At 61.3% G+C, this 114,445-nt stretch carries 98 protein-coding genes, 1 tRNA gene and 3 pseudogenes (2 of these 102 cut by a window edge); 51 read left to right on the top strand and 51 right to left on the bottom strand.

The genetic code is table 11. From position 1 onward, the window contains the following. The 6 genes from BM132_RS02830 to BM132_RS02805 all read left to right on the top strand — a co-directional run. Positions 1-565: the final stretch of an amidohydrolase gene (locus BM132_RS02830; RefSeq protein WP_177218127.1), read on the top strand. Its footprint begins 1,274 nt before the window's first position; the window shows 565 of its 1,839 coding nt (coding positions 1,275-1,839); its start codon lies beyond the left edge, outside the window; its stop codon occupies positions 563-565. A gap of 2 nt (positions 566-567) precedes the next feature. Beyond that, on the top strand, positions 568-2,166 hold the full coding sequence (locus tag BM132_RS02825) for an MFS transporter (RefSeq protein ID WP_092453010.1): 1,599 nt from the start codon (positions 568-570) through the stop codon (positions 2,164-2,166). A 16-nt stretch (positions 2,167-2,182) separates the two neighbouring features. After that, positions 2,183-2,965, top strand: a complete 783-nt coding sequence (locus tag BM132_RS02820) for an alpha/beta hydrolase (protein WP_092453008.1) — start codon at positions 2,183-2,185, stop codon at positions 2,963-2,965. Positions 2,966-2,984: 19 nt separating this feature from the next. After that, positions 2,985-6,104, top strand: a complete 3,120-nt coding sequence (locus BM132_RS02815; protein WP_256244098.1) for a sensor histidine kinase — start codon at positions 2,985-2,987, stop codon at positions 6,102-6,104. A 23-nt stretch (positions 6,105-6,127) separates the two neighbouring features. Beyond that, positions 6,128-6,739, top strand: coding sequence for a response regulator (locus BM132_RS02810; protein WP_218157831.1), 612 nt, complete (start codon positions 6,128-6,130; stop codon positions 6,737-6,739). Between the two features lie 107 nt (positions 6,740-6,846). Beyond that, the gene (locus tag BM132_RS02805; protein ID WP_177218126.1) at positions 6,847-7,437 is read left to right on the top strand and encodes a helix-turn-helix transcriptional regulator; all 591 of its coding nucleotides are present in this window, start codon (positions 6,847-6,849) and stop codon (positions 7,435-7,437) included. Between the two features lie 161 nt (positions 7,438-7,598). On the opposite strand, the gene BM132_RS02800 is transcribed toward BM132_RS02805, so the two are convergent. Next, positions 7,599-7,675, bottom strand: a tRNA-Arg gene (locus BM132_RS02800). A 349-nt stretch (positions 7,676-8,024) separates the two neighbouring features. On the opposite strand from BM132_RS02800, the gene gabD reads away from it, so the two are divergent. The 3 genes from gabD to BM132_RS02785 all read left to right on the top strand — a co-directional run bounded on the left by gabD (position 8,025) and on the right by BM132_RS02785 (position 12,273). After that, on the top strand, positions 8,025-9,467 hold the full coding sequence (gabD, locus tag BM132_RS02795) for an NADP-dependent succinate-semialdehyde dehydrogenase (RefSeq protein ID WP_092403291.1): 1,443 nt from the start codon (positions 8,025-8,027) through the stop codon (positions 9,465-9,467). Positions 9,468-9,639: 172 nt separating this feature from the next. Next, positions 9,640-10,920 (top strand): 4-aminobutyrate--2-oxoglutarate transaminase, encoded by a 1,281-nt coding sequence (gabT, locus tag BM132_RS02790; protein ID WP_047226758.1) that lies wholly within the window; start codon positions 9,640-9,642, stop codon positions 10,918-10,920. 138 nt (positions 10,921-11,058) lie between these two features. Then, entirely contained in the window at positions 11,059-12,273 is a 1,215-nt protein-coding gene (locus BM132_RS02785) for an HDOD domain-containing protein (protein ID WP_092452999.1), read from the top strand. Positions 12,274-12,401: 128 nt separating this feature from the next. Here BM132_RS02785 and BM132_RS02780 read toward each other — a convergent pair whose 3' ends face one another. Then, positions 12,402-13,391, bottom strand: a complete 990-nt coding sequence (locus tag BM132_RS02780) for a GGDEF domain-containing protein (protein ID WP_092403295.1) — start codon at positions 13,389-13,391, stop codon at positions 12,402-12,404. Positions 13,392-13,667: 276 nt separating this feature from the next. Beyond that, entirely contained in the window at positions 13,668-14,027 is a 360-nt protein-coding gene (locus tag BM132_RS02775; RefSeq protein WP_092403297.1) for a DUF6124 family protein, read from the bottom strand. A 520-nt stretch (positions 14,028-14,547) separates the two neighbouring features. Between BM132_RS02775 and BM132_RS02770 the strand changes: the two genes are divergently transcribed. Together BM132_RS02770 and BM132_RS02765 are read left to right on the top strand one after the other, a co-directional pair. Beyond that, positions 14,548-14,919, top strand: a complete 372-nt coding sequence (locus BM132_RS02770) for a hypothetical protein (protein ID WP_092403299.1) — start codon at positions 14,548-14,550, stop codon at positions 14,917-14,919. A 125-nt stretch (positions 14,920-15,044) separates the two neighbouring features. Beyond that, a pseudogene (locus BM132_RS02765) lies at positions 15,045-15,209 on the top strand (SAM-dependent methyltransferase); the annotation flags it as partial. A 48-nt stretch (positions 15,210-15,257) separates the two neighbouring features. Here BM132_RS02765 and BM132_RS02760 read toward each other — a convergent pair. From BM132_RS02760 to tssA, 14 genes are all read right to left on the bottom strand, one after another. Then, complete coding sequence (locus BM132_RS02760) at positions 15,258-15,536, bottom strand: hypothetical protein (protein WP_092452996.1); 279 nt, start codon at positions 15,534-15,536, stop codon at positions 15,258-15,260. 2 nt (positions 15,537-15,538) lie between these two features. Further along, entirely contained in the window at positions 15,539-19,990 is a 4,452-nt protein-coding gene (locus BM132_RS02755; RefSeq protein ID WP_092452993.1) for an RHS repeat-associated core domain-containing protein, read from the bottom strand. Positions 19,991-20,002: 12 nt separating this feature from the next. Then, positions 20,003-20,437, bottom strand: coding sequence for a DcrB-related protein (locus tag BM132_RS02750; protein ID WP_092403347.1), 435 nt, complete (start codon positions 20,435-20,437; stop codon positions 20,003-20,005). 18 nt (positions 20,438-20,455) lie between these two features. Beyond that, positions 20,456-22,387 carry a type VI secretion system Vgr family protein gene (gene tssI / locus BM132_RS02745; RefSeq protein ID WP_092452990.1) on the bottom strand — a complete coding sequence of 644 codons (1,932 nt, stop codon included), beginning with the start codon at positions 22,385-22,387 and terminating at the stop codon, positions 20,456-20,458. 143 nt (positions 22,388-22,530) lie between these two features. After that, positions 22,531-25,209 (bottom strand): type VI secretion system ATPase TssH, encoded by a 2,679-nt coding sequence (gene tssH, locus BM132_RS02740; protein ID WP_092403351.1) that lies wholly within the window; start codon positions 25,207-25,209, stop codon positions 22,531-22,533. Continuing rightward, complete coding sequence (tssG, locus tag BM132_RS02735) at positions 25,202-26,254, bottom strand: type VI secretion system baseplate subunit TssG (RefSeq protein WP_092452987.1); 1,053 nt, start codon at positions 26,252-26,254, stop codon at positions 25,202-25,204. Before tssG ends, tssH begins: the two co-directional genes overlap by 8 nt. Beyond that, positions 26,218-28,077: a type VI secretion system baseplate subunit TssF gene (gene tssF, locus BM132_RS02730; protein ID WP_092403355.1), complete on the bottom strand. Its 1,860-nt coding sequence runs from the start codon at positions 28,075-28,077 to the stop codon at positions 26,218-26,220. The genes tssG and tssF overlap by 37 nt, the downstream gene beginning before the upstream one ends. Continuing rightward, the gene (gene tssE / locus BM132_RS02725; RefSeq protein WP_092403357.1) at positions 28,074-28,586 is read right to left on the bottom strand and encodes a type VI secretion system baseplate subunit TssE; all 513 of its coding nucleotides are present in this window, start codon (positions 28,584-28,586) and stop codon (positions 28,074-28,076) included. The genes tssF and tssE overlap by 4 nt, the downstream gene beginning before the upstream one ends. Further along, positions 28,580-29,029 carry a hypothetical protein gene (locus BM132_RS02720; RefSeq protein WP_092452984.1) on the bottom strand — a complete coding sequence of 150 codons (450 nt, stop codon included), beginning with the start codon at positions 29,027-29,029 and terminating at the stop codon, positions 28,580-28,582. Before BM132_RS02720 ends, tssE begins: the two co-directional genes overlap by 7 nt. Further along, entirely contained in the window at positions 29,026-29,484 is a 459-nt protein-coding gene (locus BM132_RS02715) for a type VI secretion system amidase effector protein Tae4 (protein WP_092403361.1), read from the bottom strand. The genes BM132_RS02720 and BM132_RS02715 overlap by 4 nt, the downstream gene beginning before the upstream one ends. An 81-nt stretch (positions 29,485-29,565) precedes the next feature. Then, positions 29,566-30,054, bottom strand: coding sequence for an Hcp family type VI secretion system effector (locus tag BM132_RS02710; protein WP_047226771.1), 489 nt, complete (start codon positions 30,052-30,054; stop codon positions 29,566-29,568). 223 nt (positions 30,055-30,277) lie between these two features. Next, complete coding sequence (gene tssC / locus BM132_RS02705) at positions 30,278-31,774, bottom strand: type VI secretion system contractile sheath large subunit (RefSeq protein ID WP_092403363.1); 1,497 nt, start codon at positions 31,772-31,774, stop codon at positions 30,278-30,280. A 15-nt stretch (positions 31,775-31,789) separates the two neighbouring features. After that, entirely contained in the window at positions 31,790-32,305 is a 516-nt protein-coding gene (gene tssB, locus BM132_RS02700) for a type VI secretion system contractile sheath small subunit (protein WP_092403365.1), read from the bottom strand. An 80-nt stretch (positions 32,306-32,385) separates the two neighbouring features. Further along, a complete protein-coding gene (gene tssA / locus BM132_RS02695) occupies positions 32,386-33,420 on the bottom strand; it encodes a type VI secretion system protein TssA (RefSeq protein ID WP_092403367.1) in 1,035 nt (344 codons plus the stop codon). Between the two features lie 405 nt (positions 33,421-33,825). Between tssA and tagH the strand changes: the two genes are divergently transcribed. From tagH to tagQ, 12 genes are all read left to right on the top strand, one after another. Continuing rightward, the gene (tagH, locus tag BM132_RS02690) at positions 33,826-35,298 is read left to right on the top strand and encodes a type VI secretion system-associated FHA domain protein TagH (RefSeq protein ID WP_092452980.1); all 1,473 of its coding nucleotides are present in this window, start codon (positions 33,826-33,828) and stop codon (positions 35,296-35,298) included. A gap of 50 nt (positions 35,299-35,348) precedes the next feature. Next, positions 35,349-35,849, top strand: a complete 501-nt coding sequence (gene tssJ, locus BM132_RS02685; RefSeq protein WP_092403371.1) for a type VI secretion system lipoprotein TssJ — start codon at positions 35,349-35,351, stop codon at positions 35,847-35,849. 15 nt (positions 35,850-35,864) lie between these two features. Further along, complete coding sequence (tssK, locus tag BM132_RS02680) at positions 35,865-37,199, top strand: type VI secretion system baseplate subunit TssK (protein WP_092452977.1); 1,335 nt, start codon at positions 35,865-35,867, stop codon at positions 37,197-37,199. A 6-nt stretch (positions 37,200-37,205) separates the two neighbouring features. After that, positions 37,206-38,525, top strand: coding sequence for a DotU family type VI secretion system protein (locus BM132_RS02675; protein WP_092452974.1), 1,320 nt, complete (start codon positions 37,206-37,208; stop codon positions 38,523-38,525). Next, positions 38,522-42,022, top strand: coding sequence for a type VI secretion system membrane subunit TssM (tssM, locus tag BM132_RS02670; RefSeq protein ID WP_092452971.1), 3,501 nt, complete (start codon positions 38,522-38,524; stop codon positions 42,020-42,022). The genes BM132_RS02675 and tssM overlap by 4 nt, the downstream gene beginning before the upstream one ends. Then, complete coding sequence (gene tagF, locus BM132_RS02665; RefSeq protein WP_092452968.1) at positions 42,019-42,672, top strand: type VI secretion system-associated protein TagF; 654 nt, start codon at positions 42,019-42,021, stop codon at positions 42,670-42,672. Before tssM ends, tagF begins: the two co-directional genes overlap by 4 nt. Next, positions 42,673-43,404, top strand: coding sequence for a PP2C family protein-serine/threonine phosphatase (locus BM132_RS02660; protein ID WP_092403381.1), 732 nt, complete (start codon positions 42,673-42,675; stop codon positions 43,402-43,404). Further along, positions 43,401-46,454 (top strand): serine/threonine-protein kinase, encoded by a 3,054-nt coding sequence (locus BM132_RS02655; protein WP_092452965.1) that lies wholly within the window; start codon positions 43,401-43,403, stop codon positions 46,452-46,454. Before BM132_RS02660 ends, BM132_RS02655 begins: the two co-directional genes overlap by 4 nt. Further along, positions 46,454-47,170, top strand: a complete 717-nt coding sequence (locus BM132_RS02650) for an ABC transporter ATP-binding protein (RefSeq protein ID WP_092453096.1) — start codon at positions 46,454-46,456, stop codon at positions 47,168-47,170. Before BM132_RS02655 ends, BM132_RS02650 begins: the two co-directional genes overlap by 1 nt. Then, on the top strand, positions 47,170-48,366 hold the full coding sequence (locus BM132_RS02645) for an ABC transporter permease family protein (RefSeq protein ID WP_092452961.1): 1,197 nt from the start codon (positions 47,170-47,172) through the stop codon (positions 48,364-48,366). Before BM132_RS02650 ends, BM132_RS02645 begins: the two co-directional genes overlap by 1 nt. Continuing rightward, positions 48,359-50,086, top strand: coding sequence for a formylglycine-generating enzyme family protein (locus tag BM132_RS02640; protein ID WP_092452958.1), 1,728 nt, complete (start codon positions 48,359-48,361; stop codon positions 50,084-50,086). The genes BM132_RS02645 and BM132_RS02640 overlap by 8 nt, the downstream gene beginning before the upstream one ends. An 85-nt stretch (positions 50,087-50,171) precedes the next feature. After that, complete coding sequence (gene tagQ, locus BM132_RS02635; RefSeq protein ID WP_092403389.1) at positions 50,172-51,101, top strand: type VI secretion system-associated lipoprotein TagQ; 930 nt, start codon at positions 50,172-50,174, stop codon at positions 51,099-51,101. 764 nt (positions 51,102-51,865) lie between these two features. On the opposite strand, the gene BM132_RS02625 is transcribed toward tagQ, so the two are convergent. Beyond that, complete coding sequence (locus BM132_RS02625) at positions 51,866-52,249, bottom strand: DUF6124 family protein (protein ID WP_092452952.1); 384 nt, start codon at positions 52,247-52,249, stop codon at positions 51,866-51,868. Between the two features lie 531 nt (positions 52,250-52,780). On the opposite strand from BM132_RS02625, the gene BM132_RS02620 reads away from it, so the two are divergent. Further along, the gene (locus BM132_RS02620; protein ID WP_092452949.1) at positions 52,781-53,164 is read left to right on the top strand and encodes a helicase; all 384 of its coding nucleotides are present in this window, start codon (positions 52,781-52,783) and stop codon (positions 53,162-53,164) included. 191 nt (positions 53,165-53,355) lie between these two features. On the opposite strand, the gene BM132_RS02615 is transcribed toward BM132_RS02620, so the two are convergent. The 6 genes from BM132_RS02615 to exbB all read right to left on the bottom strand — a co-directional run bounded on the left by BM132_RS02615 (position 53,356) and on the right by exbB (position 60,221). Beyond that, positions 53,356-54,756 (bottom strand): aminoacyl-tRNA deacylase and HDOD domain-containing protein, encoded by a 1,401-nt coding sequence (locus BM132_RS02615; protein ID WP_092394964.1) that lies wholly within the window; start codon positions 54,754-54,756, stop codon positions 53,356-53,358. Positions 54,757-54,834: 78 nt separating this feature from the next. Then, positions 54,835-56,910, bottom strand: a complete 2,076-nt coding sequence (gene recG, locus BM132_RS02610) for an ATP-dependent DNA helicase RecG (protein WP_092452946.1) — start codon at positions 56,908-56,910, stop codon at positions 54,835-54,837. 9 nt (positions 56,911-56,919) lie between these two features. Next, positions 56,920-57,840 (bottom strand): hydrogen peroxide-inducible genes activator, encoded by a 921-nt coding sequence (locus BM132_RS02605; protein ID WP_092394970.1) that lies wholly within the window; start codon positions 57,838-57,840, stop codon positions 56,920-56,922. A gap of 216 nt (positions 57,841-58,056) precedes the next feature. Further along, positions 58,057-58,812 (bottom strand): energy transducer TonB family protein, encoded by a 756-nt coding sequence (locus BM132_RS02600; RefSeq protein WP_092394973.1) that lies wholly within the window; start codon positions 58,810-58,812, stop codon positions 58,057-58,059. Then, a complete protein-coding gene (exbD, locus tag BM132_RS02595) occupies positions 58,809-59,237 on the bottom strand; it encodes a TonB system transport protein ExbD (RefSeq protein ID WP_092394976.1) in 429 nt (142 codons plus the stop codon). Before exbD ends, BM132_RS02600 begins: the two co-directional genes overlap by 4 nt. A 6-nt stretch (positions 59,238-59,243) precedes the next feature. After that, entirely contained in the window at positions 59,244-60,221 is a 978-nt protein-coding gene (gene exbB, locus BM132_RS02590) for a tonB-system energizer ExbB (RefSeq protein ID WP_092394979.1), read from the bottom strand. A gap of 188 nt (positions 60,222-60,409) precedes the next feature. Here exbB and BM132_RS02585 point away from each other — a divergent pair, with 188 nt between their 5' ends. After that, entirely contained in the window at positions 60,410-61,267 is an 858-nt protein-coding gene (locus BM132_RS02585) for an SDR family oxidoreductase (protein ID WP_092452944.1), read from the top strand. Positions 61,268-61,402: 135 nt separating this feature from the next. Here BM132_RS02585 and BM132_RS02580 read toward each other — a convergent pair whose 3' ends face one another. The 6 genes from BM132_RS02580 to BM132_RS02555 all read right to left on the bottom strand — a co-directional run bounded on the left by BM132_RS02580 (position 61,403) and on the right by BM132_RS02555 (position 66,698). Further along, entirely contained in the window at positions 61,403-62,143 is a 741-nt protein-coding gene (locus BM132_RS02580; protein ID WP_076383093.1) for a hypothetical protein, read from the bottom strand. A 53-nt stretch (positions 62,144-62,196) separates the two neighbouring features. Next, the gene (locus BM132_RS02575; RefSeq protein ID WP_003229509.1) at positions 62,197-62,577 is read right to left on the bottom strand and encodes a RidA family protein; all 381 of its coding nucleotides are present in this window, start codon (positions 62,575-62,577) and stop codon (positions 62,197-62,199) included. Between the two features lie 27 nt (positions 62,578-62,604). Then, positions 62,605-64,710, bottom strand: a complete 2,106-nt coding sequence (spoT, locus tag BM132_RS02570) for a bifunctional GTP diphosphokinase/guanosine-3',5'-bis pyrophosphate 3'-pyrophosphohydrolase (RefSeq protein WP_047226172.1) — start codon at positions 64,708-64,710, stop codon at positions 62,605-62,607. 60 nt (positions 64,711-64,770) lie between these two features. Beyond that, positions 64,771-65,034 carry a DNA-directed RNA polymerase subunit omega gene (gene rpoZ / locus BM132_RS02565; RefSeq protein ID WP_003177259.1) on the bottom strand — a complete coding sequence of 88 codons (264 nt, stop codon included), beginning with the start codon at positions 65,032-65,034 and terminating at the stop codon, positions 64,771-64,773. Between the two features lie 167 nt (positions 65,035-65,201). Continuing rightward, on the bottom strand, positions 65,202-65,822 hold the full coding sequence (gmk, locus tag BM132_RS02560) for a guanylate kinase (protein WP_047226171.1): 621 nt from the start codon (positions 65,820-65,822) through the stop codon (positions 65,202-65,204). 12 nt (positions 65,823-65,834) lie between these two features. Continuing rightward, the gene (locus tag BM132_RS02555) at positions 65,835-66,698 is read right to left on the bottom strand and encodes a YicC/YloC family endoribonuclease (RefSeq protein WP_047226170.1); all 864 of its coding nucleotides are present in this window, start codon (positions 66,696-66,698) and stop codon (positions 65,835-65,837) included. Positions 66,699-66,978: 280 nt separating this feature from the next. Between BM132_RS02555 and rph the strand changes: the two genes are divergently transcribed. Then, positions 66,979-67,701, top strand: a complete 723-nt coding sequence (rph, locus tag BM132_RS02550) for a ribonuclease PH (protein ID WP_047226169.1) — start codon at positions 66,979-66,981, stop codon at positions 67,699-67,701. Positions 67,702-67,731: 30 nt separating this feature from the next. Beyond that, the gene (locus BM132_RS02545) at positions 67,732-68,100 is read left to right on the top strand and encodes a DUF4870 domain-containing protein (protein WP_047226168.1); all 369 of its coding nucleotides are present in this window, start codon (positions 67,732-67,734) and stop codon (positions 68,098-68,100) included. 175 nt (positions 68,101-68,275) lie between these two features. On the opposite strand, the gene BM132_RS02540 is transcribed toward BM132_RS02545, so the two are convergent. Then, positions 68,276-69,055 carry an exodeoxyribonuclease III gene (locus BM132_RS02540; protein WP_003177265.1) on the bottom strand — a complete coding sequence of 260 codons (780 nt, stop codon included), beginning with the start codon at positions 69,053-69,055 and terminating at the stop codon, positions 68,276-68,278. Between the two features lie 82 nt (positions 69,056-69,137). Here BM132_RS02540 and pyrE point away from each other — a divergent pair, with 82 nt between their 5' ends. After that, positions 69,138-69,782 (top strand): orotate phosphoribosyltransferase, encoded by a 645-nt coding sequence (gene pyrE / locus BM132_RS02535; RefSeq protein WP_092452942.1) that lies wholly within the window; start codon positions 69,138-69,140, stop codon positions 69,780-69,782. Positions 69,783-69,952: 170 nt separating this feature from the next. On the opposite strand, the gene argB is transcribed toward pyrE, so the two are convergent. The 4 genes and pseudogenes from argB to coaBC all read right to left on the bottom strand — a co-directional run bounded on the left by argB (position 69,953) and on the right by coaBC (position 74,209). After that, on the bottom strand, positions 69,953-70,858 hold the full coding sequence (gene argB, locus BM132_RS02530; RefSeq protein ID WP_092394989.1) for an acetylglutamate kinase: 906 nt from the start codon (positions 70,856-70,858) through the stop codon (positions 69,953-69,955). A gap of 26 nt (positions 70,859-70,884) precedes the next feature. Beyond that, positions 70,885-72,288 (bottom strand): annotated as a pseudogene (locus BM132_RS02525) (phosphomannomutase/phosphoglucomutase); the annotation flags it as partial. A 251-nt stretch (positions 72,289-72,539) separates the two neighbouring features. Then, entirely contained in the window at positions 72,540-72,995 is a 456-nt protein-coding gene (dut, locus tag BM132_RS02520; protein ID WP_092394996.1) for a dUTP diphosphatase, read from the bottom strand. Positions 72,996-73,000: 5 nt separating this feature from the next. Then, a complete protein-coding gene (gene coaBC / locus BM132_RS02515) occupies positions 73,001-74,209 on the bottom strand; it encodes a bifunctional phosphopantothenoylcysteine decarboxylase/phosphopantothenate--cysteine ligase CoaBC (protein WP_092452936.1) in 1,209 nt (402 codons plus the stop codon). A gap of 145 nt (positions 74,210-74,354) precedes the next feature. Between coaBC and radC the strand changes: the two genes are divergently transcribed. Continuing rightward, positions 74,355-75,029, top strand: coding sequence for a RadC family protein (gene radC, locus BM132_RS02510; protein ID WP_092395002.1), 675 nt, complete (start codon positions 74,355-74,357; stop codon positions 75,027-75,029). Positions 75,030-75,164: 135 nt separating this feature from the next. Here the strand turns inward: radC and BM132_RS02505 are convergent, their stop codons facing one another. Continuing rightward, positions 75,165-76,751, bottom strand: a complete 1,587-nt coding sequence (locus BM132_RS02505) for an ABC transporter substrate-binding protein (protein WP_092452933.1) — start codon at positions 76,749-76,751, stop codon at positions 75,165-75,167. Between the two features lie 436 nt (positions 76,752-77,187). Here BM132_RS02505 and rpmB point away from each other — a divergent pair, with 436 nt between their 5' ends. Together rpmB and rpmG are read left to right on the top strand one after the other, a co-directional pair. Further along, positions 77,188-77,421, top strand: coding sequence for a 50S ribosomal protein L28 (rpmB, locus tag BM132_RS02500; RefSeq protein WP_003177273.1), 234 nt, complete (start codon positions 77,188-77,190; stop codon positions 77,419-77,421). A gap of 11 nt (positions 77,422-77,432) precedes the next feature. Continuing rightward, on the top strand, positions 77,433-77,588 hold the full coding sequence (gene rpmG / locus BM132_RS02495) for a 50S ribosomal protein L33 (RefSeq protein WP_003177274.1): 156 nt from the start codon (positions 77,433-77,435) through the stop codon (positions 77,586-77,588). A 204-nt stretch (positions 77,589-77,792) separates the two neighbouring features. On the opposite strand, the gene BM132_RS02490 is transcribed toward rpmG, so the two are convergent. Then, complete coding sequence (locus BM132_RS02490; RefSeq protein WP_092395008.1) at positions 77,793-78,155, bottom strand: cupin domain-containing protein; 363 nt, start codon at positions 78,153-78,155, stop codon at positions 77,793-77,795. Between the two features lie 240 nt (positions 78,156-78,395). On the opposite strand from BM132_RS02490, the gene BM132_RS02485 reads away from it, so the two are divergent. Together BM132_RS02485 and BM132_RS02480 are read left to right on the top strand one after the other, a co-directional pair. Continuing rightward, positions 78,396-79,889: an aldehyde dehydrogenase gene (locus BM132_RS02485; protein WP_092452930.1), complete on the top strand. Its 1,494-nt coding sequence runs from the start codon at positions 78,396-78,398 to the stop codon at positions 79,887-79,889. Between the two features lie 175 nt (positions 79,890-80,064). Then, a complete protein-coding gene (locus BM132_RS02480; protein WP_092452927.1) occupies positions 80,065-81,207 on the top strand; it encodes an MFS transporter in 1,143 nt (380 codons plus the stop codon). Positions 81,208-81,237: 30 nt separating this feature from the next. Here BM132_RS02480 and BM132_RS02475 read toward each other — a convergent pair whose 3' ends face one another. Then, positions 81,238-82,806 (bottom strand): phospholipase D family protein, encoded by a 1,569-nt coding sequence (locus BM132_RS02475; protein WP_092452924.1) that lies wholly within the window; start codon positions 82,804-82,806, stop codon positions 81,238-81,240. Between the two features lie 61 nt (positions 82,807-82,867). Beyond that, positions 82,868-84,301: an aminotransferase-like domain-containing protein gene (locus BM132_RS02470; RefSeq protein ID WP_092452921.1), complete on the bottom strand. Its 1,434-nt coding sequence runs from the start codon at positions 84,299-84,301 to the stop codon at positions 82,868-82,870. A gap of 179 nt (positions 84,302-84,480) precedes the next feature. Between BM132_RS02470 and BM132_RS02465 the strand changes: the two genes are divergently transcribed. Beyond that, the gene (locus tag BM132_RS02465) at positions 84,481-84,726 is read left to right on the top strand and encodes a DUF1127 domain-containing protein (RefSeq protein ID WP_092395024.1); all 246 of its coding nucleotides are present in this window, start codon (positions 84,481-84,483) and stop codon (positions 84,724-84,726) included. A 116-nt stretch (positions 84,727-84,842) separates the two neighbouring features. Here BM132_RS02465 and BM132_RS02460 read toward each other — a convergent pair whose 3' ends face one another. Next, positions 84,843-86,156, bottom strand: coding sequence for an NAD(P)/FAD-dependent oxidoreductase (locus tag BM132_RS02460; RefSeq protein WP_092452918.1), 1,314 nt, complete (start codon positions 86,154-86,156; stop codon positions 84,843-84,845). A gap of 146 nt (positions 86,157-86,302) precedes the next feature. Here BM132_RS02460 and BM132_RS02455 point away from each other — a divergent pair, with 146 nt between their 5' ends. After that, positions 86,303-86,656: a YkgJ family cysteine cluster protein gene (locus BM132_RS02455; RefSeq protein WP_003206850.1), complete on the top strand. Its 354-nt coding sequence runs from the start codon at positions 86,303-86,305 to the stop codon at positions 86,654-86,656. A gap of 13 nt (positions 86,657-86,669) precedes the next feature. Here the strand turns inward: BM132_RS02455 and BM132_RS02450 are convergent, their stop codons facing one another. Further along, positions 86,670-87,158 (bottom strand): Lrp/AsnC ligand binding domain-containing protein, encoded by a 489-nt coding sequence (locus tag BM132_RS02450; RefSeq protein ID WP_003206849.1) that lies wholly within the window; start codon positions 87,156-87,158, stop codon positions 86,670-86,672. Between the two features lie 155 nt (positions 87,159-87,313). Between BM132_RS02450 and dadA the strand changes: the two genes are divergently transcribed. From dadA to BM132_RS02420, 6 genes are all read left to right on the top strand, one after another. Then, entirely contained in the window at positions 87,314-88,618 is a 1,305-nt protein-coding gene (gene dadA / locus BM132_RS02445; RefSeq protein WP_092452915.1) for a D-amino acid dehydrogenase, read from the top strand. Continuing rightward, entirely contained in the window at positions 88,590-88,943 is a 354-nt protein-coding gene (locus BM132_RS02440; protein WP_092395033.1) for a RidA family protein, read from the top strand. The genes dadA and BM132_RS02440 overlap by 29 nt, the downstream gene beginning before the upstream one ends. Before the next feature lie 94 nt (positions 88,944-89,037). Continuing rightward, positions 89,038-90,111 (top strand): alanine racemase, encoded by a 1,074-nt coding sequence (gene alr / locus BM132_RS02435; protein ID WP_092452913.1) that lies wholly within the window; start codon positions 89,038-89,040, stop codon positions 90,109-90,111. Positions 90,112-90,239: 128 nt separating this feature from the next. Further along, positions 90,240-90,788 carry a cupin domain-containing protein gene (locus BM132_RS02430; RefSeq protein ID WP_047226150.1) on the top strand — a complete coding sequence of 183 codons (549 nt, stop codon included), beginning with the start codon at positions 90,240-90,242 and terminating at the stop codon, positions 90,786-90,788. A 183-nt stretch (positions 90,789-90,971) separates the two neighbouring features. Continuing rightward, positions 90,972-91,382: a c-type cytochrome gene (locus BM132_RS02425; RefSeq protein ID WP_305728325.1), complete on the top strand. Its 411-nt coding sequence runs from the start codon at positions 90,972-90,974 to the stop codon at positions 91,380-91,382. A gap of 135 nt (positions 91,383-91,517) precedes the next feature. Then, the gene (locus BM132_RS02420) at positions 91,518-93,440 is read left to right on the top strand and encodes an acetyl-CoA hydrolase/transferase C-terminal domain-containing protein (RefSeq protein WP_092452910.1); all 1,923 of its coding nucleotides are present in this window, start codon (positions 91,518-91,520) and stop codon (positions 93,438-93,440) included. A gap of 122 nt (positions 93,441-93,562) precedes the next feature. On the opposite strand, the gene BM132_RS02415 is transcribed toward BM132_RS02420, so the two are convergent. After that, positions 93,563-94,135: a xanthine phosphoribosyltransferase gene (locus BM132_RS02415; RefSeq protein WP_092395042.1), complete on the bottom strand. Its 573-nt coding sequence runs from the start codon at positions 94,133-94,135 to the stop codon at positions 93,563-93,565. Between the two features lie 69 nt (positions 94,136-94,204). Beyond that, entirely contained in the window at positions 94,205-96,214 is a 2,010-nt protein-coding gene (gene rep / locus BM132_RS02410) for a DNA helicase Rep (RefSeq protein ID WP_047226146.1), read from the bottom strand. Positions 96,215-96,488: 274 nt separating this feature from the next. Between rep and BM132_RS02405 the strand changes: the two genes are divergently transcribed. Then, complete coding sequence (locus BM132_RS02405; protein ID WP_092452907.1) at positions 96,489-98,159, top strand: putative bifunctional diguanylate cyclase/phosphodiesterase; 1,671 nt, start codon at positions 96,489-96,491, stop codon at positions 98,157-98,159. Positions 98,160-98,267: 108 nt separating this feature from the next. Here BM132_RS02405 and BM132_RS02400 read toward each other — a convergent pair whose 3' ends face one another. Next, positions 98,268-99,662, bottom strand: coding sequence for a NorM family multidrug efflux MATE transporter (locus tag BM132_RS02400; RefSeq protein ID WP_092453094.1), 1,395 nt, complete (start codon positions 99,660-99,662; stop codon positions 98,268-98,270). A 158-nt stretch (positions 99,663-99,820) separates the two neighbouring features. On the opposite strand from BM132_RS02400, the gene BM132_RS02395 reads away from it, so the two are divergent. The 4 genes and pseudogenes from BM132_RS02395 to BM132_RS02385 all read left to right on the top strand — a co-directional run bounded on the left by BM132_RS02395 (position 99,821) and on the right by BM132_RS02385 (position 104,497). After that, positions 99,821-100,741 (top strand): LysR substrate-binding domain-containing protein, encoded by a 921-nt coding sequence (locus tag BM132_RS02395; protein WP_092395048.1) that lies wholly within the window; start codon positions 99,821-99,823, stop codon positions 100,739-100,741. 186 nt (positions 100,742-100,927) lie between these two features. Next, a pseudogene (locus tag BM132_RS28840) lies at positions 100,928-102,001 on the top strand (Cache 3/Cache 2 fusion domain-containing protein); the annotation flags it as partial. 42 nt (positions 102,002-102,043) lie between these two features. Further along, complete coding sequence (locus tag BM132_RS28835) at positions 102,044-102,904, top strand: methyl-accepting chemotaxis protein (protein WP_371264090.1); 861 nt, start codon at positions 102,044-102,046, stop codon at positions 102,902-102,904. 378 nt (positions 102,905-103,282) lie between these two features. Further along, positions 103,283-104,497: an aldose 1-epimerase family protein gene (locus BM132_RS02385; protein ID WP_092452900.1), complete on the top strand. Its 1,215-nt coding sequence runs from the start codon at positions 103,283-103,285 to the stop codon at positions 104,495-104,497. Between the two features lie 6 nt (positions 104,498-104,503). Here BM132_RS02385 and BM132_RS02380 read toward each other — a convergent pair whose 3' ends face one another. Beyond that, a complete protein-coding gene (locus tag BM132_RS02380; protein WP_092452897.1) occupies positions 104,504-105,997 on the bottom strand; it encodes a YifB family Mg chelatase-like AAA ATPase in 1,494 nt (497 codons plus the stop codon). Positions 105,998-106,273: 276 nt separating this feature from the next. Between BM132_RS02380 and BM132_RS02375 the strand changes: the two genes are divergently transcribed. Further along, positions 106,274-107,551 carry a sensor histidine kinase gene (locus tag BM132_RS02375; RefSeq protein ID WP_092452894.1) on the top strand — a complete coding sequence of 426 codons (1,278 nt, stop codon included), beginning with the start codon at positions 106,274-106,276 and terminating at the stop codon, positions 107,549-107,551. Between the two features lie 43 nt (positions 107,552-107,594). Here BM132_RS02375 and BM132_RS02370 read toward each other — a convergent pair whose 3' ends face one another. Further along, a complete protein-coding gene (locus BM132_RS02370; RefSeq protein ID WP_058543112.1) occupies positions 107,595-107,855 on the bottom strand; it encodes an accessory factor UbiK family protein in 261 nt (86 codons plus the stop codon). Between the two features lie 413 nt (positions 107,856-108,268). On the opposite strand from BM132_RS02370, the gene glnK reads away from it, so the two are divergent. The 4 genes from glnK (at position 108,269) to sutA (ending at position 111,029) form a co-directional block, all read left to right on the top strand. Beyond that, positions 108,269-108,607, top strand: a complete 339-nt coding sequence (gene glnK, locus BM132_RS02365; RefSeq protein WP_002555808.1) for a P-II family nitrogen regulator — start codon at positions 108,269-108,271, stop codon at positions 108,605-108,607. Between the two features lie 33 nt (positions 108,608-108,640). Further along, a complete protein-coding gene (locus tag BM132_RS02360; protein WP_092395063.1) occupies positions 108,641-109,966 on the top strand; it encodes an ammonium transporter in 1,326 nt (441 codons plus the stop codon). A gap of 212 nt (positions 109,967-110,178) precedes the next feature. Then, positions 110,179-110,604 carry a secondary thiamine-phosphate synthase enzyme YjbQ gene (locus BM132_RS02355; RefSeq protein ID WP_092395986.1) on the top strand — a complete coding sequence of 142 codons (426 nt, stop codon included), beginning with the start codon at positions 110,179-110,181 and terminating at the stop codon, positions 110,602-110,604. A gap of 101 nt (positions 110,605-110,705) precedes the next feature. After that, positions 110,706-111,029 carry a transcriptional regulator SutA gene (gene sutA, locus BM132_RS02350; RefSeq protein ID WP_014340827.1) on the top strand — a complete coding sequence of 108 codons (324 nt, stop codon included), beginning with the start codon at positions 110,706-110,708 and terminating at the stop codon, positions 111,027-111,029. 209 nt (positions 111,030-111,238) lie between these two features. On the opposite strand, the gene BM132_RS02345 is transcribed toward sutA, so the two are convergent. The 5 genes in view from BM132_RS02345 to lysA are tightly spaced (at most 13 nt apart) and all read right to left on the bottom strand, a layout consistent with a single transcriptional unit that may run on beyond the window. Beyond that, on the bottom strand, positions 111,239-111,943 hold the full coding sequence (locus BM132_RS02345) for an HAD family hydrolase (protein WP_092452891.1): 705 nt from the start codon (positions 111,941-111,943) through the stop codon (positions 111,239-111,241). After that, complete coding sequence (gene xerC, locus BM132_RS02340; RefSeq protein ID WP_076383081.1) at positions 111,940-112,839, bottom strand: tyrosine recombinase XerC; 900 nt, start codon at positions 112,837-112,839, stop codon at positions 111,940-111,942. The genes BM132_RS02345 and xerC overlap by 4 nt, the downstream gene beginning before the upstream one ends. Before the next feature lie 2 nt (positions 112,840-112,841). Further along, the gene (locus tag BM132_RS02335; RefSeq protein ID WP_092395072.1) at positions 112,842-113,564 is read right to left on the bottom strand and encodes a DUF484 family protein; all 723 of its coding nucleotides are present in this window, start codon (positions 113,562-113,564) and stop codon (positions 112,842-112,844) included. 13 nt (positions 113,565-113,577) lie between these two features. Continuing rightward, positions 113,578-114,408, bottom strand: coding sequence for a diaminopimelate epimerase (dapF, locus tag BM132_RS02330; RefSeq protein ID WP_092395075.1), 831 nt, complete (start codon positions 114,406-114,408; stop codon positions 113,578-113,580). 4 nt (positions 114,409-114,412) lie between these two features. Beyond that, positions 114,413-114,445, bottom strand: the final stretch of a protein-coding gene (gene lysA / locus BM132_RS02325; RefSeq protein WP_092452888.1) for a diaminopimelate decarboxylase. The gene runs 1,215 nt beyond the window's last position; the window shows 33 of its 1,248 coding nt (coding positions 1,216-1,248); the start codon falls outside the window, past its right edge; its stop codon occupies positions 114,413-114,415.

The following is a 114,445-nucleotide window of genomic DNA, read 5'->3' as shown; positions in this document are numbered from 1 at the left end:
CGAAGGCGTACCCGTGGGTGCGGGAACTGATGCAACCCGCGTCTCCAGCTACAACCCCTGGACGTCGCTTTATTGGCTGGTCAGCGGCCGAACCGTTGGCGGGCTGGAGCTTTACCCCAACGGTCTTTCACGTGACACCGCACTGCAGCTCTTTACCCATGGCAGTGCCTGGTTCTCGTCAGAGCAAGGCAAGAAGGGCCAGATCAAGGTCGGGCAACTGGCCGATCTCACGGCCCTGTCGGCGGACTTCTTCAGTGTCGAGGAAGAGGCGATCAAGTGGATCGAATCCGTGCTGACCATCGTCGACGGCAAAGTGGTCTATGGGGCCGCGGAGTTCGACCAGCTGTCGCCCCCCAGCCTGCCGGTCATGCCGGACTGGTCACCGGTTGCCAAGGTACCCGGCCACTGGCGTCCCGCTTCACCGCTGCTGACTCAGGTGCATCAATGCTCAGGCCCTTGCGCGGTGCATGCGCACAGCCATGACAAGGTGCGCCGGTCATCCGTACCCATCAGTGACTACCAAGGCTTCTGGGGCGCCTTCGGCTGCTCCTGCTTCGCTTTCTGACCATGGATACGGCTATCGAAAAGCGCTCCCCCTGGAGCGCGCTGCGCCATAGCACTTTCCGCTGGCTATGGCTGGCCAGCATCGCCTCCAACATCGGCACCTGGATGCACGAGGTAGGGGCCGGCTGGTTGATGACGACGCTGTCAGCCAGCCCCATGCACGTTGCCTTGGTGCAGGTTGCAGGCTCCGCGCCGATGTTCTTTCTTGCTCTTCCCGCCGGTGCCATGGCCGACATCGTCGACAAGCGTCGCTACCTGCTCAAGGTGCAAGTGTGGATGGCCGTGGTGGCGATGCTCCTGGCTCTGCTCACGCTCAACGGCATGATGACCGTCTCGCTGCTGCTGCTCCTCACCCTGGGCATGGGCGCGGGGACGGCGCTGATGATGCCGGCCTGGTCAGCGTTGACGCCCGAACTGGTCGACAAGCGAGACCTTGGTTCGGCCATCGCCCTGTCCAGCCTCGGCATCAACGTCGCCCGGGCCATCGGGCCGGCGGTTGCCGGGGTGCTGGTCAGTCTCACCGGCCCCTGGGCCACCTTCGCGCTGAACGCCGTGTCGTTCTTCGCGGTGATGGCGGTGCTGTACACCTGGAAACGCGAACAGGCACCTGCGCTGTTCCCGGCGGAACGGCTGCTCGGGGCCATGCGCGCAGGCTGGCGTTACAGCCGCAGCTCCCAGCCATTGCAAGCGGTGTTGGTGCGGTCGGCGGCATTCTTCGTCGGCGCCAGTGCTGGCATGTCGCTGCTGCCGTTGATCGTGCGCGGTGAGCTGAACGGCAGCGCCAGCGATTTCGGCCTGCTGCTCGGCAGCGTCGGCATCGGTGCAGTGCTCGGCGCGACTTTACTGCCGCGCATCCGTGATGCGGTGAAACCCGATCACCTGGTAGCCGGCTCCAGCCTGCTCTACGCCTTGGTGCTTGCCGCCCTGGCCGGGGTGCGCAACTTGTACTGGCTGATACCGGTGATGATGATCAGTGGCGCGGCCTGGATCGCCGTGCTGTCGAGCTTGCAAATGGCGGCACAGACCTCCGTACCCAACTGGGTCCGGGCGCGGGCGTTGTCGGTATACATCCTGGTGTTCTTTGGCAGCATGGCGGCCGGCGGCGCGCTTTGGGGCTTGGTCGCCAGTCATCTGTCGATCAGCCTCACCCTGCTGATCGCTGGTGGGCTCCTGCTGATGGGCATCGTGCTGACCCTGCGCTTCCACCCGCCGGTGACCGAAGCCGAAGATTTGGCACCGTCCCTGCACTGGCCTGCTCCCATTCTGAGCGACGAACAGGATCAGGAGCGCGGACCGGTCATGGTCACCCTTGAGTACCAGATCGATCCGCCGCAGACAGAACAGTTTCTCGTTGCCATGAAAGATGTACGCAGCATGCGAATGCGCAATGGTGCCTTTTCCTGGGGATTGGTCCAGGACAGTGAGCATCCGCAACGTTGGCTGGAATTCTTCTTTGATGAGTCCTGGCTCGAACATATGCGCCACCACGGTCGGGTGACCCGTGCCGAACAACGCACCGAGGCTGCGGCTCGCCAGTTCCAGGTTGCCGGGGTGGCCATACGCATTCACCACTACCTGGCACCCACTAAGCCCCACATTTGAGCGCATGGGATCAGGGATGAATACAACCGTACTGTTCATACATGGCGAATGGCTGTCTGCCGCCGCTTGGGATAATTTCTCCAGCCGCTATCGGGCATGTGGCTACACCTGCATTGCACCCTCCTGGCCCTTATCGGAGGGGTCGCCAGAGAGGCTGCGAGAAGCGCCACATACCGACTTCCCAAGGCTTGGGATCACACAAATAATTGAGCACTATGCAGCGCTGATTCGGCGCATGCCTCAGCCCCCTTTGCTGATTGGCCACTCGCTGGGTGGCCTGCTCGTACAGATACTTTTGGATCGTGGTCTTGGCTGTGCCGGGATATCGATTACAGCGATGCCCCCTCGTGGGTTAATGCCTCACTTGAGCATCCTCTACAAGGCGATCCCCATGCGCATGGCTTGGGGCAGTTGGAAGCGAGTCATGTATTTTCCGCTACGAGAATCTGCCCAACAATTGACTCGGGTTTTGGCGATCCAGGATTTTTCGCTGCTACATGCAAGCCATATCGTGCCAGCACCGGGGCGGATTTTCTTTGAAGCGGCTTTCGGTATTGGCACACATGTCGACTTTGCCAATGACCACAGAGCACCGTTGCTGTTGATCGCCGCCGAGAACGATCACAGCATACGGCCATGCCTGGTGACGTCGAACTATCGGCAATACAATCGCTCGGCGGCCAGTACCTCGCTCAAGTGCTTTGCCGGGCACAGCCACTGGCTCATCGCCGAACCCGGTTGGGAGCAAATAGCTGACTACACAATTGAATGGGCGCAAACTCAACTGGGTCGCTTTTGATTAATTTCAGGTTCGCGCGGTGATCAGCGTATCGGGCTTTTCCCCAGCCAAACAGCAGAAGCCAACCCCAGGAAATCGCTGGCGCACCTGCACGGCGCTGGCAATCTATATGCTGTTGATTGGCCTGCAATGGTTTAGTCCGACCGTAACGGCCGCCGACTACTTACTGGACAAGCTGGAGCACCACCGTTGGACCGTCGCTGATGAAGGCCCCAATCAGGTCGGGGCCTTGGCTCAGACCCGAGACGGTTATCTCTGGCTTGGAACCAACGATTCGCTCTATCGCTTTGATGGCCTGGACTTCGCGCGATACACACCGCCGGACGGCAAGCCGCTGGGCATCATTTCCGTACTCAAGGCGGAGGATGAAGGCTTGTGGGCGGGTCTGCGTGCAGGCGGCATTAGCCTGATCACCGACACAGGCATAACCCGTTACCCAGTCAGTGCTGGGTTGCCTGGCGGGGTGATCTATAGCATCGCCAAGGATCGCAGTGGCGCAGTCTGGATCGCCGCCAACGATGGTTTGGCGCGTTTTGACGGTAACGCGTGGCAACGTATCGGTACCGAGTGGAACTTTCCGGGGCGAAATGCCCGTGCTGTGCTCGTCGACCGTGATGGCACGTTATGGGCAGCCAATGAAGATCGCCTTTTCTACCTGCCGTCAGGTGCCAAAGCGTTTATCGATGCAGGCATTGCGGTGGGTTGGGTGAGTCATATGGCTCAGGCTCCAGATGGGGCCATCTGGATGGCAGAACGATATGGCGGTTCGCTGCGCCGAATCGTGCCAAACGAAGGGGATGCGGCTACCCAGGTGACCGTCATCGATGGTGCCAATGGTTTGTTATTCGACAGCACGGGGGCGCTATGGGTGGGCACCAGCGGTAAAGGCGTTCGCTATGTACACGCCTCTGCCAGCCTCAGTGCTCTATCGATAACTGACGTACGCAGTCACCAAGAAGCGTTCATGGCCAAGGATGGCTTGAGTGCAGATATCGTTCTCCCATTACTCGAAGATGTCGACGGCAATATTTGGGTGGGTACCAGTGCCGGGCTAGACCGTTTTCGGCCAAGCGCTATGGTCTCGGCTGCATTTCCACACAACGCCCAGAATTTGGCATTGGTTGCCGGTGCGGCAGGCAGTGTCTGGGCAGGTACCAGCAACCAACCGGCAATGCGCCTGAGCAGTACTGGATTGGCCACTCTGGATATACCGGCACCGATTAGTAATGCCTTCAGTGATGTTAACGGTGATATCTGGATGGCTGGCAGCAAGGGTATCTGGCGTGCGCAAGGCGACAAAATCGAGCGAGTCGCGTCATTGCCAACCCAGGATGGGCTTGACTCAGCCGTCCGCGCGATGACGCTCGATCAGGCGGGCAACCTGTGGGTTTCGATCAACCGCAAGGGGCTGTTCGTTCTTCGACGCGGGCGTTGGTCAATGGTTGCGCCGCCGAATGCTGATCCAAGCCAGTTAATGCCTGTCACCGCTACCACCGATCCTCTTGGCAGACTCTGGTTCGGCTACCGCAATAATCTGATTGTGACCCACGACGACAAGGACCAACGACACTGGGGAGCAGACGAAGGCTTGAAGGTGGGTCATGTCACGGCGATGCTGCATCAGGGCCGCCTCACCTGGGTGGGTGGCCAGCGTGGAGTGGCCTTCTTCGATGGTGAGCGCTTCCACAGCCTTCACCTACCGGACAATGGGCTGTTCGACAATATCTACGCGATTCTAGCCGTACCTCCCAGAGAACCAGAAGGTGATGGGAGCTATGATCTCTGGCTCCATGGCAAAGCCGGGGTTTATCAGTTGACCGCTCGTGAGGTAAAGCGCGCCATCGCTGACCCGCAATACCCGATACGTTACCGCAGCTATGAGGTGATTGGTGGCCTGGCCAATGACCCGCACCAAGTACTCCCATTACCCACTGCAGTGCGTAGTACGGATGGACGTTTATGGTTCAGCACCAGTAAGGGCGTGACCTGGATTGATCCGACTCGCTATGTGCAGAGTAAAGCGGCGCCCAAGGTAGTCATCCAATCACTCAATGTCGATGGTAAGGAGCCCCGGCCAAGTGAGTTGTCACAACTGGGCGCAGAGCCACAGAGAATCGAAATCTCTTATGCCGCGCTGAGTCTCTCAGGCATGCAAGGTTTGCACTTTCGCTATCTGTTAGAGGGGTTCGACACCGACTGGCAGCAGGCGGGTTCAAAACGCAGTGCCATCTATACGGGGCTCGGTCCCGGGGATTATCGGTTCCGCGTATTAGCGTCCAATCAGGATGGAATACTGAGCACCGAGGAGGCCGAGCTCAGCTTCAGTATTCGACCCGTTTTCTACCGCACCCCACTCTTTATAATGTTGAGCGGTCTAGCAGTGGCGAGTATTTTGTGGATGCTGCATCGGTTCAATGTTCGCCGTTCAGCCCAGCATCTGCGTGACCGTCTTGAGGAACGCCATGCCGAGCGTGAGCGAATCGCCCGTGAACTGCATGACACCCTGCTCCAGGGCGTGCAGGGCCTTATGTTGAGTTTCCAGGCGGCCACTGAGCAAATCCCCAGTACTCATCCAGCACGATGCAAAATGGAGAGAGCGCTAGACCGTGCAGATCAGGTTTTGGTGGAGGCACGAGAGCGGGTGAGTAACCTGCGCGATCTGAACGAGCCAGCTCTGAATCTGATCGATGCATTTGCCGCTGTCACGAGTGAGCTGCAGTTGGAAGGCAGTACGCGCTTTACCCTGAACAGCCACGGCACGCCACTGCCGCTGCACCCTATAGTCGGAGAAGAAAGCTACCGGATAGGCTGTGAAGCGATCATGAACGCCTTTCGGCATGCCAATGCGCAGAACGTGGACATCCGGATCGTCTACACCTGGCACGCATTTCAGCTAAGCGTTGGCGATAATGGTAGCGGCATCGACCCACAGTATCTGCCGCCCAATATCCGCCCCGATCACTGGGGCTTACACGGCATGCTGGAGCGGGCCCAAAAAATAGGCGGCCGGCTGTCTATTCAAAGAGGGGCCCACAATGGCACTGAAATTCAACTGACTGTACCCGCATCAACGGCCTACCGACGTATCCCGCGACGTCGCAGCCAGTGGCTACGTGCATTGACTCAATTGAGGCCCTAAGCGTGCATCCGGAGAATGAACAGATACGCGTGCTGGTCGTCGACGACCACCCTCTGCTGCGCGAGGGTATAGCGGCGGTCCTTGAAGCCCAATCAGACATAGTGCTGGTCGGCGAGGCAACCAATGGCTGCGAAGCGCTTCAGCTATTTCGCTCGCTGCGCCCGGACGTCACCCTGATGGATCTACAAATGCCTGAGATGGATGGCATCGAGGCGATTCATGCCATTCGCGCCGAGTTTCCTGGCGCGCGCATTGCCATCCTGACCACCTATCGGGGTGATGTACGGGCATTGCATGCAATCAAGGCGGGAGCGCTCGGCTACTTATTGAAAAGTAGTCTGCGCAAGGAACTGCTGGATGCCATCCGCTCCATTGCTGCCGGCAAGCGCCATATCCCGGCAGAGATTGCTGTTGAGCTGGCTGATCACTTAAGCCGCGACTCCCTGACCGCTCGAGAAATCCAGGTCCTGCAATGTGTCGCCATGGGTAAACCCAACAAGCAAATCGCGACGGAACTCATGATCGCGGAGGACACCATCAAGGGGCATTTAAGAAGCATCATGGACAAGTTGGGGGCCAGCAATCGCACCCATGCGGTCACCCTCGGCATTCAGCGCGGCATCATCACTGTGTAATACCCCACTTTTGAGGGGGGGGCGCGCCCCCCATTGTTGTCTTATGTGCGATCAGCGCACGGCCTAGCATGGCGTCGGACACAAAAGATCCACAGTGGAGCACCGCCATGCGTGCCACCTTGCATGCCGTTACCCCGGCAACCGCAGTAGACAGCCAGACTCAACGCTGTATTTCCGACGAAACATATGATGGCGTCATGCAATTGCTTAGCGAGGCTCAAGCGCACCTGAGCATCGATCGTGACTCAGCCTGTCTATGCCTGACCCGTGCCCTGGTCATGATGCAAAAGAGCGATAGCCCGTTAAAAAGCCGCCACGGCTGCCTATCCAGTTGGCAAACTAAACGGCTGATTGACTACATCGACACTAACCTCGACTCATCAATACGCACAAATCAGATGGCTGCTGTGCTAAGCCTGAGTGTCAGCTACTTCTCGCATGCTTTCAAAAATACCTTTGGTGTAACGCCACTGGTTTACGTCGCACGTCGGCGCATCGAATCTGCTCGACAGATCATGCTCACGACCGACTCCTCGCTGACCGACATCGCCCATAGTCACGGATTCTGTGACCAATCCCATTTCATCCGTACCTTCCGCCGCCAGATCGGGGTTACACCTCAGGCCTGGCGACGGTTATGCGATGCAGGGTTATGGTCCACTGGAACCAGGTATATGGACTCTCTCCACAAGCAGTGAGCAAAGTTTTACTGCATTGAGAGCCTCATACGCTCAGACGCCCAGTAAGGTAAGGGCAGTGCTCATTCCGAGTGCCAACTTGGATGGGCACAGAATGGACACATTTTGGACACATGAAAAACAAAAAGGGCCTAGGTTTTCACCTAAGCCCTTGTTTTATGTGGTGCACCAGGCGGGATTCGAACCCACGACCCCTGCCTTCGGAGGGCAGTACTCTATCCAGCTGAGCTACTGGTGCGACGCGGGCGCCATGATACTCATATGCAATGCGGGCGTCCATGCTGCTGATTTGCCGGTGTTTTCGTAAGCATAGGCGGGCATCGGCTACGCTGATCAGAAAAAGCAGGCAAATTTGGCTTTTTCGTTCTTTTTTTCGAACAGCCTATTGTCCTTCCCCCCTATCCGCCCTAGGATTCGTTTGAGATTTCAAACGCTCTTGTCTGGGTGCTGAACCGCACGTCTGTGCTTATGTGCGTTATTTCTGTGCTTCAGCCCGGTGGATGATTTCCCTGACGGCAGCCCCTGAGGCGCCTTTCTACACATCTAATTCGCTCCGCGTGCGCGCGGTGCTGTTAAGGAAAGCCGACATGCAGCTTAAAGACACCCAGTTGTTCCGCCAGCAAGCCTTTATCGATGGCGCTTGGGTCGATGCGGACAATGGTCAGACGATCAAGGTCACCAACCCTGCAACGGGCGAAGTGCTGGGCACCGTGCCGAAAATGGGCGCTGCCGAAACCCGCCGGGCGATTGAAGCCGCCGACAAGGCGTTGCCGGCCTGGCGCGCCCTCACTGCCAAAGAACGCGCCAACAAACTGCGCCGCTGGTACGAACTGCTGATCGAAAACCAGGATGACCTCGGTCGCCTGATGACCCTGGAACAGGGCAAGCCGCTGGCCGAAGCCAAGGGCGAAATTGTTTACGCCGCCTCGTTTATCGAATGGTTCGCCGAAGAAGCCAAGCGCATCTACGGTGACGTGATTCCTGGCCACCAGCCCGACAAGCGTCTGATCGTGATCAAGCAGCCGATCGGTGTGACTGCGGCGATTACCCCGTGGAACTTCCCGGCTGCGATGATCACCCGCAAGGCCGGTCCGGCCTTGGCCGCTGGCTGCACCATGGTCATCAAGCCGGCTTCGCAAACCCCGTTCTCGGCGCTGGCGCTGGTTGAGTTGGCCCACCGTGCCGGCATCCCGCAAGGCGTGCTGAGCGTGGTCACCGGCAGTGCCGGCGACATCGGCGGCGAGCTGACCAGCAACCCGATCGTGCGCAAGCTGTCGTTCACCGGCTCGACCGAAATCGGTCGCCAGTTGATGGCCGAATGTGCCAAGGACATCAAGAAAGTCTCCCTGGAACTGGGCGGCAACGCGCCGTTCATCGTGTTCGACGACGCGGACCTGGATAAGGCCGTCGAAGGCGCGATCATTTCCAAATACCGCAACAACGGTCAGACCTGCGTCTGCGCCAACCGTCTGTACATCCAGGATTCGGTGTACGACGCCTTCGCTGAAAAACTCAAAGTGGCAGTCGCCAAGCTCAAGATCGGCAATGGTCTGGAAGATGGCACTACTACCGGTCCATTGATCGACGAGAAAGCGGTTGCCAAGGTGCAAGAGCACATTGCCGATGCAATCAGCAAAGGCGCGACTGTGCTGGCCGGTGGCAAGGCCATGGAAGGCAACTTCTTCGAGCCGACGATCCTGACCAACGTACCGAAAAACGCCGCCGTGGCGAAGGAAGAAACCTTCGGCCCGTTGGCGCCGCTGTTCCGCTTCAAAGACGAAGCTGAAGTGATCGCGATGTCCAACGACACTGAGTTCGGCCTGGCCTCGTACTTCTATGCCCGTGACCTGGGCCGTGTGTTCCGCGTGGCCGAGGCCTTGGAGTACGGCATGGTTGGCGTCAACACCGGTTTGATCTCCAACGAAGTCGCGCCGTTCGGCGGTATCAAGGCCTCGGGCCTGGGCCGTGAAGGCTCCAAGTACGGCATCGAGGATTACCTGGAAATCAAATACCTCTGCCTCGGTATCTGATCTGCTGCAAGCGCAAAGGGCACGAGAGCGCTGTCCCTTTGCGCGTTTCACCTGTTCTGTTTCTTGTGGCCGGAACGCCGTGACAGTCGATCATCGCATGCTGTCGCAGTTGTCTCCCGTCCATGTACGCCTTGGCCCACGCCGCCCTGAGCTGCGAATGAGGACATATTTGATGAGCAATAAGACCAACGCTTCCCTGATGAAACGCCGCGAAGCCGCTGTACCGCGCGGTGTTGGCCAGATTCACCCGATTTTCGCCGAGTCGGCGAAGAACGCCACTGTTACCGACGTTGAAGGCCGTGAGTTCATCGACTTCGCTGGCGGCATCGCGGTACTGAACACCGGCCACGTGCATCCGAAAATTATCGCCGCGGTGACCGAGCAGCTAAATAAGCTGACCCACACCTGCTTCCAGGTTCTGGCTTACGAACCGTATGTGGAACTGTGCGAAAAAATCAACGCCAAGGTGCCGGGTGATTTCGCCAAGAAAACCCTGCTGGTGACCACCGGTTCCGAAGCGGTGGAGAACGCGGTAAAAATCGCTCGCGCCGCCACGGGTCGCGCTGGTGTCATCGCGTTTACCGGCGCCTACCACGGCCGCACCATGATGACCCTGGGCCTGACCGGTAAAGTCGTGCCGTATTCGGCCGGCATGGGCCTGATGCCCGGCGGCATCTTCCGCGCGTTGTACCCGAACGAACTGCACGGCGTGAGCATCGACGATTCCATCGCCAGCATCGAGCGCATCTTCAAGAACGACGCCGAACCCCGTGACATCGCGGCAATCATCATTGAGCCGGTACAGGGCGAGGGTGGTTTCTACGTGGCGCCCAAGGAATTCATGAAGCGCCTGCGCGCCCTCTGTGATCAGCACGGCATTCTGCTGATCGCTGATGAAGTACAGACCGGTGCCGGTCGTACTGGCACCTTCTTCGCCATGGAGCAGATGGGCGTTGCCGCCGACCTGACTACGTTCGCCAAATCCATCGCCGGCGGTTTCCCGTTGGCCGGTGTCTGCGGTAAGGCCGAGTACATGGACGCTATTGCCCCAGGTGGCCTGGGTGGCACCTACGCCGGCAGCCCGATTGCCTGCGCTGCTGCGCTGGCGGTGATGGAGGTGTTTGAGGAAGAGCACCTGCTGGATCGCTGCAAGGCGGTGGGCGAGCGTCTGGTGACTGGCCTCAAGGCCATCCAGAAGAAATACCCGGTCATCGGCGAAGTCCGTGCCCTGGGTGCGATGATCGCCGTGGAGTTGTTCGAAAATGGCGATACCCACAAGCCGAACGCGGCGGCCGTGGCTCAGGTTGTGGCCAAGGCCCGCGACAAGGGCTTGATCCTGCTGTCCTGCGGCACCTACGGCAACGTCCTGCGGGTGCTGGTACCGCTGACTTCGCCAGACGAGCAATTGGACAAAGGCTTGGCAATCATCGAAGAGTGCTTCTCCGAGCTCTGAGTTCCGGTTGTGCACTGATCCACAAAAAAACCCGCTTCGGCGGGTTTTTTCATGTCCGCGAGCATATCCCTCGGGTTTTGAACTGTCTGGAACGGCCGCCAAGGTCTAAGGTGCAAGTATGGCAAGGGAGTGTGCTGCATGACCGCTGTGGAGTTACCGGCTGTACCGCGTGTATTGATCGCCGAGGCTGATCCGGCGTCCCGTGAGCTGCTTGAACAGGTGTTGTCGGGTGTGCGCTGTGATGCCCGGGTGGATACGTGTGGCGAGGGCAAACAGGCTTTGGAGCTGCTGGCGAACAATCCCTATGACCTGGTGATCGCCGACTGGGAGTTGCCGGGTGTCGATGGCCTGACGATCCTGCGCGGCCTTCGCCAGCAGCATCGCACCCCGCCATTGCCGTTCATCCTGATGAGTCGGCGCAATGACAGCGCCAGTGTGCGTGAAGTCCTGCCACTGGCGCCGGCGGCCTACCTGACCAAACCCTTGAACCGGGAAGACTTGACCCAGCGCTTGCAGGGCTTGCTGGTGGGTGGCGAAGAAACCTCCAGTGAAGGGCCGGTCCTGGGGGCGGGATTGACCCTGGCAGCCTTCCTGGAGCGGCGGCGTGATATGTCCGAAGGTGCGCCGCTGATGACCGACGTGCAGGTGGCGGTCAAGCGCAGCCTCAACCCCGCGGGCCTGGACTTGAAGCTATTTGAAGAGGAGCTGCGCACCGACCCGCAGATCACCGCGATGCTGATCGCGGCAGCCAACAGTGCCGCCCAGCAGCAAGGGGGTGTTGCGGTGCTGACCGTGGCCCGAGCGCTGCATCAGCTCGGCACCGGACAGAGCATGAACCTGGTCCTCGGCCTGACCCTCAAGCGCTGCGCCCGGCTCAGCGTCCCGTGCCTGGCGGACTATGCCCAGCGTTACTGGGAGTTGTCGCTGCACACCGCCGAGTACGCGCGAGTATTGGCGCGGTTACTGGATCTGGAACCGGAACGCTGTTATTGCGCCGGGTTGTTGCATCGACTAGGGGACCTGGCGCTGCTGCGTTGCCTGGAAGAATGGACGCAGGCGGGTGGCGAGCTGGATGAACTGGAGGAAGTCGGGAATTCGTTGGACAAGTACGGCGCCGGTTTCGGTTCGGCGCTGCGCACTCGCTGGCGCCTGCCGCTGGAGCTGCGCGAGCTGATCGCGGCGGCCTATAGCCTGGGTGGTGGGGTTTATTCCCGTGAGGCACTGGTGATGAGCATGGCGGCGCAAATGGCTCATCTGACCGAGCATGAAGGGCTTGAAGAGCTGGCCCGTGGGCGCACGGCGCGTTTGCTGAAGATTGGATTGCCAGAGTTGATGCGCATACGCAGAAAGTAAGACCGCCGAATGACCCTTGTGGGAGCGGGCTTGCTCGCGAAAACGGTGGTTCAGCTTGCATCTTTCCTGAACATGACGCCCTCTTCGCGAGCAAGCCCGCTCCCACACTTGATCTCAGGTAAGGTCATTCACGCGGCAATAATGCGGTTCTTGCCCTGGCGCTTGGCTTCGTACATGGCCGCATCGGCGCGGGAGAACAGGGTGTCGAGGCTCTGATCTTCGGCGGTAAGGCTGGTCAAGCCTTGGCTGACGGTGATGCCGAAGCTGTTCTCCCCACTGCGGAAAGCCAGGCGCTGAATCTCGCGCTGCAGACGCTCGGCGACTTGCAGGGCCATGTCCGGGGCACAGCCAGGGAACACCGCGGCGAACTCTTCACCACCGATTCGTCCAAACAGATCACCGCGCCTGAGCACGGAGCGTCCGCTTTCGGCGATTTTCTGCAGCACGTTATCGCCTTCCTGATGACCGTAGGTGTCGTTGATCACTTTGAAATCATCGATGTCCAGCAACAGGAACGCCATGGGTGTTCCCTGCAGTCGTGCCTGCTCGAATTCACGGTGAGCGCATTCGAAGAAGTGGCGGCGATTACTGCTCTGAGTCAGCACGTCGGTGGTTGCCAGTCGTTGCAGTTCGCTTTCCAGCAGCTTCTTTTCGGTGATGTCTTCGGCAATGCCCACCACGATCACCGGTTGCCCCGACTCAGCCTTACGGTTGATGAAGCACTTGTCGCTCAGCCAGCGGATCTGGCCATTGGCAGCGATGATGCGGTACTCACGATCTTCCACGGCACCTTTGACCAGTACTTCGGCCAGGCTGCGCTCCGCGTATTCGAGGTCGTCGGGGTAGATTGCATCGCGCCATTCGTTGAAATCAGCCAGCACCAGACCTGCCGGCCGACCGAAGATTCGTTCATAGGCGGGGCTGACATACAGAACTTGTCGGGTTTCCCAGTTAAACGCCCAGAGCACCGCGTTGACGCTGACCAGCAATGAGCTGAATAGCTGCTCACGCTCGCTCAGGCGCGCGACTTCGCCCTGGGCGTGCATCAGCGCCATGAGCGTCTGGGCCGCTTCGGGCCAATGAGGGTGGGACGAATCCTGTAGGTTCTTGTCGACCATCGGCACAAATCTCAAAGAACGTGCACTGCTGTGGATTGGCACGCGCTTGCTCCAAAGCCCGCCAGTATGGCGAAGTGCTCTTTGAGATAAGGGATTCGGGGCGAAGTTCCTTTTCAGGCGACGAAGGGCGTGGTGCAGTGTCGGAGTTGCCGAAGGCTGCGATCTTTCGCTCACGACTTAATTGTCGAGGCGAGATCGCAGCCTCGTTGCACTCGGCAGCTTCAGCGCTGCTTTAAGGGCCGGCACGCTTGTCCAGCGCCTCGGATGGTTTACCCGCTAACGCGGATCTACGTTATCCAGCGCCCGGTTCGCCAGCAACGAACTCAATTCAATCAGCTGCTGAATGCCGAGGGCAAAGTGGCGGCGCGAGCCTTCCAGCTCGAAGGCCAGGTCGCTGACCATCGCATCCGCCGAAGCCAGGGTTTCGCTGAGGTTGGCCAACAGGGACTCGTTGTCGATGTCTTTTACGACGGTGAATAGCTGGCCCGGTTTGGTCGCGTCTTCGGGATTTGCCGGCTTTGGCGATAGATAGAAATCCAGAGCGCGATTGGCGGCTTCGTCGAGCTTTTTGGTTTTGGATTTGGTGCACGGGGGAGCTTGGTCCGCCTCTGGCGGATTCGGGGTAGGCTTGAACATCTGCTGATTACTCCATGGTTAAGCTGCAACCTCTTCTCTACTAAAAGAAGGGTGGCGGCTGTACGCAGGTTAGTAGACCGGGGAGATCAGCATTGCCGGCGCGCCGAAGCGCCCTGCGCACAGCCACCATCAAGAGCAAGGTAGAAATCTGCCTGGATGGAGAGCTCGTACATCTTACTGACACAACCCCGGGCTACTAAACCCGACCACTGATGGGCAGTGGCAGGAAAACGATAGAGCCCGCAGACAAGGCGCACAAGCGGGCGGATTCTGGCGTAGTTGTAGGCAAAGGCGCAAGGATGCATAGCTTGGCGCAAGCGCGGCAGTCGGGCTGTAGGCGCGGTCTGAAGGATGCCTGCAATTTGTGGCGAGAGGCTTTGACGATCGGGCTCATGTGCCGTGCGCTGAGTGCTGCACCTGTTAGTTCTTACAGGTGACGGCCCGTCATGCAGATTGTTAAATCAAGGTCTCGAAGGGCGCTCACGTTGCGTACCCTGTTACCTGATCGAGGACTCTAGAAATGGACACCAAAAGGTCGTGCTACCTGGTAGGTTTGCTCTTTGCGTTTTACCTGCCAGTCACCAGCGCCGATACGGCAACAGCCCCTTCGCTCTCATCTGAGGGCGAAGCGCCAGCGGCCGGTGCGGTCGTGGATGCACCACCTGCGATCAAGACCACGGCGCAGGTTTTGAACAGAAGTAAGGGCGCCATTGTGGTCAGTCAACCAGGTCGAGCGCAGCAAACGCTTGAGCAAACCCAGAGTTATCAAAGCCAGAACTACCCGCAAGTGCCTATCAATATCCTGATTCCCACCAATAGCACGATCAAGTTCATCACCGTAACGGGGCAGAGTGGCGCTTGTACCGTGCCCGTTTGCATCTTTGTTCAATAGCTCAATTCACCCGTAACGAACATCGACGGATGCATCATTCCTCAAGGGAATGCAGCGCATAAAGGCAATGAATTTTTCTTATCGCGACGCGTGACATAGCTTGGTTGGCGGACAGGAGAACCGCCTTGAAATCGTCCCCTCACACCTCAGTTGATAAATTCGATGCTTCTTGCGCCAATGAGTACGGCCGACAGAGCCGTATCGCGCTGGCCGGGTACGACACCTGCCAGGATCTGGCGGCGTGCATGCTGGCGGCGAGCCTTGGGGATCAACGCTCAGCGAACATACTGGCCAGCGCGGGGTGACGTTATCCAGCCTGCGGTTCTTCTGCTGGCGGGTCAGGGCATGCTCATCAAGGCCATTCTCAGACGCTTGATCAGTTTCGGGGTCTTGAGACAATCGGCCGGGCGTTTGTTACCCAGGGCGGGCACGGTCTGCTCCAGCCACCAGAACCCTTCCTTGAGCCCCCTTTTTCCGTAGAGCACCACTGCCATGTCGAGGTTGTCATCCATGGCCTTGGCCAGCGCGCGGGCGTTGTCGTCGAGGTAGTCCTCTTCGTACAGCTGCACGAAACGTTGCCAATCGGCATCGCCGACGTATTCGTCTTCCAGTCCCATTTTTAAAAACCTGCAAAGGAAATCAAGTTGCTGCCGGTCGGGTTTCGCGCCGACGGTGCCAGGATCCCATCATAACCATTGGCCTTGGCCCAGGCGCCGATTTGATGAGTCTGGGTGTACTTGTTGCCGGTAATGCTCTTTAGCGAAACCCCCAGTTGTTTACGCACATCAGCCCGGGTGAGATCCAGGACGTTGTTGAGCTGCACTTTCTTGCTTACCAATACCCGAGTGGACAGGTCCACACCCCAGTGGTTGACTTCGCCCATGGCGGTCTTGCGTGAATTGGCGCCATAGACACCACCCAGTCCGGGGGCGGTGTAACGGTGTCTGGATGCAACGTTCCACTTGTGCGCCGTCCAGGTCGTGCTGATCCGTCCTGGCTCTTCAAAACGATAAACCGTCCGGTTGACCTTGCGGCCCTTAGGTGGTGTCGAGCACTTCATCAAACCCGAGGGGTCGATCCAGCTCACCGGGTTTGGCGCGTACTGGTAGAGGTTCAGCCCACCGGCCAAACCGATGGGGTCCGGTGTGGTAAAGCGACCGATGTCCGGGTCGTAGAAGCGCAGGGTGTTGTAGTGCAGCCCGGTTTCCCTGTCCAGATATTGGCCCTGGAACCGCAGGTTCTGCTCTTCGATGAAATACGGTTCGCGTAGCTCTTCTACGGTGTTGCCCCACACTTGGTAACGGGCCCGCCAAAGCGTGTGCCCGTCGGCTTCCGAGAGCTGTTCGGGCAGTCCGTTGAAGTCGTTGTGGTAGTAACGGATTCTCTGGTGTTCACCCAGGCCGTCGACCCTCGCCAACGGTTCGTGGCTGTCGTCGGCATAGATGTACAGGCTGGTCTGGTTGTCGCGGTGTTCCTGTAACAGTTGCAGCGCATCCCAGGTGAAACGGGTGCGGCTTAGCAGAGTGGCATGGCGGTCGTATTCGGCTTTTTCGATACGCCGACCCAGCGGGTCATAGGTCATTTTCACGACCGAGCCATTATCGTTGCTAACCTCCACCAAACGCTGTTCGGCGTCGTAGCGCATCCGCTGGACGCCATGCCGGGCGCTGCGCTTTTCCACCATGCGGCCGAAGCCGTCATAGCGGTAGCGCTTGTCCTGATAGGTCAGCAACCGGTTATGAGCGACCCGTCCAGTGCCCAGGCTATCGAGCAAGTTGGCGGCCGGATCATAGGCGAAGCCTTCACGCTGGCCCTGGAGGTTGTCCTGGCTGGCGAGAATGCGTGCGGTGGCGTCGTAGTGCAGCAATTGGCGATGAGAGGCATCAGGCTGGCTGTCGAAGCGTTCTACCAGTTGATCGCTGCTGTCATAGCCAAACAGCGATTGCGCCGCCGGCGGCAACAGTGCGGACTGACCCTGCTGCCGACGTTGGCGTGCGCGCAGGCGACCGCTGCGGTCGTATTCGCTACGGGTGCTGAGGCGGCCTTGGGTGCGCAGCACTTCACGGTGCAGGCGGTCGCGTTCGAAGTCGCTGATGACTTGGCCGTCAAGGTTGATCTGGTGCAGGTGGCCGCTGCCGTAATGCAAGCGGTTCAGCCAGCGGCCGTCGGGGAGCTGGGTTTGGGTCAGGTTGCCGAGCTCGTCATAGCGATGTTCAAGGTTTCCGGCCCAGCTCTGCTCGGCAATCAGTTGTCCCAGGGCGTCATAGCTGAAGCCCAGGCTTTGTTGTTCGCCGCTCTGGTGGGTGAAGGTGATGGCGTTGACTTGGTCGAGCGCGTCATAACGGTACTCGGTGCGGCCGTCTTGGGTGATCTTGGCCACCAGCCGGCCCATCGCATCGCGTTCCAGTTCGTGGACGATTGGTGCTTGCGGCGAGAGGTCCAGGTCGATGCTGCCGGGCACCGCGAGCGCTTCCACGCGGGTGACGTTGTCCAGCGGGTCGTAGGCATAGCGTTTCAGGCTGCCGTCCAGGCTGTGCTGGGCAGTCAAGCGGTCGCCAGCGTCCCAGGCAAACCGGTAGCACTCACCGTTTTCGTTGGTCAGCGCCAGCAGCCGACCGTAGTTGTCGTAGCTCAGCTCTACCCGGCGACCATGAGCATCGGTACGCACGCGCAGTTGCCCGTTCAGGGTGTGCTGAAAATGCGTGGTGTGCCCGGCGGGGTCGCTGTAGCCGATCAACTGGCCGCTCGCATCGCGCTGGTATTGCTCGCTACGTCCGTCCGGTAATTGCTTGGTCAGCAGCCTGCCTTGGTCGTCATAGCTGAAACGCGTCCGTTCCCCCAAAGCGTCGGTGCTGCTGAGCAACAACCCGCGTTCGCAATAACTGAACCGCGTGGTGTAGCCGGAACAATCAGTGTGTTCGCTGAGCTGGCCAAGGGGCGTCCAACGCATGGTTTTGCGTTTGCCGGTGGCGTCGACAACTTCCACCACCTGACCGTGGGCGTCATGACGATAGCGGGTGACGTTGCCCAACGGATCGGTTTCGCGAATGCGGTTGCCACGCGAGTCATAGCGGTACTGCCAGGTATTGCCCGCGGCATCGGTTTCGGTCAGGGGCAGCGCCCAGTGTTCGAGCCACAGTGTTGACTCGCTACGTCCGAGGGGGTCAGACGTCTGGCAAAGGTTACCCGCCTCGTCATAACTGAATTGATGCTGTCCGCCGTTGGGGGCGGTCGCCGCCACCAACTGGCTTTCGTCGTTCCACTCGAAGACCCAGGTACGGTCCAGGGCGTCGGTGGCTTCGGTGATCTGATACCGACTATCCCAGCGACGGGTGCTGACACGGTTCAAACCGTCGGTGATACGCGTAGTCCCGGCAGTCAGGTCGTAGTCAAAGGTGTAAGTGTCGCCCGCCTCGGTCCAGTGGCGAACAACCCGCCATTCTCGCTTTTCGATCAGGGCCCATTCGTAAAAGCAGCGCAGCCCGGTGGGCAGTTGGTGTTCAACCATGCGCCGGCCGGCATCGTAGGCGTAGCGGCGTTTCACGTGGCCGTTGGATTGACGGACCTGGGCCAAATCACCCTGGGCGTCGTAATCGTAGTGCATCAGCACTTCACGACGTTGATCCGCGTAAAGCCGGTCTATCCGGCTGACCCGTTGCGGCCAGCGTTTGTGGTACGCCAGCGCGATGCTGGTCAGGTCGAAGGTGTCTCGTAGCTGCACCAACCGACCTGTGTCGTCGTAGTCGAGGTAGATGCGGTTGTCATTGCGGTCGCCCAACTGACTCAAGCGCAGCTGCGATGCACGGCCCGGGGTGGGTTCGAACAGCCGGTAAAGGCCGTCCGAGCTGTCGATCAGCAATTGGCCATTGGCATGCCGTCGTACGCTGAGCCCTTCACCGGCACTGAACACGGCGCCGCCCAGAGGGATGGAGCCCATGTCGATACGCCGGCCCTGCTCATCGGTGTAGACCAGCGTCTCACCGCCCTCGGGGTGAGGCAAGATATCGACGCGCACCTCGTAGGCCACGCTCCAGCCCGCACCGAACACGCCTTCGTGACGCTCGTCGCGGCTGTTGTAAAAGCGTTGCCAGTCGATTGGCAAGATGCCGGGCAGGACGAAGTCCATCTCCTCGACATCGCCCAGAACTTTGGCGCCGGTGGCGGCGTGCACCGGGTTCGACGAGCCCATGGTAGCGTTGGCCGCGGCGCCCATCGCGCTGCTGACCGCCATCGACGCTGCGCCGCTCACCAGCATGCACGGCAGGTTACTCAAGAACTTGCCTTTGCCGCCCTTGAGCATCAGCAGCGCGGTGACTGCCAGACCGACGCCTGGGGTCTTGCCGCTGCGGATTTCGCGCACCACCACCGAGCCGCCGCCAATGGTGACGTCGGGTGAAATCAGCCCGGATGACACGACCTTGGCATCGCAGGTGCTGCGGTCGCCGCTGCGTACGGCGGGCTGGCCGTTGATGGTGACTTTGTCCGAGCCTTCGGCCATGAACTGCGGCGGCATCGGTGGGTGCTTGGTGCAGATCACCAGGTCTTCCGGCCGGGTCTCTGTGCCGGGGGCGGGTGTGGCGACGGTGGGACGCCACATCTGCGAGAAGAAGTTGCCGGCCATGTCCAGGTAGCTGGGCTCGGCCTCTTCTTCCGGCTCAGGCATGTCCAGTTCGGTGCCGGCGGGTGCGACATGGGAAACAACCGCCCCCGCGGCGCGGGCCGAGGGGATGTTGTTGGTGAAGGTGTCCTTGGAGCCGGTGAGGATGTTGGCCTGCACCGTGGGCGGAAAGAGCGCGTTGCCGATGCCTTCGCAGATATTACTCAGGCCTTTGTCGGCCCCGGTCTTGCTCATGGCAAGGCCCACGACCGCGCCCACCACCGCGCCGAGCAGGAAGCAACCCAAGCCACCCGTGGCGACGGTGATACCGGTGGCGGCCACCACGGCAGCGGTCGCCAGGGCGGTGATGGCGATGTTCGCCGCCACTTCCAGCACGCCGCCGAGGATGTCGGCCATCATCGAGGTGTGGTTCAGTGCGTCGCCCAGGCGAGCGGCCCAGAGCGCGTCAGACATGCAGTTGGCTCATCACGCCGGAACGTCAAACAACAACGAGCCCTTGATCGTCGCCCAATGCGCCGCCTCAGCATCACCGAGCTTCTCGGCCTTCACGTAGCTCAAGGCAAGCATCTTGCGCGTGCCGGGCAGTACCAGGGCGAGCTGAAACTGGAAGACCTTTTCGTTGCCCTTGTTGAACTGGCTGCGCAGCTCGACGCCTTCGACTTCCTGGTTGGCGCCCAGGCGCACGGCGACGCCCGGTTGAGCGCGCAAGTCCTGGACCTGTTTTTCCAGGCGCTTGAGCTGGTCGTCGAGGTTGCTCTGCAGGGTTTCGCCGTCGGCCAGCAAGCTGCGGCTGACGATCAACGAGGTGCCCAGTTCAGGGAACTTGAGGATGTTGATCGTGGCGTCCAGCAATTCGCTTTCCGGCAGCTGGAACTGGAATTCATTGATGCGGTAAGTCATGGCACTTAAATCTCGTGGTTAGCCCTTGGGGAACGCGGCAGCGATGTTGGCGTCGATGCTCGCCTTGACGCCCTGGCCGTCGGGCGTGGCACCGGGGCCGCCGCCGTTGTTCAGGTGCAGCACGCCGCCGGTGTTGAATTCGGCATCGCCGCTGGCATAGAAACTGATTTGCACGCCGGTCAAATTGATCTGGCCGCTGGCGTTGAGCTCCAGGATGCTTTCGCCGCACACCAGGCGCAGGTTCTCGCCCACTTCAATGACGTAGCTCTGGCTGATGCTGTCGGTCTTGCGCAGGCCCACCGACAGGATGTCTTCCTGCTTGACGATGCGCAGGCGGTTGTTGCCGATGGTCACCGTCTCGTTGTGGCCGATGCTCTTGTTGCGGTCGTGGCCCACCGAGTGGCTTTCATCCACCTCCACCACGATGTCCTGGTTGCGCTCGGCATGGATATACAACTGCTCGGCGCCTTTTTTGTCTTCCATGCGGATTTCGTTGAAATTCGCTGGCGTACCGCCCTTGCTCGAACGGCTTTTCATGCCGCTCTGGGTGGCGTTTGCGGGCAGGTCATAAGGCACGGTCTGTTCGGCGTTGTAGACGCGACCGGTGATGATCGGTCGGTCGGGGTCGCCTTCGAGGAAGCTGACAATCACTTCCTGGCCAATGCGCGGGATCTGCATCGAGCCCCAGTTTTTCCCGGCCCAGGACTGTGACACGCGAATCCAGCACGAGCTGTTTTCGTTGGACTGGTCGTGACGGTCCCAGTAGAAATGCACCTTCACCCGGCCGAACTGATCGGTCCAGATTTCCTCGCCCTTGGGGCCGACCACCAACGCGGTCTGCGGGCCTTTGACGATGGGGCGATGGGTGGTGGGCAGCGGCCGGTAGCTTTGTTGAGCGGCGATGCAGGTCAGGCTGCTTTCGAACTGGGCCGAAGGCGCGCCGCCGCCGGTTTCACCGCTTTCCTGGGACACGTAATAGCGGGCGCCGACGATCAGGTATTCGCGGTTCTGGTCCTGGCGAGTGAAGCCGGTGAGGCTGAACAGGTGGCCCGAGCCCAGGCCCCGGGCGTTGCCGGCCAGCTCCACTTGCTCGTGCAGGGTCTGCAAGGCTTCGATGCGGGTGCGGGCGTAGTGTTCGCCGTCCTGGCTCTGCACATAGGTGCCGGGGTAGTCGTACAGCGGATAGTCGCCGGCGGTGTGCGGGCGCGGCATGGCCGAACGCACGTCGATGCGCGCGCTGGGGCGCTGGAAGTCGTAGTCGTTGAGTTCCAGCGAGCCGGGCTGCACTTCCTGGGCCAGGTGCCAGTCGTGGATATGGTCGCGCTCGCGCTGCTGTTCGTTTTTCGGGTAGTAGGGCACCGAACCGTAGCCGGGCACCGTGGTGTGGGCGCCATAGGCGTCGGCCAGCACCAATACATGGCGGCCCTGTTCGTGGCGGAAGAAGTAGTAGATCCCTTCCTGCTCCATCAGGCGGCTGACGAAATCGAAGCTGGTTTCGCGATACTGCACGCAGTATTCCCACTCGCGATAGGGGCGGCTGAGGGCGTCTTCGAAGTCGGAGAAGCCCAGGTCGCGAAACACCTGCTTGATGATCTGCGGGATGGTCAGGTTCTGGAAAATCCGGCAATCGGAGGTACGGGTCAGCAGCCATAGCCAGGGCCGCAAGGTCGCCTGGTAACTGGCGAACTGGCCTTGGTCAACGTTCTGGCTGAAGCGCGAAACGATGCCGTGGAAATGCCGCTCGCCGCCGCCGTCCAGTTGCAGGCTCACGCACATGGGTTTGCCGAGCACCTGGTTGAGGTCGATGGCGTTGTCCAGCGAGTGCAACTGCAACTCGTAGTTGAACAGCCGCCCCAGCTCTTCGCCGCCGCCCATGTCCTTGAGCAACAGTACCTCAGGTCCCAGGGGGCTGGTGATTTTGGCCAGGCGTGAGGCTTGGTTGAATAACATCAATTATCCCTTGTTACTGCCTTGTTTCCCCGTAGGAGCTGTCGAGCAACGCGAGGCTGCGATCTTTGCTCAGACCCTTGAGTCTCAAGCGGAAGATCAAAAGATCGCAGCCTTCGGCAGCTCCTACATGGGCGGGTTTGACCTTAGGCCGCGTCGCTGAAATCGTACTGCAATTCATTGTCCCGGGCGCTGATCCGCACGCCGGCCAGCGCCTTGCCTTCGAGCATGCGAGTGAGGAACTCGCGGCTCATGTCCGGCAGCAGGCTGTTGGTCAGGATGGCGTCGATCATGCGTCCGCCGCTTTCGGTTTCGGTGCAGCGCGAGACGATCAGGTCGATCACCGCATCGTCGTAGTCGAAAGCGACTTTGTGGGTGTTCTCCACGCGTTTTTTGATGCGGTTGAGTTGCAGGCGGGTGATGGCTTTGAGCATCTCGTCGCTGAGCGGGTAGTACGGAATGGTCACCAGGCGCCCGAGCAGGGCCGGCGGGAAAATTTCCAGCAGCGGCTGGCGCAGGGCCTTGGCGATTTCTTCCGGCTCCGGCACGTTCTGCGGGTCTTTGCAGACCTGGGCAATCAGCTCGGTGCCAGCGTTGGTGGTCAGCAGGATCAAGGTGTTCTTGAAGTCGATCACCCGGCCTTCGCCGTCCTCCATCACGCCTTTGTCGAACACTTGGAAGAAGATTTCATGCACGTCCGGGTGGGCTTTTTCCACCTCGTCCAGCAGCACCACGCTGTAGGGTTTGCGCCGCACGGCTTCGGTCAACACGCCGCCTTCGCCGTAGCCGATGTAACCCGGTGGCGCGCCCTTGAGGGTGGACACGGTGTGGGCTTCCTGGAACTCGCTCATGTTGATGGTGATGACGTTCTGCTCGCCGCCGTACATGGCTTCGGCCAGGGCCAGGGCGGTTTCGGTCTTGCCCACGCCGGAGGTGCCGGCGAGCATGAACACGCCAATGGGTTTGCTCGGGTTGTCCAGGCCGGCGCGGGAGGTCTGGATGCGCTTGGCGATCATCTGCAAGGCGTGGTCCTGACCGATGATGCGGTTTTTCAGGTGCTGGTCGAGGTTGAGCACCGTTTCCAGTTCGTTGCGGGCCATGCGGCCCACCGGGATACCGGTCCAGTCGGCGACCACCGAGGCCACGGCCTGGTAGTCCACGGTCGGCAGAATCAATGGGGTTTCGCCTTGCAGAGCGCTCAGGCGCTGTTGCAGGTCAACCAGTTGCTCGCGCAGGGCGTGGCTGGTTTCGCTACCGTCCTCGCTGTCCACCACGCCGACACGCTCGCGCAAGGTGGCGCGGGTGGCGAGCAACTCGTCCACCAGGGCTTTCTCTTCGGCCCAACGGCTTTCCAGCTCGGCCAGGCGTTCGCGTTCAGCGCTTAGCAAGTTCTCGCTCTGGGTTTGGCGGGTGCCGATGGCGATGCCGATGGCGTGCTCACGGGCGATGATTTGCAGCTCGGTTTCCAGCGCTTCGATGCGCCGACGGCTATCGTCCACTTCGGCCGGCACCGCGTGCAGGCTGATGGCGACGCGGGCGCAGGCGGTGTCCAGCAGGCTCACGGATTTGTCCGGCAACTGGCGCGCCGGGATGTAGCGGTGCGACAGTTTGACCGAGGCTTCCAGGGCTTCGTCGAGGATCTGTACCTGGTGGTGTTTTTCCATGGTCGAGGCCACGCCGCGCATCATCAGCAGCGCTTTGTCCTCGGAAGGCTCGGCGACTTGCACCACCTGGAAACGCCGGGTCAGGGCCGGGTCTTTTTCGATGTGCTTCTTGTACTCGGCCCAGGTCGTGGCGGCCACGGTGCGCAGGGTGCCGCGCGCCAGGGCCGGCTTGAGCAGGTTGGCCGCGTCGCCCGTACCGGCAGCGCCACCGGCACCCACCAGGGTATGGGCTTCGTCGATGAACAAAATGATCGGTTTGGGCGACGCCTGGACGTCTTCGATGACCTGGCGCAGGCGCTGTTCGAACTCGCCTTTCATGCTCGCGCCGGCCTGCAGCAGGCCGACATCGAGGCTGCGCAGTTCCACGTCCTTGAGCGATGGCGGCACATCACCGGCGACGATGCGCAGGGCAAAGCCTTCGACCACGGCGGTCTTGCCCACGCCGGCTTCACCAGTGAGGATCGGGTTGTTCTGCCGGCGGCGCATGAGGATATCCACCAGTTGGCGGATCTCTTCGTCGCGACCGACGATGGGGTCGAGCTTGCCGCTGCGGGCCTGTTCGGTGAGGTCGACGGTGAAGCGCTTGAGGGCTTCCAGTTTGCCCATGGCACTGGGGGACATGGCGCCACTGGCCTCGCCCGGTACGGCACCGGCGTTGAAACCGTCGCTAGCGGTCAGAGCGTTTTCCGGGGAGTCACCGACGTATTCGTCAAAGCGCTCGCTCAAGGCCTCGACCTTGACCTTGTCGAACTCCGACGACAGCCCCAGCAATGCATGGCGCAGGCTTGGCGTCTTGAGAATACCCAGCACCAGATAACCGGTGCGCACCTGGCTTTCGCCGAACATCAGGCTGCCGTAGACCCAACCGCGCTCCACGGCTTCTTCAACGTGGGAAGACAGGTCGGTGATGGAGGTCGAGCCCCGTGGCAAGCGGTCCAAGGCTTCGGTCAGGTCGCGGGCCAGGCGCGCCGGCTCGATATTGAACTGGCGGATGATGCGGTGCAGGTCCGAGTCCTGCAGCTGCAGCAACTGATGAAACCAGTGGGCCAGTTCCACGTAGGGGTTACCGCGCAACTTGCAGAACACGGTGGCGGCTTCGATGGCTTTGTAGGCCACGCTGTTGAGTTTGCCGAACAACGCGGCGCGACTGATTTCACCCATGCTCATGGCTCCTTGAGGTCTGTGAGGTGTTGGCCTGTTCGGCGTAATGCCGGGCCAGTATTAAATCCTTGGCATCTGTTTCGGGGCGTCCCAACCAGGTGTTGAACCCCAGGCGCAAACGACCGTTGAGTTGCAGCGCCGGTACTTCGGGTTGTTCCAGGATCAGGTTCAGGTCCCAGTCCAGTTCATGGCCCAGATATTCGGCGACCCAGGCCACCAGCTCGTTGAAGGGTTGGCTGCCGGGCAACATGCCCATGTAGTCATCGAGCTTGAGTGGCCCCAGGCGAATGCGGAATTTGTGCTGGCGATCCCACACGTAGCGGCCCAGGCAAAAGTCCACGCCCAACTGATGGGCGCTGACGCCCACGCGGCTGCGTTCTGGCAGTTCCAGCCATTGGCCGACGTATTCTTCGATTTCCACCGGCAGGCCGAAGTACTCGCTGATGATGGCTTTCAAACCGTCCGGGTAGCGGGTTTGGGCTGATAAGTGGCCGCTGTAGTGCAGTTTCGCCGTGTCAGGAATCAGCCCTTGCTTGAGCAGGCTCGGCATGCCCCGACCACTGAGGGCGGCCAGGCGTGCCGACCAATAGTCGTCGTCCGGGCGATCATGGCTGACCGTTGGCCGCGCTTCGGCCCAGGCCCGGTAGAACAGGCTGAGCAGGCGATGGTGGAACACGTCGAGGAAACGTTTGCTGGTGCTGTCGGCGTTGTTGCGCTGGCGTTCGCGCACGTATTCGGTGATGTGCAGCGGCAGCGGGCCGTTGGGGCCGCCGAGGCCGAAGAAGAACTGTTCCAGGCGCGCCGGCGCACCGTCGAGGCCCGGTTGCACCGAGGCCAGGGTCGCCGGGGCGAAGGTGCATTCGGCCTGTTGCCCCAGGCGCAGCGGGTCATCGGCCAGGCGTAATGAATGGCCCAGACGCGGCAGTTCGGGGGATTCGCACTCGATACGCCGCAAGGCCTGGAAGAAGTCGTATTCCCAGGGCTCCTGGTGCATCGCGTCCAGGGTACTCAAAGGGTCGGACGACGTCCGGGCTTGGCTTTCCATCGCATGATCTCGCCGCGTTCGGTGGTACGGATCACCGTCTCGGTAAAACTGTTGATCGACACGTAGCGTGCCAGGAAGCGCTCGAACACCGCGCCGAGCAAAAACACCCCGGTGCCGCGAAACGCGTTTTCATCAAATTCCAGGGTGATTTCCAGGCCACGACCAAACACGATCGGGCCGGGCATCGGCAAGCGTCGAGTGCAGGCCTTGCTGCTGACTTCGCGCAGGCCTTCGATCTGCAACTGCAGCGCTGCATCGTTGCTGTCGCCGTACAGGCGCAGCAGTTCGCGCAGGGCAGCGGCGCCCTGGCCTTGCTCGCTCAGGGACAGGTAGTTGAGCGACAGTTGGCTGATCAGGCGCCAGGCCTTGGCGTCATGGGCATGGCTGGCCCGTGGCCGACTGGGACCTGCTACGCAGCGGATTGCACCCACGGGCGCGCTGTCGGCCAACGTGAAATCGGTCTTGCCATTGCCCACGCTCATGAACAGTGGCAGGTCGCGGTTGGTGCACAGCGCCGTCACGCCCAGTTGGCGCAGGTCGTGGCGATAGGGCGCCTGCTGGCTGTCCACCAGGCTGACGAAGGTTTCGCTACCCACGTAGGTCGAGCGCGGGCCGTTGCGTCGCTGGTCGCTGGATAACACTCGCGGCTCACGTCGTACTGTGTAGTAGGCCTGGTCGCGCCCGTAACGTGACGGATCGCGCACGGCATAGAACGGCAGGAACGGCTGCTCCGGCCCGGTGCCGTGGCCGGTGAGGCCGGTCAGCGAATGCACTTCGAAATCCATCGGGCGGGTGCGGTCGGCAATGACGTGATGTTCGTTGACCCGCTCCGAGAGGTGGATGCGATCCAGGCGCTTGGGGAACAGGTTGATCGCTGGGGTGCAGAACGGCAGAAACTGAGCGGCGCCAACGCTGCCCTCCAGGCTCGGGTCGTGACGGTCGAACAGCACGATCAGCTCCAGCTCCTGACCGTCGCAGCGCTTGACCGCGCGGCTCAATTGCGTGAAGTCGACGAACAGGAACCGATGGGGCAGGGCGAAGTATTCCTGCAACAAGCGATAGCCCTGGAAGGCGCGTGAGACCACGGGCAGCGCGGCATCGGCATCGTCGAAACCCCGCGAGCACAGCGCGTCCTGGGGCAAGCGTTCAACCCAATCGCCGCCGGGCTTGCGGGCGAACACCGCGCAAGCATTGCTCAGCAGTTGTTCGTAGAGGCGGAAGGGCTGTTCGTCGGCACCGCTGAGGTACAGCGGCAGGTTGTCCAGGGGCAGGCTGTTGAACGGCAGTTCGGCACCTGTACGCAGGGTCAGGCGCAGGCCGGCCTTGGCCTTAGGCTCGCTGGCGGCCAGGCGTCCGAGCACGGCGGACGGGTTGCCGAAGTATTCGGCCTGGCTGACCTGCAGCGGCCACAACGTCACCGCGTGGGCGGTGCGGTACTCGCAGCAGGTCTGGGTTTCACGCCCCAGGGCGGCGCGCAGGACGGTGTCCCGGGGCAGCGCAAAGCCTGCGCTCAGCGAGCCCTCATCGGGATCGGTCTGCAGTTGCACCACGGTCATCGACGGCGTGGGCGCCAGATAGTGGGGGTAGGCGATTTCCAGCAGGTTATGGGTGAAGGTCGGGTACTCGGCATCGAGCTTGAGCTGCACCCGCGCTGTCAGGTAGGCGAAGCCTTCCAGCAAACGTTCGACGTACGGGTCGGCGCAGTCCATCCCGGACAACGTCAGCCGACTGGCGATCTTGGGGTATTCCTTGGCGAACTCCGCCGCGCTTTCGCGCACATGGTGCAGTTCCTGGTTGTACAGCTCCAGCAGGCGCGGGTTCATGGGCGTCTCCGCTGGTCGGCATGGACAACGCGCACGTGGCCGGTTTCCAGGTCCAGATCGGTTTGCAGCATCAGACGCAGCGGCACGGGCTGCGCCCAGAGGTCACCCTCAATCTCGAAACTCAAGGCGTTGTGGTTCATTTCGGCGGTTGCTCGGGCTCGCACCCGCAGTGTGTGGCGCAAGATGCGCGGTTCGAACGTGGCGATGGCCTGGTGGATCAGCGCTTCGAGGGCCGGCAGGTCGACGTTCGACGCGCTGTTGCCGGCCAGCGCCGGCAACCCGAAATTGACCACAGACGTGCCTGCCGGGGTGTGCAGCGTGGCATCGGCATCGAGCAACGAAGTGGTGTTGAGTAACCACGCCAGGTCGCGCAGCACCGAGGCTTTCAACTGGGTGAGCGACAACACGCGCTTGTCGGCGCTTTCCTTGAGGTTGCTCGGGTCGTCGTCGGTCAACCGGTCCAGCAGGGACGGTTGCAGGCGATCGCGGGTGGCGATTTCGGTTACCAAGTGAAAAGGCCCGTGTAGTCTTTCTGATCGCCTGCACCGCGCAGGCAACTACCCGTGCGAGCGATTATCGAGGGTTCGAGTTGTCCGTTGATCTGGCGTATGGCGCGATACTCGGATCGACACTCAGGACTGTCCTCAGCCGTTGTCGTCAAATGAATAACGATGACAATGGGCACCTTGCCGAAGGTCTCGACATGCGATTTGCCTTGTCTGTCGACGGTGAATTGGCAGGGCCATGGCAAGTCGAGTGGCATTAGGGTCTGGTCTGGTTTGCGTAGCGCGCAGCGTTGTTGGTCATTCACCAGGGTTAACTGTTGCCCGTCCATCGAGACCACTTGATTCACCGCTGCGGCTGGCGTCGCCGGTGCAGCTTGCTGCCCGGCACAGGCCGTCAGACTCGAAAGCAAGCAACCCATAAATACTGCGCAATGAGCTTTGATCATAAAAGCTCCCAGAACCAGATCGCCTTGGATCGATAGGACGGATCGTCATACCGGCTAGCGGTAAAGCCACGGTTCCACAGATCGATATGATCGCCGGTGCGACCGTCTAGAGACTCTCCCAGTTGTTGGAAGCAGTCCTTGAAAAAAATAAGGCCTTTTTTGTCCATCAGATTTCGGCGCTCTTCTGCGCTGCCGCCGAGGATAGTTGGACGGCCCAAGTGGTGTTTCCACAACCAATTTGCCAGCGACTCAGCCCCCCGCGCATGCCCATGCGCACACTTGGGTTCGGTGTAGGTGGACTTGTTGACCTTGATGCTCAGTTCGGTATTGAGCGTGATGCTCATGCGAATCGCGCACTGGTTGGCCCACGGACCGTCGCAAGGTTTCGCGTCAGGGTAGGTCACCAGCAGATCGGAATAGGCTTTCCACAAATTGATAAACGAAGGCTTGGCCATGACTCAGATACCGGGTGGGAAAGGATTGGATTCGAGCAAGCACCAAACACCCCCGGCGCGTGGCACCGGGGGCGTGTTCGATCACACCTTGACGTTCTGGCGGATGTTCCAGCCGAACTTGACCGGGCCGCCTTCCTTGGTGCCGTCGGCTTTTTGCGGCTGATAGTCGACCATCACCTTGGCGAAGTTCAGGGTGACGTTTTCGGTCAGGCGATCATCGTTGCCCGAGCCGCCGGTGCTCAGGGAGGTGATCAGCACTTCTTCCAGGTTGATGATCATGTACTCGACCTGGCTTTCACCGCCGGCCTTGCGCACGGTCAGCTTGACCTTGTCGATGTGCTTGCCGCTTGCGCAATGCATCATCAGGTTGGGCGATGCCTTGTCGACGAACTTGGTCAGCGACAGGTCCTGCACGTTGACCTTGCCCGCACCACCGCCACTGCCCACGTGCATGTTGCCGGACTGGGACATGCCCCAGCTCCAGTTCAGGACATCGATCTCGTCCTTGTGGGCCTTGTCCATGGACTCGCCCTTGATGTCGCCGATCTTGATGAAAATATCAACAGCCATGTTTTCTCCCTGTGTGGTCTCTACCACATTGTTTGATTGACGCCGACCTTGCGAAATCTATTGTGCTGAACGGGGCGCAAGCTGATCTCCAAACCGCTGAAGATCCCCTGTGGGAGCGAGCCTGCTCGCGATAGCGGCGTGTCAGGCAACGCAGGTGGCGACTGATCCGCTATCGCGAGCAGGCTCGCTCCCACATGTTTACCGCGTACCGTTCAACAGGTTTTTACGCACCCTTGGCCGAAGGCAGTTTCGATACCAGGCGCAGCGACACGGTCAGCCCTTCGAGCTGGTAGTGCGGGCGCAGGTAGAACTTGGAGTTGTAGTACCCCGGGTTGCCTTCGACTTCCTCGACGATGACCTCGGCGGCGGCCAGTGGGTGCTGGGCCTTGGTGGTCTCGGTGGAGTGCGCCGGGTCACCGTCGACGTAGTTGAGGATCCAGTCCTGCAACCAGCGCTGCATTTCGTCCTTCTCTTTGAAGGAACCGATCTTGTCGCGCACGATGCACTTGAGGTAATGGGCGAAGCGGCAGGTGGCGAACAGGTACGGCAGGCGCGCGGCCAGGTTGGCGTTGGCGGTGGCGTCCGGGTCGTCGTATTCGGCCGGTTTCTGCAATGACTGGGCGCCGATGAACGCGGCGAAGTCGGTGTTTTTCTTGTGCAGCAGCGGCATGAAACCGTTCTTCGCCAGCTCCGCTTCACGGCGGTCCGAAATGGCGATTTCGGTCGGGCACTTCATGTCCACGCCGCCGTCATCGGTAGGGAAGGTGTGGGCTGGCAGGTTTTCCACTTCACCGCCAGATTCCACGCCACGGATGCGCGAGCACCAGCCGAAGTGTTTGAACGAACGGTTGATGTTCACCGCCATCGCATAAGCGGCGTTGGCCCAGGTGTACTTGGAGCTGTCGGCGCCGTCGGTATTTTCTTCGAAGGCGAAGGCTTCCACCGGGTCGGTCTTGGCGCCGTATGGCAGGCGCGCCAGGAAGCGCGGCATGGTCAGGCCGATGTAGCGCGAGTCTTCCGATTCACGCAGCGAACGCCAGCCGGCATATTCCGGCGTGGTGAAGATCTTGGTCAGGTCGCGCGGATTCGACAGTTCCTGCCACGAGCCCATGCCCATCACGGTCGGCGATGCGGCGGCAATGAACGGCGAGTGCATGGCGGCGCAGACTTTCGACAGCTCGCCCAGCAGCTCCACGTCGGGTGGCGACTGGTCGAAGTAGTAGTCGCCCACCAGGCAACCGTACGGTTCACCGCCGAACTGGCCGTATTCTTCTTCGTACATCTTCTTGAAGATCGGGCTCTGGTCCCACGCGGTGCCCTTGAATTTCTTCAGGGTCTTGTGCAGGTCGGTCTTGGAGATGTTGAGCACGCGGATCTTGAGCTGCTCATCGCTCTCGGTGTTGTTGACCAGGTAGTGCAGGCCACGCCAGGCGCTTTCCAGCTGCTGGAAGTCGGGGTGATGGATGACCTGGTTGACCTGGGCGGTGAGCTTGGCGTCGATGGCGGCTATGATCGATTCGATCGACTTGATGGCGTCGTTGGACACCAGGTCAGTCTGCGCCAGGGCCTGCTCGGCGAGGGTGCGCACGGCGGTTTCGACGGCTTCGCGAGCGCGCTCGGTCTTGGGCTTGAATTCTTGCATCAGCAGCGAGGCGAACTCGCTGGGGACTTCGGTGGTGCCCAGGGCCTGGGACTGATTTTCACGTGCTGATTCGGTCATGATCATTCGTCCTGATTAAGCCTGGGGCTCGTTGTCGGCGGGCTTCGGCGCGCTGGCCAGGGCCTGCAGCAGGGCAGGGTCCTTGATCGCTTTCATGATGATTTCTTCGGCGCCGGTCTTGCCGTCCATGTAGGTCAGCAGGTTGGCCAGTTGGGTGCGCGCTTCGAGCAACTTGTTCAGCGAGTCGACCTTGCGGGCCACGGCCGCAGGGCTGAAGTCGTCCATGCTTTCGAAGGTCAGGTCCAGGCTTAGGTTGCCTTCGCCGGTCAGCTCGTTAGGGACATGGAACGCCACGCGAGGCTGCATGGCCTTGAGGCGCGAGTCGAAATTGTCGACATCGATTTCAAGGAATTTGCGATCGGCCACAGGTGCCAGAGGCTCGGCGGGCTTGCCGGCCAGGTCCGCCATCACCCCCATGACAAAGGGCAACTGGACCTTTTTCTCGGCGCCGTAGAGCTCGACGTCGTACTCGATCTGCACTCGAGGCGCACGGTTGCGCGCGATGAATTTCTGAGAACTTTGCTTCGCCACGTTGCTGCTCCTGGTCGCTTGAGCGACGGTGTTGGCGTCATCGGGGGTGCCGGTGACGTGACTGCGTGATCCGTTCGCTTTTATTCGCTGTCTGGGCCGCGCAGGTTTTCAAATTGACTCATGCCGTCGGGAATCAGGTTGCGCACGATGGTCGCAAAGTCGGCGTTCACCAGAATCTTGGCCCGATTCAACAGCACCGGCAGCGGGCTGGAGGGCTCTTGACGGGCGTAGTAAGCGAGAATCCGGTCCAGGCTGCGCAGCACGTCGTCGCGGCTGTTGATTTCGCCAGGGGCGGCGCTGCGTGGCGCGCTCGCGCTTGGCGCGGTGGCGTGTTCAACCGGCGCGGCGTTGTCGTCGCCGCTGATGACATCGGGCAGGGCGCTGTCGCCGCTCTGTGGGGCGAACTGGCCAAGGATCTGCAGGGCCATCTTGAGCGGTTGCTTCAGCGGGCCAAGGTCCACGCCTTGGGCAGAACCGACTTGATCGCTGACCTGTTGCTCGATGGCTTCGGCGGCTGCGCGAGCTTGCAACAGGGCGTCGCGGGTGATTTCCAGCTGCTCGGGATCACTGTCGAGCAGGGCTCCGGCGAGCTGTTCGGCGCCGAGGCTTTCATTCGGGAAACTTTGCAGGCCGCTGGCATTGGCGGCGGCGCGCAGGCTCACGGCACCGAAGGTGCGCGAGCGGGCCAGGATGCTTTCGCGCAGCAGGCCAATGGTGATATCGGATGTCAGGCCGGCGAGGGCGTTGATGCGCACGGTGGGATCGTTGTCGTCCTCGGCGTCCAGGCGCGGATGCAGCTCGGCCCAGTACTGCTTGAGCAATTCGCTGATCAGCGTCAACACGCGGGCCAGGCCCGGTATGCCTTCCAGGGCCAGGGAACTTTGCAGTAGGAAATGGGTGATGCGCAGGTCTTTGCTGCGTTGCAGCAGGTCCAGGCTTTGCTGCTGGATGCTGCGCCACTCAGGGGGTTCGGCAGGCAATATCGAATCGCCCATGCTGCGCTCGGGCTGACCTTGGGAATCGCGTTCCAGGCGCAAGAAATCCGCGTCATATTCCAAATCTTCACCGCACGGCGAAGTTGCGGATACAGCGGCGAGCAGCAGAGGCACATCCACTTCGTTCGATCTCCCTATCGCCCGCTGAATAACTCGGGCAGTGCACACGCAAGTTCCGAATAGAACTTCACATGTTCCTTGAGGCTAATGGCCCTTTAGATGCTGAATGATCTTAAAGTGCCATCACCTATATTCAAGAAGTTGTGCATTTTTGGTGTAGTACTTATCGCTTGTCAAGGTAAGCTATTTCCCCTGTGTGACAGTTGTGAGGCGCTTAACAACCTGCGCGACCAGTAGGTCAAGGCAGGCACTGATGCAGGTTTTTTGTCATGCAGGCGGGTTAATATCAGCAATCATGCTGGCAAAAAGCCGTTTCGCAGTCGGTTGCAAAGGTTTGCCGACGAGTCGTTCGGGCGTAGATCCCGGCACTCGATCGCATGCGCAAGTGTTCAGCAAGGAGGCAAGATGGCGCTGTGTTTGACGATCACTAGTTATCACAAGATTACCCCGGGCCAGTGTTCTGAGAAGTCCATGGATCAGGGGGTGATGGCAATTGGCCGTAATTCCGATAATGACTGGGTATTACCGGACCCTGAGCGCCTGGTTTCCGGCAAACATTGCGTTATTCAATACAAAGACGGGCGTTATTACTTAACCGATAACAGCACTAACGGTGTGGAATTGGTCAAGGCCGGTGTTCGTTTGCGCAAGGGCAACAGTGAGCCGCTGCAAGACGGCGAAGTTATCCGCATTGGCGATTATGAAATCCAGGCGCGGGTGGATTTCAACCTGCCAGTCTCCGACAGCAATCCGTTTGCTGAGGCGCCCAGCAGCTTCGAAGCCTTGATGGGGCATCAGAGTGCCGGCTTGAATACACCCACGCCGATGCCCGTGGCTCCCCCGGCCCATTTCCAGGGCGCCTCGGCCATGGACACCTTGCCAGACCTGTTCGACTTCCTGAGCCCGAGCAGTGTCCCGCCGGCCACCCAGCCTGACCATGTACCGGCCCAACAGCATGATTTCCGTCCGCCGACGCCCATTGCTCCTCCCAGCCCGCCGCCTGTGATCGAGCCTGTGGCGCAGGCCTCGGCCTCGGTGATACCGGAGGACTGGGACCCGTTCAGCGACAAGCCCGCGCCCGTGGCAGTTGCCCCGATTCCTGTCGCTGCGCCACCGGTTGCGCCACCGCCCGTTGTCGAGCGGCCTGTCGTAGAGCCGCTTGTCGTAGAACCGGTGCCGACACACCCGCCTCAGGTCAGCATAACCGCCGAACCTGCGCCGCTGCGCGAGGCGCCGGTGACCAGCGTTCAAACCCCGGCCACGCCGCCCAAGCCGCTCGACGCCGCCCAACCGGACCTGTTGCAAGTGTTCCTGCGCGGCGCCGGGCTGGACCAGTTGCGCCTGGACCAGGCCCAGGCCGAGGCGCAGATGGAAAGCATCGGGCGCAGCTATCGGCTGATGGTCGAAGGTTTGATCGATGTCTTGCGCGCCCGCAGCAGCCTCAAGGGTGAGTTCCGCATTCAGCAAACGATGATCCAGCCGGTGGAAAACAACCCGCTGAAGTTCGCCCCCAATGTCGAGGAGGCCATGTTGTTGCTGCTGCGTCATGGCAACCAGGCCTTCATGGCGCCGGATGTGGCGGTGCGTGACAGCTTCGACGACCTGCGCGCTCACCAATTGGCAGTGATGGCCGGCGTGGAAGCGGCCATCAAGCATTTGCTGGCGCGCTTTGAACCGGCGCAACTGGAAGAGCGCATGGGCAAGCCCGCTGGCCTGTCGAGCATTTTCAACGGCTCGCGACAGGCGCAGTACTGGCAGCAATTCACCGAGCTCTACAGCAACATTTCCCGGGAAGCCCAGGAGGATTTCCAGGACCTGTTCGGTCGTGAATTCAGTCGCGCCTACGAAGAGCACAGCGCGCGACAGCGCCGCCTATAACACCTTTAAAAGCAATCAACGGATAGCTCAAACGTCATTGAGGACGCAGGATGATTTTCAGGTTTTTACTCGCAGTCGCCACCGGGCTTCTGCTGACGGCATGCGCCAAGGATGCGGCCGATTCACAGTCCGAAGAGGCTGATACCGCTGCCGTCGAACTGCACTTTCACGCCATTGCCGGCCTCAACCCCGGCGCCACGGGTCATCCGGCGCCGGTCCGGGTGCGTATTTTCGAACTGAAAAATGCCGCCACCTTCGCCCGCTCCGATTATTTCGCCCTGGCCGAACGGGCCCAGGCGACCCTCGGCGCCGACCTGATCGATCAGGACGAAGTGCTGATCCAGCCCGGTCAGCAGTTGAGCCTGCAACGCGACCTCGATCCGGCTACCCGCCATATCGGCGTACTGGTGGGCTATCGCGAACTGGACCGGTCGCTGTGGCGCACGGTGATGAATGTCCCGCCGCGCCAATACACCGAATACCAGATCAGCCTCGACGTGCGCGCCGTGCGCAGCGCCGTCGTCGTTCCCCCATCCAGCCCTGCCCAATAAGCAATCGGAGCCCCCATGTCCTGGAACAATCGCGTGGTCTGGTCGGAAGGCATGTTCATTGGAACGCAGCACTTCCAGCAGCATGACCGTTACCTGGAAAACCTCATCGACGCCCGCAGCCGTCCGTTGTCGGCCGGTGCCTGGGGTTTTTCCCAATTGCTGATCGACCAGGGCCTGCTGGCCCAGGGCAAGCTGGCGATCGTTTCGGCGCGGGGCCTGCTGCCGGACGGCACACCGTTCAACATCCCCGAGGATGACCTGGCGCCGCCTGCGCTGAACGTCGATGACAACCTGCGCGATGGTCTGGTGTACCTGGTCTTGCCGCTCAAGCGTGCTGGTGCGCGTGACACCGTTGACGAAGGTGAAGCCCTCGGCGCGGCGCGCTACGTGAGCCAAGTGTGCGAAGTGCGCGACGATAACGCACCGTTCGAGAACCGCGCGCCGGTCGCCTTGGGTTCGCGGGCGTTGCGCCTGTTGACCGCGCAGGACGGCATCAGTGACTACGCCGCCATCGGCCTGGTACGCATCAAGGAAAAACGTGCCGACCGCGCCCTGGTGCTGGACGACAGCTACATCCCGCCGCTGCTGGATGTGGCCGCCTCCAAACCGTTGGCCGCGTTTCGCAGCGAACTGTTGGGCCTGCTCCATCAACGCGGCGAAGCCCTCGCCGGGCGGGTGGTGGCGTCCGGTGCCGGGGGCGCCTCGGAGATCGCCGATTTCATGCTGCTGCAATTGGTCAACCGCGCGCAGCCGCTGATCCAGCACCTGAGCCAGTTGAGCCCATTGCACCCCGAGCGGTTCTACAGCGAGCTGGTCAGCCTGGCCGGTGAGTTCTCGACCTTCACCGCTTCGGGGCGACGACCGCAGGAATATCCGCAATACCAGCACGATGACCTGGCGCTCAGTTACGCGCCGGTCATGCAGGCCCTGCGTGAGGCCCTGTCGATGCTGATTGACAGCAAGGCCACGCCGATTCCGATTGTCGAGAAAGCCTACGGCATCCATGTGGCGATGCTGGCCGACAAGACCCTGCTCGACAGCGCCAGTTTCATCCTGGTGGTGCGTGCCGATGTCCCGGCCGAAACCCTGCGCGGTCGCTTCGGCCAGCAGAGCAAGGTCGGCTCGGTGGAGCACATTCGCGATCTGGTCAACCTGCAATTGCCGGGCATCGGCCTGCTGCCGTTGCCGGTGGCGCCACGCCAGCTTCCGTACCACGCCGGCTCCACTTATTACGAACTCGACCGCGGTAGCGATCACTGGCAGCAATTGAGCAACTCCGGCGGGTTCGCGTTCCACATCGCCGGCCAGTTCCCGGGGCTTAACCTGGCTTTCTGGGCGATCCGAGGATAAACCGCGATGAGCAACGACGATCGTACTCAGTTCATGCCGACGCCCGGTGGTCGTGGCGCCGACCCATTTCGCGCGGATCCTGGCCGTCCGGACTCGGGTCGTCCACAGTCGGCACCCGCACCGCTGTCGATGCCGGCCGCCCCGGTCCTGACCGGCAAGGCCCAAGGCCTCAACCCGCTGGAAAGCGCGGCCGGTCCGCTGCTGGCGCTGTTGACGCGCCTGCGCAACACCATTGCCCATCCGGCTCCGGCCAGCCTGCGGGCGCAACTGTTGGCGTACCTGCGCCAGTTCGAGGAGCGCGCCGAAGCCGCCGGCGTGGTGCGCAATGACGTGCTGCTGGCTCGCTACGCCCTGTGCACCGCCCTGGATGAAGCCGTGTTGAGCACCCCCTGGGGTGGCACCAGCGACTGGGGCAAGCAGAGCCTGCTGATCACCGTGCACAACGAAGCCTGGGGCGGCGAGAAGGTGTTCCAGCTTCTGGAGCATTGCCTGCAAAGCCCACGGGAACGCTTGTACCTGCTGGAGCTTCTGTACCTGTGCATGTGCCTGGGGTTCGAAGGGCGCTACCGGGTGATGAACGACGGGCGCAGCCAACTGGAAGCCTTGCGCGAGCGCACCAGCGCGGTGATCCGCAGCGCCCGTGGCGACTACGAACGTGAGCTGTCGCCGCACTGGCGCGGTGTCAGCGTGGCTCGCGATCGACTGGCGCAATTCATGCCGCCGTGGATCGCCGTGGCCATCGGCGCGGCCTTGTTGCTGGCGCTGCTGTTCGGCCTGCGCATGAAGCTGGCCTCCGATGCCGAGCCGGTGTTCAAGAACATCCATGCCCTGGGGGAAATCCCGGTGCAGGCCATCGACCGCCCCGTGGTGCAGCCCAAAGTGATCGAGCGACCACGCCTGGCCGGTTTCCTGGCCGATGAAATCCGCGCCGGTCGGGTCGCGGTGGAAGACGCCGTGGATCGCTCGGTGGTGACCATCCGTGGCGATGAACTGTTCGCCTCGGGCAGCGCCAGCATCTCCGATGATCTGGAGCCGCTGATGCTGCGCATCGCCGACGCCATTCGCAAGGTCAAGGGCCAGGTCCTGGTGACCGGCCACAGCGACAATCGCCCGATTGCCACCCTCAGGTTCCCATCCAACTGGGCGTTGTCCGAGGCGCGGGCCAAGTCGGTGTTGCAAATCCTTTCAGCCAAGACCGGCCAGGCCGAGCGCTTCAGCGCCGAAGGCCGCAGCGACACCGAGCCGTTGGCGTCCAACGCCACCGCAGAGGGGCGTGCGCGCAATCGTCGGGTTGAAATCACAGTATTGGCGGAGGGGGTCGAGTGAAGGCGTTTTTCAGTTTTATGATCCGCTGGGTCATCCCGCTGCTGGGGCTGATCGCCCTGAGCCTGATCATCTGGTTCGTCGGCCCGCTGCTGGACTGGCTGGTGCCCGAAGGCCGTCGTTGGGCGTTGATCATCCTGGTGTTCGCGGTGTGGATCGCCTACCGGGTGTTTCGCATCATCCAGGCGCGTCGGCAGGCCGCCGAAGTCATGCGCAGCCTGGCCGCGCAAACACCGCCCGATCCCACCAGCATCGCGACGGCCGAAGAACTCGAAACCCTGCGCCAGCGCATGGACGAAGCCTTGGCGCTGTTGAAAAAAGCCAAGCTGGGTGGGGACGAGCGCCGCAACCTCTACGAACTGCCGTGGTATGTGATCATCGGCCCGCCGGGTTCAGGCAAGACCACTGCGCTGGTCAACTCCGGGCTGCATTTCCCGTTGGCCGCGCAACTGGGCGCCGGCGCGGTACGCGGCGTGGGCGGCACGCGTAACTGCGATTGGTGGTTTACCGACCAGGCGGTGCTGCTCGACACCGCTGGCCGCTATACCACCCAGGACAGCGACGCGACTGTCGACAAGGCCGCGTGGCTGGGCTTTCTCGGGCTGTTGAAAAAGCAACGCGCCCGTCGCCCGATTGACGGTGCGTTCATTGCCATCAGCCTGTCCGACCTGCTGCTGGGCAGCGACGCCGAGCGCGCGGCACATGCCGCGGCGATTCGCTTGCGCATCCAGGAGCTGTACACCCAGCTGGGCGTACGCTTCCCGATCTACCTGATGCTGACCAAGCTCGACCTGGTGCCCGGGTTCATGGAGTTCTTCGACAGCCTGAGCAAGGAAGAGCGCGCCCAGGTCTGGGGCATGACCTTCGCCCTGGACGATGGCAAGAGCAACGACAGCCCGTTGGCGCATCTGCAAAGCGAATTCGCCGGCCTTGAGCAGCGCCTCAACGACCGCTTGGTGGAACGCTTGCAGCAAGAGCGCGATCCGGCGCGGCGCGACTTGATCTACGGTTTCCCGCAGCAGTTCGGCGCGTTGAAAGATTGTCTGCAAAGTTTCCTCGAAGGCGTGTTCAAGCCCAACGCCTTCGAAGAGCGTGTGCTGCTGCGCGGGGTGTATTTCACCAGCGGTACCCAGGAAGGCAGCCCGATCGATCGCTTGATCGGCTCCATGGCCCAGAGCATGAACCTGGACCGTCAGCACCTGGCACGCCAGACCGGCACCGGACGCAGCTACTTCATCGAAAAACTCTTCACCGCCGTGGCGTTCGCCGAGCGTGGGTTGGTGGGCGTCGATCCCAAGGTCGAGCGTCGGCGCAAGTGGATCGCCCGGGGCGTACTGGCTTCCACCGTGGCTTTGGTGCTGGTGGTTTCGACGTTGTGGTGGATCAGCTATCGGGCCAACCAGGCGTACATCACCCAGGTCGATCAGAAAGTCGCGCCGCTGGGTCAGGCCGTGCAGAGCCTCAGTCCGGCACAACGCGATGTCCTCGCCGTATTGCCATTGCTCAACGCCGTGAAGCACCTGGCCGACGACGCGCCCGATTGGGCCGAGGGTCTGGGTCTGTATCAAGGCGACATGCTCGAAGCCGAGTCCGGCAGTGTCTATCGCAAGCTGCTGATCGCCGTGTTCGCGCCACGCTTGCTGACACGTATCGAAGAGCAACTGCACAGCGGCGGCAGTTCGGATTTCCTCTATGAAGGATTGAAGGCCTACCTGATGCTCGCTGACAACGAGCACTACGATGCCGACTTCATCAAGGCCTGGGTTGCCCTGGATTGGGACCGCAGCCTGCCGCGTGACCTGCCGGCCGATCAACGTCTGGCTTTGGGCGAGCATTTGCAGGCGCTGTTCGAGCGTCGTCCGCCTACCGCACGCCTGGACCCGCGCTTGATCGAAGACCTGCGCCGGCAATTGCAGCAACTGCCCGTGGCCCAGCGCGTCTATGACCGGGTCAAGCGCCAGAAACTGCCCGAGGGCATCGCCGATTTTCGCCTCAACGAAGCCGCCGGGCGCGACGCCGCGCTGGTGTTCAGCCGCAAGAGCGGCAAACCCTTGGGCGAGCCACTGAGCGGGTTCTTCACGGTCAAGGGCTATCGCCAGGGCTTTTTGCTCACCAGCCTGAACCAGGCTGGAACGCTGGCTGAAGAACAATGGGTGTTGGGTCGCGACGAGGCTGGGCAGCAGGACGTCGCCAGCCTGGCCGCCGAAGTGCGCCGCCTGTATTTCCAGGATTACCAGCGCCAATGGGACGCCTTGCTGGCCGACATTGACTTCGTGCCGATCACCAGCGTGGCCCAGGCCGCCGATGTCTTGCGGGTACTGTCCGGGCCAAGTTCGCCGTTGAAAAAACTGCTGGTGGCGGTGGCGAAAGAGACCGACCTGCAACAGGAGGAACGCTTGCTGGCGGCCCAAGGCGAGCAGGTTGAAGGCGGTGTGGATAAGCTCAAGGAACGCCTGGGCAGCTTGCTCGGCCAGGAACAGGCCGCGCAAAACGCACCCCAGGCCAGCGTTGACCCGGTCACTGCGCATTTTGCCGAGCTCAACAGCATCGTCAGCAAAAGCGAAGGCGAACCGGCGGCCATCGATGGCCTGCTCGCCGACATGAATGCCTTGTACGTGCAGGTCAGCGCCATGGTCGGCGCCAGCGGTGACGCCCTGCTCGGCGAAGCCAAGAATCAGGCCCAGGCCGCTGCCACACGGGTCAGCCTCAACGCCGAACGCCAGCCGCCGCTGGTGCAAGGCCTGGTCAAGTCGGTGGTCAACTCCACCACCAACAGCATGATGGGCGGGGTGCGCAATCAACTGAACGCCGCCTGGACCAGCGAAGTGGTGAACATCTACCGCCAGTCCCTGGCCGGTCGTTATCCCATGTCGCCGGGCAGTGCGCGGGACGCAACCCTGGATGACTTCGGTCAGTTCTTTGGCGTCGGCGGGGTGATGGACAACTACTTCCGCAAATACCTGCAACCCTACGTCGACACCTCGACCCAGGCCTGGCGCTGGCAACCGGGCGCGGCACAGAAACTCGGTATCGCCCCTGGGGTGCTGCAAACCTTCCAGCGTGCGGCCACCATCCGCGATGCGTTTTTCCGTTCCGGCGGCACTCAGCCGCTGGTGCGCTTCGAGCTCAAGCCGGTGGCGATGGACTCGACCATCACCCAGTTTTTGCTCGACCTCGACGGCCAGCAACTGAGCTACGACCACGGCCCGAGCCGTCCGACCGCCATGCAGTGGCCCAACCCCGGCAGCATCGGCGTGGTGCGGATCTCGATCCTGCCGCCCTCGGCCAATGGTCGTTCCGGTATCACCCTGGACGGGCCGTGGGCCTGGTTCCGCCTGTTGGAGCAATCGGACCTGACCGCCGGCAACTCGCCGGACCGCTTCAACCTGCGGCTGCGGGTCGACGGCGCCAGCGCCTCTTACGAGCTGCGGGCCAACAGCGCCTTCAACCCGTTCAAGAGCCGCGTGCTCAGCGGCTTCAGTCTGCCGGAGCGTCTATGAGTACGCCGGGCTTCTATGGAAAGTTGGCCAGCCGCGGGGACTTCGTCAGCCGTGGCTTGCCCCAGAGTTTTATCGGCCCGTGGGACTCGTGGCTGGCGGCGGGGTTGCTCGCCAGCCAGACCGGCCTGGGCGAGCGTTGGCTGGATGCCTATCTGGTCAGCCCGCTGTGGCGCTTCCTGGTCGCGCCCGGGGTCTGTGGGCCCGACGCCGCCGTGGGCGTGGTGATGCCGAGTATCGATCGGGTCGGCCGTTATTTTCCGTTGACCGTCGCGGTGCTACTGGACCCCGACGCGGACCCGGCGTCCGTGGTGGGCGGTGCGGACGACTGGTTCGAACGGGTGGAGAACCTGTTGCTGAGCACGTTGAGTGTGGAGGCCAGTTTTGAGGCGTTCAACGAACAGTTGGAGACCCTCGGCAGCCCGATGTACCTGCCGCGCATGCCGAGCAGCCGCTTTGCCAGCCTGCATCGCTTCGATGCCACCGACCCGCAGCGGCGCATGAGCGCCCTGGCCGAAGCAGCCTGCGAAGGCGTGAGCTTGTGGTGGGGGCAGGGTTCGGAACGTATCGCGCCCGGTTTGATGCGGTGCCAGGGTTTGCCGGCCGCCGCTGATTTTGCGCAATTTTTGCTCGGCCAAGAAGGTGTTGTGTAGATGCGTCCAAGTGCTGGGAAAGCCTTCAAGTCTGCAAGCAAGAGCCACGTCGGCATGGTTCGCCAGGTCAACGAAGACGCGTGCCTGGAACTGCCGGAGAACGGCCTGTGGGTGGTCGCCGATGGCATGGGTGGGCACGCGGCGGGCGACTACGTCAGTAGCCTGATCATCGACAGCCTGCGCGGCATTGCCGCGGGCCGCTCGCTGGACGAATACGTCGCCGCGCTGCACAGCGACTTGCTGCGGGTCAACGCCGCCGTGCGTGAAGAAACCGCCCATCGCGGCGTGACCATGATGGGCAGCACCGTGGTGGTGCTGGTTGCGCGAGACCTGCGCGGCATGTGCCTGTGGGCCGGTGACAGTCGTTTGTACCGCCTGCGCGACGGCAAGCTCGACAGCATTTCTCGCGATCACAGCTACGTCCAGGACCTGCAGGACAGCGGCCTGCTCAGCGAAGCCGAAGCCCGGGTGCATCCACGGGCCAACATCGTCACCCGTGCCATCGGGGTCGAGGCGCAATTGAACCTGGCGATGGTCGAGTTGCTGCTGGTGCCCGGCGACAGCTACCTGCTGTGCAGCGACGGCCTGACCAAGACCGTCGAGGACGATGAAATCCGTGAAGTCCTGAACCACGATGATCCCGGCGAAATCGCCAGCAGCCTGGTGTCCCTGGGCCTGATGCGCGGCGCGCCGGACAACATCACGGTGGTTGTTGTGAAGGTGCCGTCATGAGCTTGACCTTGAACATTGTCATCCCGGGCTACGACATCGAAGGGCCGATCGGTGAAGGCGCGATGGCCAGCGTCTACCTGGCGACCCAGCGTTCCCTGGAGCGCAAGGTGGCGTTGAAAGTCATGGCGGCCGCGTTGGCGGCCGACCCGACGTTCTGCGAGCGCTTCCTGCGCGAAGGCAAGACCCTGGCGCGCCTGTCGCACCCGCACACGGTCACCATCCATGACATCGGCAACGTCGGTGAGCTGTATTACATGGCCATGGAATACCTGCCCAACGGCACGCTCAAGGAGCGCATTGCCGCCGGCCTGTCGCCGGAGCAGGGCCTGATCTACATCCGCCAGATTGCCTCGGCCCTGGGTTACGCCCATGGCTTGGGCCTGGTGCACCGTGACGTCAAGCCGGCCAACATCCTGTTCCGCGCTGACGGTACGGCGGTGCTCTCGGACTTCGGCATCGCCAAGTCCCTGGACGACCGCACCCAATTCACCCAGGCCGGTTTCGCCGTCGGTACGCCCAGCTACATGAGCCCGGAACAGGCTCGTGGGCAAGACATCGACGGTCGCGCCGACCTGTATGCCCTGGGCGTGGTGCTCTACGAAATCCTCGTCGGCAAACTGCCGTATACCGGCAATGACGCGCTGTCCACGGCCCTGGCGCACCTGACCGAACCGTTGCCGGAGCTGCCGGTGCATCACGGTCATTACCAGGACGTGCTGCGCAAACTGCTGGCCAAAGACCCGGCGGAGCGTTTCCCGGATGCAGCGGCGCTGTTGCGGGCCCTGGACAATCTGCCCGAGGAATCGGCGCAAGCGACGTTGATCCGGCCGTTGCCGCTGCCCGTCTCGACCCCAGCCTCCGGCGATGACCTGGCGGGATTGACGCCAGTGTCCATCGACATTCCGAGCGGCCCGGCGCAGCCCACGCCGCCGCCCAAACCGGTTGCGCCGCCCGTGAAACCGACACCGCAGTCCAGCGTCTCGGAGCAACGCAAGGGGCCGGTGTTCGCACTCGCCGCCGTCGCGGTAGCCGTGGCGCTGGCGTTGGGCGGCGCGGGTTATTGGTGGTTGTCGGGCGACGATGGAGAAGACACGCCGCCGATTGTCTCGACACCGCCGGTTAATCCGCCGCCAGTGAAGGCTCCTGACGTTGAAGTGCTCCCGGCAAAACCGCCTGTGGCGACGCAGACCGATGGTGGTCAGCGTCCATTGTTGATGGCTGGCAAGAAAACCCTGTTCCAGCGAGTGCTGAGCAAACCGGGTGCCAAGCTCGCTGAAGAAGCGGGCGCGGCGCCGGGCAAGGCGTTGCCGGCGTTTTCCGTGCTGTACGTGTATGAGCGTAAAGACCTTGATGGCAGCCCCTGGTTGCGGGTTGGCGCGGCCACGGACGGGCGCAGCGACGGCTGGTTGCCGGCCACGCAGGTCAGCGACTGGAAGCAAAGCCTGGTGCTCAAGTTCACCGAGCGTTCCGGCCGTGCGCCGGTGATGTTCCTGCGTCAGCCCGGCGAAGTGGAAAAGCTGCTGGCCGACCCTTCAGCGGCCAGGAATGTCTTGCTCAAGGCCCAGCAGAACCGTGAAGACAACCAGCAAGTGCTGGCCCTGGAACCGGCCGCCAGCGCTGTGCCGCAGAACCAGTTCTACCTGTTGCCGATCTTCGATTCTCGCGAAAGCTTCGACGAGACCGGCCAGCCGGTGCAGTTGCTGAACGTGGCGTCCATCGACCCCGGCAACACGCCGAGGGCTACAACCAACACGCCCATCAGCACCGCCAACGCCGACGCGTTCCGTACCGCCGTGGTGCTGGTGGTGGACACCACCGTGTCGATGCAGCCTTACATCGATCAAGTCCGCGACGTGGTCCACGAACTGCAAAGCCGCATCGCCGAGCGTGGCGAGCTGGACAGTGTCAGCTTCGGCATGGTGGGTTTTCGCAGCAGCACCCAGAAAACCCCCGGCCTGGAGTACGTTGCCAAAACCCTGATCACCCTGGAGCAAGGTCGCGATCCGCAGCGTTTCATGGAGATGGCGCGGCAGGTCAAGGCGTCCACGGTGTCGAGCCACTCGTTCAACGAAGATGCGTTTGCCGGGGTCATGGAAGCCGTTGAAGGCATGGACTGGTCCGGTTACGGCGGGCGCTTGATCCTCCTGGTCACCGACGCCGGCGCCCTGCGCAAGAACGATCCGTTTGCCGCCACGCAAATGAACGAAGCCGAAGTGCGGCAGGCGGCGCTGGGCAAACAGATCAAGATCTACGCCTTGCACCTGCTCAGCGACGCCGGCAAGAAAACCCATGGCGGTGCGCAGAGCCAATATCGCACCCTGACTGCTGACGCCAACCCGCAGATCGGTGACCTGTACATTCCGGTGCCGGGCGCCGATGTGCGCAAGTTTGGTGAGCGCGTCGACGAGATCGGTTCGGTGTTCGCCGACCTGGTCCATCAGGTGCGCAGCAACAAACCGCAAGCTGTTCCGCAGTTGGGCGCCGCGCCGAGCCTGACGGATAAATCGGCGGCGGTGGGCTACGCGATGCACATGGACTTTTTGGGGCGCAAATCTGCCAGCCAGGCGCCGCAACTGGTCAGCGCATGGACCGCCGACCGTGACCTGACCAACCCGGCGCTGCCGGCGTTCCAGGTCTGCGTGATGCTGACCAAGCTGCAGCTCAACGACTTGCAGCAGTCGTTGAAGCTGATCGTCGATGCGGCGCGCAAGACCCAGACGTCGCCCAAGGATTTCTTCCAGGAAATCGCCAGTGCCAGTGCCTACATGAGCCGTGATCCTTCGGCGTTGCGCAAGGGTGGCAACCTGGCTGACGGCGGGATTCTCGGCGAGTACCTCGAAGGGCTGCCGTACCGCAGCAAGTCGCTGAACATGACCCAGGATCTGTGGCTGTCCCTGAGCGTGGCCGAGCAGGAGGATTTCATCGACGAGCTGGATTCGAAAATCCGCCTCTACGAGACCTTCCACAACGATCTGGCCAACTGGGTGCGGTTCGGCGATGCCGAGCCGGGCGATGCCCTGTACCGCGTTCCATTGTCGACGCTGCCATGATGCTGAACATCAGTGCCGTACACAAAAGCCGGGGCGCCGGCAGCCAGCGCTACAGCCTGGTGATTCCACGGCTGCAATTGCGTGCTGGCGAACAACTGGCGGTGGTCGGCCCCAGCGGTTGCGGCAAGAGCACCTTGCTGGATCTGCTGGCCTTGGTGCTGGCGCCGGATCAGGCCGGGCAGTTCGATTTCACGCCGGCCAACACGCCGTTGGACATCGCCGCGCTGTGGCGTGCGGGGCAGCAGGGCGCCTTGGCGGACCTGCGCAGCCGGCATCTTGGTTATGTGTTGCAGACCGGTGGTTTGCTGGGTTTTCTGGACGTGCGCGGCAACATCGAATTGTCGCGCAAACTGCTCGGCATGGCAGATGACGGCAGCGTCACGCGCCTGGTTGGTCAGCTGGACATTACCGATCAACTGGACAAGAAGCCGGCGGATTTATCCGTTGGCCAGCGTCAGCGAGTCAGTTGTGCTCGGGCCCTGGCGCATGGGCCGCGCCTGTTGCTGGCGGATGAACCCACCGCCGCCCTCGATCCGCTGAATGCTGAACGGGTTATGCAGTTGTTGGTGAGCCAGGCCCGCGAACACGGCGTGTGCTGTGTCGTTGCGACTCACGATGAGTCACTGGCTCGCGCCAGTGGTTTGCAGGTGCGGCGCATCAGTTGTCGTCGCGACGGCGATGGCGGCGTCACCGCGACCCTCGGGGAGGCTTGCTGATGCGCGGCGCGCTGGTGGCTTCCCTGGCCTGGCAGGATTACCGCAACGATGCCTGGCTGTCGGCCTGTTCGGTGCTGGCGCTGGTGGCGGTGGTCGCGCCGTTGCTGGTGTTGTTCGGTCTGAAATTCGGCCTGGTCAGCAGCCTCACCGAACGCCTGGAAAATGACCCGGCGACCCGGGAAATCATCCCGTTGGGCGGTGGTCGGTTCAGCGCTGAGTTCGTTGAGCAATTGGGCCGGCGCAGTGATGTGGCGTTTGCCCTGGCCCGCACGCGGCAGATTGCGGCCACTGCGGATTTGAGCAGCGAGGCTGCGCCCGTCACCGTCGAAATGATCCCCACGGCGGCCAATGATCCTTTGTTTGAGCGCCTGCCGGTGCCGCAAGGGCTGGATCAAGTGGTGCTCAGCCACACCGCCGCCGAAAAACTCGGCGCCAAGGCCGGTGATTGGCTGCAGGCCAGTTTCAGTCGGCAGGTGGCCGGTCGTAGCGAGGCGCAGCGCACGCGGGTGCAGGTGTTGCACGTGTTGCCGCTTGAGGCTTTTGCCCGGGATGGTTTGTTCGCGCCGCTGGCGCTACTGGAAGCGGCCGAGGACTACCGCGACGGTCGCGCCGTGCCCGCATTCGGCTGGCCGGGCGATACGGTGGGGCAGAGCGCGCAGCGGGTCTACCCGGCGTTTCGCCTGTACGCCCGCAACCTCGGCGATGTCGAGCCGCTGCGCCAATACTTCGCGGCGCAGAACCTGTTGGTATCCACCCAGGCCCAGACCATCGCACAAGTGCAATCGCTGAGCCGCAACCTGTCGATCGTGTTCTGGATCATCGCCGGGCTGGCGTTGGCGGGAGCGTTCGCGGCGATTTTTGCCGGTGCCCTGGCGGCGGTCGAACGTAAGCGTCGGGAGCTATCGGTGTTGCGCCTGCTGGGGGTTTCCACGGCGGCGCTGTTGATGTTCGTGGTGTTGCAGGCGCTCTACAGCGCCGCACTGGCGGCCCTGTTGAGTGTCGGGCTGTATGGCCTGGCGCAGTCGGGCCTCAATTATTTATTTGCGCAGATGCCGGGCGAGTACGCCAGTCATTTGCTGGTGCATCACTACACCTTGGCCCTGGTGGCCGTGCTCGGCGTCAGCGCCGTGGCGGCGGCTTGTGGTGGCTGGCGGGTGGCGCGCATCCAGGCGTGTGAAGGAATTCGCGATGTATAAGTTATTGAGCGCCGCCGTGGCGCTGAGCCTGGCCGGTTTGACCTGGGCCGATGAAAGCACCGACAAACTGGACAACCCTAAACCGCTGCCCGGTGACGTCAGCCTGCCGCTGCCGTGCGAAGGGCAAATGGTGTTCCGTTATGTCTACATCCTCGCCCAAGGCACCCTGGATGATCGGGAGATCAGCCTTGGCTACCCGTTCAGCGAAGGCGAGGCCGGTTATAAGCAGTCGTTCATTTCCGGTTATCGTCGGGACTTTATCAATGGCCAGTTCACCCTCAAGGACCTGCCCAAGGACTGGAACAAAACCATTGCGCCGTTGATGCCCAAGGCTGACGCCAAGACCCCGCTCAAACCGATGCTGTACTTCATCGGCAAATACGAGGTCACTGCTCGCCAATACGCCCAGGTCATGGCCCAGGCGCAGTCGTTGGCCAGCGGTGAACCCGCGCCGGCCTGCGAGGCGCTGCAAGCGGAGCTTCCACAAGGCATGGCCGGACGGTTGCCCAAGGTAAAACTGTCCAAGTTCGAGGCCGAGCGTTTTGCGGCGGTGTACAGCGCCTGGCTGATGAAATACCACAAAGATCTGCTGCCGGTGAGCGGTCGCGGCACCTCCGCCGAAGACGGCGGGCTGGGCTTCGTGCGTTTGCCCACCGAAGTCGAGTGGGAATTCGCCGCTCGTGGCGGGCAAGCCGTCAGCCGTCAGGATCTGGAGGGGCGCTTGTTTCCCCGGCGCCTGGAAGGCAGTGAAAGCGACGGGCCACTGGCCGACTGGGCGGTGTTCAACCAGGTCGCGGGCGGCACCGGCCAGGCGGCGCGGCTGATGCCCGTCGGCATCAAACTGCCGAACCCCATCGGCTTGTTCGACGTGATCGGCAACGCCGCCGAGATGGTCCAGGAATCCTTCCAGCTAGTGCATGCCGGTCGCCGCCAGGGCGCCTACGGTGGCTTCGTGGTCAAGGGCGGCAACTACCTGGAAGGCGAAGGCACGCTGTTCACCGGGATGCGTCGCGAGTATCCGTTGTTCGCCGCCGACGGCACCGAGCAAAGCAACGAAACCACCGGGTTCCGCGTGGCGGTCGGGGCGTTGTCGGCGCCGCGCTCACGTTACAAAGAGCTGTTCGCCCAATGGGAGAAAGAAGGCCGCCTCGCATCCCTGACCGATGCCATCGATGAAGCCGAAGACCCGACCAAGCGCCTGGATAGCATCATCGCTGCCAGCGTCGACCCGCGCCTGCAAGCCGAGCTGGGGCTGGTCAACGAAGAGCTCAAACGCAATGTCTCGCTCATCGCCCAGCAGCGCGAAGAAGCGGCGGGCAACCTGATCCAGTCGGCCGCCCTGGTGGTCGAGACCATCAATAACTACAACATTCGCCTGACCAATTTGCAGAACAGTCGCCAGCAAGCCGTGGACGCCAAGGACGAGGCCAGCGCCGAGCTGTTCGCCACGGCCATCAACAACGGCCGCAGCGCCCTCGATGGTGCCGTGGCCATTTACATCGACAACCTGGCCACCGGCACGCGTTACACCGATGCCGTGATCCAGGCGCAATTTCAACGCATCAAGGAGGAGTTGGAGCGCAAGCCGGTGCTGGGCAAGAGCCTGGTGGCGCGCGCAACGTTATTCGTTCGCCATGTCGGTCAGTATCGTCAGCAAAAACGAGCCGACCCGGCGGCGATATTGAAGGAACTGCTCGCATCGAGCAGTCAGCGGTCTTGACCGTTGGTTGTCAGCGAGCTTGGAAGGGACTCAGGCGGCGGTGGGCCGTGCTGAGCTGGTCAACACTTAAAAAGAGAACACAATCATGCTTTTCTCCCGTAAACCTTTTACTTCGGTTTCCAAGCGTCACCTGCTGATGGTCGCTGTCGGCTTCAGCACCGTACTGACCGGCTGCGCTACGTCGCCGACTTCCAAGGTCGCGTCGAGCACCAAGGTCGAGTACTACCCTAACTGCTACGAGCCGGTGCAGCACTTGCGCTCCACCGAGGGCAACATGACCAAATCGGTACTCACCGGCGCCGCCGTTGGCGCGGTCGGTGGTGCCCTGTTGGGTGCGCTGACGGATTCGGAAAACCGTGGTCGCAACGCCGCCATCGGTGCCGCCGGTGGTGCCTTGGCCGGTGGCGCGACCGGTTACTACACCGAGCGTCAGAAGCAGATCGCCGATGACAACCAGCGCATCGCCTCCTACGCCGCCGACGTCAATAAAAGCGTCTCGGACATCGACCGCAGCACGGCTTATGCCAAGACTTCGCAGCAGTGCTACCAGAACGCGTTCAGCAAGCTGGTGGCCGACCGCAAGGCCAAGACTGTCAACGAAACCGAAGGTCGCAAGCGCCTGGCGGAAATTGTCTCCGGCCTGAAAGAGTCCAACGACCTGATCGTCGCGGTCAACGGCAAAGCCGCCGAAGACCTGAACAACTACACCCAGGCCTATGAAAAAGACCTGCAGCAAGTGGGTGTGCAGCGTACCGACGTGGTGACCGTGGCGACCGCGGAAACCAAGCCGGTTGTGGCTTCGACCAAGACCAAAAAAGCTGTGAAACCGGCGAAAAAGCCGGTGTTGCCAACCGTGCCGAAAGAAGCTGTGACCACTGAGAAAACCCTGCAGACCGCCAAGGCCAAGCAGGATGAAAGTAAGCAGGTTGCCAGCGCTGGCACCAGCCAGGTCAACAGCATGTGCAAAAACCCGGACCTGGGTGACTGGGCGCCGGTTCCTTGCCCGAATGTTTGATTGAGTGAGGGCTGCTGATCATTCCTTTATGGAGTGATCGGCGCACAAAACCTGTGGGAGCGGGCTTGCTCGCGAAGGCGTCAGTTCAGTCAGCATGTGTGTTGACTGACACCCCGCTTTCGCGAGCAAGCCCGCTCCCATATTTGTTTTGGGTTGCCGCAATATCCCCGGTCCTCTGTGGGAGCGAGCCTGCTCGCGATGGCGGCCTGACAGCCGGCCTGGGGTTTGTTGACTGGGTACATATCCGTTGCTGCGGTAACGGCGGCTTAGGGTTCCGCCCTTACGGCGGGTCACTTTTGGCAAACGCCCCAAAAGTAACCAAAAGGTCTTTGCCCCACCACTCGGCACCTCGCTTAGGCTCGGTGTGCCCTCACTCCGGCATTGCTCCGTGGGCCCGCCGCGAAGGGCCATCCATGGCCCAGCGCGGCTATCCCGGCATCCATGCCGGGATGCCCACTGCGCAATACCTGCGTTCGGCCAGCGTGGTTAACGGGGCCCCCAGATCAAAAGCCTGCGCGAGGCGGCCTTATAGCCGGCCTGTTTCTCCAGTCGTACTGCGACCCCGTTGTGGAAGCAAAGCTTGCTCGCGAGGCGGCCTTATAGCCGACCTGTCTCTCCAGTCGTACCGCGACCCCGTTGTGGGAGTAAAGCTTGCTCGCGAGGCGGCCTGACAGCCGGCCTGTCTCTCCGGCCGCACCTCGATTCCATTGTGGGAGCGGGCTTGCTCGCGAAGGCGTCGGCACAGGTTGCATCAATGCAAAGCGCTACCCCTTGGTTCCAGGCGCCGCCATCTCTTTTGTTTCCAGATGATCCAGCGCCCGTTCAACCAACAACTGCACCCCATCGGCCATGCGGCTGATCGCCAGGGCTACGCAGCGGCGTGAGTCATCGACATCGTCGGCCAGGTCGGCGGCGATGGTGCTGATGGAGAGCAGGTCTTCGGAGGCGTTGGCAAGCAGGGTTTCGGTGTCGATATGGGGGGAGACGATGAAGAGCTGGTTCTTGTCGGGTTCGGGCGGGGAGGAAGGCTGGGGTTTGAGGTAGTAATCGAGGGCGCGGGTGGCGGCGTCTTCGAGCTTTTTTTCTTCGAGGATTTCGACGCGGGATTTGGGGGAGTGGTGTGGTGGATTAGGTGTAGGTTTGAACATGGTAGGTTTCCATTGGAGAACCACTTTGAATCGCTTGCACGCGATAAAAGGTGGCAGCTGTGAGCGAGTGTGCAAGACCGGGTAAACGTACCGAAACCCCGGCAGACCTTGAGAGTCTCCCGAACACAGCCGCCATAAAACACGGGCACGAATGCACCATAAAATGGCCGGAGGAACTATGAGTCGGTTGTTTTACCCGGACTTGCACGTCCGTGTCACCGTTTTTGATGACGAACAGAGGTTAGCGGCGCTCGAAAGCGCTGCCTAGTTCATGAACAGCCCGGCGTTTTGAAGGAAATGTCCGAGGGGTTTGGCGGGGAAAAGATCAAAAGATCGCAGCCTTCGGCAACTCCTACACCGATCCCCGTAGGAGCTGCCGAAGGCTGCGATCTTTTGATTTTTGGTTTTATGACTTGGCAGTCATCTTTCGCGAAAACCAGCTTATCTTCCGCCAAAGCGATCCGATGATGGCGTTACGCCGAAGAATCGCTAAACTGCCAGCCATTGATCTTTTCTCACGAGGCCGTGCCCATGAAGTTTCGTTTTCTGCTGTGGATGCTGGGGTTGTTGATGGGCAGGGCCAGTCGGACCAATCCGGCGTTCCAGCAGCAGTTGGGCGATAAGGAGTTGGTGTTCCAATTGCAAACCCTGGACGGCAAAGTCGCCCGGCATTTCACGGTCAAGGACCAGCGCATCACCAGCCAGTCCGGCACCTACCCGACGCCGGCGTTCGCCATCGCCTTCAAGGACGCGGCCTATGGGTTCGCCACGATGCAGGCGAAGAACAAGCAGTTAGCCTTCATGACCGGGATCCAGGACCAGTCGATCCAGATCAAGGGCAACCCGGCGCTGGTGATCTGGTTTCAGGGGCTGACCAAGTACTTGAAGCCGAAGAAGGCCAAGGCGAAGACCTGAGGCGCTGCGGATACTTGTGGCGAGGGGATTTATCCCCGCTGGGCTGCGCAGCAGGCCCAAAAAGGCTGAGCGGTGTTCAGCCTGCGTAACCAGGGAAGCAGTTTTTAGGGCTGCTTCGCAGCCCAGCGGGGATAAATCCCCTCGCCACAACGGCCACAACGGCTACAACCACCCGATTGCCAGGCTGGCTATCAGCCGTGGCTGAACTGCGAAGCCAGTTCGCGCAACAACACCTCAGCCTCCAGCACTTTGCTGACCACTTCATTGGCTTTGTCGCGACTCAGGCCGACGCGTTCGAGCAGTGCGTCGGGAATCTCCTCGTCGGGGCCTGAGCCAATGCCACGGGCGCGTAGCAGACGTACGGCCAGGCACACCAGGTTCGGGTAGGCGGCGTATTCGCCGTCGTAGTGCGGGTCGTGCTGGAAGCGCAGGGCGGTGGCCAGTTCGTCGGGCATGTCCCAGTAGCGCATCAGCCATGAACCGATCTGCTCGCGACTGATGCCCAGCAGATGCTGTTCCACGTAGCTGTGGCACAGATGCGGGTTGACCTCCAGATGCCGGCAGATCAACGAGAAGTGCGGCGGGAAGACGTGGGCCAGCAACAGGTAACCGAAGTTGTGCAGCAGGCCGGACAGGTACGACAGGCCGCCTTCGGGGCGCTGGGCGCGGGGCATGGCGCGGGTCAGGCCCTCGATGACGGCGGCGGTGTAGATCGACTGATGCCAGTACGGCGTGGTGTGTTGCGGATGGTCCTTAGGTAGGCTCAAGGTCTTGCCCAACGCCAGGCCCAGCGCCAGGTTGATCACCAGGTCGAAGCCCAGGACCCGGACGATGGCGTCTTCCACTGAGCGGATCTTGCCGGGCGACGCGTAGTACGGCGAGGCGGCCCAGCTCACCACTTGCGCGGCCAGCGCCGGGTCGGTTTCCACGACGCCGGTGATGTCATCAATGGTGGCGTCCGGATCGACACGCAGCTTGATAATCTTTTGCGCCGTTTCGGCCAGTGGCGGAATTTCTATGGTTTCTTCCAGCCGTTGCTGGATGCGTCGGGCGGTAAACGCCTGCACGGCCTGGGTGATTTCCGCGCGGTCGTCGTGTGGACGGTCCAGGTTGGGAGTGATGTTGCTCACGGCTTCGCCGAACGTCGCGGCGCTGGCCTTGGTGAGCATGGTCCTGAACGCCTCGCTGGTGACTTCCAGCAGCAGCCCCGGTTCCCCCGAGTTGATCAGCAGCTTCGGCTCGCGCAGCAGGCTTTCTTCATACAGGCAAGGGGAGCTGGTCAGGGCCGGCAGGCCGGGCAGCAGGCTCAGGCTGTGCTTGCCGAGCATGCGCTCCAGACGGTCAGTAGGCACCGCCGTGAGTTTGCGACCGGTGAGTTCGGCCAGGCGGTTGAGGTCCAGCAGCTGGCTTTGCGGAAACAGCACCATGAGGGCGCCAACGGCATCGTGCAACAGAACGGCCTGCACTTTACGGGCGGGATTCAGGCCTGGTCGTTCGATTACTTCGTCAAAGCCGATGCCCAGTTTCTCGAGCAACAGCCGAATAACAGACGGAGCGTGCGGGGTTTCGGGGACGAGGGCAGCTTCTGTCATGGTCTGTATCCGTTTTCCTACAAGTTCAGCAGTATAACCAGCTTGCCGGACAGGTGCGTCCGGAAACTGAGAGCGTGCTCACACTTGGCCATATTGCTGCCCATGACGCAGCCAGCGATCCAGCAGCGGGCTGACATGGTCGGGCCAGCGTTCCAGCAAAGCCTGGGCGGCGTCGCGTACGGCGGGGAGCAGGTCGGCGTCGCGCATCAGGTCGGCTACCTTGAATTGAAGCAGGCCGGTCTGGCGCGTGCCGAGCATTTCACCGGGGCCGCGTAATTCCAGGTCTTTTTCGGCGATGACAAAACCGTCGTTGGTTTCGCGCATGATGCCCAGGCGCTGGCGACCGATCTGGGACAGCGGCGGGTGATACAGCAAGACGCAATGGCTGGCGGCGCTGCCCCGGCCGACCCGGCCACGTAGCTGGTGCAACTGCGCCAGGCCCAGGCGCTCGGGGTTCTCGATGATCATCAAGCTGGCATTGGGCACATCGACCCCGACTTCGATCACCGTGGTAGCGACCAGTAATTGCAGGGCTCCGGCCTTGAATTCGGCCATCACGGCGGCTTTCTCGGCGGGTTTCATACGCCCGTGGATCAGTCCGACCTTGAGTTCGCCGAGGGCGGCGGTGAGGTCTTCATAGGTGGTTTCGGCCGCCTGGCAGGTCAGCTCTTCCGATTCTTCAATCAGCGTGCACACCCAATAGGCCTGGCGCCCTTCGGCACAGGCGCCGCGCACGCGCTCGATCACTTCGACACGTCGGGTGTCGGTGACCAGCACGGTATTGACCGGCGTGCGCCCGGGAGGCAGTTCGTCGAGGATCGAGGTGTCGAGATCGGCATAGGCGCTCATGGCCAGGGTCCGCGGAATCGGCGTGGCGGTCATGATCAATTGATGAGGGCACATCCGCCCGCCGACGCCTTTCTGCCGCAGCGCCAGGCGCTGCTGCACGCCGAAGCGGTGCTGTTCGTCGATGATCACCAGTGCCAGGTTCTTGAACTGCACTTCGTCCTGGAACAAGGCATGGGTGCCGACCACCATCGGTGCGCCTTCGGCGATCTGCGCCAGGGCGGCTGCGCGATTCTTGCCCTTGAGCTTGCCGGCCAGCCACGCGACGTCGATCCCCAGTGGTTCGAGCCAGCGCTGGAAGGTGATGAAATGCTGTTCGGCAAGAATCTCGGTAGGCGCCATCAACGCCACTTGATAACCCGCCTCCAGAGCCTGAAGCGCGGCGAGGGCGGCAACCACGGTCTTGCCGGCGCCGACATCGCCCTGGATCAGCCGCAGCATCGGTTCGGGCTGGCTCAGGTCGTAGGCGATTTCGTTGCCGACCCGCTGCTGGGCCCCTGTGGGTTTAAAGCCCAGGTTAGCCAGGTAACGGGCGGGCAGGTCCTTGGCCTTGGGCATCGCCGGGGCTCGCAGGGAACGCAGGCTTTCGCGCAGGCGTTGCTGGGACAGTTGATGGGTCAGTAACTCTTCAAAGGCCAGTCGGTGTTGGGCCCAGTGATGCCCCAGGGCGAGCTCGTCGACATCGGCATCGGCCGGCGGGTGGTGCAAATAGCGAATCGCATCAGCCAGCGGCGCCAGTTGATAATCTCGGGCCAGTTCGTTGGGCAGCCAGTCGGGCAGACTGCTGGGGCCGAGCAGGGTCAGGGTTTGCTGGCAGAGCTGACGCAGGCGCTGTTGGGTCAGGCCTTCGGTGAGCGGGTAGACCGGGGTCAGGGTTTCATCCACCGGCGGCGGCTCGTCGCCGGTGATGGCGCGGTATTCCGGGTGATAGATCTCCAGCCCGGACGCACCGGGCCGTGCTTCACCGTAGCAGCGCACGCGGGTGCCCCGCTTGAGGCCTTCCTTTTGCGCATTGCTGAAGTGATAGAAGCGCAGGCTCAGGCCGCCGGTGCCGTCCTGCAGGCGCACCACCAGGCTACGGCGCCGCCCCATGACCACGTCGGCGCCGCTGACGGTGCCTTCGATCACGGCGTCCTGGCCCGGGCGCAAATGCCCGATGGGCACGACGCGGGTGCGGTCCTGGTAACGCAGCGGCAGGTGGAACAGCACGTCCTGGAGGTTTTCCAGGCCAACCTTGGCCAGCTTCTCGGCCATGGCTTCACCGACACCCTTGAGTGCCGTGACCGGCACTTTCGACAGCTCAGTCATGGCCGCGGCTTACTTGGCAGTGGGCGGCTTGGCCACGGAACACAGGCGGATCGAGTCAGCGAGGATCTCGATGGCCTTGGGTCGCGGAAAGCTGGCGCGCCAGGCGATGGCAACGGTACGGAACGGCACGGGCGGCGTCAGTGGGCGAACCTCGATCACGCCAGGGGCGTAATGATGGCTGTCCACCGCCGACAGCGGCAAAATCGAAATGCCCAGGCCCGAGGCGACCATGTGGCGAATGGTTTCCAGGGAGCTGGATTCCACCGTGGTGTGCTTGGCGCCTTCGCTGCCTTTGGTCAGGGTCGGGCAGGCTTCCAGCACTTGGTCGCGGAAGCAGTGGCCTTCGCCGAGCAGCAGCAGGCTCTTGTCGTTGAGCAGGGCGGCGTCGATGGATTTTTTCTGGGTCCACGGATGCTGGGCCGGCATCAACACGTAGAACGGCTCGTCGTAGAGCGGCAGGGTCAGGACATCGGCTTCGTTGAACGGCAGGGCGATGATGATCGCGTCCAGTTCGCCGTTGCGCAGTTTGTCGCGCAGCACATGGGTGAAGTTTTCTTCGATGTACAACGGCATCTGCGGGGCGACCCGGTGCAGTTGCGGAATCAGGTGCGGGAACAGGTACGGGCCAACGGTGTAGATGGCGCCGACTTTCAGCGGGGCGGTCAGTTGGTTCTTGCCGGCCTGGGCCAGTTCACGGATGCCTTGGGCCTGTTCGAGGACTTTTTGCGCCTGGGCAACGATGCCTTCGCCCACCGGGGTCAGGCGCACGGCGCTTTTGCTGCGCTCGAAAATCAGCACGCCGAGCTCGTCTTCAAGCTTTTTCACACCCACCGAAAGGGTCGGCTGGCTGACATGGCAACGCTCGGCCGCATGGCCGAAATGCTGCTCCTGGGCGAGGGTGACGATGTAGCGTAATTCTGTGAGGGTCATGGCGAGCGTCCGTGAAGTTGCAAGCCAAGCATACCGGCTGCAATCGATAGACGCACGTTATCAGACTGGAGACGCGGTGTGACACTGCCTAATGTGGGTGACGAGGGCTCTGTAGGAGCTGCCGAAGGCTGCGATCTTTTGATACTCAAGCATCAGGGAAAAGATCGCAGCCTCGCTCCGCTCGGCAGCTCCTACAGACCCGGCAGCACGCTGTGGCTAACGCCGGCGCTTGTCGATGGAGTACACAAACGGCGCGACGATTTCGATGGAGCCGTTCACCAGCATGTCGGCCGGTGGCTTGGGCAGTGGTTGGGCGCGGCGAATCATTTCCAGGGTCGCCCGGTCCAGGGCGGCGTTGCCGGACTTGCTCACCAACTCGAAGGACAACACATTGCCTTCGGCGTCCACCACGAACCGTAAACGGTTCAAGCCTTCCTTGCCGCGCGACTGGGCGCTGGCGGGGTATTTCTTGTACTTGCCCAGGTGCGCAAGCAATGTGCCTTGCCAACTGGCCTTGGCCGCCACTTGAGCGGGGGACGGGCCAGGCGCCGGCTGCGCGGATTTCTCGGTCGGTGCCTTGGTCGGCTGAGTATCGCTGGGCTTTTGCTCAGACGGCTCTTCCTTGGGCGGTTCCGGTTTCTTTTCCACGGGTTTGGGTTTGGGCTTGGGCGGTTTAGGCTTGGGCTTGACCGGCTTGGGCACCGAAATCTCCGGTTTCTCGGCTTCGGCGATTTTAGGCAATGGCAGTTCTTCGACCGGCTCCGGAGGCTGCGGTGGCGTGACGACTTTAGGCGGTGCAGGCGGTGGTGGGGCCGGAACCGGCGCCAGCTCGACCATCATCGCCTGGGGCGGCAATTCAATGGGCGGGTTTGACGTCCAGTTCAGCGCCAAGGCAATGGCGAGCGCATGCACGCCCAGCACCACGGCCAGGCTACCGCTGTAACGCGTCAGCTTTTGGCGCGTCGTGATCATTTCTTGGGCGCCGTCTCAAGTCCGACCAGACCGACCTTCAGGTATCCGGCGGCGCGCAGGGCGTCCATCACGTTCATCAGGTCGCCGTAATCCACGCCTTTATCAGCCTGGAAGAAGATCGTCGTGTCCTTTTTGCCCTGGGTCTTGGCGTCGAGGGTCGCGCCGAGGCTATCGGTCTTGACCTCGTCTTCACCCAGGAACAGGCGTTGGTCGGCCTTGACGCTGAGGAACACCGGTTTCTCGGGTCGTGGCGAAGGCTTGGCCGTCGACGCCGGCAGGTCGACCTTGATGTCCACGGTGGCGAGTGGCGCGGCCACCATGAAGATGATCAACAGCACCAGCATCACGTCGATGAACGGCGTAACGTTGATTTCGTGGTTCTCGGCCAGATCGTCGTCTGCGCCTTCTTTCAAATGCAGGCCCATGGCCGATTACCCCACTTTCACCATGTGCGGTTGCGAGCCGCGCTCGGGCGGCAGGTGGTCGAGGTCGCGGCTGACCAGCAGCAGGACTTCGGCCGAAGCGTCGGAGACCTGGGCCTTGTAACCGGCAATGGAGCGGGCGAACACGTTGTAGATGACCACCGCCGGGATCGCCGCGACCAGACCCAGAGCCGTTGCGAGCAGGGCTTCGGCGATGCCGGGGGCCACGACAGCGAGGTTGGTGGTCTGGGTCTTGGCGATGCCGATGAAGCTGTTCATGATGCCCCACACGGTGCCGAACAGGCCGACGAACGGCGCGGTGGAACCGATGGTGGCGAGCACGCCGGTGCCGCTGCTCATGTTGCGACCGCAGGCCGCGACCAGACGCTCGAGGCGGAAGCTCACGCGCTCCTTGATGCCTTCCTTCTCGCGACTGTTGGCCGATAGGCGCATCTCTTCGAGGGCGTCGTGAACCAGCAGATTGGCCAAGGTGCCTTCTTTGGCTGCAGAGGCGCTGGCCTCTTTGAGGGTGGTGGCTTTTTTCAGGTTGGCGATTTCACCGCGCAAGCGGCGCTTGGCGCCCATCAGCTCGAAGCCCTTGGCGATCCAGATGGTCCAGGTGATGATCGAGGCGATGGCCAGGCCGATCATGACGATTTTCACGATAATGTCGGCGTTCTGGTACATGCCCCATGGCGACAGATCGTGGGCCATGCCCAAGGTGTTGTCGGCTTCGAGCACTTCAGGGGCGTCTACGGCGTTGGCTTCAACGGCCTGGGCCGGGTCGATGGCCTGAGGAGCGGCTACGGGCTGGGCGGCATCGACAGGCGTTTGGATGGCAGCGGGGGCTTCGGCCGGGGTCGTGGCCGGCGCTTGTGCGTCGGCAAATGCGCTGGGCGCCAGCAGCAGGCTGAGCAGCAGGGCTGCCATGGCGCTCCAGGTGCGAGGTCGATTGGTTGGCGAAGCGGAGGGGAGATAGCGTGTCATGCTGGCCGGACCTGAGAGGATAAAGAAGGTTGATGTTCTTCCAGGCCTCGAGGGCCGAGAACAAAACTGGCGTGCATTATTGCAAGTAATTCTTGTTAACAAAAGTAATACAGTATCTTTTTTTCCTGCATTGCTAGCCGCTCGTCCCTTCTGGCAGCTAGTCTGCGGCTTTATGAGAGGAGATTTTGATGTCCGCGCCTTCTGTTTTGATCGCCGGCTGCGGTGATATCGGTGGTCGCCTGGCGAGCCAGTTGCGGGTCGAGCAGTGGCAGGTCTACGGCTTGCGCCGTACGGTTTCGCAGCTACCGGCCGGGGTTGTCGGGGTGGCGGGGGACTTGTTCAAGGAGCAATGTCCCGCTGATTGGCCCACCGGTCCACTGGATTACATGGTGTACAGCGTCGCCGCCACCGAACATGACGAGGCGGGCTACCGCGCGGCTTATGTCCAAGGGTTACAGCATGTGTTGAGCTGGCTGAAGCAGCACGGTCAGCGCCCCAAACGACTGCTTTTTGTCTCCAGCAGCAGCGTTTACGGGCAGCAGGGTGGCGAGTGGGTCGATGAAACCTCGCCCAGCGTGGCCGGTGGCTATTCCGGCCGACTGATGCTCGAAGCGGAGCAACTGGCGCTGGATAGCGGCATCCCGGCCAGCCGCGTACGCCTGACCGGCATCTATGGTCCGGGTCGCGAATGGTTGCTGAGCCAGGTGCGCCAGGGCTATAGCGTGGTGGAAGACCCGCCCCTGTATGCCAACCGCATCCACGCCGACGACGCGGCGGGTCTGCTGGCCTTCCTGCTGGAAGCCGATCGCCAGGGCAAAACCTTGGAAGACTGTTACATCGGTGTCGACGACGCGCCCGCCGCGCTGGCCGAGGTGGTGGGCTGGCTGCGCGAGTACATGGGCGTTACCCAATGGGCCGAAAACGCCAGCGTCCGCCGCGCCGGCAGCAAGCGCTGCAGCAATGCCCGAGCCAAGGCCCTGGGCTGGACGCCGCAGTATCCGAGTTTTCGTGAGGGGTATGCGGCGATTCTGGAAGGGCGCTGCTGATTCTCCTGACACCCCAAAAACAAACTGTGGGAGCGGGCTTGCTCGCGAAGGGGCCCTGGCATCCAACATCTTCGTTGACTGTCATGCCGCCTTCGCGAGCAAGCCCGCTCCCACATGGGAATCGCGTCGCAGCTCCTACTGCTTTTCCAACACCCACTGCCGGTCACCCGGCGTAAACGAAGGCATTTCATCCGCCAGTGCCGCATTAACGGTCTGGAAAATTTCCAGTTTCTTGCCGTCGCGGGAGAAGATCCAGGTGTTGCCCTGGCCGTTCTGTTGCAGCCAGATGTTGTCGTTGCCGCCGCTCATGGATGCACAGTCGCCGGCCAGGCACAGGGCGTAGCGGTCGGCGCCTGGCAGTCCGCTGACCTGGCCGTCGGGTTGGAACTGCACGCTGGCACCTTGGCCTGGGCCGTTGACGATGTTCCAGGTGCCGCCCAGATAGGCGGTATACAGCGCCCGTTCGAAACTGGCGCCCAGCGGTGCACCCTCCGGCACCTGGACCTGGGCGCGCTCGAACACTTGCTGCGGTTCGTTCTCGGTGGCGGATTGGTTCAACTGGTCGCCGTCGCGTTGCAGTTCGCTGGCGGAGCTGCCGTAGAAATCGACTTTCCACGCCCCGTCTTCTTCGCCCAGCAGCTTGCCTTCGACATTCTCGAAACCGTTGGTGTAGCGTGCCTGGCCGGCCCGGGTGTTGACGTCCCATTCCAGGTTCGGGCCATAGGCCTGCAGCGCCTCGCGCAGCGGGCCGCCCTTGGCGGCGGCGTCGATTGCCGCCTGGTTGATCCAGGTGCCGCTGATATCACGGTCGGCAGGGTCGCTGGCGCAGCCGCCCAACAGCAGGGCAGCCAGCGAAAGAGCAAGCGCTTTGCGCATGGTGGAATCCTTAAACGAAAACGGCGCAGCAGGGGAAGGCTGCGCCGGGCTTGTTACTCGATGACCAGGATGGCGTCCATCTCAACCTGCGAACCCTTCGGCAGGGCTGCTACGCCGATGGCGGCGCGGGCAGGGTAAGGCTGGTCGAAGTACTTGCCCATGATCTCGTTGACCTTGGCGAAGTGGCTCAGGTCGGTGAGGAAGATGTTGAGCTTGACGATGTCCTTGAACGAACCACCAGCAGCCTCGGCCACGGCCTTGAGGTTCTCGAACACCTGCACGGTCTGGGCTTCGAAGCCTTCTACCAGTTCCATGGTTTTCGGGTCCAGCGGGATCTGGCCCGACATGTACACGGTGTTGCCCGCCTTGATTGCCTGGGAATACGTACCGATGGCGGCCGGGGCTTTGTCGCTGGTGATAACGGTCTTGGTCATTTATGACTCCTTGTATTGGATGGGGAGCTATGCGCGCATGCGAGTGATGCGGATGACGCCAGTCAGGGCGCGCAGCTTCTTGATCACGCGGGCCAGGTGTACGCGGTCGTGCACGCTGACCACCAGTTGGACGACGCTGATGCGGCCATCACGCTCGTCCATGCTGATTTTTTCGATATTGCCGTCGGCGGCGTTGACGCTGCTGGCCAGCAAGGCGATCAGGCCACGCTGGTGCTCCAGTTCGACCCGCAGCTCGACATTGAATTCGCCGGTGACATCCTTGGCCCAGGAGAGCTGGATGCATTTTTCCGGGTTGTGGCGGATTTCGCTGATGTTGCGGCAGTTGTCCAGGTGCACCACCATCCCTTTGCCGGCGGACAGATGGCCGACAATCGGATCGCCAGGAATCGGCGTGCAGCACTTGGCATAACTGAGCACCAGGCCTTCGGTGCCACGAATGGCCAGCGGGCCTTCAGGGCTAGGCAACTGTTCGCCTTCGCCGAGCAGGCGGCGGGCGACGACGTAGGCCATGCGATTGCCCAGGCCGATGTCTTCCAGCAGGTCTTCGATCAGTTCCAGGCGGTACTCGCTGAGCATGATCTGCACGCGTTCGGCCGGGATCTTGTCCAGGGAGCTGTCGAAGCCGTTGAGGACTTTATTGAGCAAGCGTTCGCCCAGGCTGATGGATTCGGAGCGGCGTTGGAGCTTCAGGGCGTGGCGGATGTGCGTGCGAGCCTTGCCGGTGACTACAAAGTTGAGCCATGCCGGGTTTGGCCGCGCGCCGGCGGCGCTGACGATTTCCACCGTGGAGCCGCTTTGCAGCGGTTCGGACAACGGCGCCAGGCGGCGGTTGATCCGGCACGCGATGCAGCTGTTGCCGACGTCGGTGTGTACTGCATAGGCAAAGTCCACCGCCGTGGAGCCTTTGGGCAGCTCCATGATCCGGCCTTTGGGCGTGAACACGTAGACCTCGTCCGGGAACAGGTCGATCTTCACGCTTTCGATGAATTCCAGGGAGTTGCCGGCCCGCTGCTGCATTTCCAGCACGCCTTTGACCCACTGGCGGGCCCGGGCGTGGGTGCTCTTGGGTTGTTCGTCGCCGCTGGACTTGTACAGCCAGTGCGCGGCGATGCCGTTGTTGGCCATCTCTTCCATTTCGCGGGTGCGGATCTGGATTTCGATCGGTACGCCGTGCATGCCGAACAGCGTGGTGTGCAGCGACTGGTAGCCGTTGGCCTTGGGAATCGCGATGTAGTCCTTGAAGCGCCCTGGCAATGGTTTGTACAAATTATGTACAGCGCCCAATACGCGGTAGCAGGTATCGACCTTGTCGACGATGATCCGGAACGCATAGACGTCCATGATCTCGTTGAAGGCCCGACGCTTGCCGCGCATCTTCTTGTAGATGCCGTAGAGGTGTTTCTGTCGGCCACTGACCTCGCCTTCGATGCCGTCGATGGTCAGGCAGTGACTCAAGGACTCTTCGATCTTGTTGACGATTTCCTTGCGATTGCCCCGGGCGCGCTTGACGGCTTGATTGATCCGCGCCGAACGCATCGGGTGCATGGCCTTGAAGCCGAGGTCTTCGAACTCGATGCGAATCGCGTGCATGCCCAGGCGATTGGCGATGGGCGCATAGATTTCCAGGGTTTCCTTGGCGATTCGCCGGCGTTTTTCACCGGACAACACTTCCAGCGTTCGCATGTTGTGCAGGCGGTCGGCGAGCTTGACCAGGATCACGCGAATGTCGCGCGCCATGGCCATGGCCATTTTCTGGAAGTTTTCCGCCTGGGCCTCGGCCTTGGTCTCGAAGTTCATCTGGGTCAGTTTGCTGACCCCGTCGACCAGTTCGGCCACGGTTTCGCCGAACTGCGCTTGCAGCGCTTCCTTGGCAATTCCGGTGTCTTCGATCACGTCATGCAGCATCGCCGCCATCAGGCTTTGATGGTCCATGTGCATGTCGGCAAGAATGTTCGCCACCGCAAGCGGGTGCGTGACGTACGCCTCGCCGCTGCGGCGGCGCTGGCCGTCGTGGGCTTGTTCGGCGTAGAAATAGGCTCGGCGGACCAGGTTGACCTGGTCCGTGCCGAGGTAGGCCGATAAGCGATCGGCGAGGGCGTCTATGCTCGGCATGATAATGACTCCTGCCGTTTGCTGTGACCCCGCGCCGTGCTACGTCGACCAGGCATAGGCTTAGACCGCCTCGTTGGACTCGTCCTCGAACGCTGCGAACAGCGGTTCGTCTTCAACGATTTCAGCGTTGGCGATGAACTCGTAGCTCATCAGGCCTTCGGCGATTTCACGTAGCGCTACCACGGTAGGCTTGTCGTTTTCCCACTGGACCAACGGCTCTTTGCCACCGGTGGCCAGTTGACGGGCACGCTTGGTAGAGAGCATGACCAGCTCAAAGCGGTTTTCCACGTGTTCTAGGCAGTCTTCAACGGTTACGCGGGCCATGGTATTCCTCGGAGCGAATGCAATATGCGCGCTGCCCGGTTGGGCGAGCGGACTCGACAGTTTAAAAAAACGCCAGCGTTTAGGGAAGCGCTGATTTTTTAACCAACCCCCTCGACCCGCTGCAAGCTCCAATGTAAAGCCGTCGCAGCGGTTTTGGGAAGGGCTGTTCAACCCAGCAGTTCGGCCAATAATTTACCGAAACGTTGCTGCTGGCGTTTCTGTTGCAGCTGGCTGGCGCGGAAAATCGCCTTCAGATCGTCCAGTGCGTGGGCGAAATCGTCGTTGATGATCAGGTAATCGTAGTCGACGTAGTGGCTCATTTCGCTGACCGCTTCGCGCATCCGGCCTTCGATGATGTCGTCGCTGTCCTGGCCGCGATTGGTCAGGCGCTGGCGCAAGGCCTGTTGGCTCGGTGGCAGGATAAAGATCGAACGGGCCTGGGGCATCAGCTTGCGGACCTGCTCGGCACCCTGCCAGTCGATTTCCAGGATCAGGTCGTGGCCTTCGTCCAGGGTTTGCTGCAGATAGCTTTGCGAGGTGCCATAGAGATTGCCGAAGACTTCGGCTCGCTCGAGGAAGTCCCCGTGCTCGGCCATTTTCACGAACTGTTCGCGGTCGACGAAGTGATAGTTCACCCCGTCCACTTCGCCCGGGCGCATGGCGCGGGTGGTGTGCGAGACCGAGACGCGGATCTGCGGCTCGGCGTCGATCAGCGCCTTGACCAGGCTGGTCTTGCCGGCGCCCGAAGGCGCGGAAATGATGTAGAGAGTGCCGGTGCTGTGGGTCATGTCGGGTTAGCCTTACTCAATGTTCTGCACTTGTTCGCGCATTTGCTCGATCAACACCTTGAGGTTGACCGCAGCCTGGGTGCTGCGCGGGTCGAAGGCTTTGGAGCCCAGTGTGTTGGCTTCGCGGTTGAGTTCCTGCATCAGGAAGTCCAGGCGGCGACCGGCCGCACCACCGGATTTGAGCACCCGGCGAACTTCAATGATGTGGGTGCTCAGGCGATCCAGTTCTTCGGCCACGTCGCTCTTTTGCGCGAGCATGACCATTTCCTGTTCCAGGCGCTGCGGGTCCAGCTCGGCCTTCATGTCGACGAAGCGGTCGAGCACCTTCTGACGTTGGGTGGCGAGCATTTGCGGGACCAGTTCGCGCAGGGTGACGACGTCTTCCTCTATGGAGGTCAGGCGCTCGTCGATCAACCGGGCCAGCTCCGCGCCTTCGCGCTCGCGGCCGGCCTTGAGTTCTTTCAGGCCTTGATTGAACAACGCCAGCGCTTCGGCATTCAGGGCCTGCGGGTCGCTCGCATCACCTACCAGCACGCCGGGCCAGGCCAGGACTTCCAGCGGGTTCAGAGGCGCGGGGTGCTTGATCAGGCTGGCGACGGTTTCGGCGGCAGCCACCAGTTGCGCGGCGCGCTCGCGGTCCACCTGCAAGGCCTTGCCGGTGCTTTCCTCGGTGAAGCGCAGGGTGCATTCCAGCTTGCCTCGGGACAGGCCCTGGCGCAGGGCTTCACGCACGCTACCTTCAAGGTCACGAAAGGATTCGGGCAGGCGCAGGTGCGGCTCCAGGTAGCGGCTGTTGACCGAGCGCAGTTCCCAGCTCAGCGTGCCTTGGATGCCGGCTTTCTCGACGCGGGCGAAGGCGGTCATGCTGTGCACCATGGAGATTCCTCGCAATGCAGGCGGACGCAACGGGTAGTCGTAGCGCCTGGTATCTGTGGATAAAAGCCAAAGGGCAGCAAAGGCGCAGGATTGTAGCGCAGTGAGGTGCATGCCCCCAAACCGTGCATGTGACAAAGCGCTGCGGCTCGTCGGTCAGAGGTCAATGGGGCTCGGCTCGTGGCAGCGGTTCTTTGGAACTGCGCGACGTTTAAACTGCCCTATGGCGGCCCATGGCTCTATAATGCTCGGCAGTTTTCCGTCCTCTGTACAGGTGTTCCCTATGAAACGTCCAAGTGGTCGCGCTGCCGATCAGCTTCGCTCGATCCGCATTACCCGCAACTACACCAAACACGCCGAGGGATCTGTACTGGTCGAATTCGGTGATACCAAAGTCATCTGCACCGTCAGCGTCGAAAACGGTGTGCCACGGTTCCTCAAGGGCCAGGGTCAAGGCTGGCTGACCGCCGAATACGGCATGCTGCCGCGCTCCACCGGTGAGCGCAACCAGCGCGAGGCCAGCCGCGGCAAGCAGGGCGGACGTACCCTGGAAATCCAGCGCCTGATCGGCCGTTCGCTGCGCGCCGCGCTGGACATGTCCAAGCTCGGTGACGTGACGCTGTATGTCGATTGCGACGTGATCCAGGCTGACGGCGGCACTCGCACCGCGTCCATCACCGGCGCCATGGTCGCGCTGGCCGATGCCTTGAAAGTGATCAAGAAGCGTGGCGGCCTCAAGGGCGGCGATCCGCTCAAGCAGATGATCGCCGCGGTGTCCGTGGGCATGTACCAGGGCGAGCCGGTGCTGGACCTGGACTACCTGGAAGATTCCGCCGCCGAGACCGACCTGAATGTGGTCATGACCAGCGCCGGTGGATTCATCGAAATCCAGGGCACCGCCGAAGGCGCGCCGTTCCAGCCGGAAGAATTGAGCGCTATGCTGGAATTGGCAAAGAAAGGCATGAACGAGATTTTCGAACTGCAAAAAGCCGCACTGGCTGACTGATCGTTTCGCGCTTCAGACAAGGAGAACGTCATGAGTGATGAGCAAACCCTACTGCCCCAGCCCAGCAAGGAGGCGCGTCAATGGGCGATGTTCTGTCACTTGTCCGCCTTGTTGGGCATCTGGATTCCGTTCGGTACGCTGATCGGTCCGCTGGTGCTCTGGCAACTCAAGCGCGAGACTGACCCGTTCATCGATGCCCAGGGCAAGGAAGCGCTGAACTTCCAGATCACGGTGGCAATTGCCTCGGCGATCAGCCTGCTATTGATGATCGTGGTGATCGGCTTCTTCCTGTTCGGGCTGGTGGCTATCGGTGCGCTGGTGCTGACCATCATCGGTGGGGTGAAGGCCAATGAAGGGCAGCCATATCGGTATCCGTTTACGTGGCGGCTGGTCAAATAACGATCGATGAGTATTCCCCTGTGGGAGCGAGCCTGCTCGCGATAGCTGTGTTTCAGTCAACATCAATGTTGAATGTAACTGCGCCATCGCGAGCAGGCTCGCTTTCACAGTAGAAAGGGTTGTCCACAAAAAAACCGACAGGGCTGTCGGTTTTTTTGTGGCTGCGAAACGACACTCAGATCGTCAGCGTCCAGTCGTAATCCACGATCAGTGGCGCATGCTGCGAGAACCGTGGCTGGCGCGGCAGGCGAGCACTGCGCACGAAGCGGCGCAGACCAGGCGTCAGCAACTGGTAGTCGAAACGCCAGCCGAGGTTGAGCATCTCGGCCTGTTCGTTGTCTGGCCACCAGCTGTACTGGTCGCCTTCACGGCTGACTTCCCGCAAGGCGTCAACATAGCCCATGTTGCCGACAATCTCGTCCATCCAGGCCCGTTCCGGCGCCAGGAAGCCCGGGGATTGCTGGCTGTCGCGCCAGTTCTTGATATCCAGCTTCTGTTGCGCCACGTACAGCGAGCCACAATAGATGTACTCGCGACGTTTGCGCCGCTGTTTATCCAGATAACGGGCGAAGTCGTCCATTAACTTGAATTTCTGATTCAAATCTTCATCGCCGTTCTGCCCCGAAGGGAGCAGTAAGGTCGCGATGCTGACCTTGTCGAAGTCGGCTTGCAGGTAGCGCCCGTAGCGGTCCGCCGTCTCGAAACCGAGACCGTTGATGACAGCCTTCGGTTGCAGCCGCGAGTACAAAGCCACGCCACCCTGGGCGGGGACTTCGGCATCGCAGGCATAAAGGAAGTAACCATCCAGTTGGAAGGCTGCATCGTCCAGTTCAAAGGCGGAGGCGCGGGTGTCCTGCAGGCAGATGACGTCGGCATTCTGTGCTTGCAGCCAACTGAGCAACCCTCGCTCCACTGCAGCCTGAATACCATTGACGTTCACACTGATGATCCGCATAAATGGCCCCAAAAATCACGTGCGTGTATGATACACGGCGTGTACCTATTTAGCTAAATCCGTGGTATTTGGGGCTTTTTTCATGCAGGCGTATCAGCGCGATTTCATTCGTTTTGCCATCGATCGCGGCGTTTTGCGCTTCGGTGAGTTCACCCTCAAGTCCGGCCGCACGAGCCCGTACTTCTTCAATGCCGGCCTGTTCAACACCGGTGCAGCCCTGGCGCAACTGGGCCGTTTCTATGCGGCGGCCATTGTCGAGAGCGGCATTGCGTTCGACGTGCTGTTCGGCCCGGCCTACAAAGGCATTCCTCTGGCCGCCACCACTGCCGTCGCCCTGGCCGAACACCACGGGCGCGACCTGCCCTGGTGCTTCAACCGCAAGGAAGCCAAGGCTCATGGTGAAGGGGGCAGCCTGGTGGGCGCGCCGCTGACCGGTAAAGTGCTGATCATCGACGACGTGATCACCGCCGGCACCGCTATCCGCGAAGTGATGCAGATCATCGCTTCCCAGGACGGCGCCAAGGCCGCCGGTGTGCTGATCGCCCTGAACCGCCAAGAGCGCGGCAACGCTGAGTTGTCGGCGATCCAGGAAGTGGAGCGTGACTTCGGCATTCCGGTGGTCAGCATCGTGTCGCTGAATCAGGTCCTGGAATTCTTGGCCGACGACCCGCAGCTCAAGCAGCATTTGCCGGCGGTTGAGGCTTATCGGGCGCAGTTTGGCGTTTAAAGATTTGCACATTCCTTTGTGGGAGCGAGCCTGCTCGCGATAGCCATTTGTCATTCAACATTTATGTTGGCTGAACCACCGCTATCGCGAGCAGGCTCGCTCCCACAAGTAGTGCATAAAAAAAGCCCCCGCTCAATCAGGTTGAGCGGGGGCTTTTTATAGGGTGCCGATTACGGACGCTTGCGATTACTGATCAACGTACCCACGCCGGTATCGGTGAAGATTTCCAGCAAAATTGCATTCGGTACGCGGCCGTCGATGATCAACGAGCTGCCGACGCCGCCCTGGACCGCTTCCAGTGCGCAGCGGATCTTCGGCAGCATGCCGCCGTAGATGGTGCCGTCGGCGATCAGTTCATCGACCTGTTGAGTCGACAATCCGGTCAGGACCTTGCCGGTCTTGTCCATCAGGCCGGCGATGTTGGTCAGCAGCATCAGCTTTTCGGCTTTCAATGCTTCGGCAACCTTGCCCGCCACCAGGTCGGCGTTGATGTTGTACGACTCACCGTTGGCGCCGACGCCGATGGGCGCGATGACCGGGATGAAGTCGCCCTTGACCAGCAGGTTCAGCAAGTCGGTGTTGATGCCGACCACTTCGCCCACATGGCCGATGTCGATGATTTCCGGCTGGGTCATCTCCGGCGTCTGGCGGGTGACGGTGAGTTTCTTCGCCCGGATCAGCTCGGCATCCTTGCCTGTCAGGCCGATGGCGCTGCCGCCATGACGGTTGATCAGGTTGACGATGTCCTTGTTGACCTGGCCGCCGAGGACCATCTCCACCACATCCATGGTCTGCGAGTCGGTGACGCGCATGCCGTCGATGAAGTGGCTCTCGATCGACAGGCGCTTGAGCAGGTCACCGATCTGCGGGCCGCCACCGTGCACCACCACCGGGTTGATGCCCACGGCCTTCATCAGCACGATGTCGCGGGCGAAGCCGGTTTTCAGCTCCTCGCTTTCCATCGCGTTGCCGCCGTATTTGATCACCAGGGTCTTGCCGACATAGCGTCGGATATAAGGCAACGCTTCGGACAGGACCTTGGCGGTATTGGCGGCGGCTTCGCGTTCGAGGGTCATTCAGGGCTCCGGTGGTGCTTCAAAAATCAGAACGGTAGTTGAAGATCAGGTGCAACACGTTTGAGTTGGGTGTGGAACACATCCTTGATGCGCTGCAGTTCGGCTTCGTTGTCAGCCTCGAAACGCAGGACCAGCACCGGCGTGGTGTTGGACGCGCGAACCAGGCCCCAGCCTTGGGGATAGTCGACCCGTACACCGTCGATGGTGGTCAGTTCGGCCCCTTCGCCCCATTGAGCGTCGTGCAGTGCATCAATGATGCTGAATTTGCTCTCTTCGGTCACATGGATATTGATTTCCGGCGTAGAAATATCGTTCGGGAAGGTCGCGAAGAGCTCTTCGGCCGAGGATTTCTCTTTGCTGAGGATTTCCAGCAGGCGCGCGGCGCTGTAAATGCCGTCGTCGAAACCGAACCAGCGCTCCTTGAAGAAGATATGGCCGCTCATTTCGCCGGCCAGCAGGGCGCCACTCTCTTTCATTTTCTTCTTGATCAACGAGTGGCCGGTTTTCCACATGAGTGGGCGACCGCCGTATTCCTTGATCAGCGGCACCAGGCGGCGGGTGCATTTAACGTCGAAAATGATTTCGGCGTTCGGATTGCGCGCCACCACGTCGCGAGCGAACAGCATCAGCAGGCGGTCCGGGAACACCACGCTGCCGGTGTTGGTCACCACGCCCACGCGGTCGCCGTCGCCGTCGAAGGCCAGGCCCAGGTCGGCGTTGGTTTCCTCGACCTTGGCGATCAGGTCTTGCAGGTTTTCCAGCTTGCCCGGGTCCGGGTGATGGTTGGGGAAGTTGCCGTCCACGTCGCAGAACAGCGGGATGACTTCGCAGTTCAGGGCTTCAATCAGTTGTGGGGCGATCACGCCGGCCGCGCCGTTGCCGCAATCGACCACCACTTTCAGGCGACGGGCGAGTTTGACGTCTTTGACGATTTCGTCGTTGTAGCGCTCGAGGATATTGACCTTGGTGATACTGCCTTGGCCGCTGGTCAGGTCGTTGGTTTTGAGGCGGGTGTGCAGCGCCTGGATCTGCTCGTTGGCGAGGGTGTCGCCGGCGATGACGATCTTGAAGCCGTTGTAGTTCGACGGGTTGTGGCTGCCGGTGAGCATCACGCCGGATTTACCGGCCAGCACGTTGGCGGCGTAGTACAGCGCTGGTGTCGGCACCAGGCCCACGTCGCTGACATGGCAACCGCTGTCGGCAACCCCTTTGATCAATTGTTCAACCAGCTCGGGGCCGGACAAGCGACCATCGCGACCGACGCACACGTTCGGTTCACCCTGCGCCAGGCTCTGGGAGCCGATGGCGCGGCCGATCCAATAGGCGGTTTCGGCGGTGAGGGTCTCCGGCACCACGCCACGGATGTCGTAGGCGCGGAAGATGCTGTCAGGGAAGATCGGGGCGATTGCGGCTGGGGTGTTCATGGGCGGGGCGCTCTATCAGGAAGATGACTGGACAGGCCGGCGGTTCGCGTCGGCAGGCTCAAACTGAAGGGTATGACGGCGTTTTTGACAGAGAGTTCGCGGTGGGAAAGTGCCATGAGACAGCGTTACCTGGCCACTATCGCCTAATACATTGATTCCGGGTGGGAAACCTTGCTGCCAGCCTGTGCGCATTTTTCGTCCTGAAACAGAAGCTTAATAAATGGGCCGGGCGAGACGCCCGGCCTGAAACAGCGGGATCAGTGGCTGCCGGAATGCCCGAAGCCGCCAGCGCCACGCTGGCTCTCGTCGAATTCTTCCACCAATTCGAAGTGCGCCTGGACCACCGGAACCAGCACCAGTTGGGCGATGCGCTCGCCCACGGCGATGTTGAACGCCGTTTGACCACGGTTCCAGCACGACACCATCAGTTCGCCCTGGTAATCGGAGTCGATCAGGCCCACCAGGTTGCCCAGCACGATGCCATGCTTATGGCCCAGGCCCGAGCGCGGCAGGATCAGCGCAGCCAGGCCCGGGTCGCCGATGTACACCGACAGGCCGGTTGGGATCAGCAGGGTCTGGCCTGGTTCCAGGACGGTGTCCTGCTTGAGCATGGCCCGCAGGTCGAGGCCTGCGGAACCCGGTGTGGCGTATTGCGGCAGCGGGAATTCGGTGCCGATGCGAGGGTCGAGGATTTTGGCTTGTAGAGCGTGCATGTCAATTAAACCTGGTTCAGCCGTTCGGCGATAAAAGTGATCAGCTGGCGGGCAATCTTGCTCTTGCTGGTCTGGGCGAAAAGGGTGGCGTGCAACTGGCGGTCGATCACGCTGCAGGCGTTTTCTTCGCTGTTGAAGCCAATGCTCGGGTTGGCGACGTCGTTGGCGACGATCAGGTCCAGGTTCTTGTCCTTGAGCTTGCGCGCGGCGTAATCGAGCAGGTGCTCGGTTTCGGCGGCAAAGCCGACACTGAACGGACGGTCCGGGCGGGTGGCGATGGTCGCGAGGATGTCCGGATTGCGCACCATTTGTAGTAGCAGGCCGTCGCCGCTCGTAGGGTCTTTCTTCAATTTTTGCGGGGCGACGACTTCGGGGCGGTAGTCCGCCACCGCCGCCGAGGCGATGAACAGATCGCACGGGATGGCCGCTTCGCAGGCCGCCAACATGTCCCGGGCGCTGACCACGTCGATGCGGGTGACCCGATCAGGGGTGGGCAAATGCACAGGGCCGGTGATCAGGGTGACCCGGGCGCCGGCTTCCACGGCGGCTTCGGCCAGGGCGAAGCCCATTTTCCCGGAGCTGTGGTTGGTGATGTAGCGCACCGGGTCGATGTTTTCCTGGGTCGGTCCGGCGGTGATCAGCACATGCTTGCCGGTCAGCGCCTGGCGCTGGAAGCAGTCGGCGGCGCACTGGGCCAGGTCGTTGGCTTCGAGCATGCGTCCCATGCCGACATCGCCGCAGGCCTGGCTGCCGGAAGCCGGGCCAAAGACTTTCAGGTCGCGGCTTTGGAGCAATTGCAGATTGGCCTGGGTGGCCGGATCGCGCCACATGGCCTGGTTCATGGCCGGCGCGACGGCGACCACGGCGTCGGTGGCGAGCACCAGGGTGGTCAGCAAATCATCCGCGATACCTTGGGCCAGGCGGGCGATCAGGTCAGCCGTGGCCGGGGCGATCAGCACCAGGTCGGCCCACTTGGCCAGTTCGATATGACCCATGGCGGCTTCGGCCGCCGGGTCGAGCAGGTCCAGGTGAACCGGGTGCCCGGACAGGGCCTGCATGGTCAGCGGAGTGATGAATTCACTGCCGCCGCGGGTCATGACGACCCGTACTTCTGCGCCCTGGTCGATAAGCCTGCGGACCAGCTCGGCGCTCTTGTAGGCGGCAATGCCGCCGCCGACGCCCAGAACGATGCGTTTCCGATACAGCCGCTGCATAGGCCTGCCTTTCGATTTCAATGGTCAGTGCAGGGCGAACCCCTCGACAGCAGCCTGCCTGGGTGCAAATCGCCTGCAAAAAAGATGGGCTACGATATCACAGCGACCGCTACGGAACAGCGGCGCCCACAATCAGGGAGATGCTATGAGTATTCGCGATTGGCCGGTGGCCGAGCGGCCACGGGAGCGGTTACTGGAGTTGGGATCGGCGAGTCTTTCGGACGCCGAGCTTTTGGCGATTTTCTTGCGCACAGGTGTGTCGGGTAAAAGCGCGGTGGACCTGGCGCGACATCTGCTGCATCAATTTGGAGGCCTGCGGGTTTTGCTCGAGGCTGATCTGCATACCTTCAACGCACAACTGGGGCTGGGCCCGGCGAAATTCGCGCAGTTGCAGGCCGTGCTGGAGATGGGGCGTCGGCATCTGGCCGAAAATTTGCGGCGCGATTCGGTGCTGGAGAGTCCGCTGGCCGTGCGGGACTACCTCAAGGCCATGTTGCGTCACGAGCCTCATGAAGTGTTTGGTTGCCTGTTCCTCGATTCCCGGCATCGGGTGCTGGCGTACGAGGCCTTGTTTCGCGGTTCCATCGATAGCGCGAGCGTCTATCCGCGGCAGGTGGTCAAGCGCGCCCTGGCCCATAACGCCGCAGCGTTGATCCTGTGCCACAACCACCCCTCCGGGCACACCGAGCCCAGCCAGGCCGACCGGTTGCTCACTGAGCGGCTTCAGGAGGCGCTGGAGCTGATCGACGTGCGGGTGCTCGACCACTTCATTGTTGGCGATGGTGAGCCGCTGTCGATGGCGGAGTATGGGTGGATGTAGGCGCGGTCAGGCAATGGCAATCCCTGTGGGAGCGGGCTTGCTCGCGAAGAGGTCGTGTCAGGCGACATCAATGCGGGCTGACCCACCGCTTTCGCGAGCAAGCCCGCTCCCACAGGTTTTAATGCAGACAGGGGGTCACTTGAGGCTGACCTTCGAATAATCCTGCCGGCCAAACGGGCTGACCGAGTAGCCCTGCACATCCTTGCGGGTCAGGGCGAACGCGGTCGGGTGCGCCAAGGGCAGCCACAGGGCCTGTTGCTGGATCTGCGCCTGGGCCTGCTCATAGAGTTTGGTGCGCACGCCCTGCTCGCTCGTGGTCTTGCCGGCGCTGATCACTTTATCCAGGTCCGGGTTGCAGTAGCGGGCGAAGTTGGTGCCGGACTTGAGTGCAGCGCAGGAAAACTGCGGCGTGAGGAAGTTGTCCGGGTCGCCGTTGTCGCCGGCCCAGCCCATGAACAGCAAGTCATGTTCCCCGGCCTTGGCGCGACGGATCAGTTCGCCCCATTCGATCACGCGAATCTCGGCCTGAATGCCGATCTGCGCCAGGTCGGCCTGCAGCAGTTGCGCGCCCAGGCTGGGGTTGGGGTTCAGCAGACTGCCGGAAGGGCGGGTCCAGAGGGTGGTCTGAAAGCCGTCCTTCAAACCGGCCCTGGCCAGAAGGTCACGGGCCTTGGCCGGGTCATGGGCGTAGCCGGGCAAGTTTTTGGCGTAGCTCCAGGTATTCGGTGGGTAGGGGCCCTTGGCCGCTTCGGCGGTGCCCTCGAAAACGGCCTTGAGGTAGCTGGCCTTGTCGAAGGCCAGATTGACGGCTTGTCGCACCTCGGGCTTGTCGAAGGGCGGGTGCTGGCTGTTGATCGCCACGAACGCGGTCATGAAGGCGTCGGTCTGCGCCACTTTCAACGTCGGCTCCTGTCGGGCGGCCTGGACGTCCTGCGGCTTGGGGGACAGGGCGATCTGGCATTCGTTGCGCCGCAGTTTTTGCAGGCGCACATTCGCGTCCGGCGTGATGGCGAAGATCAGCGGATCCACTTGGGGTTTGCCGGCGAAATAGTCGCGGTTGGCCTTGTAGCGAATCGAAGCGTCTTTCTGGAACCGGTTGAAAATGAATGGGCCGGTGCCGATGGGCTGGTTGTTGAGTGCTTCTGGCGTGCCGGCTTTCATCAATTGGTCGGCGTATTCAGCCGAATAGATGGAGGCAAAGCCCATGCTCAAGGTGGCCAGGAAGGTCGAATCCGCATGATCGAGGATGAAGCGCACGGTCAGCGGGTCCAGCGCGTCGATTTTCTTGATCAGGCTCGGTAGCTGCATGGACTGGGCGTGGGGGTAGCCGCTCTGGGCGATCTTGTGCCAGGGGTTCGCCGGGTCAAGCATGCGTTCGAAGCTGAACTTGACGTCCTCGGCGGTCAGATCGCGGCGCGGCGTGAAGTATTCGGTCCGATGGAATTTGACCTGCGGGCGCAGCTTGAACACGTAGGTCAGTCCATCGGACGAGACTTCCCAGCTCTCGGCGAGGCTGGGGATGACCTTGCCGCTGGCGGTGTCGAAATCCACCAGGCGGTTCATCAGCACGTCGGCGGACGCATTGGTGGTGGTCAGCGAATTGTATTGAACGACATCGAATCCTTCCGGGCTGGCCTCGGTACAAACGCTCAGGGCAGCGGCCTGGGCCAGCGGGCTGATCAGCAGAGGGGCGAGCAACAGTGGGAGGGCAGCGAGGCGCATGGTCGGTTTCCTGTGCAAGTCGAAGGCCCATCTGCATGTGCAGTCTGGAAAAGACCTACCCTAGTGGCCTCGCTGGAAAATGACTATCCCCTTTTTGCATTTTCCGGCACCCTGCGGCGCTGTATTGACGGCTCAGGCTCGGCATCGGTTAAAAAAACCGGCCTGCAGCGACGAGCGGTCAAAGGCGGCGCCAGCCTGTGCCCCAGCCGTTCGGGGGCGTTGATCGGCGCTTTCTTACGAAGACAAATCACACCGGCTGTTGTTGCGCTGTGGTCTTTCTGGTATAAAGCAGCGCTCTTTTCTAGGGGCCCGGTTCCTTCACTGTAGGTGTAGCCGGTAAGACCCTTAAAGAAACGCGGCGCCTGGCGCCAAATGACTGAGAGATTAAGCGGCCAACCCATGCCGGGTTGGGCATGTGGTTTTAGAGGGCTGAGGCATGTCGAGAGTCTGTCAAGTTACCGGTAAGGGTCCGGTGACTGGGAATAACATTTCCCACGCAAACAACAAAACCCGTCGTCGTTTCCTGCCGAACCTGCAGCATCACCGCTTCTGGGTTGAAGAAGAGAAACGTTTTGTGCGTCTGCGCGTATCTGCCAAGGGCATGCGCATCATCGACAAGCGTGGCATCAGTGTCGTGCTGGCCGAACTTCGTCGCGATGGCAAGGTTTAAGGGAGCTAATCATGCGTGAATTGATTCGTTTGATCTCGAGCGCCGGTACTGGTCACTTCTACACTACCGACAAGAACAAGCGTACTACCCCGGACAAAATCGAGATCAAGAAATATGATCCGGTTGTTCGCAAGCACGTGATCTACAAGGAAGGCAAAATCAAGTAATTGATTTTTCCCGACTTACGAAAAAGGCCTGTATCGCGAGATACGGGCCTTTTTTGTTGCCGGGTTTTTGTTGCCTGTCGGGGCCTCATCGCGAGCAGGCTCGCTCCCACATTGGAGCTGTGTAATGCCTGAGTTTCAGGCAAGCGCAATTCCCTGTGGGAGCGAGCCTGCTCGCGATGAGGTCAGATCTAACGATGCAAATCCTCAAGCCTTCTGTTCAAACACCACATAAATCTTGCGGCAAGGCTCCAGCACTTCCCAGGTGCCCTTGAACCCCGCCGGGATCACGAAGCGGTCGCCGGCCCGCAGGGTCTTGGCATTGCCATCATTGTCCCGCAGCACGGAAACACCCTGGACGATTTCGCAGTATTCATGTTCGGTGTAGTTGACCGTCCACTGGCCGACCGCGCCTTCCCATACGCCCGCGTTCATTTGCCCGCAGGGGCTGCTGTAGTGGTTGAACACCGTTTGCTCGGGATCACCCTTGAGCACCTTGGCGGCGTCCGGGCGATAGCGTTCGGCGGTGGTACTGGCCTGACTGAAATCGACGATGTCCTGGATGCTCATGCGGTAGTTCCCCGGTAATGACGGCGCGAATGGCTGAAGAGCCAAAGTCTATGTTTATTAAAACGAACATCGCAAGGCCGTTTGCCAGCGTTGTGTCAAATATATTGAAACATTACTGGCCGCTGGTTTAGGGTGGCGGGTGCCCTAGGCCAAAAACAGTGCCGGAACAGGTTGGCCGGGCAGAATTCTTGGAGCGCTGCGCATTGCGTGGCGTTCATTCTCAATAAGAGGAGGACACGCATGACCACCCTGACTCGTGCCGACTGGGAACAACGCGCCCGCGACTTGACCATTGAAGGCCGTGCCTTCATCAACGGCGAATACACCGAAGCGGTGTCCGGCGAAACCTTTGATTGCCTCAGCCCGGTGGATGGCCGTGTGCTGGGCAAGATTGCCAGTTGCGATGTCGCCGACGCCCAGCGCGCCGTCGAAAACGCCCGTGCCACCTTCAATTCCGGCGTCTGGTCGCGCCTGGCGCCGAGCAAGCGCAAAGCTACGATGATCCGTTTCGCCGGCCTGCTCAAGCAGAACGCCGAAGAACTGGCCCTGCTCGAAACCCTGGACATGGGCAAGCCGATCAGCGATTCCCTGAACATCGACGTTCCCGGTGCGGCTCAAGCGTTGAGTTGGAGCGGTGAAGCCATCGACAAGATCTACGATGAAGTGGCTACGACCCCACATGATCAGTTGGGCCTGGTGACCCGTGAGCCGGTGGGCGTCGTCGGCGCGATCGTGCCGTGGAACTTCCCACTGATGATGGCCTGCTGGAAGCTCGGCCCGGCGCTGTCCACCGGTAACTCGGTGGTGCTCAAACCGTCGGAAAAATCCCCGCTGACGGCCATCCGTATCGCAGCATTGGCCATTGAAGCTGGCATTCCGAAAGGCGTGCTCAACGTGCTGCCTGGCTATGGTCATACCGTCGGCAAGGCCCTGGCTCTGCACATGGACGTCGATACCTTGGTGTTCACCGGTTCCACCAAAATCGCCAAGCAATTGATGGTTTATTCCGGCGAGTCCAACATGAAGCGTGTCTGGCTGGAAGCCGGCGGCAAGAGCCCGAACATTGTGTTCGCCGATGCCCCGGACCTGCAAGCCGCCGCCGAGTCCGCCGCCAGCGCCATCGCCTTCAACCAGGGCGAAGTCTGCACCGCCGGCTCGCGACTGTTGGTGGAGCGTTCCATCAAGGACACCTTCCTGCCGTTGGTGATTGAAGCCCTCAAGGGCTGGAAACCTGGCAACCCCCTGGACCCGGCCACCAATGTCGGTGCCCTGGTGGATACCCAGCAGATGAACACCGTGCTGTCCTACATCGAAGCCGGTCACAGCGACGGCGCCAAGCTGGTGGCCGGCGGCAAGCGGATCCTCGAAGAAACCGGCGGTACCTATGTCGAGCCGACGATTTTCGACGGGGTGAGCAACGCCATGAGAATTGCCCAGGAAGAGATTTTCGGTCCGGTGCTGTCGGTCATCGCTTTCGATACCGCCGAAGAGGCCATCCAGATCGCCAACGACACACCGTACGGCCTGGCCGCGGCGGTATGGACCAAGGACATTTCCAAGGCTCACCTGACCGCCAAGGCGCTGCGTGCTGGCAGCGTATGGGTCAACCAGTATGACGGCGGCGACATGACCGCACCGTTCGGCGGCTTCAAGCAGTCGGGTAACGGCCGCGACAAGTCGCTGCACGCGTTCGACAAGTACACCGAGCTGAAGGCGACCTGGATCAAGCTCTGACACTGACGGCCCTGGATCCTGTTCCGGGGCTGCATGCAGTGCTGGTCCCCTGTGGGAGCGAGCCTGCTCGCGATAGCGCTATGACAGTCGACAGCTCTGTTGAATGTTGCGCCGTCATCGCGAGCAGGCTCGCTCCCACAGTGTTTTGAGTGGTGCCTGAAACAGGAGTGTGGAAATGCGTTGGGCGACCTATTTCGCCGTGTTGGCATCTGTCCTGAGTGTCGGCTTGGCGCTGGGCGTGAGCATGCCGCTGGTGTCGCTGCGTCTGGAAGGCTGGGGTTATGGTTCGTTTGCCATCGGGGTGATGGCCGCCATGCCGGCTGTTGGGGTGCTGGTCGGGGCCAAGGTGTCGAGTCGGCTTGCGGCGCGGTTCGGCACGGCGGCGTTGATGCGCTTGTGCCTGTGGGGTGGGGCGGTGTCCATCGGGTTGCTGGCGCTGTTGCCCAGTTATCCGATCTGGTTGCTGCTGCGGTTGATGATCGGCGTCGTCCTGACCCTGGTGTTCATTCTGGGTGAAAGCTGGATCAACCAACTGGTGATCGAACAATGGCGCGGGCGGTTGGTGGCGCTGTATGGCAGCAGCTACGCCCTGAGTCAGTTGTCTGGCCCGTTGCTGCTGGGCGCGCTGGGGACGGATCACGATTACGGCTTCTGGGTGGGGGTCGGTCTGTTACTGGTCTCGCCATTGCTGTTGCTGGGACGCAGCGGCGCGCCCAGCAGTGAAGCCTGCAGCGTCACTTTCAAGGATCTATGGGCGTTTTGTCGGGGGTTGCCGGCCATCGCCTGGGCGGTGTCGTTGTTCGCGGCGTTCGAGGCAATGATCCTGACCTTGCTGCCGGTTTACTGTTTGCGTCAGGGCTTCAGCGCCGACATTGCGCTGGCGATGGTCAGTACGGTGGTGGTCGGCGATGCCTTGTTGCAGTTGCCGATTGGTGCTCTGGCGGACCGCCTGTCACGCCGGTCGTTGTTCACGGGGTGCGCGGTGGCGCTGGTGGTGTCGAGCCTGGCGGTTCCACTGCTGATCGATACGTTGTTGATCTGGCCACTGTGGGTGCTGTTTGGCGCCAGCGCGGGCGGGTTGTTCACCTTGTCACTGATCCTGATCGGCGAGCGTTATCGCGACGATGCATTGGTGCGGGCCAACGCCCATATTGCACAGTTGTGGGGGATCGGTTGCCTGATCGGTCCGTTGGCGGCGGGGGCGGGCAGTCAATGGATCAGCGGGCATGCACTGCCCTTGTTCATGGCGGCGGGCGCGTTCGGGCTGGTGATTCTGTTATTGCGCCAAGGGGCGTTCGGGGCCACCCAAACGGCCTGAGCACACCCTCACCACAAAAACGGGCTGCCTCTAAAGCATCTGTTCCAGGCCAATGGTCATGGCGAACCAGGCGTTGAACCGGCGCCACCAGCTGCCGGGCTCGCGGTCCAGGTCGTGCAGCTTGCCGTTGTCTTCGGTGGTCCATATCAGCTTCCCGTCCTTCAGGCGGGCCTGGTAACTCAGGGCCGGCGCCATGCCCTGCAAGGCCAGTTCGCGCACTTGGCCGGCGAGTTCGGGACTGTCGACCAACACCCCCACTTCGGTGTTCCACAGCACTGAACGTGGATCGAAATTGAACGAGCCGATGAAGGATTTCTGTCGGTCAAAGATTATTGCTTTGCTATGCAGGCTGGAATCCGATTCGCCGTAGGACTTGCTGTAGAACAAATGGGGGCTGCTGCCACCCGTGTCCCCGGGCTGGCGACGCAATTCGTACAGCCGCACCCCATGTTGCAGCAAAGCCCTGCGATACGGCGCGTAACCGCCATGCACCGCCGGTACGTCGGTGGCTTCCAGGGAGTTGGTCAAAAGACTCACCGCCACCCCGGCATCGGCCCGGCTGGTCAGGTAGACCAGCCCTGGCTGGCCGGGCACGAAGTAGGCCGAAATCATGATCAGTTCTTCCCTGACCCCCGTCAGCTCCGGGCCCAATTGCGTGGTCAGCAGCAACTGCGGATCAGGCTCATCCTTGGCCAGTACTTTGCTGGGTGCATCCCACAGCGCCTGATTCCAGGCCCAGATCAGTTGCCGGCGCCAGATGTCCAGGCGCGGTTGGGTCCGGTAGGAGGTCAACTGCTGGTAAAGCGCGTGATTTTCTTTGTGCGTCTGCTCCAGTGACTCTTGCAGGCGCAGTCGACTGTTGGCCAGATCCTTGGAGGTTGGCCGATGGGACAGGAATTGTTCGATGGGTTTGCTCAGGGCGCTGTTCCAGTATTGGTCGAAGCTGTGCCCCAATTGTTCGGCCACCGGCCCAACGCCCAGCAGGTCGATGTCGGTGAAGTTCAGGTTGGGTTCGGCGTCGAAATATTCATCCCCTAGATTGCGACCGCCGACGATGGCCATGCTGTTGTCCGCCAGCCAGAGTTTGTTGTGCATGCGCCGGTGTTGCAGTGAAAGATTGAGCAGTCGTCCCAGGCTGCGGGTTACCCCGGTGGCACGCCCCAGATGGAGTGGGTTGAACAGGCGTATCTGGATCCGCGGATGAGCGGCGAGGGTCGCGATGATCTGATCCTGGCCATCGCTGGTGGTGTCATCCAGCAGAATGCGCACACGCACGCCCCGATCGGCGGCCTTGAGCAATTCATCCACCAGCATGCGCGTGCTGATGCCGTCGTGAACGATGTAGTACTGCAAATCCAGGCTGCTTTGGGCGTTGCGGATCAACTCGGCCCGGGCGGAGAAGGCGTCGGTACTGTCAGAGAGCAGGCGGAAGCCCGAGCGCCCCTCGTGGAGAGCGGCCTGGGCCTGTACCGAGCGGCCGAAGAAAGAGTCGGTTGCCGGAAGCGCCTGGGAGGGCTCGCGGGTGATATCAAAACTGGCGCAGCCGCCCAGCAGCGAGGCGATTAGCAAGAGCGCAGGCAGGATGGGTCTGGATCTCACGTAGGCTCGTTCCGCTTGTTTGCGTTGATCGGCTTGTGGGTGCTGCTTCCCTGAGTAAAGCTCAGACGGCGTCGAGTCGGGTTTCGTTCAACAACGCAATGGCCGCGGCACCAACCTTGCGTACGGCGTCCTCGATCTGTGCCGTTGGTTTGGCAGCGTAGTTCATGCGCAGGCAATTGCGGTACTTGCCCGAGGCAGAAAATATGCTGCCGACCGCGACCTGCACGCCTTGATCATGCAGGACCCGATTGAGCTTGAGTGTGTCGAAGCCTTCGGGTAGCTCGACCCAGAGCATGAAGCTGCCTCGCGGGCGGCTGGCGCGGGTACCCGCTGGAAAATAGCGGCTGACCCAGTCGATCATGACGTCGCGATTGCGTTGGTATTGGGTGCGCATCCGGCGCAAATGCGGTTCGAAATGTCCGCCTTTGAGGAACTCCGCAATGGCAATCTGCGGTTGCGGTGCGGTGGAGCCGGTGCTGATGTATTTCATGTGCAGCACCCGTTCCAGATACCGGCCTGGTGCGACCCAGCCAATCCGCAAGCCCGGTGCCAGTGTCTTGGAAAAAGAACTGCAGAGCAGGACGCGGCCATCGTCGTCGAAGGATTTGATCGTACGGGGCCGCGGATAGGTGTAGGCCAGTTCCCCATACACATCGTCCTCGATAATCGCCACGTCGAAGCGCTGCGCCAAGGTCAGCAACGCGCGTTTGTTGGCCTCGGGCATGATGTAGCCCAACGGGTTGTTACAACTGGGCGTCAACTGTATGGCCTTGATGGGCCACTGTTCCAGCGCCAGCTCCAGTGCCTCCAGACTGATGCCGGTGAGCGGGTCGGTGGGGATTTCCAGGGCCTTCATGCCCAGGCCCTTGAGGGTTTGCATGGCGCCGTGAAAGCTGGGTGAATCCACCGCGACGATATCGCCCTGTTCACAGGTAGCGCGGATGCTGACCGACAGCGCTTCGTGACAGCCGGTGGTGACGATCAGGTCGCCGGCTCCCAGTTTGCAACCAGAGTCCAGCGACAGGCGAGCGATCTGTTCGCGCAACGCGAGGTTGCCGTAGATGTTGTCGTAATACAGACCCGGCATGTCCTGCCGGCGGCTGATCTGCGCCAGGCTGCGCAACAGGGGTTTCATGGTCGGCGAGTTGATATCCGGCATGCCCCGGCCCAGTTGCACCACATCCTTGCGCGGCACCGCGCGTATCAGCTCCAGCACCTGGTCCCATTGCGAGATGTCTACCGGTCGTTGGGCCGGGCGACCCACTACCGGCAGGTCAGGCAGTTCACGATTGGCCGGTACGAAATACCCTGATTTGGGTTTTGGCATCGCCAGTCCGCTGTCCTCCAGAACGCGATAGGCCTGCTGTACGGTACTCAGGCTGACGCCGTGCTCCATGCTCAGTGCGCGCACTGACGGCAGCCGGTCGCCGGGGCGGTAGAAGCCCTGTTCGATGCGGGTGCCGAGCAATTCGGCGAGGTTCACATAAAGGGTCATGGCGCGCTCTCGATGAAGTGGACAACGGTAACCAATACAGTTGCGGCGGAAAAAGACAATTCAGTGTCGAAAAGCCGCAATCTGTATGCATATAAAACACATTGTTTGAATCTGTATTGATTATGGCCGTCCGCGCATCATGAAAGCTCTGGCTACCCAAGTAAACAGGAGCGATCAAAATGAACGGCTTGAGCGATGTGCGGCTGACGTTACACAGCCAGGAACTGGCGGCGGGGCAGGAAAAGGAGCTGCGCAATGCGATGTTGCCCAGTGCTCCGTCCGGCCTGAGCCGCTGGGCCCTGTTCTGGCGTCGCTTGCATACACGCAAGGCCTTGTTGGAGCTTACACCCGAACAGTTGCGTGATATCGGGCTGAGCCGGGAGCAGGCGCGGGCGGAGGCGCTCAAGCCGTTCTGGCGGCTTTGAAGCAATAGGAACCCGGTGGCGAGGGAGCTTGCTCCCGCTGGGCTGCGTAGCAGACCTTCTTTTTGCGGTTGCTGCGCAACCGAGCGGGAGCAAGCTCCCTCGCCACGGATCCGGGACTAAATCAACTCTTTCAACCGATGCCACAGCATCCCCAACGCCAACAGTGGCGAGCGCAGATGCTTCCCGCCCGGGAAGGTCATGTGCGGCACTTGGGCGAACAGATCGAAACCACCACTCTGTTGTCCACTGATGGCTTCGGCCAACAGCTTGCCGGCCAGGTGCGTGGCATTCACCCCGTGACCGGAGTAGGCCTGGGCGTAGTACACGTTGGGCTGATCCTTGAGTCGGCCGATCTGCGGCAAGCGATTGGCGCCGATGCCGATCATCCCGCCCCATTGAAAGTCGATTTTTACCTGCGCCAGTTGCGGGAACACCTTGAGCATTTTCGGACGCATGTACGCGCCAATATCTTGCGGGTCACGACCTGAATAGTGGCAGGCTCCGCCGAACAGCAAGCGTCGATCCGCGGAAAGCCGGTAGTAATCCAGCGCCACCCGTTGATCGCAGACCGCCATGTTCTGCGGTAACAACGCCTGGGCCTGAGCCTCGCTCAAAGGTTCAGTGGCGATGATGTAGCTGCCAGCGGGCAGCACTTTGCCGCTGAGTTCCGGGTTGAGCCCATTGAGGTAGGCGTTGCAGCCCAGCACCAGGGTCTTGGCCCGGACCGCGCCCTGTTGGGTGTGCACCTTCACTTCCGGGCCGTAATCAATGCGCGTGACCGCCGATTGCTCGAACAGCCTGACCCCCAATTGCTGCGCGGCGCAGGCTTCGCCCAGGGCCAGATTCAGCGGATGTAAATGGCCCGAGCCCATGTCGATCAGGCCGCCGACGTAGCGATCCGAACCCACCACACTGTGCATTTCGTGGGCTTGCAGCAGCCGGGTCTGATGGCGATATCCCAGGCGGCGCAGCTCTTCGGCGTCCTCAGCGAAACCTTCCAGGTCACCTGGCTTGTTGGCGAGGTCGCAATAACCCCAGGTGAGGTCGCAGTGGATCTGAAAGCGCTCGACCCGTTGACGGACGATTTCCACCGCCTCAAGACCCATCAGCTTCATCTGGCGTACGCCGTCGGCACCGATGACCGGGGCGAATTGATCAAGGCCGTGACCGACGCCGCGAATCAATTGACCGCCGTTGCGCCCGCTGGCCCCCCAACCGATCTTGTGCGCTTCCAGCAGCACTACGCTCATGCCGCGCTCGGCCAGTTCGATCGCTGTGTTCAATCCCGAGAACCCGCCGCCGACCACGCAGACATCCGCCACCAGCTCGCCCTGCAGCAGCGGATGATCCGGTTGCGGCAGGCTGCTGGCGGCGTAGTAAGAGGCGGCGTGCGAATGGCTCGGGACAGGTTGCTGAACACGGGCGTTCATGTGCGTAATCCTGATTATTGTGTTTGAGAAATTTTACGGAGCATAAGCCGGGGATTCGTCCATGGGCAACATCGGTCGGTTGGCGCTGTCTGGGATAAGCCTTTTCGTGCAGAATCCTGCCTTGTCCCGTCTCGGTAGCCGCTTCGATGAGCTGCAACAGTCAAAAAATCCGCACGTTGCGCCAACAGATTCCCTCGTTCGAGTGCGTACCGGGCTGCCATGACTGCTGCGGGCCAGTGACCACCTCGCCGGAGGAAATGGCCCGCTTGCCGCGCAAGACCCGGGCCGAACAGGACGCGGCCATGGAAGCGCTCGACTGCGTGCACTTGGGACCCAATGGCTGCACTGTCTATGACGAGCGGCCGCTGATCTGCCGGTTGTTCGGCACCACCGCCACCCTGCCGTGCCCAAACGGGCGACGGCCAGTGGAGTTGATCCATCCCCGGGTCGAGAAGCAGATTCACGAATACATGGCCAGCACCCGGCAGGTGTTGGTGTAGCCAAGAACGCCCTTCAATCCGGAATCGGCAGGTTCAAGCTCTCCTTCACCTCTTCCATCACGATGTAGCTCTTGGATTCGCGCACGTGGGGCAGCTTGAGCAGGATGTCGCCCAACAGCTTGCGGTACGAAGCCATCTCGGAAATCCGCGCCTTCACCAGATAGTCAAAGTCGCCTGACACCAGATGGCATTCGAGCACGTGAGGCAATTTCAGCACTGCGCGCCGGAATTCTTCAAAGGTGTCGCCGGACTTGTAGTCGAGGCTGATTTCGACAAATACCAGCAGACTTCCCTTCAAATGCTGCGGATTGAGCCGGGCGTTGTAGCCCATGATGATTCCCTCGCGCTCCAGGCGACGAACCCGCTCGGTGCAAGGCGTGGTGGAGAGGCCGACCTTTTCCCCAAGCTCTGTAAAGGAAATCCGTCCATCCGCCTGGAGGATGCGCAGGATGTTGCGGTCGATCTTGTCCAGCTCACGTTTGGTCTGAGTGTTGGTCCGCACAGGTGATGCTCCTCCATGAAAAGGGTTTTTGCCGAGAATTCTCGCCAAATATAGGCATTTATATAGTGAAAAGCACTGGCTGATCTTTTCTAAACTGCGCACATTACGGTCTGTACAACAAAACGTCAGCGGTTATCCGCGATGAGGGCTTCAACATGCGCGTTCTGGTTTTAGGTAGCGGCGTCATCGGTACCGTCAGTGCTTACTACCTGGCCCGTGCCGGGTTTGAAGTCGTGGTGGTTGATCGTCAGCCGGCGCCAGCCATGGAAACCAGTTTTGCCAATGCCGGCCAGGTGTCGCCGGGTTATGCCTCGCCGTGGGCCGCGCCAGGTGTGCCACTCAAGGCCATCAAGTGGCTCCTGCAGCGCCATGCACCGCTGGCGATCAAAGCCACCGCCGACATCGACCAGTACCTGTGGATGGCGCAGATGCTGCGCAACTGCACCGCCAATCGTTATGCCGTCAACAAGGAGCGCATGGTGCGTCTGTCCGAGTACAGCCGCGACTGCCTCGACGAACTGCGCGCCGAAACCGGGATTGCCTACGAAGGCCGCAGTCTGGGGACCACTCAATTGTTCCGTACCCAGGCTCAGGTTGATGGTGCGGCCAAAGACATCGCCGTGCTGAAAGAGTCCGGTGTGCCCTTCGAAGTGCTGGACCGTGAAGGCATTGCCCGCGTCGAGCCGGCGTTGGCCAATGTCACTGACATCCTGGCCGGAGCCTTGCGTCTGCCCAATGACCAGACTGGCGACTGTCAGATGTTTACCACGCGTCTGGCGGAAATGGCCGTGAAGCTCGGCGTACAGTTCCGCTTTGGCCAGGATATCCAGCGCCTGGACTACGCCGGTGATCGCATCAACGGCGTCTGGATCGACGGCAAGCTGGAAACCGCCGACCGCTACGTCCTGGCCCTGGGCAGTTATTCGCCGCAATTGCTCAAGCCGCTGGGCATTCGTGCGCCGGTTTATCCGCTCAAGGGTTATTCCCTGACCGTGCCGATCACCAACCCGGCGATGGCCCCCACCTCGACCATTCTCGACGAAACCTACAAGGTCGCGATTACCCGGTTCGATAACCGCATCCGCGTGGGCGGCATGGCGGAAATTGCCGGTTTTGACCTGTCTCTCAACCCGCGTCGGCGTGAAACCCTGGAGATGATCGTCAACGACCTTTATCCTCAGGGCGGCGATCTGGCCCAGGCCAGTTTCTGGACCGGCCTGCGTCCGACCACCCCGGATGGCACGCCGATCGTGGGCGCCACCCCGTTCAAGAACCTGTTCCTGAACACCGGTCACGGCACCCTCGGTTGGACCATGGCCTGTGGTTCCGGGCGCTTGCTGGCGGACCTGATGGCGAAGAAAAAACCACAGATCAGCGCCGAAGGCCTCGATATTTCCCGTTATGGCAGTAAACACCAGGAGTCTGCAAAACATGTCAATCCAGCGCCAGCTCACCAATGACCGCATGAGTCAGGTCGTCCTGCACAACGGCACCGTTTACCTTGCCGGACAGGTTGGCGACGACATGAGTGCCGGTATCGAGCAGCAGACCCGGGAAACCCTGGCCAATATCGAACGTTTGCTGGACCTGGCCGGGACCGACAAAAACCATCTGCTGTCGGTGACGATTTACTTGAAAGACATCGACGCCCATTTCGAAGGCATGAACGCGATCTGGGACAAATGGCTGCCCAACGGCGTCGCGCCAGCCCGGGCTACTGTGCAGGCCAAGCTGTGCGAACCGGAAATCCTGGTGGAGCTGTCCGTCGTGGCCGCGCTGCCCTAAACCCGGAAAGCGATCCCTCTTGCGGTGCTGTTGGTGGTTCGTGCCGTCAGCCAGCGCCGTTTTTTTTACCGAGTCCGCCTAGAAGCCTGCCGCCATGCGTCCTGCCCGTGCCCTGATCGACCTTCAAGCCTTACGTCACAACTACCAATTGGCCCGCGAAGTGACGGGAGCCAAAGCCCTTGCGGTGATCAAGGCCGATGCCTATGGGCACGGCGCAGTGCGCTGCGCCGAGGCTTTGCAGGACACGGCCGATGGGTTTGCCGTGGCTTGCATCGAAGAAGCGCTGGAACTGCGGGCCAGCGGGATTCGTGGGCCGGTCTTGCTGCTGGAAGGCTTCTTCGAGGCCGATGAACTGTCGCTGATCGTCGAACACGATTTCTGGTGCGTGGTGCATTCGTTGTGGCAGCTCGAAGCGATTGAAAACGCGACCCTGAACAAGCCGATTACGGTCTGGCTCAAGCTCGACTCGGGGATGCATCGGGTGGGGCTGCATCCGGCGGATTATCAGGCGGCCTATCGTCGACTGCTGGCCAGCGGCAAGGTGGCGAAGATTGTGTTGATGAGCCATTTCGCCCGTGCCGATGAGCTGCACGATCCCAGCAGCACCGAGCAACTGGCCGTGTTTGAGGCGGCCCGCCAGGGGCTGGCGGCGCAGATCAGTTTGCGCAACTCCCCAGCCGTGCTGGGCTGGCCGCAAATGCCCAGCGACTGGGTGCGGCCAGGCATCATGCTGTACGGCGCGACACCCTTCGAGGAGGCCAACGCCGTTGCCGCGCGGCTGCAGCCGGTCATGACACTGGAGTCGAAGATCATCAGCGTGCGTGAGTTGCCCGCCGGCGAGCCGGTGGGGTATGGCGCCCGTTTTGTCACCGCGCAACCGACGCGGGTCGGCGTGGTTGCCATGGGGTACGCCGACGGTTACCCGCGCCAGGCGCCGAACGGTACGCCGGTGCTGGTGGATGGACAGCCAAGCCAATTGGTCGGGCGGGTGTCGATGGACATGCTGTGCGTGGATTTGACTGATATCCCCCAGGCCGGGCTCGGTTCGACCGTGGAACTGTGGGGCAAGACTATCCTGGCCAGCGATGTCGCGAAGGCGGCCGGCACGATTCCTTATCAGATTTTCTGCAACCTGCGCCGGGTGCCACGGCTCTATTGCGGGGGCTGACGCAAAGCGCAACCTACCGAAAGTCGCTTCACCGCACGGGATTGAGGTCAAAGTGTTGTAAATACTGAACGCTGTCGCCATGATAACGCTCACTTTCCACACAACCTGATTCCCTGGAGGCTCCAGCATTGGACGTCGGTGAACGACTGCAATCCATTCGTAAACTCAAAGGCCTTTCCCAGCGTGAACTCGCCAAGCGCGCGGGCGTCACCAACAGCACCATTTCGATGATCGAGAAAAACAGCGTCAGCCCCTCGATCAGCTCGCTGCGTAAGGTCCTTGGCGGGATTCCCATGTCCATGGTCGAGTTTTTCTCCGAAGAAATCCTTCAGGAGAAACCGACCCAGATCGTCTACAAAGCCAATGAACTGATCGACATTTCCGACGGTGCCGTCACCATGAAACTGGTGGGCAGGGCACACCCCAGCCGGGCGATTGCCTTTCTGAACGAGATCTACCCGCCTGGCGCCGATACCGGTGACGAGATGCTTACCCATGAGGGCGAAGAGACCGGGATTCTGGTGGAGGGGCGGCTGGAGTTGGTGGTCGGCGCCGAAACCTTCGTACTCGAAGCGGGCGATAGCTACTATTTCGAGAGCACCAAGCCACACCGCTTTCGTAATCCGTTCGATGCGCCGGCGCGACTGATCAGCGCAGCCACACCGGCCAACTTCTAGGAAAAGAGGCGCCGTGCCTGCACGGCAAAGGCGCCCGAAGGATGAGCTGTCATGACAAACAAGACCCTTGCGACTTTGGGGTTGTTTCAGTGTGACGGCCTTCCCGCTATACTTGCGCCCGCCTGCAAACCGTGGCCGCAGGCGTGACTAGCCACCATTGAGGGTGTACGCGTGAACCTAATTATGAAAATGCTGGCTGCACCAGCAACCGTATTGGCCCTATGGGCGGTCAGCGCCCAAGCGGCGACCAACGACGAAATCGCCGAGCGCCTGAAGCCGGTTGGCCAGGTCTGCGTTCAGGGGCAGGAATGCAAAGGCATGGAAGTCGTGGCTTCGGCTGGCGGCGGTGGTGCCAAGACGCCGACGGATGTTATTGCAAAACACTGCAATGCTTGCCACGGTACCGGCCTGCTGAATGCTCCGAAGATCGGCGATGCGGCAGCCTGGGGTGAACGAGCCAAGAAAGAAGGTGGCCTTGATGGGCTGCTCGCCAAAGCGATCTCCGGTATCAATGCCATGCCCCCTAAGGGCACTTGCGCCGATTGTTCGGATGATGAGCTCAAAGGTGCCATCAAAGAGATGTCGGGTCTGTAAACACCAGCATCTTCAACAAAAAAGCCGCTTGCGAGCGGTTTTTTTGTGCCCGGTGGTTTTACAAAGCTGTTCATCGCAACCAAGACCCGGCAAGCTCGGTCCAACCCACATTCATGGAATGTCCCGGAGGGTCGGATGGTGCAGTTGTGTTCAATCGAACAGGCGGTGGATGACGTACTCGCGCGCCTGCCAGCGCACATTCATCTGGGGATGCCCCTGGGGTTGGGCAAACCCAATCTGTTCGCCAATGCGCTGTACCGGCGTATCGCGCAACTGCCAGAGCGCCAACTCACCATCTACACGGCCCTGAGCCTGGGCCGACCCAATCTGGGCGATGGGTTGCAGAAGCGCTTTCTCGAACCTTTTATCGAGCGCGTTTTTGGTGATTATCCGGAACTGGATTACCTGGCCGATCTGCACCGCGACAGCCTGCCGGCCAACATCCATGTCCAGCAATTCTTCCTGCAACCGGGCAGCCTGCTGCATAGTACGTCGGCCCAGCAGGATTACGTCAGCAGCAACTACAGCCACGCTGCGCGGGACATCAATGCCGCCGGCTTGAACCTGATTGCGCAATTGGTGGCCAGTGATCCGCAGCATCCTGACCGCCTGAGCCTGAGTTGCAACCCGGACATCACCCTCGACCTGTTGCCGATGATCGCCAAGCGGCGTGCGGCGGGGGAGACCATCCTCATGGTGGGCCAGGTCCACAGCGATCTGCCCTACATGCCCGGTGATGCGGAAGTCGGCATCGACACGTTCGATCTGTTGATCGACGAAAAGGACAGCCACACGCTGTTTTCCACGCCGAACATGCCGGTGGGCTTTCAGGACCATATGATCGGCCTGCACGCCAGTGCCCTGGTGCGTGACGGCGGTACGTTGCAGATCGGCATCGGCTCTATGGGCGATGCGTTGACGGCGGCGCTGCTGGCGCGTCAAGCCGACAATGCCGCTTACCAGGCGTTGCTGGCGGAACTGAATCTCAGCCAGTGGGCGCAGTTGATCGAGCGTGAGGGCGGGGTCGAACCCTTTGCCACAGGGTTGTACGGTTGCAGCGAAATGTTCGTCAACGGCTTGCTGGTGCTGGCGGAGGCCGGAATTATCCGGCGCAGGGTCTATCCCGACGAGTCGACCCAGGAACGGGCCAACGCCGGCACCCTCGACGAGGCGGCGCAACCCGACGGCATTTGCATCCATGGCGGATTCTTCCTCGGTCCTCGCAGTTTTTACGAACGCTTGCGCGAGTTGCCCCAGAGTCGGCGCCTCGAATTCAACATGACCCGCATCAGTTACATCAACGAGCTGTATGGCCAGGAACGACTCAAGCGCCTGCAGCGACTCGACGCACGCTTCATCAACACGGTTTTCACCATGACCTTGCTGGGCGCCGGGGTGGCGGACCAACTGGAAGACGGCCGGGTACTCAGCGGCGTGGGCGGGCAGTACAACTTCGTTGCCCAGGGCCATGCGCTGGAGGGCGGGCGCTCCATTCTGCTTCTGCGCAGTTGGCGCGAGGCGGGGGGCGAGATCAGTTCGAACATCGTCTGGGAATACGGCCATTGCACCATTCCCCGGCACCTGCGAGACATCGTGGTGACTGAATACGGTATCGCTGACCTGCGGGGCAAGACTGATGCTGCGGTGATCGAGGCGCTGCTGAACATCAGCGACTCACGTTTCCAGCCGGAGCTGATCGAGCAGGCGCAAAATGCCGGTAAGTTGCCGAAGGATTTCCGCCTTGATCCGCGGTTCACCGACAACACCTCGGAACGCTTGCAGGCCATCCAGGCGCGGCATCCGAATTTGTTTCCGGAGTATCCGTTAGGTTGCGATTTTGACGCAGTGGAACGCGACCTGCTGCGTGCGCTGAACTGGCTCAAGAGCAAATTCAAACTCACCGAAATGCTGGAGTTGGGCAAGGCCGCGCTGGATGCGCCGCCGCCGTCGGAGTTTCCCGAGCATTTGGAGCGGATGCAGTTGGCGAGCCCCGAAGGGCTGAAAGAAGAGCTGGGCCAGCGTTTGTTGCTCGCGGGTCTCAAGATCACCGCGCCTTAACGGCCACATCAAAGCCCCTGTGGGAGCGAGCCTGCTCGCGATAGCGGACTGTCAGTCAACGTTGATGTTGGATGTGCCGGCCTCATCGCGAGCAGGCTCGCTCCCACAGGGATGCAGGGCGATTATTCGATAAAGGTCACGACCCCACCGGCCAGCGATTGCACCCGGGCCAGGGACTCAACCCGATACCCCTGGGCATCCAGCTCCGCGCGTCCACCCTGGAACGATTTCTCGATCACGATCCCCAGGCCTGCCACGGTGGCGCCGGCCTGCTTGATGATGGAGATCAGCGCCTGGGAGGCTTTGCCGTTGGCCAGGAAGTCATCAATGATCAGTACCCGGTCGCTGCTGGTCAGGTGGCGCGGGCTGATGGCCACGGTGCTTTCGGTCTGTTTGGTGAACGAATACACGGTCGCGGACAACAGGTTCTCCGTCAGAGTCAGGGAATGTTGTTTGCGGGCGAAAATCACCGGCACGCCCAAGTTCAGACCGGTCATGATCGCCGGGGCAATGCCTGAGGCTTCGATGGTGACGATCTTGGTGATACCCGAGTCCTTGAACAGCGCGGCAAATTCGTCGCCGATCAGCTTCATCAATTGCGGGTCGATCTGGTGGTTCAGGAAAGCATCGACTTTCAGAACCTGATCGGAAAGTACGATGCCGTGTTCACGAATTTTCTGCTGCAGGGCTTCCATCAAGCCTCCTTTAATGACGCCTTCGGCGCCCCTGGAAATGGGTAAAAGTTCGCTGAAAAGTAGTCGATTCTAGCGCTTGAGCATCGCTCGTATATCGGCCAGGGCGCTATTGCCGCGAACGGCCTTGACCTCGGTCGGTGTGTCGTCATTGCCTTCCCAGGCCAAGTCGTCCGGCGGCAGCTCATCGAGGAAGCGACTCGGGGCGCAGTCGATCACCTCGCCGTATTGCTTGCGTTTGGCGGCGAAGGTAAAGGCCAGCGTCTGACGTGCGCGGGTAATACCGACGTAGGCCAGGCGCCGTTCTTCTTCGATGGTGTCGGCTTCGATGCTGGAGCGGTGGGGCAGGATTTCTTCTTCCATGCCCATGATGAACACGTAGGGGAACTCCAGGCCCTTGGAGGCGTGAAGGGTCATCATCTGCACGCCTTCGGCGCCGTCCTCTTCTTCCTGCTGGCGTTCAAGCATGTCCCGCAGCACGAGTTTGCCGATGGCGTCCTCGACAGTCATGTCACCGTCTTCGTCCTTTTCCAGGGTGTTTTTCAACGCCTCGATCAAGAACCAGACGTTGCCCATGCGGTAGTCCGCGGCCTTGTCACTGGAGCTGTTGGTGCGCAGCCAGTTCTCGTAGTCGATGTCCATGACCATGCTGCGCAGCGCCGAGATCGGGTCTTCGCCGGCGCACTGTTCGCGCACCTTGTCCATGAAGCGTTTGAAGCGCGCCAGACGGTCGGTGAAGCGGCTGTCCAGATGCTCGCCCAGGCCGATTTCGTCGGTGGCGGCGTACATCGAGATTTTGCGCTCGGTGGCGTAGTTGCCGAGTTTTTCCAGGGTGGTCGAACCGATTTCCCGGCGCGGGACGTTGATCACCCGCAGGAAGGCGTTGTCGTCGTCCGGGTTCACGATCAGGCGGAAATAGGCCATCAGGTCCTTCACTTCCTGACGGCCGAAAAAGCTGTTGCCCCCCGACAGGCGATAGGGGATCTGGTGATGCTGCAATTTCAGCTCGATCAGCTTGGCCTGGTAGTTGCCGCGATACAGGATCGCGAAGTCGCTGTACGGCCGGTCGGTGCGCAGGTGCAGGCTGAGGATTTCCATGGCCACGCGCTCGGCTTCGGCGTCTTCGTTGCGGCAACGGATCACGCGGATCTCGTCGCCGTGGCCCATCTCGCTCCACAGCTGCTTTTCGAACTCGTGGGGGTTGTTGGAAATCAGCACGTTGGCGCAACGCAGGATGCGGCTGGTGGAGCGGTAGTTCTGCTCCAGCATCACCACTTTGAGCGACGGGTAGTCTTCCTTGAGCAACATCAGGTTTTCCGGCCGCGCACCGCGCCAGGCGTAGATGGACTGGTCGTCGTCGCCCACCACGGTGAACTGGTTGCGGATGCCGATCAGCAGCTTCACCAGCAAATACTGGCTGGCGTTGGTGTCCTGGTATTCATCCACCAGCAGGTAGCGGACCTTGTTCTGCCATTTCTCGAGGATGTCGGCGTGGTCCTGGAACAGCTTGACCGGCAGCAGGATCAGGTCGTCGAAGTCCACCGCGTTGAACGCCTTGAGCGTGCGCTGATAATGGGCGTACACGATGGCGGCGGTCTGTTCCTTGGGATTGCGGGCGTTTTCCAAGGCTTGGGGCGGCAGGATCAGGTCGTTTTTCCAGGCGCCGATCATGTTCTTGATCTCGTCCACGCCGTCGTCGCCCGAATATTCCTTTTGCATGATGTCGGTCATCAGCGCCTTGACATCGGTCTCGTCGAAAATCGAGAAACCCGGCTTGTAGCCCAGTCGTGCATGTTCCTTGCGGATGATGTTCAGGCCCAGGTTGTGGAAAGTGCAGACCGTCAGGCCACGGCCTTCACCGGCGCGCAGCAGGCCGCCGACCCGCTCTTTCATTTCCCGGGCGGCTTTGTTGGTGAAGGTCATGGCGACGATGTACTGGGCGCGGATACCGCAGTTCTGGATCAGGTGCGCGATCTTGCGGGTGATCACACTGGTCTTGCCGGAGCCTGCACCGGCGAGCACCAAAAGAGGGCCGCCGACATAGTTCACGGCTTCTTGCTGCCGGGGATTGAGTCGGGACATGACAGGGTCAGAGAGTCGTTTGCGAAATGGGCCGGCATTTTAACAGGCTCACAGAATTGTGCTGCTCTGTCCGACTTGTGACGCTACACAGCATTGTCATTTGCCGCTTTGGTTACTTTCACGCAGGATGTGGGGCGAATGGCGTCCAACGTTCGGCTTCGAGGGTAAAAAAGCCGTCTGAAGCAAGTGTTTGAGAACCATTGGCATTGGTCATTAGCGGTCAGCAGGTCATAATGCCCTGCGCCTATTACCTTGCAGAGTCTAGGGAGTCAGCTTGTCAACGTCTGTCGAACCCTTGCGTTTGCTGCTATTGGCCGAAGAGCCGGTATGGTCAGCGATTTTGCGCGAGTGCCTGGCCCCCATGGGGCCGTCGGTTGTGTTGATCAGTGCCCCGAGCTGGGAGTCGGTCAGCAGCCTGTTCGAGGACAACCACAACGCGGTGCTGCTGACTGTCGCGGCGCTGCAGCCGGCACCCGGTCGTTGCCGTTTGCCGACGGTCCTGTTGCTCGAGCACGAGCCCACCACTGCACCTGATGGCGTCAGCGATTGGCTGGTACGTGATGTGCTCGATGGCGCCACTCTGCGCCGTTGCCTGCGCCATGTGCGCGAGCGCGGAGTGCTGGAAAACACGCTGCAGCGTCTTGCCGAACAGGATCCGTTGACCGGCATCGCCAATCGCCAGGGCTTCCAAACCCTGCTGGCGGCGCGCCTGGCTGAAAACGAAGGCCGTGGCCTGGCGCTCGGGCATCTGGATCTGGATAACTTCCGTCACGCCAACGATGCCCTCGGCCACCAGGCCGGTGACCGTTTGATCCTGCAAGTCGTGTCGAGGCTCAAAGGTTCGCTTGAAGCCGGCGATCAACTGGCACGCTTGGGCAGCGACGAATTTGCACTCCTGATCGACACCCGCCGGGCGCCTCAGCGGGCTGAATGGATGGCCGAGCGCATCACCGAAGCCATGGCCGAACCCTATTGGGTCGATGGCGAAAGCCTGCTGATCGGTTGCAGCCTGGGGATCGCCCACGCTCGCGCCCAGGCCGGCGCGGACCCGCTGATGTGGCACGCTCATATCGCCATGCAGCAGGCCAAGAGCACACAGGGCTGCACCTTTCATATCTTCAACGAACGCATCAATCGTAACGCCCGCAGCCTCGCCGATCTGGAGAGCGAGCTGCGTCGGGCGCTGCGGCGCGACGAGCTGGAGTTGCATTACCAACCCCGGCTGAGCCTTGATGACGGCACCATCGTCGGCCTCGAAGCCCTGGTGCGCTGGCGTCATAACGAACGTGGGCTGTTGCCGCCCAGTGAGTTCGTGCCATTGGCCGAACAGAGCGGGCTGATCGTACCGCTGGGCTACTGGGTGATTTCCCGGGCATTGCGGGACATGCAAGCGCTGCGTGAAAGGGGATTGGCGCCCCTGCACATGGCGGTCAACCTGTCATTCCGGCAGTTCCAGGACAGCCAGTTGCTGCCGACGCTGAGCCGCCTGATCGCCGAGCGGGGTGTCGAGGCGCAATGGTTGGAATTCGAACTCACCGAAACCGCCGTCATGCGCCGCAGCGAACTGGTCAAGCAGACCATGGACGCCCTGGGTCGCCTGGGGGTGCGCTTTTCCCTGGACGACTTCGGCACCGGCTTCTCCTCGTTCGTGCACCTCAACAGCCTGCCCATCGCCTTGCTCAAGATCGACAAGAGCTTCGTGGGTGGCATGGAGCAGCGCGAGGAAAATCGCAAATTGGTCCATGCGATGATCAACCTGGCCCACAACCTCAACCTGGAAGTAGTGGCCGAGGGTGTGGAAACCCAGGAACAACTGGACTTGCTACGCGGCTTTGGTTGCGACCAGGTGCAGGGTTTCCTGATCAGCAAGCCGTTGCCGTTTCCGGAGTTGGTTGAGTACTTGACGTTCGAGGGTGATCAGCAGTCGATGCTGGAAATCAGCTGACACAAAACCATGTGGGAGTGGGCTTGCTCGCGAAGACGGTGGATCAGTCGATATATTTCTGGCTGATACACCGTCTTCGCGAGCAAGCCCGCTCCCACATAGGGAACCTCAGTCGGCTTGGATGCTTTCGAAACGCCTCAGCCCAGGCTCACTGCGGATCATCCGTTTCATCTTCCACTCAAACGCCGCCGTCAGGCTCACCGCCGCGCAGGCCAGGCCCAGGGCCAGGCCCCACCAGACGCCGGTCGGGCCCCAGTTCAGGTGGAAGGCCATCCACCATGCCGCCGGTGCGCCAATCAGCCAATAACAACCCAGGCCCACCAGGAAGGTGGTCTTGGCGTCCTTGAGCCCACGGATACAGCCCATGGCAATGGTTTGCGCGCCGTCGAACAGCTCGAACCACGCCGCTACCGCCAACAGGCTCACTGCGAGCTCGATCACCCCACGAAACGCCGGATCGTCGTGGTCCAGGAACAAGCCGACCAATGGGTTTGGCAGCAGCCAGAACACCATGGCGAACGCCAGCATGACCGCTGCGCCGAAGCCAATTCCGACCCGACCGGCCAGCCGCGCCATCAGCAGTTGCCCGGCGCCATAGTGCTGGCCGATGCGCATGGTGATTGCATACGACATTCCCGCCGGGACCATGAATGCCACCGAGACAATCTGCAGAGCGATCTGGTGCGCTGCCAATGGCGTGCTGCCCATGGTGCCGATGCACAGCGCGGCGAACGCGAACAGCCCGACTTCCACTGCGTAAGTGCCGCCAATGGGCAGACCCAGGCGCCACAGTTCCTTGAGGTACTGGCGATTGGGGCGCGACAGACCGTTGAGTAACGGATAAGCGCGGTAGGCTTGATGCCGGTGAATATGCCAGGCCAGCGCCAGGGCCATGCAGTTGGCAACGATGGCCGTGACCAGGCCGATGCCCATCAGGCCCAGTTTTGGCAGGCCGAACATGCCGGTGATCAGTGCGTAATTGAGCAGGAAGTTGGCCACCGTGCCGCCAAGACTGATCACCATCACTGGGGTCGCCCGGCCAATGGCGCTGGTAAAGCCGCGCAGGGCCATGAAGCTCAGATAGCCGGGCAGGGCGAATGGCAGCACCAGCAGGAACTGGCCGGCGGCCAGGACGTTGGTTTCAGTCTGGCCGAACAGCAACAGTACCGGTTTGAGGTTCCACAATAGGAGCCCGGCCACCAACGCCATCAACCAGGCCAGCCACAACCCGGCCTGAGTCAGTCGGGTGGCGCCTTCCACATCACCGGCGCCCTGCCGAATCGCCACCAACGTGCCCACTGCGGCGATCACACCGATGCAAAAAATCGAGACGAATGAATAGCTCGCCGCGCCGAGTCCACCGCCGGCCAGGGCTTCGGGGCTCAGGCGCGCCATCATCAGGGTGTCGGTCAGGACCATCAGCATGTGCGCCAACTGCGAGGCAATCAACGGCCCTGCCAGCCGCAGGATAGCCCAGAGTTCGATTCGCACCGGATGCCGCATGATCATCACACTCCATGTTCAAACAAGGCTGTAAAACGGTGATTCTCGGCGCTCTCAGCGGTTTGCACAAAAGGATAAAAGCGATCACTGGCATGATTAAAACTCATGTTGAGAGCTTTCTGATAGGGTGCGTAACTATCGCCATAGGAGCTTTCCCGATGTCTCGTCGTCTCCCTCCTCTTTATGCGTTGCGGGCATTCGAAGCAGCGGCGCGATACAGCTCGTTCACCCGGGCGGCCGAAGAACTGTCGATTACTCAAAGTGCCGTCAGCCGGCATATTCGTACACTCGAAGAGCACTTTGCCTGTCGGCTGTTCCAGCGCAGTGGCCGCAACCTGCAGTTGACCGAAGCGGCGCGGTTGCTGCTACCGGGCGTGCGTGAGGGTTTCATGGCGCTGGAACGGGCCTGTCATACCTTGCATGGCGAAGATGGCATCCTGCGCATGAAGGCGCCGTCCACGCTGACCATGCGTTGGCTGTTGGCGCGCCTGAGCCGCTTCCGGCATCTTCAGCCCGGCAATGAAGTGCAACTGACCAGCGCCTGGATGGACGTCGACTCAGTGGACTTCAACACCGAGCCTTTCGATTGCGCGGTATTACTGGGCAACGGGCATTTTCCTACCGACTGGGAGGCAAGCTTGCTGTTTCCCGAGGAACTGATTCCGGTAGGCGCACCGAACCTGTTGAATGACCAGCCCTGGGATGTGGCGCGGTTGGCCAGCGCAGAATTGCTGCATCCCACGCCGGACCGTCGTGATTGGCGCAACTGGCTTTCGCGCATGGGCCTGTCCGATCAGGTCTCGCTCAAGGGCGGGCAGGTGTTCGATACGCTGGAACTGGGCATGATCGCGGCAGCGCGTGGTTACGGCGTGTCCATGGGTGATCTGTTGATGGTGGCCGAGGACGTGGCCCAAGGGCGCTTGAGCCTGCCATGGCCTACCGCTGTCGCCAGTGGCGAGCACTATTACCTCGTCTGGCCGAAAACCCGGCCAGGGGGTGAACGTTTGCGCCGTCTGAGCGATTTTCTCCAGAGCGAAGTGAACGCCATGCAATTACCCGACGTAAAGCGTCTTGGCTGAATCGTTGAAGCTCCCGTGATAGCCACTTGGCATTATTCCTTCCAAACCGCTCAAGTATTCGGTTTCGCCGCCGAATGTGTGGAAGTAGTACTTTCGTATTAGAAAGGGACTGCCTACACATCACCCGAATAAAATTGCCGAGTGTGCGACGATCAGGATGATCCGGTCACTTGGCCAGGAGCCGTCATGTCTCAACCTCGTGCCCGAATCGCCTCACAGCTGGGCCTCGCCCTCGCCGTGATACTGGCGATCGTGATCTCCGGCAGTACCATCTTTGCCTTGCGCTCGCTGGACTCCGCCAACCTCGCGACTCGTGAAGAACACCTGGCCAGCGAAGCGCGCCTCATGGCCGACCAGCTCAATACCTTCCATGGCACCCTGCGTGAAAGCACGCAGCGATTGAGCGGACTGTTCGAGAAGCGTTTTAGCGCGGGCCTGAGCGTGCACCCGGACCAGCCGGTCGCGGTGGCAGGCGTGCAGACTCCAGGCCTGAGCCTGGGCAGCGAAGTGCTGAACAACAACTTCAAGGAAGTCGACGAGTTCAAGGACACGACCGCCGGGGTGGCGACGGTGTTTGTACGCAGTGGCGATGATTTCATCCGCGTGAGCACTTCGTTGACCAAGCAGGACGGGACGCGGGCGATCGGCACCATGCTCGACCGTGCCGGCCCGGCTTATGCCCCGGTAATGAGTGGGCAGAGCTACATTGGTCGGGCTCTGCTTTTCGGGCGCTTCTACATGTCGCAGTACACACCCGTACGAGATAGCAGCGGCAAGATCATTGCCGTGTTGTATGTGGGATTCGATTACACCGACGCGCAGAACGCCCAGTTCGAGAATCTCAAGCGCTTCCGTATCGGCCAGACCGGTTCGCTGGCGGTGCTGGATGAGCAAAACAAATGGCTGGTTCCACCAGCGGGTGTGCAGGCGCTGGAGCAGGCGACCGTGACCATCAAGGAGTTGGTCAAGAAGTCGGGCAAAGGTGTGTTCTGGAGCGATACCGCTGAAGATTTCTACAGCGTTGCCGTGCCGTTCGAGGACGGCCCGTGGGCGGTGGTGGCGAGCATGCCGAAAGCCGAGATTCGCGCCGTGACCTGGAGTGTCGGCACGCAACTGGCTATCGGCAGCTTGCTGGCCATGTTGCTGGCCGTGGGCTCGGCGGTGTGGCTGCTGCGCAGCAAACTGGCACCGCTGGGCGATCTGGTGCGTCAGGCCGAGGCGCTGGGCGCCGGCGACCTGAGCGTGCGTCTGAATGTGTCGAGCCACGACGAAATCGGTCAGTTGGCCCGTGCTTTCAACCAGATGAGCCAGGCCCTGTCGACCATGGTCGAGCATATCCGCAAGGCCTCTCAAGAGGTCAATAGCCGAGCCCAGGCCTTGTCCGGGTTGTCCAGCGGGGCCTATGAGGGCATGGAGCAGCAGTCCGGCGAAATCACCAGCATGGCCGGCGCAGTGGAAGAGTTCAGCGCTACCTCGTTGAACATCGCCGATAACATGGGCAATACCGAACGCCTGGCTCAGGATAACGCCCAGCAAACCCGCATCGGTCGTACGTCGATGGATGAAGCGTCCTCGTCGCTGGAGCAAATTGCTGGCGCGCTGAACAGCACTGCCACGGTCATCAACACCTTGGGCCAGCGCTCTCAGGAAATCGGCGGTATCGTCGGGGTGATCACCTCGATCGCCGAGCAGACCAACCTGCTGGCGCTCAACGCGGCCATCGAAGCCGCCCGTGCGGGCGAGCAGGGGCGGGGCTTTGCCGTGGTGGCTGACGAAGTCCGTAGCCTGGCGTCCCGTACCCGTCAGGCCACTGACGAAATTTCCGGCATGATCAATAGCATCCAGCAGGAAACCGGTAACGCCATCAGTACCATGGAAAAAGGCAACTTGTTGATGCAAGAAGGCTTGTCGCGCAATGCCAATGTGGCCTCGGCCCTGGCGCGCATCGACGAGCAAAGCCGTTCGGCCGGCCAGCAATTCGCGGCGATCACCACCGCCACTCAGGAGCAAAGCAGCACCGCGACCCTGCTCAGCAGCAACCTGCAAAGCATCGCTATGGCCAATAGCGAACAGCGCGAAGTGGTCTCGAACCTGGCGATCACCGCCAAGGAACTGGAAAAACTGGCGCAGGACCTGCGCAAAGAGGTTGACCGGTTCCGCTGATACTCCTTCCGCCGCTCCCGTCGCGAGCAAACTCACCCCAGAATTCTCTGGGAGCGAGTTTGCTTGCGAAGAGGCGGCCTAGCCAACATCACCGCAACTGACTCACCGCTACCGCGAGCAAGCTCGCTCCCACAGGGGCTTGGCGGCGAACGGGCATTTTGCGGCCATCCCCAATCAATGTGGAGCGGGCTTGTTCGCACAGGGCCTTAGGGCCAGCATCCCTGTAACTGACCCACCGATATCTAAAAGCAAACCTGTTTGCGCGAAGGCCGGTTGCTCCAGCACTGCGTCTTTTCGAGGTATTCGCTGTTTTTAAGCTTGCTGAAACGTTTCTCCAAGTCTATAAAAACCGCACAACTCCAAGAAAAGGCTGCCCTTATGACTCCGCTCAAACTTGTCATTGCCCTCAGCGCCCTGGGCGCTACGTCCCACGCCATGGCCTGGGATTACGTCCTGCTCGACACCGATAAAGCCGCTCAGCCCTGGAAAATCACCAGCCAGCAGCTCGGCGTGAAAACCGACAAGCCCTTTTCCGTGACAATGCGCACCCTGCATGGTGGACGGCAGGAAGGCGTCAGCATCGTCGATATCGACAACGGCACGATGAAGCTCTCGATCGTTCCAACACGGGGCATGAACGTGCTGCAGGCCTCGGTCGGTGAAGTGCGTATGGGCTGGGATTCGCCGGTCAAGGAAGTGGTCAATCCGTCTTTCATTGAACTCAACGGCCGCGGTGGACTGGGCTGGCTCGAAGGCTTCAACGAGCTGGTGACACGCTGTGGCTACGAATGGGTCGGCCATCCCGGTATGGACAACGGCGAGCTGCTGACTCTGCATGGCCGCGCCGCCAACATCCCGGCCAACAAAGTGATGCTGCACATCGATGAAAAACCGCCTTATGCCATTACTCTGCGGGGCGAGCTGAAGGAGCAAGCCTTCAAGAAAGTCGATTTCTCGGTACAAACCGAATTGATGACCGAGCCCGGCAGCGTGAGCTTCGCACTCAAGGATACGCTGACCAACAACGGCGACTATCCGAAGGAATACCAAGCGCTTTACCACAGCAATTTCAGTACACCGTTCCTGGAGCAGGGGGCTCGCTTCGCGGCACCGGTCAAGCAGGTCTCGCCGTTCAACGACAAGGCCAAGGGCGATCTGGCGGATTGGCAAACCTACCGAGGGCCAACCAAGGACTACGACGAAACCGTCTACAACGTCGTGCCTTATGCCGATGCCAAGGGCGATACGCTCACCGTGTTGCACAACAAGGCCGGTAGCCTCGGTGTATCGGTGGGCTTCAACACCGGCACGCTCCCCGTGTTCTCCCTGTGGAAAAACACTGACACCCAAGGTCAGGGTTACGTGACCGGGCTGGAGCCGGGCACCAGTTTCTCCTATAACCGCCGGTATCAACGGCCACTGGGCCTGGTGCCCACCCTCTCGCCAAAAGAGCAGAAGCAGTTCCAGATCCACTACAGCCTGTTGGCGGATAAAGGTGCCGTGGATAAAGCCCTCAAACGTATCGATGAAATCCAGGGCTCTCAGCAAACCGAAGTACGAAATACGCCGCTGGTGGACCTGAGCAAACCATGATGCCCATCAGGGTGTGGCGGGCCGGTATTGCAATGCTTCGGCCAAGTGCTCCCGGCTGATTCGATCCGCTTGCTCAAGGTCTGCCAGCGTACGGGCGACCTTGAGCAGGCGGTGGGCGGCTCGCAGCGACAGGGTCAGTCGTTCGCAGGCGGTTTCCAGCCAGGTTTCATCGGTTGTGGATAACTTGCAATGCCGACGCAAACCCGGCAGATCCAGGAACGCGTTGGCGCATCCCTGGCGCTTTTGCTGGCGTTCGCGGGCCTCGGCCACTTGCACGGCTACGGTAGCCGTATCGTCACCGGATTCGCTTTTTGGGCTAAGCGCCGTGGCTTCCCGGGCGACGGTCAGGTGCAGGTCGATGCGGTCCAGTAACGGGCCGGAGAGTTTATTGCGGTAGCGCTGCACCATGTCTGGCGTACACGAGCATCGGCCGCTGGTCTCGCCAAGGTACCCACAGGGGCAGGGATTCATCGCCGCCACCAGTTGGAAGCGCGCCGGAAAGCGCACCCGGTCACGAGCGCGCGAAACCACAATGTGGCCCGATTCCAGTGGCTCCCTCAAGACCTCAAGAACCTTGCGGTCGAATTCCGGCAGTTCATCGAGAAACAGCACACCATGGTGGGCGAGGGTGATTTCCCCCGGTTGCGGTTTTGATCCGCCACCCACCAGCGCCGGTCCGGACGCCGAATGATGTGGCTGGCGAAACGGGCGCTGCGGCCAATGGCTCAACGGCACGCAACTGGCCACCGACTGGATCGCGGCGACCTCCAGGGCCTCACATTCAGCCAGTGGCGGCAACAATCCCGGTAAACGGCTCGCCAGCAGTGTCTTGCCGGTGCCGGGTGGTCCGCTGAACAACAGGTTATGCGCCCCCGCAGCGGCAATCAGCAATGCGCGCTTGGCCCCGACCTGGCCCTGTACTTCATTCAGATCGGGATACGGCTTGCTCGCCGAGAGCAATCCATTGGAAGCATAGGGCTGCACAGGGGTGTGGCCGTTGAAGTGCGCCACCGCTTCGAGCAAATGATCCACGGCGATCACCTTCAGCCCCGACGCCAGGCAGGCTTCCTCGGCATTCGCCCGCGGCACCAGCAGTGTACGCCCGGCCTTGCGCGCGGCCAGCGCGGCGGGCAACACACCGCGCACTGGGCGCACCGCGCCGGACAACGCCAGCTCGCCGAGGCATTCCACATCGTCCAGCATCAAGGTCGGCACTTGTACGCTGGCCGCCAGGATCCCCAGGGCAATTGCCAGGTCGAATCGCCCGCCGTCCTTCGGCAGGTCCGCCGGCGCCAGGTTCAGGGTGATGCGCCGAGCCGGGAAATTCAGGCCCGAATTGATGATCGCGCTGCGCACTCTGTCCTTGCTTTCCTTCACCGCCGCTTCAGGCAAACCGACCATCGTCAGCGATGGCAAGCCATTGGCCAGATGGACTTCAACGGTAACGGCAGGAGCCTCCACCCCCACCTGGGCGCGGCTATGGACAATGGCGAGCGACATGCAATCGTTCCTTGAGTGAATAAGGGGCCGCGTCCTGCGGCTCTTGAAGGTTAGTCGTGGGATAGGCTTTCGGTGGGGCAATTGAAGGCGAAAATTTTGCCAGGATGTTGCGGTTGTGAATGGCCGATCACCCGCGCGACCACGATCGCGATAGGGCGCGCGTTTGTTCAGCATGGCTCTGCGGCCGTTTCGCAGAGCCTTCGAAATGGCCGTCCCAGGCCCTGCTAGACTCCGATTTGTCCAATCGGCATCTACGGCACAGGGAGTGAGTGGCCCATGAACGATCTGCTGGCTCTGTTAACCGACAAGCGCTTCATGCCCCATGGGCATTGCTATATGTGGCGGCCGGATTTGCTGTGGACCAATGTCATTGCCGATGGCTTGATCACCCTGTCCTACATCTCCATCCCTTTCACCCTTCTGTACTTTATCCACAAGCGCAAAGACGTGCCTTTTGACTGGATGCTGACGGCTTTTGGGGTGTTCATCCTGGCGTGCGGGACCAGCCATGTGATGGAAATCCTGACCATCTGGCAGCCCTACTATTGGCTGTCGGCGCTGGTCAAGGTCATCACCGCTATCGCCTCGGTGATTACTGCCATCCTGCTGGTCCGGTTGGTGCCTGCGGCCCTTAAGATCCCCAGCCCGCAGCAACTGGCCCGGGTCAATGACGAGTTGCGTGAGGCGCAGGCCGAACTGGTCACTACCGCGCGCCGGGCCGGTATGGCGGAAATCGCCACTAATGTGCTGCACAACGTGGGCAATGTACTCAATAGCGTCAATGTGTCAGCCCGACTCTTGTACGAGAAAGTGCACGCATCCAAAGGGCAGGGGGTAATCAGGGTCGCTGAATTGATGAGGGAGCATTCCGATGATCTCGGCGCCTTTATCAGCAGCGATCCGAAAGGTCGCGCGCTACCCGGCTATCTTGGCAAGTTGGCCGAAGCCCTGGCCGCCGAGCAGCGGAGCATGATCGATGAGTTGGTGCAGCTGACCAAGAGCATCGACCATATCAAGGAGATCGTCGCCACCCAGCAGTCCTATGCCGGTAACTCCAGCGTGCTGGAGCCGGGTTCGCTGCGAGAGCTGATCGAGGATGTGGTACGCATCTGCGATGTGTCCCTGGCTCGCCATCGTGTGACGCTGACCAAGGAGCTCGCCGATATTCCGATGATGTCGCTGGACAAGCACAAGGTGCTGCAAATACTGATCAATCTAATCAACAACGCCAAGCAGGCGCTTGATTCGGTGGCGGATCGACCGTCGCGCATTACCCTGCGTCTGAAGGCCACTGACGACAAGCGTGTGCGGATCGAGGTCGAGGACAACGGCGAGGGTATTTCCAGCGACAATCTCACCCGGGTGTTCGAACATGGTTTTACTACGCGCGCCGACGGTCACGGCTTTGGCCTGCACAGTTGCATTCTGGCTGCGCATGAGATGGGTGGCGAGCTGACGGTGCAGAGCGCGGGCCTGGGTAAGGGCGCGCTGTTTACCCTGGAGTTGCCGCTTGCGCTGGCCCAAGGTCAATCTCCGCGAGCCGCGAGTGGCTGAGCTGCCGGTTTGCGGTCTCGGCACAAAAGCCTTGTAGGGAGCGTTATTCGGTCGGTGGATTTACCTTCGCCTCCAACTCCGCCACCTTCGCCTCCAGGCTCTCCAACCGCGCCCGGGTTCGGGCCAGTACGACCATCTGGCTGTCGAATTCTTCCCGGCTGACCAGATCCAGCTTGCTGAAGCCGCTTTGTAGCAGGGCCTTGAACTGGCTTTCGATTTCGCTTTTGGGCAGGGGTGTGTCGCCGCTCAAGAGGCGGGAAGCATGGCCGCTCAGGGCGTCGAGGAGGTCTTTGGGCGCAAGCATGGCAGGTGTCCTGAAAACGATGGAGGGCAGTGTATCACGCAGCGTCTATATTCAATTGGCGAGCAAGGAGTGCACGCTTTTCGCGCACGGGACCGGGCATCGCCGCACTGTTGTTGTGCGTATTGTTCCGGTTCGGGGTGCGGCATAAGCCGGCACAGTGGGTAAGAGACTGAAATCAGAAGGTTTGGGCACAGATGGCAAGGTTTCTGCTTAGTGGCTGATGACCCATGCACTGATGCAGTCGCTGTGACGAATGCAGTGCAGCCGACGAGGCGGGGAGCTTCGTCAGAGTGGTTAGCTGGCACCGGTCGGGCAACTTGGGCCGACGATGCGTTACAAAGCCAGGCACTGCGCTTAGACTTGAGTCGGGTTTGTTTTCCTGGGGCAAGTCCACCAATTCGGGAGAAAGTTTCATGAAGCTAGTCACTGCCATCATCAAGCCGTTCAAGTTGGACGACGTGCGCGAGTCGCTGTCCGAAATCGGCGTGCAGGGCATTACCGTTACTGAGGTCAAAGGCTTCGGTCGGCAGAAAGGTCACACCGAGCTGTATCGCGGCGCGGAATACGTGGTTGATTTCCTGCCTAAGGTGAAGATCGATGTCGCCATTGACGACAAGGATCTGGACCGGGTTATCGAGGCGATCACCAAGGCCGCCAATACCGGCAAGATCGGTGACGGCAAGATCTTTGTGGTCAATCTGGAACAGGCTATTCGCATCCGTACCGGCGAAACCGATACCGACGCAATCTAAGCCGCCAAACCCAACGCCCCAGGAGAAAACAATATGACTCTGCGTAAATTCGCAGGGCTAGGAGCCCTGTTGTCCTTCGTAACGCCTGGCCTGGCCATGGCAGAAGAAGCGGCAGCCCCAGTCCTGAACTCCGGCGACACAGCCTGGATGCTCACTGCCACAATTCTTGTACTGTTCATGACCATTCCCGGCCTGGCGCTGTTCTACGGCGGTATGGTTCGGTCGAAAAACATTCTGTCGGTGATGATGCAATGCTTTGCCATTACCGGCCTGATCAGCATCCTGTGGGTCATTTATGGCTACAGCATTGCGTTCGACACCACGGGGATGGAGCAGGGCGTCGTCAACTTCAATTCGTTCGTCGGCGGTCTGAACAAGGCATTCCTGGCGGGTCTCACCCCCGATAGCCTGACGGGCTTGTTCCCTGAAGCGGTGTTCATCACCTTCCAGATGACGTTCGCCATCATCACTCCGGCCCTGATCGTTGGTGCATTTGCCGAGCGGATGAAGTTTTCCGCGATGCTGATCTTCATGGGCGTGTGGTTCACCCTGGTTTATGCACCGATTGCACACATGGTCTGGTCCGGCAACGGCGGCCTGATGTGGGACTGGGGTGTGCTGGACTTCGCTGGCGGCACCGTGGTGCACATCAACGCCGGTATTGCTGGCCTGGTGGCGTGCCTGGTACTGGGCAAGCGCAAAGGCTTCCCAACTACGCCGATGGCGCCGCATAACCTGGGTTACACCCTGATGGGCGCGGCCATGCTGTGGGTTGGCTGGTTCGGCTTCAACGCCGGTTCCGCCATCGCGGCCAACGGCACCGCCGGTATGGCAATGTTGGTGACCCAGATTGCAACCGCTGCGGCGGCGTTGGGCTGGATGTTCGCCGAGTGGATCACCCACGGTAAGCCAAGCGCACTGGGCATTGCCTCGGGTGTGGTGGCGGGTCTGGTTGCGATTACGCCGGCTGCCGGCACCGTGGGCCCGATGGGCGCTCTGGTCATCGGCTTGGCGGCGGGCGTGGTGTGCTTCTTCTGCGCCACTACCCTCAAGCGCAAAATGGGCTATGACGACTCCCTGGACGCCTTCGGCGTGCACGGCATCGGCGGTATCCTGGGCGCGATCCTGACCGGTGTGTTCGCAGCGCCGGCCCTGGGTGGCTTCGGCACCGTGACCGATATCGGCGCGCAAGTGTGGATTCAGCTCAAGGGTGTAGGCTTCACGGTGATCTACACCGCGATCGTCACCTTCATCATCCTCAAGGTCCTGGACGCTGTCATGGGTCTGCGTGTCTCCGAGGAAGAAGAGGCGGTCGGCCTGGATCTGGCCCAGCACAACGAACGTGGCTACAATCTGTAAGCACACGCAATAAAAAAATGCCCGGTTCGCCGGGCATTTTTTTGTCTGGAATTTGTCATTGCTCACAGGATAGGCCGGTTTTCCGACGTCTTTTGTTATGGACGCGACATGGGTTTTTCTACGGCCATAGGCTTACACCAAAGCAGGCGTATTAGGCCCTTTGTTTTTTCCCAGAGCGCGCTAGAATGCGCGCCGAACGTGCGGAGATCTGTATGTGGCAACAGACGCTGATAACCCTGCGGGCAAGGCCTCGGGGCTTTCATCTGGTAACGGACGAGTTGCTCGCCGGCCTGCCTGAACTCCGGGCATGTCGTGTCGGTCTGTTGCATCTGTGGCTGCAGCATACCTCGGCCTCGTTGACCATCAACGAGAACGCCGATCCGGCGGTACGTCGAGACTTCGAACGATTTTTCAATCGGCTGATCCCACAAGGAACCGCCGATTATGAGCACAACGACGAAGGCCTGGACGACCTCCCGGCGCACTTCAAGGCCAGCGTGCTGGGGTGTCAGCTTAGTCTGCCGGTCACGGCGGGACGGTTGGCATTGGGTACCTGGCAAGGTGTTTATCTGGGCGAGCACCGTGATCATGGTGGTGCTCGTAAGGTCCTCGCCACTTTGTACGGTGATGGGGCGTAACCGCTGATTGCCGGCGGATGTTGAATTTTTTCTGGCAGCCTTCGACAGACGGCGAAGCTGGGCTATAACTAATCTGCTTTTCGCAAGTCATGAGGTAGAACATGAGCGACGATGATCTGGAAAACGACGACCTCGAAGTAGGTGACGAAGACGAGACCGAAGAAGGCCTGGAAGCGGCGGCTGAAGACGTCGCCGACGATGATGGGGCCGATGTACCGGCGCCAACCGCCAAAGGCAAGGCCAAAGCGGCGGTGTCGGTCGACGAGTTGCCGAGCGTAGAGGCCAAGAACAAGGAGCGTGATGCGCTCGCCAAGGCCATGGAGGAGTTCCTGGCCAGAGGCGGTAAAGTGCAGGAAGTGGAGGCCAACGTTGTTGCGGATCCGCCCAAGAAACCGGACAACAAGTACGGCAGCCGCCCGATCTGAGCATCTGCTTCTTGCTTGCTGAAAAAGCCCGCCGTCGCTGCGGGCTTTTTCATGGGCGTGATTCTATTTCCAAGCCAGACACGGTTCTTGTGGGAGCGAGCCTGCTCGCGATAGCGATCCATCTGTCACATTGATGCTGGATGTGCCATTGCTATCGCGAGCAGGCTCGCTCCCACAATTTGAGTTTTGGTGGCCACAAAACAGGCGGTTCAGGATTGGCTATGCCAGCCCGCCAGCAACCCTGGCAGCTCGGTCAGGCTGCGAATCTCTGCGTCCGGTGCATGCTCGGCATCCCAGGCTTTACCCGCCGGGTTGAACCAGATGGCCCGCAAGCCGGCCTGTTGGGCGCCGGCGATGTCGTCACCTGGATGATCGCCAATGTGCACGGCGGTTTGCGCCGTGGCGCCGCCGCGTTGCAAGGCTTCGTGGAACAGCCTGGCGTCAGGCTTGGCGATGCCGATGTCCTCGGCGCATAGGGCGAACTTGAAATAATCCGCCAGTCCCAGGCGACGTACATCGGCGTTGCCATTGGTGACCACGCCGAGGGCGAAATGGTTGGCCAGAATTTCCAGGGTAGGCTGCACCTCGGGAAAGATTTCCAGTTGGTGACGGGCGTGCAGGAATGTTTCGAACGCTTCGTCCGCCAGCTCCGAGGCTTGCCACTGGTCATAACCGGCGTCCTGCAAGGCACGGAACAGCACTCGTCGGCGCAGTGCGCTGATGCGGTGCTTCAGGCCGGGCTCCTCGCGCAACACTTGCTCGCGAAGGGTAAAAAGATGCTCCACCGGCACGCTGCCCAGGTTCGGGGCGTTGTCGGTCAGCCACTGGCGTAATATGGCTTCGGCACTGGCGATCACCGGGGCGGTGTCCCATAGGGTGTCGTCGAGGTCGAAAGTGATGAGCTCGATGGTCATGATTCGTCGCCCTTGATTCGTTTGGCCCTGGGGTGGGCACTGTCATAGACCGTCGCCAGGTGCTGGAAGTCCAGGTGGGTATAGATCTGTGTGGTCTTGATGTCCGAGTGGCCGAGCAGTTCCTGGACAGCGCGCAGGTCCTGGGAAGACTCCAGCAGATGGCTGGCGAAGGAATGCCTGAGCATGTGGGGATGCAGGTTCTGTCCCAGCTCGCGTTCACCGGCGGCCTTGACCCGCACCTGGATCGCCCGCGGGCCGAGGCGCCGGCCTTGCTGGCTGACAAATACCGCGTCGTCGGCCGGGTTGGTCAGCGCCCGCAGCGGCAGCCACAGCTCCAGGGCCTCACGGGCTTTGCGGCCAACGGGCAGCAAGCGTGTCTTGCTGCCCTTGCCCAGCACCTGGACCATGCCATCGGCCAGGTCCAGTTGATCCAGGTTAAGCCCGGTCAGTTCGGAAAGCCGCAGGCCGGAGGAATAGAACAATTCGAGAATCGCCTGGTCCCTTCGCGCCAGGAAGTCATCCTCGACAGCGCCTTCCAGCAATTGCAGGGCCCGATCGGTGTCCAGGGTCTTGGGCAGCCGGCGTTCGCCCTTGGGCGGTGCCAGGCCGGTGGCCGGGTCGTGATCGCACAGCCCTTCGCGGTTGAGGTAGTGGTACAGGCCTCGCACGGCTGACAACAGTCGCGCCAGGCTGCGGGAAGATTGCCCTTGTTGATGAAGGCGGGCGACCAGGCTGCGCAGGCGTTGGATGTCCAAGGCTGCCCAACTGCCGATGTTTTGCTTCTGGCACCAGGCCAACACTTTTTCCAGGTCGCGGCGATAGGCCGACAGCGTGTGGGGCGACACCTGGCGCTCACTGCGCAGGTGTTCGCAGTAGGCGTCCAGCTGCCGTTCCATCATCAGCGTACCGAGCGCAGTGAACCAGTCATGCGCGGCAGGACCCGGCCGGTGACTTCGGCGATGTAGCTTAAAAACAACGTGCCCACCGAGCTTTTGTAGTGTTGCGGATCGCGACTGGCAATGGCCAGCACGCCATGTACGCCCTGGTGGGCGATGGCGACGACAGCCGTGGAACCGATCTGCTTGCGCTGTTCTTCGCCGAAGAGGAAGTCCAGCTCATGTTCGCGCAGGCTGCCGCTGACGCTCTTGTTTTCCGTGAGCAAGCCGCCGATGGCTGTCTGTGCGTCGGCGTGGGTGACCCAGCGCCCCACTGGCATGGCGTTATCGCCAAACAGGATCAGGCTGACAAAAGGCACCTGGAAATCCTGACGCAGACTGTCTTCGACACTCATCACCAGGTCTTCAAGGGTGTTGGCATCCATCAGCGCCAGGATCAAGCGACGGGTCTTGTCGAAGAGCCGATCGTTATCCCGGGCTACGTCCATCAGGTGCGAAAGGCGATGACGCATGTCGATGTTGCGCTCGCGCAGAATCTTCATCTGATGCTCGACCAGCGACACGGTGTCGCCGCGGCGGTGGGGGATGCGCATCGTCGCCAGCAGTTCTTCATGCTCGACGAAGAAGTCCGGGTGAGCCTCCAGATACGCGGCCACGGCTGCGGCGTCCGGATGACTGGGGGATTCGTCGGGCTGCGGGGCTGGAACCTGTGGCTTGTCGGTCATGGGTTTGACTCACTCAAAGACGAACTTGTCCTTCGTATACGCGTACTGCCGGGCCGGTCATCAGCACCGGTTGGCCGGGGCCTGCCCATTCGATGGACAAGCGTCCGCCGGGCAGGTCGATCAGCAAAGGCGAATCCATCCATCCCTGACTGATCGCGGCGACGGCCGCCGCGCAGGCGCCGGTGCCGCAAGCCTGGGTTTCCCCGGCACCGCGTTCCCAGACGCGCAATTGCGCACGGTGGCGATCGATGACCTGCAGGAAACCGACATTCACCCGCGCGGGGAAGCGCGGATGATTTTCGATCTTCGGCCCCAGCTCATGCACTGGCGCGCTGTTGATATCGCTGACTCGCAAGACGGCATGGGGGTTGCCCATGGACACTGCCGCCAGTTCCACGGTGGTGCCGTCGACCTCTAACTGATAGCTCAAGGCCTGGGCCGGCGCTTGGAACGGGATGTCCTTCGGTGCCAGGCGCGGGGCGCCCATGTTGACGCCGATCTGGCCGTCGTTGCGCACATCCAGTTCGATGATGCCGCTTTTAGTCTCGACGCGAATCTGCCGTTTGGCGGTCAGGCGCTTGTCCAGCACGAAGCGGGCGAAGCAGCGGGCGCCGTTGCCGCACTGCTCGACTTCCGAACCATCGGCGTTGAAGATCCTGTAGCGGAAGTCCACGTCCGGGTTGTTGGGCGCCTCGACGATCAGCAACTGATCGAAACCGATACCGGTGTGCCGGTCGCCCCATTGTTTGGCATGCTTGGGCAGGATGTGCGCGTGCTGGCTGACCAGGTCGAGGACCATGAAGTCGTTGCCCAGGCCGTGCATCTTGGTAAAACGCAGCAGCATGGTTTTACTCCGGCAGCAGGCTTTCGCCGGCAAACAA

The sequence above is a fragment of the Pseudomonas sp. NFACC45 genome, assembly GCF_900113505.1.
GTDB classification, from domain to species: domain Bacteria; phylum Pseudomonadota; class Gammaproteobacteria; order Pseudomonadales; family Pseudomonadaceae; genus Aquipseudomonas; species Aquipseudomonas tehranensis.
The sequence above is the reverse complement of the archived record's forward strand: the minus strand, read 5'-3'. Positions and strand labels throughout refer to the sequence as shown.

What these genes read in the sequence shown, in the direction of transcription:
- tssC (WP_092403363.1), bottom strand. Translation starts at nt 31,774, where the DNA reads ATGACCGAATCAGCACGTGAAAATCAGTCCCAGGCCCTGGGCACCACC.
- tssI (WP_092452990.1), bottom strand. Translation starts at nt 22,387, where the DNA reads ATGTTATTCAACCAAGCCTCACGCCTGGCCAAAATCACCAGCCCCCTG.
- BM132_RS02655 (WP_092452965.1), top strand. Translation starts at nt 43,401, where the DNA reads ATGAGCTTGACCTTGAACATTGTCATCCCGGGCTACGACATCGAAGGG.
- gabT (WP_047226758.1), top strand. Translation starts at nt 9,640, where the DNA reads ATGAGCAATAAGACCAACGCTTCCCTGATGAAACGCCGCGAAGCCGCT.
- rep (WP_047226146.1), bottom strand. Translation starts at nt 96,214, where the DNA reads ATGTCCCGACTCAATCCCCGGCAGCAAGAAGCCGTGAACTATGTCGGC.
- BM132_RS02545 (WP_047226168.1), top strand. Translation starts at nt 67,732, where the DNA reads ATGAGTGATGAGCAAACCCTACTGCCCCAGCCCAGCAAGGAGGCGCGT.
- BM132_RS02660 (WP_092403381.1), top strand. Translation starts at nt 42,673, where the DNA reads ATGCGTCCAAGTGCTGGGAAAGCCTTCAAGTCTGCAAGCAAGAGCCAC.
- argB (WP_092394989.1), bottom strand. Translation starts at nt 70,858, where the DNA reads ATGACCCTCGAACGCGAAGCCGCCGCCAATACCGCCAAGGTCCTGTCC.
- xerC (WP_076383081.1), bottom strand. Translation starts at nt 112,839, where the DNA reads ATGGAACGGCAGCTGGACGCCTACTGCGAACACCTGCGCAGTGAGCGC.
- BM132_RS02455 (WP_003206850.1), top strand. Translation starts at nt 86,303, where the DNA reads ATGAGCTGCAACAGTCAAAAAATCCGCACGTTGCGCCAACAGATTCCC.
- BM132_RS02760 (WP_092452996.1), bottom strand. Translation starts at nt 15,536, where the DNA reads ATGGGACTGGAAGACGAATACGTCGGCGATGCCGATTGGCAACGTTTC.
- rpoZ (WP_003177259.1), bottom strand. Translation starts at nt 65,034, where the DNA reads ATGGCCCGCGTAACCGTTGAAGACTGCCTAGAACACGTGGAAAACCGC.
- BM132_RS02640 (WP_092452958.1), top strand. Translation starts at nt 48,359, where the DNA reads ATGTATAAGTTATTGAGCGCCGCCGTGGCGCTGAGCCTGGCCGGTTTG.
- BM132_RS02370 (WP_058543112.1), bottom strand. Translation starts at nt 107,855, where the DNA reads ATGCTTGCGCCCAAAGACCTCCTCGACGCCCTGAGCGGCCATGCTTCC.
- BM132_RS02360 (WP_092395063.1), top strand. Translation starts at nt 108,641, where the DNA reads ATGACTCTGCGTAAATTCGCAGGGCTAGGAGCCCTGTTGTCCTTCGTA.
- BM132_RS02755 (WP_092452993.1), bottom strand. Translation starts at nt 19,990, where the DNA reads ATGTCTGACGCGCTCTGGGCCGCTCGCCTGGGCGACGCACTGAACCAC.
- BM132_RS02770 (WP_092403299.1), top strand. Translation starts at nt 14,548, where the DNA reads ATGGACACCAAAAGGTCGTGCTACCTGGTAGGTTTGCTCTTTGCGTTT.
- BM132_RS02750 (WP_092403347.1), bottom strand. Translation starts at nt 20,437, where the DNA reads ATGACTTACCGCATCAATGAATTCCAGTTCCAGCTGCCGGAAAGCGAA.
- gabD (WP_092403291.1), top strand. Translation starts at nt 8,025, where the DNA reads ATGCAGCTTAAAGACACCCAGTTGTTCCGCCAGCAAGCCTTTATCGAT.
- BM132_RS02425 (WP_305728325.1), top strand. Translation starts at nt 90,972, where the DNA reads ATGAAAATGCTGGCTGCACCAGCAACCGTATTGGCCCTATGGGCGGTC.
- BM132_RS02600 (WP_092394973.1), bottom strand. Translation starts at nt 58,812, where the DNA reads ATGATCACGACGCGCCAAAAGCTGACGCGTTACAGCGGTAGCCTGGCC.
- BM132_RS02335 (WP_092395072.1), bottom strand. Translation starts at nt 113,564, where the DNA reads ATGACCGACAAGCCACAGGTTCCAGCCCCGCAGCCCGACGAATCCCCC.
- BM132_RS02580 (WP_076383093.1), bottom strand. Translation starts at nt 62,143, where the DNA reads ATGCGCAAAGCGCTTGCTCTTTCGCTGGCTGCCCTGCTGTTGGGCGGC.
- tssF (WP_092403355.1), bottom strand. Translation starts at nt 28,077, where the DNA reads ATGAACCCGCGCCTGCTGGAGCTGTACAACCAGGAACTGCACCATGTG.
- glnK (WP_002555808.1), top strand. Translation starts at nt 108,269, where the DNA reads ATGAAGCTAGTCACTGCCATCATCAAGCCGTTCAAGTTGGACGACGTG.
- BM132_RS02470 (WP_092452921.1), bottom strand. Translation starts at nt 84,301, where the DNA reads ATGACCCTTTATGTGAACCTCGCCGAATTGCTCGGCACCCGCATCGAA.
- tssK (WP_092452977.1), top strand. Translation starts at nt 35,865, where the DNA reads ATGTCCTGGAACAATCGCGTGGTCTGGTCGGAAGGCATGTTCATTGGA.
- BM132_RS02355 (WP_092395986.1), top strand. Translation starts at nt 110,179, where the DNA reads ATGTGGCAACAGACGCTGATAACCCTGCGGGCAAGGCCTCGGGGCTTT.
- dut (WP_092394996.1), bottom strand. Translation starts at nt 72,995, where the DNA reads ATGCACGCTCTACAAGCCAAAATCCTCGACCCTCGCATCGGCACCGAA.
- exbD (WP_092394976.1), bottom strand. Translation starts at nt 59,237, where the DNA reads ATGGGCCTGCATTTGAAAGAAGGCGCAGACGACGATCTGGCCGAGAAC.
- BM132_RS02805 (WP_177218126.1), top strand. Translation starts at nt 6,847, where the DNA reads ATGCGTGCCACCTTGCATGCCGTTACCCCGGCAACCGCAGTAGACAGC.
- BM132_RS02420 (WP_092452910.1), top strand. Translation starts at nt 91,518, where the DNA reads ATGGTGCAGTTGTGTTCAATCGAACAGGCGGTGGATGACGTACTCGCG.
- BM132_RS02785 (WP_092452999.1), top strand. Translation starts at nt 11,059, where the DNA reads ATGACCGCTGTGGAGTTACCGGCTGTACCGCGTGTATTGATCGCCGAG.
- BM132_RS02615 (WP_092394964.1), bottom strand. Translation starts at nt 54,756, where the DNA reads ATGACAGAAGCTGCCCTCGTCCCCGAAACCCCGCACGCTCCGTCTGTT.
- BM132_RS02505 (WP_092452933.1), bottom strand. Translation starts at nt 76,751, where the DNA reads ATGCGCCTCGCTGCCCTCCCACTGTTGCTCGCCCCTCTGCTGATCAGC.
- BM132_RS02780 (WP_092403295.1), bottom strand. Translation starts at nt 13,391, where the DNA reads ATGGTCGACAAGAACCTACAGGATTCGTCCCACCCTCATTGGCCCGAA.
- sutA (WP_014340827.1), top strand. Translation starts at nt 110,706, where the DNA reads ATGAGCGACGATGATCTGGAAAACGACGACCTCGAAGTAGGTGACGAA.
- BM132_RS02575 (WP_003229509.1), bottom strand. Translation starts at nt 62,577, where the DNA reads ATGACCAAGACCGTTATCACCAGCGACAAAGCCCCGGCCGCCATCGGT.
- BM132_RS02440 (WP_092395033.1), top strand. Translation starts at nt 88,590, where the DNA reads ATGTCAATCCAGCGCCAGCTCACCAATGACCGCATGAGTCAGGTCGTC.
- BM132_RS02715 (WP_092403361.1), bottom strand. Translation starts at nt 29,484, where the DNA reads ATGGCCAAGCCTTCGTTTATCAATTTGTGGAAAGCCTATTCCGATCTG.
- tssJ (WP_092403371.1), top strand. Translation starts at nt 35,349, where the DNA reads ATGATTTTCAGGTTTTTACTCGCAGTCGCCACCGGGCTTCTGCTGACG.
- BM132_RS02380 (WP_092452897.1), bottom strand. Translation starts at nt 105,997, where the DNA reads ATGTCGCTCGCCATTGTCCATAGCCGCGCCCAGGTGGGGGTGGAGGCT.
- BM132_RS02395 (WP_092395048.1), top strand. Translation starts at nt 99,821, where the DNA reads ATGTCTCGTCGTCTCCCTCCTCTTTATGCGTTGCGGGCATTCGAAGCA.
- tagF (WP_092452968.1), top strand. Translation starts at nt 42,019, where the DNA reads ATGAGTACGCCGGGCTTCTATGGAAAGTTGGCCAGCCGCGGGGACTTC.
- dapF (WP_092395075.1), bottom strand. Translation starts at nt 114,408, where the DNA reads ATGCTGCTGCGTTTTACCAAGATGCACGGCCTGGGCAACGACTTCATG.
- BM132_RS02555 (WP_047226170.1), bottom strand. Translation starts at nt 66,698, where the DNA reads ATGGTGCACAGCATGACCGCCTTCGCCCGCGTCGAGAAAGCCGGCATC.
- tagQ (WP_092403389.1), top strand. Translation starts at nt 50,172, where the DNA reads ATGCTTTTCTCCCGTAAACCTTTTACTTCGGTTTCCAAGCGTCACCTG.
- BM132_RS02710 (WP_047226771.1), bottom strand. Translation starts at nt 30,054, where the DNA reads ATGGCTGTTGATATTTTCATCAAGATCGGCGACATCAAGGGCGAGTCC.
- tagH (WP_092452980.1), top strand. Translation starts at nt 33,826, where the DNA reads ATGGCGCTGTGTTTGACGATCACTAGTTATCACAAGATTACCCCGGGC.
- rph (WP_047226169.1), top strand. Translation starts at nt 66,979, where the DNA reads ATGAAACGTCCAAGTGGTCGCGCTGCCGATCAGCTTCGCTCGATCCGC.
- rpmG (WP_003177274.1), top strand. Translation starts at nt 77,433, where the DNA reads ATGCGTGAATTGATTCGTTTGATCTCGAGCGCCGGTACTGGTCACTTC.
- BM132_RS02820 (WP_092453008.1), top strand. Translation starts at nt 2,183, where the DNA reads ATGAATACAACCGTACTGTTCATACATGGCGAATGGCTGTCTGCCGCC.
- BM132_RS02585 (WP_092452944.1), top strand. Translation starts at nt 60,410, where the DNA reads ATGTCCGCGCCTTCTGTTTTGATCGCCGGCTGCGGTGATATCGGTGGT.
- BM132_RS02645 (WP_092452961.1), top strand. Translation starts at nt 47,170, where the DNA reads ATGCGCGGCGCGCTGGTGGCTTCCCTGGCCTGGCAGGATTACCGCAAC.
- BM132_RS02485 (WP_092452930.1), top strand. Translation starts at nt 78,396, where the DNA reads ATGACCACCCTGACTCGTGCCGACTGGGAACAACGCGCCCGCGACTTG.
- BM132_RS02605 (WP_092394970.1), bottom strand. Translation starts at nt 57,840, where the DNA reads ATGACCCTCACAGAATTACGCTACATCGTCACCCTCGCCCAGGAGCAG.
- tssG (WP_092452987.1), bottom strand. Translation starts at nt 26,254, where the DNA reads ATGGAAAGCCAAGCCCGGACGTCGTCCGACCCTTTGAGTACCCTGGAC.
- BM132_RS02825 (WP_092453010.1), top strand. Translation starts at nt 568, where the DNA reads ATGGATACGGCTATCGAAAAGCGCTCCCCCTGGAGCGCGCTGCGCCAT.
- BM132_RS02385 (WP_092452900.1), top strand. Translation starts at nt 103,283, where the DNA reads ATGACTCCGCTCAAACTTGTCATTGCCCTCAGCGCCCTGGGCGCTACG.
- BM132_RS02650 (WP_092453096.1), top strand. Translation starts at nt 46,454, where the DNA reads ATGCTGAACATCAGTGCCGTACACAAAAGCCGGGGCGCCGGCAGCCAG.
- BM132_RS02775 (WP_092403297.1), bottom strand. Translation starts at nt 14,027, where the DNA reads ATGTTCAAGCCTACCCCGAATCCGCCAGAGGCGGACCAAGCTCCCCCG.
- alr (WP_092452913.1), top strand. Translation starts at nt 89,038, where the DNA reads ATGCGTCCTGCCCGTGCCCTGATCGACCTTCAAGCCTTACGTCACAAC.
- rpmB (WP_003177273.1), top strand. Translation starts at nt 77,188, where the DNA reads ATGTCGAGAGTCTGTCAAGTTACCGGTAAGGGTCCGGTGACTGGGAAT.
- BM132_RS02540 (WP_003177265.1), bottom strand. Translation starts at nt 69,055, where the DNA reads ATGCGGATCATCAGTGTGAACGTCAATGGTATTCAGGCTGCAGTGGAG.
- tssH (WP_092403351.1), bottom strand. Translation starts at nt 25,209, where the DNA reads ATGGGTGAAATCAGTCGCGCCGCGTTGTTCGGCAAACTCAACAGCGTG.
- BM132_RS02625 (WP_092452952.1), bottom strand. Translation starts at nt 52,249, where the DNA reads ATGTTCAAACCTACACCTAATCCACCACACCACTCCCCCAAATCCCGC.
- coaBC (WP_092452936.1), bottom strand. Translation starts at nt 74,209, where the DNA reads ATGCAGCGGCTGTATCGGAAACGCATCGTTCTGGGCGTCGGCGGCGGC.
- BM132_RS02480 (WP_092452927.1), top strand. Translation starts at nt 80,065, where the DNA reads ATGCGTTGGGCGACCTATTTCGCCGTGTTGGCATCTGTCCTGAGTGTC.
- exbB (WP_092394979.1), bottom strand. Translation starts at nt 60,221, where the DNA reads ATGACACGCTATCTCCCCTCCGCTTCGCCAACCAATCGACCTCGCACC.
- recG (WP_092452946.1), bottom strand. Translation starts at nt 56,910, where the DNA reads ATGACTGAGCTGTCGAAAGTGCCGGTCACGGCACTCAAGGGTGTCGGT.
- BM132_RS02375 (WP_092452894.1), top strand. Translation starts at nt 106,274, where the DNA reads ATGAACGATCTGCTGGCTCTGTTAACCGACAAGCGCTTCATGCCCCAT.
- dadA (WP_092452915.1), top strand. Translation starts at nt 87,314, where the DNA reads ATGCGCGTTCTGGTTTTAGGTAGCGGCGTCATCGGTACCGTCAGTGCT.
- BM132_RS02415 (WP_092395042.1), bottom strand. Translation starts at nt 94,135, where the DNA reads ATGGAAGCCCTGCAGCAGAAAATTCGTGAACACGGCATCGTACTTTCC.
- BM132_RS02620 (WP_092452949.1), top strand. Translation starts at nt 52,781, where the DNA reads ATGAAGTTTCGTTTTCTGCTGTGGATGCTGGGGTTGTTGATGGGCAGG.
- BM132_RS02465 (WP_092395024.1), top strand. Translation starts at nt 84,481, where the DNA reads ATGAACGGCTTGAGCGATGTGCGGCTGACGTTACACAGCCAGGAACTG.
- BM132_RS02675 (WP_092452974.1), top strand. Translation starts at nt 37,206, where the DNA reads ATGAGCAACGACGATCGTACTCAGTTCATGCCGACGCCCGGTGGTCGT.
- BM132_RS02400 (WP_092453094.1), bottom strand. Translation starts at nt 99,662, where the DNA reads ATGCGGCATCCGGTGCGAATCGAACTCTGGGCTATCCTGCGGCTGGCA.
- radC (WP_092395002.1), top strand. Translation starts at nt 74,355, where the DNA reads ATGAGTATTCGCGATTGGCCGGTGGCCGAGCGGCCACGGGAGCGGTTA.
- BM132_RS02490 (WP_092395008.1), bottom strand. Translation starts at nt 78,155, where the DNA reads ATGAGCATCCAGGACATCGTCGATTTCAGTCAGGCCAGTACCACCGCC.
- BM132_RS02720 (WP_092452984.1), bottom strand. Translation starts at nt 29,029, where the DNA reads ATGATCAAAGCTCATTGCGCAGTATTTATGGGTTGCTTGCTTTCGAGT.
- BM132_RS02345 (WP_092452891.1), bottom strand. Translation starts at nt 111,943, where the DNA reads ATGACCATCGAGCTCATCACTTTCGACCTCGACGACACCCTATGGGAC.
- gmk (WP_047226171.1), bottom strand. Translation starts at nt 65,822, where the DNA reads ATGACCCACAGCACCGGCACTCTCTACATCATTTCCGCGCCTTCGGGC.
- spoT (WP_047226172.1), bottom strand. Translation starts at nt 64,710, where the DNA reads ATGCCGAGCATAGACGCCCTCGCCGATCGCTTATCGGCCTACCTCGGC.
- BM132_RS02460 (WP_092452918.1), bottom strand. Translation starts at nt 86,156, where the DNA reads ATGAACGCCCGTGTTCAGCAACCTGTCCCGAGCCATTCGCACGCCGCC.
- BM132_RS28835 (WP_371264090.1), top strand. Translation starts at nt 102,044, where the DNA reads ATGAGCCAGGCCCTGTCGACCATGGTCGAGCATATCCGCAAGGCCTCT.
- pyrE (WP_092452942.1), top strand. Translation starts at nt 69,138, where the DNA reads ATGCAGGCGTATCAGCGCGATTTCATTCGTTTTGCCATCGATCGCGGC.